We start from the raw sequence: 115,343 nt of genomic DNA on the forward strand, positions 1-115,343 counted from the left end.
GACCCCGGGCGCCGCGGTGCCGCTCGACGCGCCGGAACCGGCGAACCAGGCGCTGTTCACGAGCTTCCCGAGTCTCGCCGGCTGCCCCGCGGTGACGATTCCGATGGGCCGCTCGGCCGACGGCCTGCCGCTCGGCATGCAGTTCGTCGGGCCGCCGGGTTCGGATCTGCGCCTGCTCGAACTCGCGGAAGTCTGTGCGGCCGCGCTCGACGCGGCGCCGGTCTATCCGCCGCGCGGGTAAGCGTCGCCGCATGAAGCCGCTCGACGGCGTCCGGGTGCTGGATCTGTCGCGCATCCTTGCGGGGCCGTGGTGTACGCAGCTCCTGGCCGACTACGGTGCGCAGGTGACCAAGATCGAACGTCCCGGCAGCGGCGACGATACGCGCCGCTGGGGACCGCCGTTTCTGCAAGGCGCCAACGACGAGGCCGTCGCCGCGTATTTCCTCGCGTGCAACCGCGGCAAGCGGTCGGTCGCGCTCGACTTCGCGCAGCCCGACGGCCAGGCGCTGCTGCAGCGTCTCGCCGACGATGCCGACGTCGTCGTCGAAAACTATCTGCCCGGCACGCTCGCGCGATACGGGCTCGACTACGCGACGCTCTGCGCGCGCAATCCGCGGCTCGTGTACTGCTCGATCAGCGGTTTCGGCCAGGAGGGCGCGAACGCCGCGCGGCCCGGCTACGACGCGATGATCCAGGCCGAGGCGGGTCTGATGTCGCTGACCGGGATTGCCGACGGCGAGCCCGGCGCGGGGCCGCAGAAGGTCGGCGTCGCGGTCAGCGACCTCATGTGCGGCATGTACGCGGCGACGGCGATTCTCGCGGCGCTGCACGCGCGGTCGGCGACCGGGCGCGGCGCGCATCTGGATCTCGCGCTGTTCGACTGCCAGGTCGCCTGGCTCGCGAACCAGGGCATGAACTTCCTCGTCGGCGGCGAAGTGCCGCACCGGCACGGCACCGCACACCCGAACATCGCGCCGTACCAGACATTCGCGACGGCCGACGGCCATCTGATGCTCGCCTGCGGCAACGACGCGCAGTTCCGGCGCCTGTGCGACGAGGGCGGCGTGGCGGCGCTCGCGGACGATGTGCGTTTTGCGACGAATGCCGCACGCGTGGCGCATCGCGGCGAACTCGTCGAGCGCCTGCAGGCGGTATTCGCCGCGCGCACGACCGCCCAGTGGCTCGCCGCGCTCGCGGCGACCGGCGTGCCGGCCGGGCCGGTCAACGATCTCGCGCAGGTGTTCGCGCACGAGCAAACGCGCGAGCGCGGTCTCGCGTTCGAGATGACGCATCCGACGCTCGGACCGCTGCCGCAGATCGCCAATCCGGTGCGCGCCGACGGCGCGGCGTGGCGCGCGGATCTCGCGCCGCCGCGCCTGGGCGAACACACCGATGAGGTGCTCGCGTCGCTCGGCGTCGATGCCGGCGAGCGCGAGCGGCTGCGCGGCAGCGGCGTCGTTGGGTGAAATATAAAAAGAAAATTCAAAATAAAGAATCCCTCTCCCCCAAGCTTGCTTGGGGAAGGCCGGGGTGAGGGGGCGGCGCCGCAGTCTTCGTCGACGTCGACGCAGTGCCTCGCGTCGCCCCCTCACCCCAACCCTCTCCCCCGCAAGCTTGCGGGGGAGAGGAGCCCGGCATGGCCACGCGCATCCACTGCGACATCGAGCGCCCTCATCGAACGGAGTCACCCATGAGCACCTGGTCCGACGCGATTCTCGAACGCTGCCGCTCGCTGCCCGCGATGCGCACGGCCGTCGTCCATCCGGTCAAGGCCATCGCGATCGAAGCGGCCGACGACGCGCGGCGGCGCCACCTGATCGAACCGGTGCTGATCGGGCCGGCCGCGCGCATCGCCGAGGCCGCCGCCGAGGCCGGCGTCGACATCGCCGGCTGGGAAGTCGTCGACGTCGAGCACAGTCACGCCGCCGCCGCGAAAGCCGTCGCGCTCGCGGCCGGCAAGGGCGTCGACGCGATCATGAAAGGCGCGCTGCACACCGACGAACTCCTGGCCGCCGTCGTGCGCAGCGACGCGGGTCTGCGCACCGAGCGCCGCGTCTCGCATGCGTTCGTCATGAACATCGCGACGTATCCGAAGCCGTTCATCATCACCGACGCGGCGGTCAACATCGCGCCGGCGCTCGAGGACAAGGCCGACATCGTGCGCAACGCCGCGGACCTCTGGCGCGCGATGTTCCCCGACCAGGGCCGGCCGAAGGTGGCCGTGCTCGCGGCGGTCGAGACGGTCAATCCCCGCATGGCCGCGACGCTCGACGCCGCGGCGCTGTGCAAGATGGCCGACCGCGGCCAGATCGCCGACTGCGTCATCGACGGCCCGCTCGCGTTCGACAACGCGGTCAGCGCCGAGGCGGCGAAGGAAAAAGGCATCGTCTCCGCCGTCGCCGGCGACGCCGACATCCTCGTCGTGCCCGACATCGAATCGGGCAACATGCTCGCCAAGCAGCTGACGTTCCTGAGCCGCGCCGAGATCGCCGGCGTCGTGCTCGGCGCGCGCGTGCCGATCGTGCTGACGAGCCGCGCCGACGACGAGCACGCGCGATTGCTTTCGTGCGCGCTCGCCGTGCTGCTCGTCGACGCGCGCGCGGCGGGCCGCTTCAAATGACCGACGCGCTGCTCGTACTCAACACCGGCTCTTCGAGCCTGAAGTTCGAGGCGCAGCGCTACGACACGTTCGAGCGGCTGGCGTGGGGGCAGGTGTCCGGCATCGGCACCGACGCGCGGTTTTCGGCGCGTCTTGCCGGTGTCGATGCGGCGATCGCGACGCCGCTCGCGTCGTCCGATCACGACGCGGCGCTCGTCGCCGTGCTCGACTTCATCGACCGTCACGACGACGACTGGCGCCTGCGCGCGATCGCGCACCGCGTCGTGCACGGCGGCCTCAAGTTCGTCGAGCCGGTCGTCGTGACGCCCGCGGTGCTCGAAGAGCTCGGCAAGCTCGTACCGCTCGCGCCGCTGCACCAGCCGCACAATCTCGCGGGCATCGCCGCGTCGGCGCGGCTCGCCGGTCACGCGCCCGACATCGCCTGCTTCGATACCGCGTTCCATGCGCGCCACGATCCGCTGTTCCAGCGGTTCGCCGTGCCGGCCGAACTCTACGAGCGCGGCGTGCGGCGCTACGGGTTTCACGGCCTGTCGTACGAATGGATCGCGCGCGTGCTGCGCGACACGCGGCCCGATCTCGCGGGCGCGCGCGTCGTCGTCGCGCACCTCGGCAACGGCGCGAGCCTGTGCGCGCTCAAGGGCGGCGAAAGCGTCGACACGACGATGGGCATGACCGCGCTCGACGGCCTGCCGATGGGCACGCGCAGCGGCGCGATCGATCCCGGCGCGGTGACGTACCTCCTGCGCGAACTCGGGTGGGACGCAGCGCGCGTCGAACGCACGCTGTACGAGGAATCGGGCCTGAAGGGCCTGTCGGGCCTGAGCAACGACGTGCGCACGCTCGTCGCGAGCGACGCGCCCGGCGCGCGCTTCGCGCTCGACTACTTCGCGCTGAAGGTCGCGCAGTACGCGGCGACGATGGCCGTGTCGATGGGCGGTATCGACGCGATCGTGTTCACCGGCGGCATCGGCGAGAACGCGGCGTCGGTGCGCGAGGCGATTCTCGCGCGGCTGCGCTTTCTCGGCGACGTCGAGGCGCTCGTGATTCCCGCCAACGAGGAACGCATGATGGCGCTGCACGCGCGAAGGCTCGTCGAATCGTAGCGCACGATCCGGACGGACGCGCCGCCGCGCTCGCGCGACAATCGCCGCCATGACCTTCGAACTTCCGCTCGCCGCGCCCGCATGGCAGCCGCTGCCCGATCTGCCGGGCGCCACGCTGCGCTACGCGCCGCGCGCGATCGCCGATCCCGACGCGTGGTTCGCGCGCCTGCGCGACGAGATCGCGTGGGAACGCCATCGCATCCGGCTCTACGGCCGCGAAGTCGATTCGCCGCGCCTGTCGTCGTGGGTCGGCGACGCCGACGCGGTGTACACCTATTCGCGCACGCGCTTCGTGCCGCATCCGTGGACGCCCGCGCTCGGCGCACTGCGCGACGCCGTGTCGCGCTGGTGCGGCGCGCCGTTCAACAGCGTGCTGTGCAATCTGTACCGCAGCGGCGCCGATTCGATGGGCTGGCACAGCGACGCCGAGCCCGAACTCGGCCCCGAGCCGGTCATCGCGTCGCTGAGTTTCGGCGCCGTGCGCCGCTTCCGGCTGCGGCACAAGCGCGATGCCTCGTTGTCGCTCGACCTGCCGCTCGCGCCGGGCAGCCTGTTCGTGATGGCCGGCACGACGCAGACGCACTACCGGCACGATCTGCCCAAGACCGCGCGCGTCGCCGCGCCGCGCGTCAATCTGACGTTTCGCGCGATCGCCGCGTCATAGCGTCGCGCGCAGTTCTCGCGCGTCGCGCGCGTCGGCGTGATCGGCCGGCAGCTCGCGCGCGTACACCGCGAGCGCGCGATCGACGAGCGCCGCGACGCCGTCCCGCCGTCGCAGCGCGAGTCGCACGCGCGCGGTTTCGATCAGGCATGTCGCGGTGCGCAGGCCGTCGGGGTACGCGTCGCCGTCGTACGCCGCGAGCGCTTTTTCCAGTTGTTCGCTCGCGCCGTCGAGGTCGCCGTGCTTGCGCAGCACGCGGCCGTAGATCACGCGCGACCACGGGTAGTGCGCTTCGTTGCCGTCGAACGCGGCGACGTCGGCCGCGACGCCGTCCCGCATCAACGCTGCGGCTTCGTCGAGCCGACCGGTGCGTTCGAGGAGCAGCGCGAGGCTGTTGCGCGCAGAGCCGCGCTTGCGCGGCGGATTGAGACGTTCGGACAGCGCGTAGGCCTCGCGCAGCAGCGGTTCGGCGTCTGCGTCGCGGCCGATTTCGCCGAGCGCCGCGGCGTAGTTGCCCTGCGCGGTGCGCGTGCGCGCATGCTCGGCGCCGAGGCGCTCGCGCCAGATCGCGTACGCCTGCCCGAACAGCGGCGCGGCTTCGTCGTAGCGGCGCCGGCCGTACAGCAGCAACGCGTAGTTGTTCATCGCGACCGCCGCATCGTCGCTGCGTTCGCCGAAAACCTCGCGCCGCGCGGCGATGTTGCGCTTGAACAGCGCCTCGGCCTCGTCGATCTCGTTCGCGCTCTGCAGCCACAGCGCGAGTTCGCCCTCGCTCGACAACGTCAGCGGGTGCCGTTCGCCGTAGTGCCTGACGTGCAGCGCGAGCGCCTCGCGCATCAGCGGCACGGCGGCCGGCGCGTTCGCCCCGGCGCCGATCGCGCCGGCGAGTTCGTGCAGCCGCGAGGCCACCGACGGACTTTCGGGATCGAGTTCGCGCTGCAGCGCGAGTGCTTCGCGCAAGAGCGGCTGCGCTTCTTCGTGGCGCGCCTGCGTCGTGCGCAGGTAGCCGAGCGCGGCGAACGCGTCGATGCGGGTCTGCGCCGATGCCGCGGGGCTCGCGCGCACGAAATCGGCGACGTTGGTCAGGCGTGTGGAGGCGTCGTCGAGCCGGTCGAGGTCGATCTCGATGCGCCCGCGCTGGATTTCGGCTTCGGCGCGCAGCGCGTCGCTGTAGGGCCGGTCGCCGAGCATGTTCAGCGCGGCGTCGATCGCCGCGAGCGCGTCGTCGTAGCGCCCGGCTTCCTCGAGCGCCGCCGCGAGCCGGATCGCGGCGCGCGCCCGTTCGGCGCGGTCGCTGCCGGCGTCGGCCGCGAGCGCGGCGCGTGCGGATTCGAGCAGGCCGATCGCCCGCGCCTCGTCGCCGAGCGACGCGTAGATCGCGCCGAAATCCGACAGCAGCGCGCCGCGCAGGGCGGGCTGGTCGGCGAGACCCCGTTCGGCGCGGCGCGCGCCCTGGTCGAGCACTTCGCGCAGCGGAATCTCGCGGCCGCGCGCCTGCTCCGGGTCGATCGCGGCGAAGATGCCGGTGAGGTATTCGCGCACGGCGAGCGCCGTGCGCGCGTGACGCTCGATCTGCCGCGCCTGCGTCCACGCGACGCCGACGCCGATCGCGATCGTCGCCGCGATCGCGGCGACCGCCGCAACGCCTGCGCGGTGCCGGCGCAGGTATTTGCCGATGCGCCGTCCGCGCGACGCCTGCGCGCCGGGCAACGGCCGGTGCGCGAGCCATGCGTCGAGATCGGCCGCGAACGCGTCGACGCTCGCGTAGCGCGCCTCGGGCGACTTGGCGAGCGCGCGTTCGACGACGGCATCGAGGTCGCGATCGAGCGCGCGTGCGAGCACCGCGACGTTCGAACCTCGGCGTGCGGCGAGCGTTGGGGCGTCGGGTTCGGCGTCGCGCGCGAGCGCCTTGCGCAGGCGTTCGGGTTCGGCGTGCGCGACCGCGTCGGCGTACGCGACGCGGCGTGCCGGGTCGATCGCGTACGGCAGGCGCCCGCACAGGAGTTCGTACAGCAGCATGCCGAGCGCGTAGACGTCGGTCGCGGTGCCGATGACGCCGCCGTCGAGCTGTTCGGGCGCGGCGTAGACCGGCGTCAGTGCCTGCGTCGTCTGCGTCGCGTCGTCCTCGTCCAGCAGTTTGGCGATGCCGAAGTCGAGCAGTTTCGGACGGCCGTCGGCGGTGACGAGCACGTTGCCGGGCTTGATGTCGCGATGCACGACGAGGTTGCGGTGCGCGTACGCGAGCGCGTCGAGCACGCGGCGGAACAGGCGCACGCGCGCGGCGGGCGCCAGCCGCAGCCGGTCGGCGTAGCGCGTGATCGGCTCGCCGTCGACGACTTCGAGCGCGAACCACGGGCGCCCGTCGGCATCGATGCCGCCGTCGAACAGGCGCGCGATGCCGTCGTGCGACAGCCGCGCGAGGATTGCGCGTTCGCGCGCGAGGCGCTGGCGCTGCGACGGGCTGTCGAGCCCCGCGCGAATCTGCTTGAGCGCCACGCGCTGCGCGATGCCCGGCTCGTCGCGTTCGGCGAGGTACACCGTGCCCATGCCGCCGCTGCCCAGGCGCGAGCGCAGCCGGTACGGGCCGATGCGTTCGGGCAGCGCGTCGGCGCCGGCGAACAGCGGCGCACCGAACTGCGCGGCGCCGGCGTCGAGCGGCGCCGCGCCCGCGTGGGCCGCGAGCAGCGCCTCGACTTCGGCGCGCACGTCGGGCGGGCACGTCGCGGTGTCGCCAAGCAAGACGGCGCGTTCGGCGTCGGTCGCATCGGCGCAGGCGGCGAACAGTTGCTTGATCCGTTCCCAGTCGGGTTCGTGCGCGGTCATCGGGTACCTCAGCCTTCGGTTACGCGATCGGGCGCCGCAGGCGGCAGCTCATGCGCCGAGTTCGCGCGCCAGCACCGCGCGCGCGAGCGCCCAGTCGCCGCGCACGGTGCGCTCGCTGAGCTTCAGCTCGACCGCGATCTCGTCGAACGTGAAGCCGCCGAAGAAATGCCACTCGACGACGCGGGCGGCACGCGCGTCGCGTCGGGCGAGCCGCGACAGCGCCTGGTCGATCGCGAGCACTTCGCTCGCGCGGGCGTCGGCGAGCGCCGTCGCCTCGTCGAGTTCGGCCGGGCGCTCGCCGCCGCCGCGCTTGTCGGCGATGCGCCGGCGCGCCTGGTCGACGAGGATCTGCCGCATCGCGCGCGCCGCGAGGCTGTAGTAGTGGCCGCGGCTTTCGAGCGTACCGGCGTAATTCGCCGCGAGCTTCGCCCAGGCCTCGTGCACGAGCGCCGTCGTGTCGAGCGTCGCGCCGGGATTGCGCCGCAGCTCGGCAGCGGCGATGCGCTTCAATTCCGCGTAGATCCGCGCGAACGCGGCTTCGCGCGCGTCGTCGTCGCCCCGTTGCGCCCGGTTGAGGAGCTCAGTCAGTTCGTTGTCCGGCATCGATCTTCCCCCCGTCCCGGGCGAGTCTAGCAACGCCCCTGCCGGCGATTCATCGGGCGGTACGCCGTTTGGCCGTCCGTTCGCCCATAATCGCGACCGTTTGATCGGGGCGCACGAATGCAAGAGGAAGAACCGCGCGCGCAAAGCGCGTACACGCTCAATACACGGGTCGGCTTCGTCGTCGCGCTCGCACGGCGCCTGCACGAGTACGGCACGGCGGCCCCGCGCCTGGAAGACGCGATCAGCAAAGTCAGCGAACGCCTGGACCTCTACTGCGACGTGCTGTCGACGCCGACGTCGATCGTGCTGTCGTTCGCCGAGACGAGCCAGGGCAAGCACGCGGTCGCGCAGCTGACGCAGGTGATTCGCCTCGCGCCCGGCGAGGTCAATCTGCGGCGCCTGTGCGAGGTCGACAACATCGCCGACCGCGTGATCGACGGCAGCCTCGACCTGCGCACGGGCTATCGCATGCTGCGCGAGCTCGATCGACCGATGAGCCCGCGCGGGCGGTGGCTGACCGTGCTCGCGTACGGCGTGTCGTCGGCGAGCATCGCCTCGCTCCTGAAAACCTCGTGGGCCGACATCGCGGTCGCGGCGCTGTGCGGCTGGCTGATCGGTCTCGTCGCCTACGGCGCGGTCGGACGGCCGCGGCTGTCGGCGAGCTTCGAGGCGGTGTCGGCGCTCATCGTCACGGTGATCGCGATCGCGGTCAGCGCGTACGTCGTGCCGCTGAGCCTGAAGCCCGTCGTGCTCGCCAGCCTCATCGTGCTCCTGCCCGGCATGACGCTGACGACGGCCGTGCGCGAGCTGTCGAGCCAGCATCTCGTGTCGGGCGTGGCGCGCATGGCCGGCGCAATGGCTACATTGCTCAAATTGACGTTCGGCACCGTCGCCGCCGCGCAATTGTGCCGCGTCGTCGGCGTCGTGCCGTCGTCGGAGGTGCTGCCGGCCGTGCCGGTCTGGGCGGAATGGCTCGGCCTCGTCGCCGGCGCCTGTTCGTTCGCGGTGATTTTCAGGAGCGGCCGGCGCGACGTATGGATCGTGATCGCCTCGATCATGCTCGGCTACGCATTGACGCGTTTCGGCGGCGCGCGCTTCGGACCGGAATTCGGCGTATTTATCGCCGGCCTCACGATCGGCGCGGTGAGCAATGTATACGCGACCTTGAAGCAGCGGCCGGGCGCGTTGATCCGCGAACCCGGGATTATCCTGCTGGTGCCCGGCAGTATCGGCTTCAAAAGCCTGTCGTTCGTTTTCGAACGTGACGTGCTTCTCGGAATCGATACCGCGTTTTCGCTCGTAACGATACTGGTGTCGCTGGTCGCGGGGTTGTTGTTCGGCGACCTGCTGGCGCCGCCGCGGCGCAGTCTTTGAAATTCGAGCCGGGTCGTTGCGACCCGGCTCGCAAGCGCGTCAGATCAGGAGATCTTTCTCTTTCTTGCCGGCGCCGATCGCGGCGACGAACCAGCGCGGACGCTTGCCGCGGCCCGACCAGGTTTCATTCGGCGCCTGCGGATTGCGGTATTTCGGCTTGACCTTCTTGCCGGCCGACTGCTTGCGCGCGGCGCCGAACAGTTCTTCGATGCTGAAGCCTTCGGTCTTGGCGAGATTCACGATTTTTTCGCGAACCTTGCCGATTTTTTCGCGCTGCAGATCGTTCTTGCGCTGTTCGGCGCGAAGAATAAGATCGTTGAGCTGTTTCGGATTGAGACTGTCGAGATCGATGGCCATGGTTATCCTCGAAGTGGGAAGGGCGGCGAACGCGGCGACAATTCCGTTTTTCGCATTCGTCGCTCGTGTATCTGCGCATGCACTTTTAAACCCGCGGGCATGCACGGGGCGCGATTTTGTACTTAATCGCCATTCCAATGCAAATTAATCTGTCCCGCGACAACTGCCGAGCCGGACTTGCACCGGCGCTCGCCGCGGGCTAGCGTGGCCGGTCGGGTCCGTGCGCGCCGACGTGATACCGACCGCCTCGACGCGCTACTATTCGCCGGGCGCCGCCCTACGCGGCCGACCTTCGATCGATGTCTCAGGGGTGAGCAGTGGGACTGCTGGACGAACTCGAACAGGAAGCGCAACGGCGCAAGGCCGGAGCGGACGACGTCGAGCGTTTGAAACAGGAACGCGAGGCGTCCTATCGCACGCAGCTCGAGCCGGGCATGGCAGCGCTGTACGAATACCTCCTGAAGCTCACGCAGAACCTCGCCTTCATCAAGCCGCGCAAGACGTTCACGCATGCGATCGCCGGCTACGGCAACGTCGTGTTCGCGGTCGAGCACGAGTACGACCTCAAGATATCGAGCCAGCCGGCCTCCAAAGAGATCAAGCTGTCGTTTCCGTGCAGCGTCGTGACCGACGAATGCCCGTCGGTCGAGGTGCTGACGTCGTCGCGCATCAAGACGGTCGCCGGCGCATTCCAGCGTTTTCATATCGGCGGCATTACGCCGACGAAGAAAGACGCGTCCGGCGACGTCATCGCCGCGACGTTCCGCGCGCGCGGCAGAGCGGTATTGGCGGCGCAGTTCAACGCCGACGCCGAGACCGGTCTTCTGCGCATGACGTTCGCGAATTTCGACCAGCTCGGCGGCCAGCTCACCAAGACGGCGACCGGCGAGCAGTTCAACGAGCAGATGTACGACGAGATCGGCCGCTACGTCGCGCGCGAGCCCAATTCGCTGTTCCGCGAAGCGCTGCCCGACGACTACCGCAAGCAGCTGCGCACGAAGGTGCAGCAGGAAGAAATGAAGCGGAAGTGGGAGGCCCAGATGGCCGACCGGCAGCGCCAGGAGCTGGCCGACCTCGAACGCCAGCAGGGCCTGGCCGGCAAGCTGACGAAGGCGGTCGAAGTGTCGGCCGGCGGGTTGTTCGGCAAGCTGCGCGGCCTGGTTTCGAAGAAGGACAAGGACGGCGACAAGTAGCGCCGTTCGCTCGTCATCCCTTTTTTGCTCGTCATCCCGGCGAAAGCCGGGATCCAGCCTTTGACTTTCACGCCTGAGAAGCTGGATCCCAGCTTTCGCTGGGATGACGGACGTTAGAACAGCCCCAGCACTTCGTCGCGCGTCAGCTGCTTCGCCTCGGTATCGCGACGTCCGCGGTATTCGAACGTGCCGGCCGCAAGGCCGCGTTCGCTGACGACCACGCGATGCGGAATGCCGATCAGTTCCATGTCGGCGAACATCGGGCCGGGACGCAGCCCGCGATCGTCGAGCAGCACTTCCACGCCCTTCGCCGCAAGCTCCGCATACAGCGCGTCCGCCGCCGCGGCCACTGCCGCGTCGTTCTTCGGGTTGATCGTGCACACCGCGATGCGCCACGGCGCCATCGGCTCGGGCCAGACGATGCCGGCCGCGTCGTAGTTCTGCTCGATCGCGGCGGCCACGATGCGGCTGACGCCGATGCCGTAGCAGCCCATGTACATTTCGCGACTTTTACCGTCCTGGTCGAGCACGGTCGCGCCGAGCGCTTCGCTGTACTTGCGGCCGAGCTGGAACACGTGGCCGACCTCGATGCCGCGCGCCAGGCGCAACTCGCCCTGGCCGTCGGGCGAGGGGTCGCCCTCGACGACCTTGCGCAGGTCCTCCACGCGCGTGACGCGCGCGTCGCGTTCCCAGTTCGCGCCGCGGTAGTGCGTGCCGTCGGCGTTGCCGCCGCAGACGAAATCGGCGAGCACCGCGGCGCTGCGGTCGACGATGACCGGAATCGTGTCGGGCAGGCCGACCGGTCCGATGAAGCCCGGGCGGCAGCCGAGCGCCTTGACGATGTCGGCTTCGTCGGCGAGCGCCGACGCGCCCGGCAGTTCGGCGAGCTTGCCGGCCTTGACCTCGTTGATCTCGTGATCGCCGCGCACGCACAGCGCGACGAGGCCGTCGACGCCCTTGACGAGGATCGTCTTGACGCACCGGGCCGGATCGACGCCGAGGAACGCCGACACCTCGTCGATCGTCTTCTGCGTCGGCGTGTCGACGCGCGCGAGTTCGGCCGCGGGCGCCGGGCGCACGGCGACGGGCGCGACCGCCTCGGCGAATTCGATGTTCGCGGCGTAGTCGGAGCCGGTCGAGAACGCGATCGCGTCTTCGCCCGAATCGGCGAGCACCTGGAATTCGTGCGACACGCTGCCGCCGATCGCGCCGGAGTCGGCCTGCACCGCACGGAATTTCAGGCCCAGGCGCGTGAAGATCCGGCCGTAGGCGTTGTACATGTTCCAATATTCCTGCTCGAGCCCGGCCGGGTCGAGATGGAACGAGTACGCGTCCTTCATGATGAATTCGCGCGCGCGCATCACGCCGAAGCGCGGGCGGATCTCGTCGCGGAACTTCGTCTGGATCTGATAGAAGTTGACCGGCAGCTGCTTGTAGCTCTTGAGCTCGGCGCGCGCGAAGTCGGTGATCACCTCTTCATGCGTCGGGCCGTAGCAGAACTCGGCGTCCTTGCGGTCGCGGATCTTCAGGAGCTGGCCGCCGAACTTCTCCCAGCGGCCGGTTTCCTCCCACAGCTCGCGCGGCTGGATCGACGGCATCAGCACTTCGATCGCGCCCGCGCGGTTCATTTCTTCGCGCACGGCGGTTTCGACCTTGCGCAGCACGCGCAGGCCCAGCGGCGACCAGGTGTACAGGCCCGCGGCGAGCTTGCGGATCATGCCGGCGCGCAGCATCAGCTGATGGCTGGCGATTTCGGCGTCGGCGGGAACTTCCTTGACGGTGGCGAGGTGATACTGGGAAAGGCGCATGGGCGTCGATCGAACACGGAAAGTCCGTGATTCTAGCCGGTCCTGCCGTGCTGCGGTTCGTTTGCGCGGGCTACTTCGCCGGATCGGGCGGAATCGGGCGCGCGTTCGGATCGGCGCCCGGCGCGCGATAGCCGGGCACGACATTGGTGTTCGGATCGTAGCGCACCGTTTCGTAGCGGCGGCCGTCGGGCGGCGGCACGTCGGTGACGTTGAGCACGCCCTTGTCGTCGCGCCACTTGTACAGCACGGGCGACGCACGGTCGGCGGTCGGCGATACGGGCGCAGCGTGCCGCACGGCGACCGGCAGCGTCTGCGGCGCGAAATACCACCAGCCGACCGCGCCGGCCGCGAGCGCGGCGAGCAGCCACAGCCAGGCCCGGCCGCGCTGCGGCGTCACGTTCAGCCTGCCGGCGGCGCGCAGTACTGCTGCACGATCGTGCGCGCGACGGCGAGTTCGGCGTCGCGGTCGGCGCCCGCGAGCGGCACTTCCTTGCCGTCGCGCGTGGTCACGAGCTGCTGCTGCCCGGCGAGCAGGCCTTCGCGCTGCTTGGCTTCGGTGCAACGCTGCGCCCGGCGCTGCTCTTCGGTCTGCGGCTCGCCCGCGGCGGGCGCGGCGGCGGCCGGGTCGGCCGGCTTCTGTTCGGTCGCGGTCGACGTGATCGGGGCGGCCTGGCCGACGATCCGGATGTTGTCGAACTGCTGGCCCTTGGGCGGCGGCGAGTCGGAAAAATGCATGATGCCGTTAGCATCTTTCCACTTGTAGACCTTGTTGTCGGCGGCGTCGGCGACGCCGGCCGCGGCGACGAGCAGGCCGATCATCAGATAGCGAATTTTCATGGTTCTCTCCGGCACCAGTCTGTCTTGAGTATCGCGCGGCGGCCGGTGCTGCGGCGTCCGCCTTCGTCACAATTCGTCAAAGAAGGCGGCCTAAGCACTTGCTGCGGCGCGGGGTTTGCGGGTCTGCGCCCGGTCGATGCACCCGGTCGCCTGGATATCACTGTCGGGGGCCGGTTACAAGCCGCGCCGGCGCGCCGCGTGCGGGCCATGCGCTAAACTCGCGCAAAATCCGGCTACGGAAGACGCATGGAATCGAGCGACACCGCGCGGCGCAAACCGCACCGCGGCATCTACCTGCTGCCCAATCTCCTGACCACGGGCGGCATGTTCGCCGGTTTCTACGCGATCGTCGCGGCCATGGCCGGGCATCCGTCGGACGCGGCGATCGCCGTGTTCGTCGCGGGCCTGCTCGACGGCCTGGACGGCCGCGTCGCGCGCCTGACGAATACGCAGAGCGAGTTCGGCGTGCAGTACGACTCGCTCGCCGACATGGTCAGCTTCGGTCTCGCGCCGGCGCTCGTGCTGTACACGTGGTCGCTGTCGACGTTGAAACAGTACGGACCGATGGCCGGCAAGCTCGGTTTCGCGGCGGCGTTCGTGTACGCCGCTTGCGCGGCGCTAAGGCTGGCGCGGTTCAACACGCAGGTCGGCGTCACCGACAAGCGCTATTTCCAGGGGCTGGCGAGCCCGGCGGCGGCGGCGCTGACGATGTCGTTCGTCTGGGCCGCGGCCGACAACGGCCATGCCGGCGGCGACCGCCTCGTGCAGATCGTCGCGCCGTGCATCGCCGTGCTGGCGGGCCTGCTGATGGTCAGCAACCTGCGCTATTTCAGCTTCAAGGCCGCGCCGCACTCGTCCGAGCGCGTACCGTTCGTCGCGGTCACCGCGGTCGTGCTCGTGTTCGTCGCGCTGTACATCGACACGCCGCTCGTGTCGTTCGCGATCGCGTCGCTGTACGCGGCCTCTGGGCCGGTGCTGACGCTGTGGGGCCTGCGCCAGCGCCGCAGCCGGCGCGCCGAGGGCGCGCGCGGCGAGGAGCCGCCGGTCTCATGACGCCGAGCACGGCCACGATGCTCGCCCGCGCCGCGCAAGGCGACGACGCCCGCGCGTTCGCGCTGCTGGCGGACCTGTCCGAGGCGCTGGCCGAATCGCTCGACCTGCGCCAGACGCTGACGCAGGCGCTCAACCGCATCGCCGACTACATGGAGGCCGAAGCCGCGTCGCTGTTCCTGCTCGACGCCGCGACCGGCCTGCTCGAGTGCAAGGTCTGCGTCGGCCCGGTCGATCTGACCGGCCTGACGCTGTCGATGGAGCAGGGCGTCGTCGGCCTCGCCGCGACCGAAAACGCCGTGCAGATCGTCGCCGACGCGCAGACCGATCCGCGCGTGCACAAGCGCATGGACGCCGAGACCGGCTTCGTCACCCGCTCGCTGCTGTGCGCGCCGCTGACGACCGCGAACGGCCCGATCGGCGTGCTCGAGCTCATCAACCGCAAGAGCGGCGCGCCGTTCGATGCGACCGACGCCGGCATCCTGCGCCTCCTTGCCGCGCCCGCCGCGCTCGCGATCAACAACGCGCGCATGGCGCGCGAGCTGATCGAACAACAGCGTCTCAAGCGCGAGTTCGACCTCGCGCGGCGGCTGCAGAAATCGCTGCTGCCCAAGCGTCGCCGCGCCGGTTTTCCGCTGCTCGCGGTGAACGTGCCGGCACACGAGATCTCGGGCGATTTCTACGACTATTTCGACCTGCCGGACGGCCGCATCGGTTTCGTCATCGGCGACGTTTCGGGCAAGGGCCTGGATGCCGCGCTGCTGATGACGCGCGCGGCGAGCCTCCTGCGCTGGGCCGGCAAGGACGGTCTGGCACCGTCGGAATGGCTGCGCCGCGCGAACGACGAGCTGTGCCAGACGACGCAGGACGGCCGCTTCGTCTGCGCGCTGGTGGGCTACTACGCGCGCGCCTCGGGCCAGGTGCGTCTGGCCGGCGCGGGTTTTCCGCCGGCGCTGCTGCACGCCGACGGCGACTACGCGGAGTTCCGTTCCGACGGCCCGCCGCTTGGCATCGTCGCCGACATGACCTTCGCCGAGACGATGGTGACGCTGGGTAGTGGAACCTTGTATTTCTTCTCCGACGGCGTGACCGACGTGCGCACCGGTGCGAGCCGGCTCGGCAACGCCGGCGTACGTTCGCTGATCGACCGCTACGCGACGCTGCCGCCGGAAGTGCGGCTGCGTTCGATGGTGTCGGAGCTGCGCAGCTTGAAGCTCGTCGACGACACGACCATCCTGCTGCTCGAGGAGCCGCGCGCGCATCCGCCGCAGGTGCTGCTGCGGCGCAGCTTCGCGGCCGAACCGGAGCGCATGCGCAATGTCCGCGCCGACCTGCGGCACGCGCTCGACGCGGCGCAGGTCGCCCCCGAACTGCGCGACCGCCTGGTGCTCGCCGTCGACGAGGCGTGTTGCAATATCATCCGTCACGCGTACCGCGACCGTGCCGGCGACATCACGTTGTCATTGCGGCGCGACGGCGACGTGCTGGAATTCGAACTGCGCGACAGCGCGCCGAGCGTCGATCCGTGTACCGTCAGGCCGCGCGAACTGGGAGAGTGCCGGTCGGGCGGGCTCGGCGTCGCGATCATCGATCAGGTTATGGACGAGTGGCTGCTGCAGCCGCGCAGGGGCGGGAGCGGCAATGTGCTGCGCATGATCAAGCGCTGCCCGCAGCCGCAGGAGGACGAGGCATGAATGAAGTAACCAGCGAAGAACAGGGCGATTTCACGGTCGTGCGATTGTCGGGCGAGGTCGACCTTTCCTGGTCGCAGCAGGTGCGCCAGGCGATTCTCGACGCGCTCGAGCGCGAGGCCGGCGTCGGCGTCGAGCTGTCGGCCGTGAGCTATATCGATTCGTCGGGCATCGCCGCGCTCGTCGAAGGGTTTCAGAACGCGCGCCAGAACGGCCGGCGCTTCGCGCTCGTCGCGGTCAGCCAGGCGGTGATGGCGGTGCTCGAACTCGCGCGGCTCGACCGCGTGTTTCCGATCGTCGCCGACGTCGAAGCGGCGCGCGCGGTCTGATGGAGCCGGTCACGCGCCCGCTCGCGAGCCTCGGCCGGGCGACGATCGGTTCGATCGCCGGCTTCGGCTATGCGGGGATGCTGCTGGCCGAAAGCTTCTGGTTCGCGCTCGTCGGCTGGCGGCGCGGGCAGCCGGTGCGCATCGCGTCGATCGCCGCGGAAATGCGCCGCATCGGCGTCGACGCGCTGCCGATCGTCGGCATGCTGTCGCTGACGATCGGCATCATGCTCGGCATCCAGTTCGTCGCGGCGCTCAAGGAATTCGGCGCGCAGTCGCAGGTGGTGCTCGCGGTCGCCAAGTCGGTCACGCGCGAATTCGGCGCGCTGATCACGGCGATCCTCGTCGCCGGCCGTTCCGGTTCGGCGCTCGCCGCGCGCATCGGGTCGATGACGGTGTCGCAGGAAGTCGACGCGCTGAACGTGATCGGCATCGAGCCGGTGCGCTATCTCGTCGCGCCGGCGCTGATCGCGATGCTGGTGATGCTGCCGGCGCTGACGATTTTCGCCGACACGCTGGCGATACTCGGCGCGGCGCTGTACAGCGCGCCGGCGCTCAACGTCACGCCGCTCGCGTACATCATGAACACGATGGCGCTGCTCGAACCGGGCGACATCTGGCAGGGCGTCGCCAAGAGCGTGGTGTTCGCGATCCTGATCACGCTGATCGGCTGCAGCACCGGCTTCGGCGTGACCGGCGGCGCCGAGGGCGTCGGCCGTGCGACGACGCGCGCGGTGGTGCTGTCGATCTGCTACATCATCGTGGCGGACATGATCTTCTCGTTCTTCCTCAATCGATAGGCGGGAACGTGGCCGACGCCGAAGCGCTGATCGACGTGCGCGGACTCGAAGCCTGGTACGGCAAGCGGCGCATTCTTGCCGACGTCGATTTTCGCGTCGAACCGGGCGAGATCCGCGTGATCATGGGCGGTTCGGGGTCGGGCAAGAGCACGCTGCTGCGTCACGTGCTGGGTCTGCACCGGCCGAGCGCCGGCACGATCCGCGTGCTCGGCGTCGACATCGCGCATGCCGACGCCGCGCAGATGCTGGATATCCGTCGCAAGATCGGCGTGTCGTTCCAGGGCGGCGCGCTGCTCACGTCGCTGTCGGTCGGCGACAACGTGGCGCTGCCGCTGCGCGAACTGACGACGCTCGACGAGAACACGATCCGCATCATGAGCCGCATCAAGCTCGAGGTCGTCAACCTCGGCGGCTTCCAGGATCTGATGCCGAGCCAGCTCTCGGGCGGCATGGTCAAGCGCGCCGCGCTCGCGCGCGCGATCGTGATGGACCCCAAGCTGCTGTTTTTCGACGAACCGTCGGCGGGGCTCGACCCGGTCGTATCGGCCGAACTCGACGAGCTGATCCTGCGCCTGCGCGACGCGCTGCGCATGACGATCGTGGTCGTCACGCACGAGCTTGAAAGCGCGTTCAAGATTGCCGATACCATTACCGTGCTGGACCAGGGCAGGGTGCTCATGACCGGCACGGTCGACGAGGTGCGCAACGCCGACAACGAGCGCATCCAGGATTTGCTGAACCGGCGGCCGCGCGAGGTGGTGGTCGACGTCGACGCGTACATGAAGCGGCTGACGGAAGAGGACGCTTAGCAATATCTGCCTCCTCTCCCCCAAGCTTGCTTGGGGAGAGGCCGGGTGAGGGGGCGGCGCTTGGTATTTCGTCGATCTCGACGAGGATCGCGACGGCGCCCCCTCACCCCACCCCTCCCCAGGCAAGCCTGGGGGAGAGGGAGCGAATATCGGAAGGATTGGAAAAAGGAACAACGTGAAACGTGATCATGTGAACTACACTCTGGTCGGGGCGGTCGTGCTGGCGGCGCTGGCGCTGCTCCTGGTCGGGCTGTACCTGATCACCGGCTCGTCCGGCGGCCGCGCCGACTATCACACGTACTATCGCAACGTCACCGGCCTGCGCCACGGCGCGCCGGTGTTCTACCAGGGCTATCGCATCGGCCAGGTCAGCGCGCTGACGCCCGAGCGCGGCGCCGACGGCACGCGCTACAAGGTCACGCTGAGCGTGCGCGAGGACTGGCCGATTCCGACCGACTCGATCGCGCGGCTGCAGTCGAGCGGCCTGCTCGCCGACGTGTCGATCGGCATCTACGAAGGCAAGGAAAAGAACAACCTCGCGCTCGGTGCCGAGATCAAGGGCGAGGAGAGCTCCGACATCTTCGGCGCGATGAACGAACTCGCCGGCGAAATCACCTCGCTCACGCGCACCCAGATCACGCCGCTCGTGCGCACGCTGTCGCAGCGCGTCGACTCGATCACGGGCTCGCTCGACAAGGGAACGCCGGAAATCGTGTCGCAGGCGCAGGCGCTGCTGGTGCGGCTCAACCACGTGTCCGACGCCGCGAACGACCTGCTCAAGCCGTCGAACCGGCAGGCGGTCAGCGGCATCCTCGGCGACGTGCGCGCGGTCAGCGTCGATCTCGTCACCACCAAGGAAAGCCTCGACACCGCGCTGATCGAAATCGCGGCGATCGCGAAGGAAAACCGCCCGGCCGTGAACGAGGCGCTGACCGATCTGCGCGCCATCCTGTCGGCGTTGTCGGGCCGCATCGACGCGATCGTGCATCATCTGGACGCGGCGAGCCGCAACGTCGACGAATTCAGCCGCGAGATCCGCAAGAATCCGAATCGCCTGCTGCTCTCGCCGAAGGCCGACAAGCTGGAGGAATCGGAGAAATGAAGTCCGTCGTTCTGGCGTTCGCCATCGCGTTCCTGACCGCCGCATGCACCGCGCCGACCGTGCCGGACATGGTGTACTACCGGCTGCCCGAGCCGACGCTCGACTACGCCGCCGTGACGCGCCGGTTCGAACTGCCGATCGACGTGAACGTGTTCGCGGCCGACGGCCTGTATTCCGAGCAGGCGCTGATCTTCACGCAGCGCGAAGACGGCCGGGCGCTGCAGACGTATCACTACCAGCACTGGGTCGATCCGCCGGCGCGCCTGTTGCAGCGACGGCTGATCGGCGTGCTGCGCCGCGCGCAGATCGCGCCGCTCGTGACCGATCGCCTGCCCGCGAGCGCCGACGCGCTCGTCATCACCGGCGTGATCCTGCGCTTCGACCGCGTGCGCGCGGCCGATGGCCAGCATGCCGAGGTCTCGGTGCAACTGCGCATCGAGCGCGGCGGCGATCTGCTCGACGAACACGTGTACAAGGCATCCGAGACCGCGAAGAGCGACGAGTTGAAATCGACCGTCGATGCGTTCGGCGCCGCGCTCGACACGATCTACGCCGAGTTTCTCGTCGACCTCGGCAAGCTCGATCTGGAGCGCAAGCGATGAGCGCGCAGACCGTTTACGCACCCGACGCCGAGCGCCTGCGCCGCCTCGACGCGATGGGCGTGCGCGTGTATCGCCTGCGCTCGGCCACGCCGCGCGCCGGAGAACCGGCGTCGCCCGCGGCCGACGCCGCGGCGAACGCCGCGGGCGTGCGTCTGCTCGTGGTCAGCGACGAGGCGCGCACGCCGGCCGCCGACGCGATCGTGCGCACGCTCGGCGTCGCCGACGCAGCGATCGGCTGGTGCGTGGCGCGCGGCGGCAAGCTCGACGCGCTTGATCTGGACGCCGGCGCGTACCTCGTACTCGGCGAGCATCTCGCCCGCGTGCTCGGCGCCGAACTGCCGACCGCGACGCAGCAGCGCGCGTCGATCGTCGTGGCCGCGGCGCCGTCGGCGCTGCGCGGCGACGCGATGGCCAAGCGCCTGCTGTGGCAGGCGCTGAAGCCGCTCAAGCGGCGTCTGGCGGTGCGCTGAGATGGTCGCGATCCTGCAGCCGCTGTTTCCGGAAATCCGCCCGATGAAGCTCGAGGATCTCGAGCGCGTCGTCGAGGTCGAATCCGCGGCCTATCCGTTTCCGTGGGCGATCGGCATCTTTCGCGACTGCATGCGTGCGGGCTACAACTGCTGGGTGCTGTCGCGGCCGAACGAAATCGTCGGCTACGGCATCCTCTCGGTCGCCGCGGGCGAGGCGCACGTGCTCAACGTCTGCGTGCGTCCGGGCGAGCAGGGCAACGGGCACGGCCGCCGGCTGATGCGGCGCCTGATCGACCTTGCGCGCTGGCATCGCGCCGAGCGCGTGTTTCTCGAAGTGCGCCCGTCGAACGGGCCGGCGATCGCGCTGTACGACCAGCTCGGTTTCAACGAGATAGGCCGGCGGCCGAACTACTACCCGGCCGTGCGCGGTCGCGAGGACGCCATCGTCATGGCGCTCGAACTTTTGCCCGACGTCGGCGAGGACTGACTAGTGGCCTGTAACAGATGAATCGGAAGAGGGATCGCGAAGGACGCATCGTGCAGGACGCCGCTGCGGAGCGAGGCCAATAGCACAAGCTATTGGCCGAGTGAGCAGCAAGTCATGCGCGGCCAGGACGAGCGAGCTACTTTCGATTTGTCTGTTACAGGCCACTAAGTTCAGCGCGTCGTCGAACGATCGCGCACGACCGTGAACTCGCCCTCGATGACGCCCGGCGGCGGAGGCGGCGCCTGCGGACGCTCGGCCTGCGCGGGAGCCGCGGTCGGACGGACGAACTGACGCGCGGCCCAGATGACGGCGCCGATCGTGACGAGCGCGAGCGCTGCGAAGAATCCGAACACCACGAGCGCGGCGAGAATCAGAACGCCGATGACGGCGGACACGGCGCGCAGGAACGGATGGCGCGTGCGCGGAAGCCGGAACATGGTGGTGTACATGAGCGCTTTGCTCCGTATGGCATCATTGCCGATTGCTGAGGTCCCAGTCTGGGGATTGCCATCGCGGACTCAAGTGCCGCAAGTCAGGATGAACGAAAACAAGGTGTTATGCCGCGTCGACGACGTTCCGGACGGCGGCGCTGTCGCGGTCGACGTCGCCAGTTCGACCGGCGGTTTCAGCGTCATGGTGCTGCGCCAGGGCGAGCGCGTCTACGCGTATCACAACGAGTGCCCGCACGCCGGACGCCGGCTCGACTGGTCGCCCGGCAAGTTTCTGATCAAGGACGGCGTGATCATCTGCGCCGCTCACGGCGCGACGTTCGACGTGCCGACCGGCGCGTGCCTCGGCGGGCCGTGCCGCAGCGGACTGGCGGGCGTGCCGGTCAGCATCGTCGACGGCAACGTCGTCGAGCCCTAGTGGCCTGCAACAGACAAATCGAAAGTAGCTCGCTCGTCCTGGCCGCGCCGTACTTGCTGCTCACTCGGCCAATAGCTTGTGCTCGGCCTCGCTCCGCAGCGGCGTCCTGCACGATGCGTCCTTTGCGATCCCTCTTCCGATTTATCTGTTACAGGCCACAAACGCTACCGCGCGATCAGCCAGTTCACGCAGACCAGCAGCGTGACGAGCAGCAGCAGCGTCAGCGGCGCGCCGACGCGCAGGAAGTCGCGCCGGCGATAGCCGCCGGGGCCGCCGACGATCGTCAGCACCGGGTTCGCGTTCGCGATCAGGAACGTGTTCGACGTCGAGATCGCGACGATCAGCGCGTACACGGCCGGGTTGCCGTTCGAGGCGAGCGCGATGTTGATCGCCATCGGCACCATCATCACGGTGGCGCCGACGTTCGACACGACCTGCGCGAAGAACAGCGACAGCACCGCGATCACCGCCTGCAGCGCCCACTGCGGCCAGGCGCCGAGATACACGAGCACTTCCTGCGCGACCCACGCCGCGGCGCCGGTCGAGTCCATCGCCCAGCCGAGCGGAATCAGGCAGGCGAGCGTGAAGATCGTCTTCCAGTTGATCGCGCTGTACGCCTCGTCCATCGTCAGCACGCCGGCGAGCAGCATGCCGACCGCGCCGGTCAGCATCGCGACCGACAGCTTCATGCTGGTGAAGAGGCCCAGCAGCATCGCGAGCGCGAAGAACGTCAGCGCGTGCCACAGCTTCGCCGGGCGCGCTTCCTCTTTCGGAATGTCGGTGACGACGACGAAGTCGCGGTCTTCGGCCGCGTGCACGAGATCGCGCCACGCGCTGTGCATCACCAGCGTGTCGCCGGCGCGCAAGCTCACCTTGCGCACGTCCTCGCGAAACACCTGGTCGCCGCGATACACCGCCAGCACGCTGATGCCGTGGCTCTTGCGCATGCGCAGGTCGCCGAGCATCTGCTTGATGTAACGCGAGTTCGGCGGGATCACCGCTTCGGAAATGCCGGCGCGGCCGGGATTGAACATGTCGCCGAACTGGCGCAGGCGCGAAGAGAGCTTGAGCAGCTGGTTCTGCGCGAAATCGTTGACGTGGTCGCGCTGGCCGAGCACGCCGAGCACCGTGCCGACCCAGATCATCTGGTCCGCCGGCGGCGCCAGGCGCGATTCGTTGCCGTTCTTCATCGCAAGGATCAGCGGCGCGCCGCGCATCTGCTCGACCTCGCCGACGCTCATGCCGACGAGCGGGCTTTCCGCGGTGACGGTCAGCTCCATCACCTCGCCGTCGATGCCGTAGGTTTCGGCGAAGTACGTTTCGGTGCGGCCCGGCGTCACCTTCTGCTTCGTCTCGACGTCGGGCAGCACCTTGCGCGTCAGGAAGAAGAAGTACGCGAGGCCCACGACGAAGAGCGGCACGCCGATCGGCGCGATCGCGAACAGCGTGAACGGTTCGATCGTGCTCGCGCCGGGCGGCAGGTTGCGGTTCGCGCTGACGATGAGGTCGTTGAGGAGGATCAGCGGCGAGTTCGAGATCATCGTCACGTTGGTGCCGGCGAGGATCATGCAGCCCATCGGCAGCAGCAGGCGCCGCAGCGGCACGCCGGTACGCGCCGACACGCGCGAGACCACCGGCAGGAACAGCGCCGCGAGCGCCTGGCTCTGCATGATCGCCGACAGGCCGCCGGCCATCGCGTTGATCAGCACCGACAAGCGCGATTCGACGCCCTGCGACAAACGCAGGATCAGGCTCGCGGCCTTGTTCAGCACGCCGGTGCGGTCGAGGCCGGCGCCCATGATCATCACCGCGATCAGCGAGATCACCGCGTTGCCGGCGAAGCCGTCGAACAGCTGCTCGACCGGCATGAGGCCGGTGATGCCGATCACCACGATCACGAGCAGCGCGACGACGTCGGCACGGATCCACTCGAGCACCAGCATCAGCACGGTGAAGACGACCAGCCCGAACACGAGCATCATGTCGGTCGTCAGTGGAAGTCCGTTCATTGCCGGCTCGAATCCTTCCTTCAGACCCTGTCGTATACGAAATCCCAGACGCCGTGGCCGAGCCTTACGCCGCGTTTTTCGAAATGCGTCTGCGTGCGCCAGTCCGGCCGCGGCGAGGCGTTGCCCGCGCCCGCGCGGTTGCGCCACGACGGATCGGCGTCGACCGTCGCGAGCATCTGTTCCGCATAGTCGGCCCAGTCCGTCGCCAGATGCAAGCAGCCGCCCGGCATGACGCGGGTCGCGAGGAACGCGACGAACTCCGGCGCGATCAGCCGGCGCTTGTTGTGGCGCTTCTTGTGCCACGGATCGGGAAAGTACACGCGCACTTCGGACAAGGCGCCCGGCGCGATCTCGTTTTCGAGGACTTCGACCGCGTCGTGGTGATACACGCGCACGTTCGTCGCGTGCTGCGCGCCGAGCGCGTTGAGCACGCGGCCGACGCCGGGGCGGTGCACCTCGATGCCGATGAAATTCTTGTGCGGCTCGAACGCGGCGCCCCAGGCGAGCTGCTCGCCGTTGCCGAAGCCGATCTCCAGCACGAGCGGCTGCGCGTTGCCGAAGATCGCGGCGTAGTCGCGCGCCGTTCCCTGATAGTCGAGGCCGTAGTGGGGCCAGTGCTCGGCGAACGCGCGCTCCTGCGCCGGCGTGATGCGGCCCTGGCGCAGCACGAAACTGCGGATGCGGCGCGGGTGCTCCGGGGGCGTCGCCGCGTCCGTCATGCGATCGTGCCGTCGATCGGGCTCGACGCCGACGCGTAGCGCTTGCGCGGAATGCGGCCCGCGAGAAACGCCTCGCGGCCGGCTTCGACGGCCTTGCGCATCGCGCTGGCCATCAGTACCGGATTCTTCGCGCCCGCGATCGCGGTGTTCATCAGCACGCCGTCGCAACCGAGCTCCATCGCGACCGCGGCGTCCGACGCGGTGCCGACGCCGGCGTCGACGAGGATCGGCACTTTGGCGTTTTCCACAATTTCAAGAAGGTTGTAGCGGTTCTGGATGCCGAGGCCCGAACCGATCGGCGCGGCGAGCGGCATCACCGCGACGCAGCCGATCTCTTCCAGGCGCTTGGCGAGGATCGGATCGTCGGAGGTGTACACCATGACGTGGAAGCCGTCGGCGACCAGCGTTTCGGCGGCCTTGAGCGTCTGCACGACGTCGGGAAACAGCGTGCGCGCGTCGCCGAGCACTTCGAGCTTGGTCAGGTTGTGGCCGTCGAGCAGTTCGCGCGCGAGGCGGCAGGTGCGCACGGCGTCTTCGGCGGTATAGCAGCCGGCCGTGTTCGGCAGGATCGTGTAGCGCGACGGCGGCAGCACGTCGAGCAGGTTCGGCTGGTTCGGATCCTGGCCGATATTCGTGCGCCGGATCGCGACGGTGACGATTTCGGCCCCGGCGGCTTCGGTCGCCAGGCGCGTTTCGTCGAGATCCTTGAACTTGCCGGTGCCGGTCAGGAGGCGCGAGCGGTACTGCTTGCCGGCGATGACGAAGGTATCGGAAGTGGTCACAGGCATGGCTCGCCGCTTGAAAACGCGGCATGTTAGCAGGGTCGCCGCGGAGGCGTGATGCGCGATGGTTCTATCCGCCGCCGATGGCGTGCACGATTTCGACGCGATCGTTCGGTTTGAGCGTCGTCTGCGCATGCCGGCTGCGCGGCACGATTTCGTGATTGATCTCGACCGCGACGCGGCGTTCGCCGTAGCCGTGGTCGGCAAGGAGCTCGGTCAGGGTCTTGTCGTCCGCGATCTGGCGCGGTTCGCCGTTGAGCAGAATTTCCATCCGCCGATTGTAGCGCCACGAAAGCGAAGGCGCGCTGGAGCGCGCCTTCGCGGGTTGCCTGCGGTCAGCGGCGATCGTCTTCCTTCTTGCGATCGTCGCCGTCGTCCCGATTGCCGCGACCGCGCTGCGGCGCCTGATCGCGCTGCTGCTGTTGCGGCGCTTCGCGCTGCCGGGCTTCGCGCTGCTGCTGCACCTGCTGCGCCTGCTGCTGGCGCTGCGCCTGCTGCGCTTCCTGCTGGCGCTGCATCTGCTCGCGCTGCGCCTGCTGCTGTTCGCGCTGCTCCTGCTGCTGGCGCTGCATCTGCTCACGGCCGCGCTGCTCGTCCTCGCGCTGACGCTGCACCTGTTCGCGCTGCTCCTGCTGCTGGCGCTGCATCTGTTCGCGACCGCGCTGCTCGTCCTCGCGCTGGCGCTGAACCTGCTCGCGCTGAGCCTGCTGTTCGCGCTGCTCCTGTTGCTGGCGCTGCATCTGCTCGCGACCGCGCTGCTCGTCGTCGCGCTGACGCTGCACCTGCTCGCGCTGCTCCTGCTGCTGGCGCTGCATCTGTTCGCGACCGCGCTGCTCGTCGTCGCGCTGGCGCTGGGTCTGCTCGCGCTCGGCCTGCTGCTGGCGCTGCATCTGCTCGCGACCGCGCTGTTCGTCGTCGCGCTGACGCTGCGCCTGCTCGCGCTCGGCCTGTTGCTGGCGCTGCATCTGCTCGCGGCCACGCTGCGCATCTTCGCGCTGAGCCGCGTCGCGCGGCGCGCGGTCGACCGGCGCCTCGCGCTGCACCGCTTCGCGCTGGTTCGGCGCTTCGCGGATCGGTTCGCGACGGATCGTCGGCTCGCCGCGCTCGCGCACGTTCGGGCGCGTGAAGTCGCGTTCCGTGGGCTGCGCGTCGCGACCGCGCACCGGCGCTTCGCGATTGGGCGCTTCACGGCTCGGCGCGTCGCGATTGGGCGCGTCGCGCGTCGGCATGTCGCGGCTCGGCGCATTGCCGCGGTCGCGCGACGGCGGCGCTTCGCGGTCGGTGGCGACACGGCCCGGCGGATTCGACGCGCCGTCCGGCGCGCGCGAACGCGGCGGCGGACCGCCGCGGCTGCCCGGTTCGGCATCGAGCGTGCGCGCGTTGCGCGCCGCGTTGTCGTCGATCACGCGTACGCGCTGCGGCGCGTTCGCCGCACCGGCGGAGCGACCGCGCGACGGGAGCGTTTCCGCCACTTCCGGCGTCAGCGCACGGCCCGGCGTGCGCTGCAGCGCCTGCTGGCGATCGGCGAACGACGCGATTTCGCGCGGCGGCGCCGTGCGCGCCACGACGGCGCGATCGAACACTTCGCGCTGCGGCGCGTTGCTGGCGGCGCGACCGGCGCCGAGCACGCTGCGGCTGACCGGCGCGATCGTCGCGACCTGACTCGTTTCGCCGCGCATCGCCATGTCGCGGTCGAAGCGCACTTGCGCGCCGCGCACGCCGCGCGAATTGACGAACGCATCGGTCGACACCGCCGTCACCGCGCCGTTCACGCCGCGGTTGAAGTAGTTGATCTGCCCGGTGACGTTGCGGCCGCGCGAATAGTCGTTGTAGATGTTCGTGATGTACGTGTTGTTGATGACCGTGTTGGTCACGTTGACGCTGGTGAAATAGCCGCGGCTCGAGCGGTACGGCGGCACGTAGATTTCGCGCGGACCGAGCGGGAACCAGCCGATCGGACGGCCCGCGGTGATGCCGACGCTCCAGTTGTGGCCGCCGACGAACGCGACGAGCGCCGGCGCGTACACCGGACGCGAAGCGATCGGGCCCGGGATCCAGCCCCAGCGATTGCGCACGTACGCCCAGCGGCCGTAGTGGAACGGCGCGAAGCCCCACGCGGAATCGTCGACCCAGGTCCAGCCCCACGGCTCCTGCCAGATCCAGTGGCCGTCGCGATACGGCGCCCAGTCGGCGGCGACGCGCGTCGGATACCACACCGCGCCGTAGTCGCTTTCGGTCGTCCACGAACCGTATTCGTCGAGGTCGGAATAGCCGATCAGGTCTTCCGACACGTAGCGGCGCGACGCGGAACGTTCCATCGCGGCGTTGCGCTCGGAGCAGAAACGGTCGAATTCGTCCGGGCGCGGAATGTCGAACGCCTCGTAGTCGGTCAGGCGCGTGTCGTAGAAGCGGATCGCTTCGCCTTCGCGGATGCGAAAGTTCGCCTTGTCGCCGTACGCTTCGCCGCCGCCGTCCCAGACCGCGACGGTCGTGTGGTTTTCGCGCGCATCGACATCGATGCGGTATTCGCCCGGACGCGACACGACGAACGCCAGGGTCGGCGTATCGACTTCGAAGATCTGACCTTCGTAGATTCGCCCGACGCGCAGATTCAGCGTGCCCTGCGTGATTTCGACCTGGGCCGTCTCGTCGTCGAGGTTGATGATCGACAGGCTCGTACCCTCGTCGACGCGGAACGTCGCGTTGCCGGCCTGCAATTCGGCCAGCGCGCCGCGGCCTGCCCACAGGCGATCGCCGCGGATCAGCGGCCGGTTGCGCGTGGCGTTGACCCATTCGCTTTCGCCGCCCGGCGAAAAGCTGACGTCGCCGCGCGTGTAGCTGAGCCGCGCGACGCGGCTCGGCGGATCGACGTATTCGGCGTGAGCGACGCCGATCGCCGCGACGGCCAGCAGCGCGCCGCTCAACCAAGCCGCGTACCGCGTAAGCATGAACATGTGTGTACCCTCCGAAGGAACGTGCCGCGCGTGCACCGGTTCGGCTGCACGCACGCGACGTTGGACGTATCAGACCGCAAATACGCTGAATGACGCCCGGATGCCGATGCGAACAAATCGTTCGTTCCACAGCCGTTCAACCGCGCCGGCCGGCAACCCCCGGATTGCCGCTTACCCCGCCGCTATGGCTAAATAACCCCGAATGCGGGTGTAGCTCAATGGTAGAGCTGTAGCTTCCCAAGCTACTGACGTGGGTTCGATTCCCATCACCCGCTCCATCGGCGCCGGACACGCGGCGTCGTTCGCCTCGCCCTCCGCGGGCCTCGCCGAAGCGCCGACCGCTGCAGTCCGACGAGCGGATGCGTCCAAAAGTTCGCTATTGCAAAAAAGTACTGCAGGCTCGAAGTCGCCGCTGCCGCTACCGAGCGCGTCCTTCGGCCGTCTCCGGCGGGCTCTCGGGTTCCTGGGCAGGCGGGCGCGTGCGATAATCGGGGTTTGCCACGAGGAGAATCCCATGAACAAGACGGACCTGATCGCCCGCATCGCCGAGGAAACCGGTCGTACCAAGACCGACAGCGAAAGCTTCCTGAACAGTCTGATCGGCCAGGTGACGCAGGCGCTTGCCGCCGGCGAATCGGTCGTTCTGCCGGGCTTCGGCACGTTCGAAGTCCGCGCCCGCGCCGCGCGCACGGGCCGCAACCCGCAGACCGGCGCGACGATCGAGATCGCCGCCGCCAAGGTGCCGGCGTTCAAGCCCGGCGCCGGACTCAAGAAGGGCGTGTCCGGCGGCTGATCGCCACACGGCGGCCGGCGACTTTCGGGTCAGCCGGCCGCGTCGCTCGGGCCCGCGTCCAGCGTCCGCGTCATGAAAGTGCTGTTCGGATCGTCGACATAGCCGGCGAACGGGCCGGTTTCGACGAAGCCGTGGCGCCGGTAGAGCGCCCGAGCCGGTTCGAAGTAGTCCCACGAGCCGGTTTCCAGGCTCACGCGCCGCATGCCGCGCGAGCGCGCTTCATCGAGCAGATGGCGCAGCATCGAACCGCCGACGCCGCGACCGCGGGCTTGCCGGCTGACGTGCATCGATTTGATCTCGCCATGCTCGGGCGAAAGCGTCTTCAACGCGCCCAGGCCCAGCAGTTCTTCGCCCGACCAGGCCGCCCACAGCCGGATGTCGGCCGCCAGGAAGCCCGACAGGTCCAACGCGTGCGCGCTCCCCGGCGCGGTTGCGGCGCGTGCCGTGGCGGCGTGGGTTTCCAGCAGCGCGACGACCCGGGCGTCGCCGAGGTCGGCCGGCTCGATACGCAGGGACGTCTGCGTTGACGGTTCGTTCATGCGGAACGAAATTCCACGAAAGCGGCGAGCACGTCAATCGGCGACGAAGCACCAAGCCGATATGGCGTAGGCGAAATCCACCTGCCGTGAGAACGTAGGCGTCGCTTACCGCAACGCGCCAGGACTGTCGACGATCATGCAAACCCCGCCAGTCGCCGCCCGTTCGGGCATCACTGTCGAATCCGTCGCCGCGCAGATGGTCGCCGTCGCGCCGGGCCAGATCTGGCTCAAGGACGAAGGATCGCGCCACCACTGGAGCGTCGCGCTGCGCCGCTACGCGATCGCCCGATATGCCGTGACGCGGCAGTCGTACGCCGCCGTGCTCGGTCTTGCGCCGCCGGCGCCTTGCGATGCCGCGCTGCCGGTCGTCGACGTGAGTTGGTACGACGCGATCGCGTTCTGCAACGCGCTGTCGCGCGACGCCGGACTGCACGCCGCGTACGTCTTCGACGAAAGCGGCAATGTGGATTTCGACGCCGGGGCCGACGGCTATCGCCTGCCGACCGAAGCCGAATGGGAATACGCCTGCCGTGCCGGGTCGACCGATGCGCGCTACGGCGAGCTCGACGAGATCGCCTGGCATGGCGGCAATGCTTCGCAGCGCGCGCACGCGGTCGGCGGCAGGCGGCCGAACGCCTGGGGTTTGTACGACATGCTCGGCAACGTGTGGGAGTGGTGCTGGGACATCTACGATGCCCGGGTCTACGGCGAATACCGGGTGTTTCGCGGCGGCGGCTGGAGCGACGACGAGCGCGCGTGCCGCGCGTCGTGCCGGCGCAAGAGCCATCCGACGTTTCGCATCGACGATCTCGGCTTTCGGCTCGCACGGACGCTTTAGACTACGGCAGGCTCCACGCCGCGCGAACGCTGCGCCAGAGAAAACGTGTACAACTGTGCATTCGGAACGTCGCCGTCGGCGTCGGTCGCGAGCGCGTCGTCGGGGTCGTCTCCCAGCAGGTACGCGAGCGCGTTGACGACGATCTGGTGCGTGACCAGCAGCACGCGGTGGCCGTCGTTGCGCGCGCGCAGTTCGTCGACGAAGTCGCGCACGCGCAGCACGACGTCGCAGCGGCTCTCGCCGCCGGGCGGACAGAAGTGGAAGCGGCCGACGCGTTCGCGCAGCATCGCCAGGTGCGGCATGCGTACCGCGACGCCGCGGCGCGTCAGGCGTTCGAGCGCGCCGAACGCCTTGGGTTCGAGCCGTTTGTCGACGCCGAACGCGACGCGTTCGCGCGGATAGCCTTCGCGGATGATGCCCTCGGCCGTCTCCAGCGCGCGCCGGTGGGGCGACGCCACGATGCGCGTCGGGCGCTCGTCGGCCGGCATCGCGGCGATGCGGCGACCGAGCGCCGCCGCCTGACGATGGCCCAGATCGGTCAGGCGCAGCGCCGCGTCGCGCACCGGCGTATCGACTTCGAGCAGGCCGCGCGCTTCGGCGGCGGCGCGTGCGGTGTTGCCGATGCTTTCGCCGTGGCGGCAGGCGAACAGCGGGAGCGAGGGATCGAGTTGCACGTGCGGCTCCTTCCTTTGAGCGGTTGATCGGACGCGTTCTTGGCGCCGGGATTCGAAAGGCTTTCGTCGTTCGCGGCGGCGGCGCGGCGACGCTATTGCACGGACCGCACCAACGCCGGGCGCGCTTACTGTCCTGTTAAGTGAGCGTTGTGCTTGCGATCTCGCAGCGGCCCGGCAACGATCGCGCGACGTGCGCTCAAATCGTGCGACTCGCGCCGCGCCTCGTACGCGAGTCGACCGCTTCGCCGCGTTCTTGCTATCGTGGCGCCCCGTTCGACGCCCGAGCGGTTCGACCCCGCAGCCGAGGCCTCATGCTTTCCCTACCCGTGATCGGCTGGCGCGAATGGCTCGCATTGCCCGACCTCGGCCTCGTCGCCATCAAGGCCAAGGTCGACAGCGGCGCGAGATCGTGTGCACTGCACATCGATTCGCTTGCAGAATTCACGCAGGACGGCGCCACCTGGTTGCATTTTGCGGTGCGGCTGTCGACCGGGCGCCGCGCGAGCGTCGTCGAAGCCGTCGCGCCCGCGCTCGACCGGCGCGTCGTGACCGACTCCGGCGGGCACGCGTCCGAGCGCTGGTTCATTCGCAGCACCGTCAGCGTCGCCGGGCAGGCGTTCGCCGCTGACATCAATCTGACCAGTCGCCGCACTATGCTTTTTCCGATGTTGCTGGGCCGTACCGCGCTCGCCGGCCGCTTCAGGATCGACCCGGCGCGTTCGTACACCGCCGGTCGCCGCCAGGCGCTCGTCGCCGGCACCGAGCCGCGACGCTTTGGAATGCACGAATGAAGATTGCAATTCTTTCCCGTAATACAAAATTATACTCGACGCGCCGGCTGGTCGAGGCCGGTCGTGCGCGCGGCCATCGCGTGCGCGTGCTCGATCCGCTGCGCTGCTACATGCACATCGCCTCGGGCGAGTTCAGCGTGCACTACAAGGGCAAACCGCTGGCCGACTGCCACGCCGTGATTCCGCGCGTCGGCGCGTCGATCACGTTCTACGGCACCGCGGTGCTGCGCCAGTTCGAAATGATGGGCGTGTACACGCCGAACGATTCCGACGCGATCCTGCGCGCGCGCGACAAGCTGCGCTGCCTGCAGTTGCTCGCGCGCGAAGGCGTGGGCATGCCCAACACCGTGTTCGGCGACAACCCGGACGACACCGCCGATCTCATGACGCTGATCGGCGAGCCGCCGCACGTGATCAAGCTCAACGAAGGCGCGCAGGGACAGGGCGTGCTGCTCGCCGAAAAGCGCTCGGCGTCGCAAAGCGTGATCGAGGCGTTTCGCGGCCTGTACGCGAATTTTCTCGTGCAGGAATACATTCGCGAGGCGAAGGGTGCCGACATCCGCTGCTTCGTCGTCGGCGGCAAGGTGGTTGCCGCGATGCGGCGCCAGGCGCGCGACGGCGAGTTTCGTTCGAACCTGCACCGCGGCGGCACCGCCACGGCGGTCGAGCTGAGCGACACCGAGCGCGAGATCGCGATGCTGTCGGCGCGCACGATGGGCCTCAATATCGCCGGCGTCGATCTCTTGCGCTCGCGCCGCGGTCCGCTCGTGCTCGAGGTCAATTCGTCGCCGGGTCTGGAAGGCATCGAAGGCGCGACCGGCGTCGACGTCGCCGGCCTCATCATCGACTACGTGGCCGGCGCGAGTGCGCGGCGCAAGAAGACTTCGCGCAAAAAATAATCCATCGACGAATAGTTCCATGCGCCCGGTTTTCGTCGCGGTGGGGCGGGCGCCGTGCGCGATGCCGGCGCGTCGATAAACGAAAGTCGTAGTACGACAGTTATCGTTGACACCTCCGTATGTCGTGCATAGCATCGATGTCGATCGTCGACCGGCATTGCGCCGGGCTGGCAAGCCAAGGGGTGTTTATGAATCGCTGGATCGTGAATGCGTTGCTGTTGGGTTCCCTCGTGTGCGCGGCGCCGGCCGGCGCCGCCGGGAAAGAAGAGGAAAAGGCCATCGCGGCCGAAACGAAGGCCGCGTTCGTCGATCAGGCGGCGAGCGTGCGCAAGCAAATGGAGCAGGGCGGCCGCTACGAATTCGTGAGCGGGCCGGAACGGTCCAGGGTCGGCGCGCGCCTCGACGAAATGGCCGCCATTTTCGAGCAGGGCGACGTCGCGTCGCTGTCGAAGGCGAAGGTCGCCGACCTGTACACGGCGCAGGAAGACATCAACGCGATACTGACCAAGCGCGACGGCCGCCGCGTGATCTGCGAGCGCGTCAAGACCGTCGGCTCGCACATGAAAACCCAGCAGTGCATCACCTACGCCGAACAGGAGCGCGGCCGCCGCATTTCGCAGGACGCGCTGCGCAACAGTTCGCGGTCGTCGTACAAACCAGAAAAGGTGAAGTGACCGCGCGAGGCAACGCGCCGGTGTCGTGTTCGAGCGGCTGCGGCGGCCGCCGATTGTTGCAGACTGCAAATCGTACGAAAGTCATCGTTGACAGCTGGCCGGAGCCATGTCTAGGATCGTCGCCCGCACCATCTGCAACGCGATCGTTTGACTGCCGTCACGCCCAACCTGCTTTCAGGGGATTGAAATGAACGTTTTTTGCAAGGCTCTGCTCATCGGCTTTACCGCTGCCGCTTCCATGAACGCCATCGCCGCCAAGCAGGCGGATCCGCCGCCGGCGCTGGCTGCCGATACGAAAGACAAGTTCGACGACCAAGCTGCCGCGATTCGCCAGCAGATGAAGCCGGGCGGCTACTGGGAGTTCGTTTCGGGTACAGAACGCACGACGGTCGAGCGTCGTCTCGACGAAATCTCGCAGATGCTCGCAACGGCGCATACCGCCGGCGAGCTGCAGGCGAAGGAAAAGGCACAGGTGCTCACCGCGCAGGAAGAGATCAACGCCATCCTGAGCAAGAAGGACGGCCGCCGTCTGATCTGCAAGAGCGTTTCGCCGACCGGCTCGCACCGCAAGCAGACCGAGTGCCAGACGTTCGCCGAGCGCGAACGCGAGCGTCGCGACGCCCAGAACAGCATGCGCGATCGTTCGCGCGATGCGCAGGGAATGGTGACCGGCAATTGATCCGAAAGCCTCCACGGCCGCTCGAGGCGGCCGTGGAGGGGTCAAGCCGGGGTCCGAATTTCAGCGCTTGTTCAGCGGCCCGGCTTGCGGCATGCTGTACGAAATTGTTCGTTGGAAGACAGCCACGTGATTACTCGCCGCGCTTCCGAATTACCCAAGCCGACCGAAGCCGAACTTGCCATCCTGGGCGTCCTCTGGGATCGCGGAAGCGGTACCGTTCGCGATGTCCACGAAGCCCTGTACCTGCATGACGGCGGCGGCTACACGACCGCCCTCAAACTGCTGCAGGTCATGCACGGCAAGGGTCTGGTCGAGCGCGACGATTCGCAGCGCGCTCACGTCTTCCGGGCCGCGGTCAGCAAGGAGCGGACGCAGAAGCGCTTCCTCTCCGACATGGTCGACCGCGTATTCGACGGCTCGGCGTCGCAACTGGTCCTGCACGCACTCGGCAGCCAGAACGCGTCCCGTGAGGAACTGCGCGAAATCCGCGCGCTCCTGAACCGCCTGGATCGGGAGACGAAGTAATGGAATTCTGGTTTGGTGCGTTCGAGGCGACCGCTCGTCTGCTCGGACTGGTCCTACTGCATTTCATTTGGCAAGGCGCTCTGATCGGCGCCGTTTTCGGCCTGCTGCGCAACCGCCTGAACGCCGGGCGCGAACGCTACGCGCTCGGTCTCGTTGCGTTCGGCGCGCTGATGCTGGCGCCGCTTGCCACGGCAGTCTGGCTGTCGTATGACGCGCCCGCCGCCGCGGCTTCCGCGACCGCCGTCGTCACCGCGACTGCGGCCGGCCCGTCGACGGCCGTCAGTGCCGATCTCGTTTCGATCGCGGCATGGCAGGATCTTCTGCCCTGGATCGTCGCGCTGTGGGGCGTCGGCGTGGCCGTGCTGACGATCCGTGCGCTTCTGCACTGGCGCGATCTGTCGCGCCTGATCAAGCGCGGCTCGTCGATGCCTGCCTGGCAGGCGCAGCTCGAAAACCTGTGCGCGCGCTTCGGCGTGTCGCGCGCGGTACGCCTTTTGTATTCGGCCGATGTGCAGACGCCGACGCTGGTCGGCTGGATCAAGCCGGTCATTCTGCTGCCGGCGGCGGTCGCGCTGGGCTTTCCCGCCGCTCAGATCGAGCTGATCCTCGCGCACGAACTCGGCCATCTGCGCCGTTGGGACCACGTCGTCAACCTGGTTCAGGTCGTCGTCGAAACCGTGCTCTTCTATCACCCGGTCGTGCACTGGATTTCGCGCGACCTGCGCAACCAGCGCGAGATCTGCTGCGACGAGCTCGTGCTCGAGTTGAGCAAGGCCAACCCGCGCGACTACGTCGAAACGCTCGCCGACCTTGAGCAGTTGCGCCTGTACGGCCACGGCGAACTGGCCGTGACCGCGACCGGCGGCGTGCTGCTTGAGCGCGTGCAGCACATTGCGAAGATTCCGCCGACGACACTCGGTCTGCGCGTGCCCGGCCGCCTGTTGCCGCTGTTCGTGGTCGGCGTCGCGGTGCTCTGGATGGGCGTCGCGCAGCGCGCCGAATGGGATCGCGCCGTGTTCGCGTCGATCTTCTCGCCGCAGCAATTGCGCGGCCTGTTCCATTCCAATGCGATTGCCGTGCAGCGTCCGGATATCGCGATCGGCGACCTGATCGCCGATCGCAGCGCGCTGCGCCTGCCGCAGATCGCCGCGCCGGCGATCGAGGTGCCTGCCGCGACGCCGGTCGAGCCGGAGTCGACGGCCGCCGCCGCAGTCCGCATTCCCGACATTGCTGCCGGTACTGCCGCTGCCGCAACCGCCGACGTGGCTGGCAACGCGCCGCTGAATCTGTCGCTGGCGCCGGCCGCTGCCGCGCCCCTCGTGAACGAACTCGGCGTCGCCAGTCGCGAGGCGGTGCTCGCCGCCACGCCGGCCTCGACGACCCCGGCGCCGTCCGTCGCCGAACCCGTCGCGCCGCCGGCCGAGCCGGTACCGGTGCACGTGAGCCAGCCGTCGTATCCGACGTCCGCGTTGCTGCGCGGCGTGGAAGGCTACGTCAAGCTGTCGTTCCTGCTCGACGCGGGCGGCCAGGTGCGCGACGTCAAGGTCGAGCGCTCGACGCCGGCCAACGTGTTCGACAGCGCAGCGGCGTTCGCGCTGCGCAAGTGGCGCTTCGACCCGGCGTCGTATCCGGTCAGCGGCACGCGCTACACGCGCAACTTCGTGTTCTCGCTCGGCGGCAACAAGATGCCGGCGGGCGCCGAACTCGGCGTCGAGGAAGTGCCGGCCGCGAACGACTGCCGTCTCGTCACCGGTACGCGCATCTGCCGCCGCCCGGGCGATGCGCCGGCCAGCGAGAGCCTGCCGCAGCAGACGACCGCCTTGAACTGATCGATCCATACCGAGAACCGGTCGCCGACGCGGCCGGTTCTCGACGGGCTGATGCCCAAACCGGCCCGCCGCGCCCCTCGCGGACCCGCCGCCGCGGCTTTCGACGCCGCCTTATCAATGCGGTGGCGTGCGTTGACATCGTTAACGTTTCCGTCAAGGCGACTTAACGGCCATTTAAGACCGCGCTGCCTACTATCGATGCCACTGTACTCCTGCCAACACTCCTTAGGTCAGGTTTGACGCGCAGACTACGGTAATCGGGGCAGTAGCTTTTTGGCCCAAGCGAGGTGTGTTCCCCCAATGGCACCTCCTTGGGCCATTTTCTTTTTGGCGCCCAGCCCGCGCGCCCTTTCGCCCGATTCGACGCACGCCTTCCTCGCCGCGTGCCGTCTTGCCTCCTTTTGGAAAGGGAATTCGTTAAAGTAGCCCTATGCGCGTACTCGTTATCGAAGACAACCGCGACATCGCCGCGAACATCGGCGATTTCCTGGAAGACAAAGGCCACGTCGTCGATTTCGCCGGCGACGGCGTAACCGGCCTGCATCTGGCCGTGGTCAACGAATTCGACGCCATCGTGCTCGACCTGACCCTGCCCGGCATGGATGGTCTTGAGGTCTGCCGCAAACTGCGGCAGGAAGCACGCAAACAGACGCCGGTGCTGATGCTGACCGCGCGCGACGCGCTCGATCACAAGCTGTCGGGCTTCGACTCCGGCGCCGACGACTACATGACCAAGCCGTTCGCGCTGCAGGAACTCGAAGCGCGGCTGTCGGTGCTCGCGCGGCGCGGCAAGGGGCCGCAAAGCCGCGTGCTGCAGGTCGCCGATCTCACGTTCAATCTCGATACGCTGACCGTCGCGCGCGCCGGCAAGCAGATCCAGCTGAACCCGATCGGCCTGAAGCTGCTGCAGTTTCTGATGGAGGCCAGCCCGTCGGTGGTCACGCGCCAGGATCTCGAACATCGCGTGTGGGGCGAAGAACTGCCCGACAGCGATTCGCTGCGCGTGCACATCCACGGTCTGCGCGCGGCGCTCGACAAGCCGTTCGACAAGCCGCTGATCCAGACCCGCCACGGCATCGGCTATCGCATGGTCGATCCGGACGCGGCCGTCAACTGATCGGCCGGCCGATCAGCGGTATGCGCTACCGACGCCGGTTACGAAGCCGTATCGTCATCTCGTTCGGCCTGTTCGGCATGGCGCTGACGGCGTTGTTCGCGCTCGCCGTCATCGCGCTGCGCGGTACGCTCGAAGACCAGTTGATCAACGATTCGCTGCAGAACGGCGTCAACCAGTTTCTCGACTTCAAGCGCCAGCATCCCGAAGAGGGCGCGCAGTTTCCGTTTTCGCCGATCACCGCGCTGATCGTCAGCGAGCGCAAGTTCGCCAACGTGCCGTTCGCCTGGCAGAAATACGGCACCGGCGTCTACGACATCGTCGAGACCGACGAGGGCGGCCGCGAACGTCCGTACAAGCTCGCGGTGCGCAAGGAGTCCGACCTCTGGGCGTTCTATCGGTACGACGTCGCGAAGGAGGAGCTCGGCGAACGCCAGCTGATCGGCGCGCTCGTCGTTGCGGTCACCGCGTTTTCGCTGCTCGCGTTCGTGCTCGGCTACTGGTCGGCGCGCCGCGTGATGCGGCCGGTCGCCGACCTCGCGGAGCGTCTGCGCGCGTTCAAGAACGGCGGCCCGGACGATGAACTCGCTTCGCACTATGCGAACGACGAAGTCGGCGAACTTGCGGCGGCTCTCGACGATTATCGCCGGCGTTTGACGGAGATGGTCGAGCGCGACCGCGAGTTCAACGCCGATGTCAGCCACGAGCTGCGTACGCCGCTCGCGGTCATCGCGACGACGGTCGAGTTGCTGCTCGCCGCGCCGAACATCAGCGACAAGATGAACGACCGGCTCAAGCGCATCGAGCGCGCGTCGCAGCAGTCGGCCGAGCTGACCGAGGCGCTGCTGCTCTTGTCGCGGCGCCAGCGCGAGGCGCCGAGCGACGGCGAAACGACCGATGTGGTCAAGGTCGTCGAGCAGGTGATCGAGGTCAACCGCACTCATCTCGCGAACAAGCCGGTCGAGGTCATACTCGAAGTCGAGGAACCGCTTGAAGTGGTCGCGCCGTCGTCGGTCGTCGCGGTCGCGCTGACCAATCTCGTCGGCAACGCCTACAAGTACACGCCGTCCGGCGAAGTGCGCGTGCGCGTCGGCGACGGCAAGGTGGTGGTCGAAGATTCCGGCCCCGGCATCAAGGCCGAGGACGCCGAGCGCCTGTTTCAGCGCGGCCAGCGCGGCGAGGGCGCGACCGGGAAGGGCGCGGGGCTCGGCCTCGCGATCGTTCGGCGCCTGTGCGAACTGTACGACTGGAAAGTGTCGTTGCGACCGCGCCCGCAGGGCGGAGCGGCGGCGACGCTGGATTTCAGGCTGCGCCGATAGTCGTCGACGCAGCCGCAGCGATCGCGGATCAACCCGCCAGCGGCTCCAGCCAGCCGTGCTTGTCCGGCGTCTTGCCGCTGAACAATCCGAAGAACAGTTCCTGGATGCGCGCCGTCACCGGCCCCGGCTTGCCCGTGCCCACTGGCTTGCCGTCGACCGAACGGATGGGCGTGATTTCCGCCGCCGTGCCGACCATGAACAGCTCGTCGCAAAGATACAGGTACTCGCGCGGCAGGTCGCGCTCGACGACCGTGAGGCCCGCTTCGCGCGCGAGCGTCATGACCGAGTGACGCGTGATGCCGTTGAGGATCGCGCTGGCGACCGGCGGCGTGTGCAGCGCGCCGTCGAACACGAGAAACAGGTTTTCGCCGGCGCCTTCGGACAACAGGCCGCTCGACGCAAGGGCGATGCCTTCGCCGAAGCCCAGGCGCCGCGCTTCGCGCGCGATCAGCTGGCCCGACAGGTAGTTGCCGCCGGCTTTCGCGCCGGCCGGCAGCGTGTTCGGCGCGAAACGCTGCCAGCTCGACACGCAGGCGTCGATGCCCGCTTCGAGCACGCCGGCGCCGAGATACGGGCCCATTTCCCAGGCCGCGACCGCGACGTCGGTCGGCGTTTCGGCGGAAAGACCGAAACCGCCGAGCCCGCGATAGGCGACCGGACGCAAATACGCTTTACCGAGTTGATTGGCGCGTATGACCTCGCGGCAGGCCGCGTTCAGTTGTTTCACGGTGTACGGCATGGCCATGTCGTAGATCTTGGCCGACTGGAACAGGCGCTTCATATGGTCGGTCAGGCGGAAGATCGCCGGCCCGTTCGGCGTTTCGTAGCAGCGGATGCCCTCGAACACCGACGAACCGTAATGCAGCGCATGCGCCATGACATGAACGGTCGCGTCGGCCCAGGGCTTGACGGAACCGTTGTGCCAGATGAACGGGGGGTACTGCATGCTCATGTCGGGATTCCGGCAGGCGGGGAAACGCAAAGCCTAGCCGTGCACCGGTCGTTTGCCTAGCTACTAAGGCGTACGGCGGGGAGGCGGCAAGGCGACGCGCGTGAGTGAGCACGAACTGCCAATTCTGTGCCTAACAACAGGCATTGACACAAATTTCCATTCTTTTTGGTTAGGATACGGCGTCGGATCTGACAGTGGTCTTGTCGGATGGAGGGAGTCTGGCATGGGGAGCATGCCAGGCAGGTCGTGCGGGACGACCGCCCATTGTTGCTCCGCATTATTCGTAAAGCGGCGGCGCGTGCGCGTTCGTCGCGTGCGCAACATTAGGGGATGGGCTCATGCGTACACGGAACGCCGGATTGGCGGCCTTGCTGTTTGTCTTCGGTCTGTTGACCAGTACAGGCGCGAGCGCCCAGACCTATACCTATTCGATCTACGTCGACAGCGACACGAACACCGGCACCGGCTGTGCCGTCACCGGGTTCGCAGGCGCAGACGTACGGTTGCAGGCCGAAGTCACCGGCGGCGCGACGCCTCAAGTCGTCGCGGTACGGCGCGCGAGCTGCAGCGGCGCCGCATTCGGTCCCGCGACCCAGGTCGGCGGCGGCTATCCGGTCGGCCTGAACAACGGCACCGGCGGCGCCGACGTCGTCGAACTCTCCGATTCTCTCAATGCGCTGCGGCCGACGGGTCAGCCGAACGCCCTGCGCATCGGCGTCGTCGCCGAAAGCGCGACCGGCCGCGACGAGCTCGTCGTCAACAACACCGGCGGTCCGATCCTGCTCGGCCTGCCGCAGCTGCCGATTCCGGCGCTCACCTGGCCGATCCTGTTGCTGCTCGGCGCGATCGTCGCGTTCTACGGTGCGCGCCGCGCCCGCAAGACGGCCGCCTGGCGCGTGCTGTCGGCGTTCCTCTTCGTATCCAGCGCCGCGATCGCGGCGAATTTCGCGACCGACGGACAGGTCGGCGACTGGGCCGGCCTGCCGCCGCTGGCAACCGATCCCGCGGGCGACCAGACCTCGTCGGAAAGCGCGATCGACCTTCTCGCCGTGTTCGGCGCGACCGAAAACGGCAACGCGTTCCTGCGCGTCGACGTGCGCGACCTCGAAAACAATCCGCCGACGGTGACGCCGTCGACGCTGACCGTGCTCGAAGACACGCCGGGCACCGCGACGCTGACCGGTACCGATCCGGAAGGCGCGACCATCACCTTCGCCATCGCGACGCCGCCGACGCTCGGCACGACCGGCGCGGTCACCCCGGGCGGCCCGACCAGCGCGACCGTCGTCTACACGCCGAACGCCAACGCGAACGGCAACGACAGCTTCACCTACACCGGCAACGACGGACAGGGCTCGTCGGTGCCGGCGACCGTCAGCGTGATCATCACGCCGGTCAACGACGCGCCGGCCTTCACGGCCGGCGCCAACGTCGCCGTGCCCGAAAACGCCGGCGCGCAGACGGTGACGGGCTGGGCGACGGCGATCTCCGCCGGCCCCGCCGACGAATCGACGCAGACCGTCAGCTTCACCGTGACGGTCACCGGCACGACCGGCGGCCTCACGTTCACGACGCCGCCCGCCGTCGCGTCGAACGGCACGCTGACGTTCACGCCCGCGAACGGCCAGTCCGGCATCGCCACGGTCAGCGTCGTCGCCGTCGACAACGGCGGCACCGCGAACGGCGGCATCGACACGTCGGCCGCGCAGACCTTTTCGATCAACGTCAACGCGATCAACCATGCGCCGAGCTTCACCGCGGGCGGTCCGCAGACCTCGCTCGAAGATGCCGGCGCGCAGACCGTGGCCGGCTGGGCCACGGCGATCAGCGACGGCGACGGCAACACGCAGACGCTGACGTTCAACGTCACGAACAATACGAACCCGGCGCTGTTCGCGACCGCGCCGGCGGTGTCGCCGACCGGCACGCTGACCTACACGGCCGCGCCGAACGCGAACGGCACCGCGACGATCACGCTGACGCTGCAGGACAATGGCGGCACCGCGTTCGGCGGCATCGACACGAGCGCGCCTCAGACGCTGACGATCAACGTCACCGCGGTCAACGACGCGCCGAGCTTCACCGCCGGCCCGAACCAGAGCGTGTTCGAGAACGCCGGCGCGCAGACCGTCAATCCGTGGGCGACGGCGATCTCGCCGGGCCCGACGGACGAAGCGGCGCAGACCGTCGCGTTCAGCGTCACGAACAATACGAACCCCAGCCTCTTCAGCGTCGCGCCGGCGATTTCGCCGACCGGCGTGCTGACCTACACGCCGGCGACCGGCATCAACGGCACCGCGACGATCACGCTGACCGCGACCGACTCGGGCGGCACCGCGAACGGCGGCGCCGACACGAGCGCGCCGCAGACGTTCACGATCACGGTGCAGGGCATCAACCACGCGCCGAGCTTCACGGCCGGCGGCCCGCAGACGTCGCTCGAAGACGCGGGCGCGCAGACCGTGGCCGGCTGGGCCACCGCGATCAGCGACGGCGACGGCAACACCCAGGCGCTGACGTTCAACGTCACGAACAACACGAACCCGGCGCTGTTCGCGACCGCACCGGCGGTTTCGCCGACCGGCACGCTGACCTACACGGCCGCGCCGAACGCGAACGGTACCGCGACGATCACGCTGACCTTGCAGGACAACGGCGGCACCGCGAACGGCGGCGTCGACACGTCGGGTCCGCAGACGGTGACGATCAACGTCACGGCCGTCAACGACGTGCCGAGCTTCGCCGGCGGCACCTCGGCCTCGGTGCTCGAAAGCTCGGGTGCCGCGACGTTCACCGGTTTCAATACGGCGATTTCCGCAGGTCCCACTGACGAGTCGGGCCAGACGCTCGCGTTCGCCGTCACGCCGACCGGCACGACCGGCAGCCTGACGTTCTCGACGGCTCCGGCGATCTCGCCGACCGGCACGCTGACGTTCACGCCGACGAACGGCACGTTCGGCACGGCGACGTTCAGCCAGACGCTGCAGGACAACGGCGGCACCGCGAACGGCGGCGTCGACACGTCGGCCGCGCAGACGTTCACGATCACGGTCAACAACGTCAACGATCCGCCGGTGTTCACGGTCGGCGGCCCGCAGACGGCGCTCGAAGATGCCGGCCCGCAGACGGCGGCCGGCTTCCTGACCGGCATCGCCGACGGCGACGACGGTACGCAGACGATCGCGTTCAACATCACGAACAACACCAACGCCGCGCTGTTCAGCGCGGGCCCGGCGATCGCCGCGAACGGCACGCTGACGTACACGCCGGCCGCGAACGCCAACGGCACGGCAACGATCACGGTCGTCGGCCAGGACAACGGCGGCACCGCGAACGGCGGCATCGATACGAGCGCGCCGCAGACGTTCGTCATCAACGTCACCGCCGTGAACGACGTGCCGAGCTTCACCGGCGGCACGACTGCCTCGGTGCTCGAAAGCTCGGGTCCGGCCACGTTCACCGGTTTCGACACCGCGATTTCGGCGGGTCCCGCCGACGAATCCGGCCAGACGCTTGCTTTCACCGTCACGCCGACCGGCACGACCGGCAGCCTGACGTTCTCGACGGCCCCGGCGATCTCGCCGACCGGCACGCTGACGTTCACGCCGACGAACGGCACGTTCGGCACGGCGACGTTCAGCCAGACGCTGCAGGACAACGGCGGCACCGCGAACGGCGGCGTCGACACGTCGGCCGCGCAGACGTTCACGATCACGGTCAACAACGTCAACGATCCGCCGGTGTTCACGGTCGGCGGCCCGCAGACCGCGCTCGAAGACGGCGGCCCGCAGACGGCGGCCGGCTTCCTGACCGGCATCGCCGACGGCGACGACGGTACGCAGACGATCGCGTTCAACATCACGAACAACACCAACGCCGCGCTGTTCAGCGCGGGCCCGGCGATCGCCGCGAACGGCACGCTGACGTACACGCCGGCCGCGAACGCCAACGGCACGGCGACGATCACGGTCGTGGGCCAGGACAACGGCGGCACCGCGAACGGCGGCATCGACACGAGCGCGCCGCAGACGTTCGTCATCAACGTCACCGCGGTGAACGACGCGCCGAGCTACACGCCGGGCGCGAATCCGTCGGTCAACGAAGATTCCGGCCCGGCGAGCATCGCGTGGGCCACGGCGATCTCGTCCGGTCCGGCCGACGAGTCGGGCCAGTCGTTCGGCTTCAACGTCGCGGTCGTCAGCGGCGGCGCGCTGTTCTCGTCGCTGCCAACCGTCTCGGTCGCCGGCCAGCTGAACTTCACGCCGGCCCCGAACGCCAGCGGCACCGCGACGTTCACGGTCACGCTGCAGGACAACGGCGGCACCGCGAACGGCGGCGTCGACACGTCCGCGCCGTCGACGCTGACGATCACGATCAACCCGATCGACGACGCGCCGGTTGCGGTCAACGACACGGCGACCGTGCTCGAAGACGCCGTTGCGACGGCGGTCAACGTGCTCGCCAACGACACCGACATCGACGGCGGCCCGATCTCCGTTACGTCGGTCACGCAGCCGCTCAACGGCATCGTCGTGATCACCGGCGGCGGCACGGGCCTGACGTACCAGCCGAACCCGAACTACTGCAACGCGCCTCCGGGAACCACGCCGGACCAGTTCACCTACACGCTGACGCCGGGCGGCTCGATCGGCACGGTGCAGGTCACCGTGACCTGCGTCGACGACAACCCGGTCGCGGTCAACGACGCGGCGACGATCACCGAGGACGATCCGGCCACGGCGATCCCCGTGCTCGCGAACGACACCGATGTCGATGGCGGTCCGATGTCGATCGTGTCGGTCACGCAGCCGGCCAACGGCGTCGTCGTCATCACCGGCGGCGGCTCGGGCCTGACGTACCTGCCGAACCCGAATTACTGCAACGCGCCGACGCCGGGCACGCCCGACACGTTCACGTACACGCTGACGCCGGGCGGCAGCACCGCGACCGTCTCGGTCTCGGTCACGTGCGTCGTCGATCCGCCGGTCGCGGTCAACGACACCGGTTCGGTCCTCGAGGACGCGGCCGCGACGGCGATCAACGTGCTCGGCAACGATTCGAACCCGGACGGCTCGCCGATCTCGATCGGCTCGGTCACGCAGCCGGCCAACGGCGTCGTCGTCATCACCGGCGGCGGCACGGGCCTGACGTACCAGCCGAACCCGAACTACTGCAACACGCCGCCGGGCACGACGCTCGACACGTTCACGTACACGATCAATCCGGGCGGCAGCACGGGCACGGTCACCGTGACGGTCACGTGCGTCGACGACCCGCCGACGGCGGTTGCCGACAGCGCGACGGTGCTCGAAGACGCCGCGGCGACCGCGGTCAACGTGCTCGCGAACGACACCGACGTCGACGGCGGTCCGAAGTCGGTCGCGTCGGTCACGCAGCCGGCGAACGGCACGGTCGTCATCACCGGCGGCGGCACGGGCCTGACCTACCAGCCGAACCCGAACTACTGCAACACGCCGCCGGGCACGACGCTCGACACGTTCAGCTACACGCTCACGCCGGGCGGCAGCTCGACGACGGTCAGCGTGACGGTCACGTGCGTCAACGATCCGCCGGTGCCGCCGGCGGTGCCGAACATCCCGGTGCACACGAACATCGCGATCGGCGTGAACGACGGTACGACCGGCGATCTGTTGATCCCGGGCGCGATCACCGATCCGGACAGCACGAACTTCGCGATCGGCACGGCGCCGGCGACGTCGACGAACGGCGGCGAGCTCGGCATCAATACGGCGACCGGCGCGTTCACGTACAACCCGCCGGCCGGCTTCACCGGCAACGACACGTTCACGTACTCGGTCTGCGACGACGGCACGCCGCAGCAGTGCGCGCCGGTCACGGTGACGCTGGTCGTTTCCGGTCCGCGCATCTTCTTCGTCGACGACGACGCGGTCGTGGTCGGCACGCGCGACGGCACGCTGCAGCAGCCGCTGCAGACGCTGACGGCGGCGGCCGGCGTCGCGACGACGACCGGCGACAAGATCTTCGTGTTCTCGGGCAACTACACGACCGGCATCACGCTCGCCAACGGCGTCGAACTCGCGGGCCACGGCCTCGACGCGACCACGGTGAACGACTTCGACGCGGAACTCGGCATCACGCCGCCGTCGAACTCGATCGCGCGTCCGCTCGTCGACCAGACGCCGCCGGTGATCACCAACGCGGCCGGCAACGGCATCACGCTCGGCAGCAACAACACCGTGCGCGGCGTGCAGATCGGCAATGTCACCGGTGCCGCGATCAGCGGCACCGGCTTCGGCACGCTGCGCGTGTACGACGACGTGCGCATCAGCACGAACGGCCAGGGCATCGTGCTCAACAACGGCACGTTCGACCCGACGTCGACGATCGCGACGCTCACCTCGTCGGGCGGCGTGAACAACGTGTCGCTGACGACGGTGAACGGCACGGTCAATCTCGGCACCGGCGCGCTCTCGGGCGCCACCGGCTCCGCGTTCGCCGTGATCGGCGGCAACGCCGGCATCACGTACGCCGGTACGATCAACAAGACGAGCGCGGGCCTCCTGATCGACGTGCAGAACAAGGCGACGGGCACGATCGCGCTGTCCGGCGCGCTCGGTGCGACGGCCGGCACCGGCATCAGCCTGAGCAACCTCGACGGCACGTTGAACGCGACGGGCGTGGTGACGTTGAACGGCGGCGACGCCGGCATCGACGTCACGACGAACTCGGCGGGTACGGTCAACTTCTCGAACACGGGCTCGTCGATCACCAACCCGACGAACGAAGCGATCGTCATCGATTCGTCGTCGCCGACGTTCACGTATGCCGGCACCATCAGCAAGACCAACACCGGCACGGGCATCCGCCTGTCGAACAACACGGGCGGCACGCAGAGCTACCCGGGTGCGATCACGTTGAGTTCGGCCGCGGCCAATGCGATCGACCTCAGCGCGAACGGCGCGACGACGATGAACTTCTCGGGCGCGGTGGGCATCACCTCGACGCTCGGCGACGGCGTGCGTCATCAGACCAGCGGCACGGTGAATTTCTCGGGCGGCCTGACGATCACGTCGGCGAGCGGCGACGGCATCGACGCGACCGGCGGCGGCACGCTGACGGTCACGGCGCCGGGCGCGGTCGTGAACACGATCTCGACCACCGGCACCGGCACTTCGCTGAACATGGCCACCACGCAGATCGGCGCGGGCGGCCTGACGTTCCGCAGCATCACCAACAACGGCACCGGCGCGAACGGCATCTCGCTCGTCAACACCGGCACCGCGGCGGGGAACGGCGGTTTGGTCATCACCGGCGTCGGCACGACCAACAACTCCGGCGGCACGATCAACAACCATAGCGTGCGCGGCATTCACACCAACGGCTTGAAGAGCCTCTCGCTGTCGAACATGGGCTTCACGTCCAACGGCACGAACCAGGATGCCGCGGCGACCTGCGGCGATGCGTTGAACGCCACGAACACGAACTGCGGCGCCGCCATCAACATGCTCGCCACGAGCGCGGTCTCGCTGTCGAACGTCGATGTCTCCGGCGGCACGCAGATGGGTATCAACGGCAACGACGTGAACAACCTGACGATGGACGACGTCACGGTGCAGAACGTCGGCGACGAAGTGCTCGAGGACGGCGTGCAGCTCGTCAACCTGCGCGGCACGGCGAACATCACCAACTCGTCGTTCACCGGCAACTTCCACCGCCAGTTCGAGGTGCAGAACCGCAACGCGGCGACGGCGCTGACGCTGACGGTGAACAACGTGACGTTCGATCGCAACACCTACGTCTCGACGTCGGGCCAGAACGTGCTGATCGCCGGCCACGGCACCTCGCAGCCGATGACGACGACGATCACGAACTCGATCTTCCGTCGCAGCTTCGGTTCGGCGATCACGGCGCAGGGCGTCGACAACGCGGCGATGACGTTCAACATCGGCACGGCCGGCAACCCGAACACGTTCACCGACAATTCGCTCGCGATGCAGTTCCTGACCGACAACGCGGCGACGATGAACGCGACGGTGACGAACAACACCGTCACGGTCACCGGCACCGTCACGTCGGGCGCCACGCCGATCACGTTCCGCAAGGGCACGAACGCGACGGGCCTTTACATCGGCACGTTCACGGGCAACACGATCGGCAACGCAGCGACGGTCGGTTCCGGCGCCAACTGCGGCGGCTGCAACGGCGTGTCGATCACGAACGAAGGTGCCAGCGGCGGGATGCAGATGACGGTCAGCAACAACACCATCCAGCACGTCCCGCAGCGCGGCGTGGAATTCCTCGGCCAGGCCAACGACACCGCGGGCGTCGTCGTGACGAACAACCAGTTCGCGTCGCCGGACGGCACGCCGGGCGTGCGCATCGGCCATGCGATCTTCATGCAGTCGGGTACGTCCGATGCCGACGGCAGCCAGCTGTGCGCCGACATCCAGGGCAATACGATTCTGCCGAACCCGGGCTTCTGGGACGCGATCACGAGCGGCAATATCCGTCTGCGCATCAACCCGGCCGAGGCTGGTGCACCGCTCTCGAACTTCCGGTTGCGCAACGTGGGAGGCACCGGTTCGACGACCGACGCCATCAACTACCTCAACGGGGCCAATACCAACGGACTCGCCTCGGCGACGTCGAACGGAATCGTGCCGAACTTCACCACCGGCACGGCAGCCTGCTTCTGATACAAAACGCACAATGAGAATCTTGGCGCCGGCTTTGCTAACGCAAGGCCGGCTCCGGGAAGCCGCGTCGCACGGAAGCGAGCGCAGCTGCTACGCAGTCGTTTCAATCCGACCACGCAACGCACCATCAGGGGAGGCGTCATGGCAGAGCCATTCTTAGCCGAAGTCCGTATCTTCAGTTTCGTTTTCGCACCCAAGGGCTGGGCGCTGTGCAACGGGCAGCTGCTGCCCATCAACCAGAACCAGGGGCTGTTCTCGCTGCTCGGCACGACGTACGGCGGCGACGGCCGCGTGAACTTCGCGCTGCCGGACCTGCGCAGCCGCGTGCCGGTCTATATCGGCGGAAGCTCGAGCTTCACGCTCGGCGAGCGCGGCGGCGAGCAGGCGCACACGCTGTCGATCGCCGAACTGCCGCAACACAATCACTTCGTCAACGCGACGTCGGCCGCTGCGACCATTTCCATCGCGAACGCCTCGTCGATGTTCGGTTCGGTCTCGTCGAGTCTGTACAACCCGGTGACGGCGCTGACCACGCTGCATCCGTCGTCGATCACCAACGTCGGCGGCAGCCAGGCGCATCTGAACATGATGCCGTTCCTGACGCTGAGCTTCTGCATCGCCCTGCAGGGCATCTTCCCGAGCCAGACCTAAGGAGCGCGACCATGGCACAACCCTATGTCGGCGAGATCCGCATGTTCGGCGGCAATTTTCCGCCCGCGGGCTGGATGTTCTGCAACGGCCAGCTCCTGCCGATCTCCGAAAACGAAACCCTGTTCCAGCTGATCGGAACGACCTACGGCGGCGACGGCGAATCGACGTTCGCGCTGCCGAACCTGCAAGGCCGCGTGCCGCTGCACCAGGGCAACGGCTTCATCCTCGCCGAGACCGGCGGCGCTGAGAGCATCACGCTGACGACACAGCAGATTCCGTCCCACAACCACGCGGTCATCGCGTCGACGACGCAGGCGCAGAACCAGCAGCCGACCAGCGCCATCTTCGCGCAGGCGCCAACGCTGCAGGCGTACCTCACCGAGGCGTCGAGCAACAACTTCGGCCCGGCGACGACGATCACGATGACCGGCGGCAGCCAGCCGCACGAGAACATGCAGCCGTACCTGTGCGTGAGTTTCATCATTTCGCTGTTCGGCATCTTTCCGAGTCCGACCTGAGGGGGCGAGTCATGGCAGATCCATTCGTTGCTGAAATCCGCATCTTCGGGTTCAACTTCGCGCCGCGCGGTTGGGCGACCTGCGACGGCCAGCTGTTGCCGCTGAGCCAGAACACCGCGCTGTTTTCGCTGCTCGGCACCACGTACGGCGGCAACGGCAAGAGCAATTTCGCGCTACCGGACATGGCCGGCAACGTGCCGATGCACTGGGGCCAGTCGACCACCGGCACGATCTACGATCTCGGCCAGACCAGCGGCTCGGCGACCGTGACCTTGCTCGAATCCGAGATGCCGGCGCACAACCACACGTTCCGCGTGGGCTCGGACATCGGCACGGAGAACTCGCCGGATCCGACGCGGGTGCTGACGTCGTCGAACAACGGCAGCGCGTACGCGCCGGCCGGAACGACGCCGGTCGTGCAGATGAACTTCCAGGAACTGACGCTGACCGGCAGCGGGTTTCCGCACAACAACCTGCAGCCGTATCTCACGCTGATGTTCTGCATCGCGCTGCAGGGCGTGTTCCCGGCCCGGCCGTAAAGGCACTTTCGCGTCGGCCCGCGTCGCGGGGCGCGGGCCGGTCGCGTTCGAACGTCAAACTTTGTGACTGGTACGGATCGTGCTCGGCAGCGCGGGTCGCGGCGTAAAATGCCGCTTACCGCGAGCCCGAGGACCGGGCTCGTACCAGGGGGAACAACATGAAGCGTCGCGATTTCCTGGGTGCGCCCGTCGCACTCGTCGGACTGGGTCTCGCGGCCGGTGGTTCACGGGTTGCGCAAGCGGCCGGTGTTACCAGCGGTACCATCACACCCGGTAGTGCGTCATTTTCCGTGCTGCGCCTCGTCGGCAGCGCGCTCGAGACCGAAGCGTTCGGCGGCTGGCAGGCGGCGTGGCCGCAGGTTGCCGCGCTCACGCGCGCGCGCGTCGTCGTGCACGGCTACGTGCGCGGCTCCACGAACACGCTCGGTGCCGTCGATATCGAATCGGTGTTTTTCAACGAAGGCAAGATCAACACGGCGCTCGTCTATGCCGTGTCGGCGCAGGCTGCCGGCAGCGGCAGCGGGCAGGTCGGCTTTTACGTCAAGGCGCCGCACTTCGCCGGGTTTTCGATCACGCCCAAGGCGAGCGGCGCGGGCCGCACGTCGAAGGGACGCGAGTCGATGACCGTTGCGCTCGGTGATGCGGGCGGGCATCTCGCGCCCGGCTTGTACGTGATGGTGCTCGAAGGCGGCAAGCCCGTCGACGCGTCGCAGTTCGTCTTCACGGGCTACAACGAGCGACCGCTGGTGCTGAGCAACGGCGCCGCGCCCGACAGGGACTACCTCGCTTTCAGCGTGGAGGAAGCTTGACCGGCGGCGGCACGCTGGCATCGCGCCTCGCGGCGCTGTGTCCGGATGTGTCGCTGCGCGTCGAGACCGACGCCGATCGCGCGTTTCTGTCCGACCTGTACGCGTCGACGCGAGACGACGAACTGGCGCACGTGCCGTGGGACGCCGCGACGAAGCGCGGCTTCCTCGGCGAGCAGTTCACGCTGCAGCATGCGCACTACGTCAAGAACTACGTCGGCGCCGAATTCGTCGTGATCGAGCAGCACGGCTTGCCGATCGGGCGGATCTATCTTTACCGCAAGGGCAGCGAGATCCGGCTGATGGACATCGCACTCGTGCCGGAAAAGCGCGGGCAGGGCATCGGCCGCGCGCTGGTCGAAGCGCTCGCGCGGATCGCGCGCGACGATGGCGCCGAAATCACGCTGCACGTCGAGCCGAACAATCCGGCGATGAAACTCTACGATCGCATGGGTTTTCGGCTGATCGAAAACCGCGGCGTGTATCTTTTCCTCGGCCTGAAACCCGAAGCCGCCTGAAAGCGCAAACGAAGCGACGCTCTCGCTTTTCCGGAGGCCCCTTAAGTTAAGGGGCCGGCCGAATGCGCAGTGCGCATTCGGCGGGGTTGTGGGATGCGACCTGCTGCCGGGAGAACCAAGAGCGAAAAGCGTCGCAGACCCGAGCATGCCTAATTGAATGTGATTTCGTAGCACATGCCTTTGCCGTCCGGCCCGACCGGCACGACGAACAAGTTCAGAATTCCCAAAGTGGGATGATGGACGTCGTACATGCCCTGCAAGGCCGAGCGGCTGGCGCCGTTTTCGCGCAGGATCACCATGAACGGCTCGTTGCGCGGGCTCGGATTGTTCAGCCGCTGCGCCAGCGCCAGCTCCACATCGATGTATTCGTCGCCGCGCGCCATGCGCACGGTCTGCCCGACGATCGCTTCGAATGCGGCAAAAGGTACTTCGTCGAGCATCGCGCGTCCCCCCGGTTTGGCGAGCGCGCAGCGTAGCCCGCGAACATCGTCGCGGCAAGCACGGGCCGGCCCGTCGCGGGCCGGCCCGTGCATACGTTTACCGGAACGCGCCGACCGTCGCCTTCGTGTTGTTCAACACGCGATGGTTGTCGTTGCGATTGGTCGTGCCCATCGCGCGACCGCCGTAGGTCTTGCCCGGGTTCGACCAGTAGTTGAGGCGCGTGCACGTCGTCGACGAACAGGCATACGCCATGATCGTGCGCCAGCCGCCCGCCGTCGACTGGAAGCCGTGGCCGTAGGCATACGGCGTATTCGTCGGATCGTTCGCCGGATCGTGGCGCGCCGACTGCAGATGGCCGATCTCGTGCGCGAACGAGTAGTAGCCGGTCGCGCAGTCCCAGTACACCTCGGCGAACGCCGTCGACGCGCTCGAGCCGATGCCCGAGGCGAGGCCGCAGTACGCCGTGTTGTTGACGATCAGCACCGCGACGTCGGCCGTGTTCGTATTGCGCTGGCTGTGGATCGAATCCATGTAGCCGTCGGACGTGCCGCGATAGCGCGCAAGGTCGGTGTCGAAGTTGCCGGTCTCGGTGTAGCTGACCTGCGACTTCGCGGCGAGCTGCAGATTGATCTCCACGGCGCTGTTGCTATAGCCGGTGTTCGACTCGGCGACCGCGAGCGTGATCAGGCCGTTGATGTCGCCGGAGTTGCTCGCGGCGGCCGGCGTGTAGTTCACGAGCACGCGGATCGTCGTGATCGCCTCGCCGGCGGACGGCGTTTCCGGCATCGCCACGGGCTTTTCGAAGATGCGCCGATACGCCTCGGGCGGATGATCCAGCGGCATCAGGTTTTCGTCGACTTCGACGACGACGTGGCGCGCGTCCTTGAGCGGACGGATCTTGAACAGCTGTCCGTTCACGCGCAGATTGCCGGTCACCTTGTCGCCGTTCTTGACGAGGATCAGCGAGTTCATCGGATCGTCGGCGATTTCGTTCTTCGTCATCTGCCGCTGCAACGCGGTGTCGGTGACGATGCCCTGCCAGACGAGGCTGCCGTCCTCGGTGCGGTACGACGACGTGCGCGCGACGTTGAGGCCGACGTAGCCGCCGAGATCGAGACCGACGTTGAGCGACTGCGTATCGTCGCCGAGACCCGCGGCATTCACCGTCACGACATTGATTTTCGCCGACGAAGGCTCGCGCGCCTGGGCGGCGTACGCGCTGTCGTTCTCGACCGCGCTATACGCCAGCGGCGCCGAGCCGAACAAATCCACTTTTCCCTGAGCTGCCGCCGTTCCCGACGCCAGCAGTCCCGCTCCCGCGATGCTCAACCACGCAAAAGACCGTTTCATACGTATCTCCCCACGGTACGGCGCACGTCGAGATCCGGCGCAAGAGGAGTCGTGCGCCAACCGGGCTTAGAGCAGCCGGACCCTCCCCACCCTCGGACGTCCGCGCGCGCGGCGCTCGAACGAAACCGCGGCGGCGTGCCCCCGCACGTCGCCGATTGTTTGGATCAGGGTCTACTCGGCAACCAACGCGCCCGCGGCTCAGCCGCGCAGGCGTTCCACGATGGAAACTGTGGAGCGTGCACGGTTCAGCGTATAGAAGTGCAGCGCCGGCGCGCCGCCGTCGACGAGGCGGCGGCACAGGTCGCTGACGACGTCGATGCCGAATTCGCGAATCGCCTCGTGATCGTCGCCGAACGCCTGCAGGCGACGCGCGACCCAGCGCGGGATCTCGGCGCCGCACATTTCAGAAAAACGCCGCAATTGCGAATAATTCGTGATCGGCATGATGCCCGGCACGATCGGCACCGTCACGCCGAGACGGCGCGCGTCGTCGACGAAGCGGAAGTAGGCGTCCGGATTGTAGAAGTACTGCGTGATGGCGCCGTCGGCGCCGGCGTCCACCTTGCGCTTGAAGTGCGCAAGGTCGGCGTGCGCGTCGTCCGACTGCGGATGCACCTCGGGATAGCACGCGACTTCGATGTGGAAATAGTCGCCGCTCTCGGCGCGGATGAATTCGACGAGGTCGCTGGCGTAGCGGAAGTCGCCGTAGGTCGCCATGCCGGACGGCAGGTCGCCACGCAGCGCGACGAGCCGGCGGCAGCCCTTGTCGCGGTATTGCTGGATCAGCGTGCGGATTTCCGCGCGCGTGCCGCCCATGCAAGACAGGTGCGGCGCGGCGTCGAGGCCATGGTCGTCGCGCAGATGGCAGATCGTGTCGGGCGTGTAGCTGAGCGTCGAGCCGCCGGCGCCGAACGTCACCGAAACGTATTCGGGCTTCAGCTCCTTGAGCTTTGGCAGCGCTTTTTCGAGCACGTCGCGCTGTTCGTCGGTCTTGGGCGGGAAGAACTCGAGACTGATGGGCAACATGCCGGGAAACCTTGGATTGACGGACGAAGGTCTCGATTATATCTCTTTGTCGCGATGGAAAGATGCGCGACGGACGCGAGGCCGAGGTGCCGTCTGGTTTCGTACCAGACGCGCAAGCATGGATGGTGAACTGTTGTATTCGTACAGGACGACGGCGGGCCGTTTTTCGAGAATGCCGCCATGACTTCGTCACCCAGCGAACGCTCCTACGCCGAAGCCGAGTGCGCCACCGAATGTACGACGATGGCGCGCCGGGGTACTGCGGGCGGTTTGTACTACGTCGCGGGCTGGCTCGTCGTCTGCGTCGAAGCCGACGTCTACGGGAGGCACCCGCTGGTCATCGCCGCGATCGGCGCGGCGTTCGCCGCGCTGGCCATCGCGCGCCTCGCGCTCGCGTACGGCCGGCCGCTGGGGCAGATGCAGCAGGAACGTCACCTGCGCCGATGGTGGTGCGTCATCTTTGCGACCTTGACGTTGTGGTCGGGCGTCAGTACGTGGTGCTACGTCGACGACGATTTCGAATCCGCGCGCGTCGTAGTGCTGTTGTGCTCGATGGCGTTCGCGACCGCGGCGATCTTCGTGTATGCGGTGCGCGGGCGGCGGGCGTTCGCCGGCGCCGCGGCGCAGCTGGTGCCGAGTCTCGCCTGGACGTTCGCGGAGGCGGAAACCGGCGTCGCGATCATGCTGTCGCTATTCTCGATCTATCTTGTCGGCGCGCTGTTCGCCAACTACGCGGACCACTGCGAGCAACGCGCGCAGCGGCGCGAACTCGCCGCCCAGCGAGACCGCTACGTCGGCCTTGCGCACACCGATGTGCTGACCAGCCTGCCGAACCGGCGCGTATTCACCTGGACGCTCGAACAGATGTTCGCGAGCGAATCGGCCGCGAGCCTTCTGATCGTCGACATCGACCACTTCAAGCGGATCAACGACACATACGGCCACGCAGCCGGCGACGCATGCCTCGTCGCGTTCGCCGAAATTCTGCGCGACAGCGTCGCGGGCTGCGACGCTGTCGTCGCAAGGCTCGGCGGCGAGGAATTCGGCATCGTGCTTCAGGGCATCCCGCTGCCGACCGCGAACGGGCTCGCGCTGGCGATCCGGGGGCGCCTGCATGCGTCCGCGAACGATCCGACGCTCTGCAACGTCACGGCGAGCATCGGCGTGGGCGACCGACGCGCCGAATACCGCCGGCCCGAGGAATGGTTCGTCGACGTCGACCGCGCGCTGTACCGCGCCAAGCACAACGGCCGCGATCGCGTCTGCAGCGTCTGAAAGAAAAAACGCCGCAATCTCGCGATTGCGGCGTCGGATACTTCACCGATCGCCGGCGATCAGTAGCGGTAGTGCTCCGGCTTGTACGGGCCTTCCGGATCGACGCCGAGGTAGGCGGCCTGGTCGGCGGTGAGCTTCGTCAGCTTCACGCCGATCTTTTCCAGATGCAGGCGCGCGACTTCCTCGTCGAGCTTCTTGGGCAGGCGGTAGACGGTCTTCTCGTAGACGTCCTTGTTCGCCCACAGGTCGAGCTGCGCGAGCGTCTGGTTCGAGAACGAATTCGACATGACGAAGCTCGGGTGGCCGGTGGCGCAGCCGAGGTTCACCAGGCGGCCTTCGGCGAGCAGGAACATCTCGCGGCCGCCGGGCAGAACGTACTTGTCGACCTGCGGCTTGATGTTGATCTTCTTGATGCCGGCCAGCGCGTTGAGCGCGTCGACCTGGATCTCGTTGTCGAAGTGACCGATGTTGCAGACGATGGCCTGGTCCTTCATCTTGGTCATGTGCTCGACCGTGATGACGTCCTTGTTGCCGGTCGTCGTGACGTAGATGTCGGCGAGGCCGAGCGACGCTTCGACGGTGTCGACCTGGAAGCCTTCCATCGCGGCCTGCAGCGCGTTGATCGGATCGATTTCGGTCACGATCACGCGCGCGCCGTAGGCGCGCAGGCTGTGCGCCGAGCCCTTGCCGACGTCGCCGTAGCCGCACACGACGGCCACCTTGCCGGCGAGCATCACGTCCATCGCGCGCTTGAGACCGTCGGCCAGCGATTCGCGGCAGCCGTACAGGTTGTCGAACTTCGACTTCGTCACCGAGTCGTTGACGTTGATCGCCGGCACGAGCAGCTTGCCGGCTTCCATCATCTGGTACAGGCGGTGCACGCCGGTCGTCGTTTCTTCCGAAACGCCCTTCCAGTCCTTGACCACGTTGGTCCAGAAGCCCGGACGCTCCTTGGCGACGCGCTTGAGCAGGTTCTTGATCACCTGCTCCTCGTGCGAGCCCGACGGGGTGTTGACCCAGTCCGAACCCTGTTCGAGTTCGTAGCCCTTGTGGATCAGGAGCGTCACGTCGCCGCCGTCGTCGACGACGAGCTCAGGACCCTTGCTGCCCGGGTGGGTGACGCAGTCGAGCGTGCAGTCCCAGTATTCTTCGAGCGACTCGCCCTTCCACGCGAACACCGGCACGCCGGCGGCGGCGATCGCGGCGGCGGCATGGTCCTGCGTCGAGAAGATGTTGCACGACGCCCAGCGCACCGAGGCGCCGAGGTCGACCAGCGTCTCGATCAGCACGGCGGTCTGGATCGTCATGTGCAGCGAGCCGGTTACGCGCACGCCCTTGAGCGGCTTGGCGGCGGCGTACTTCTTGCGGATCGACATCAGGCCCGGCATCTCGTGCTCGGCGATCTCGATTTCCTTGCGGCCCCAGTCGGCGAGCGACAGGTCCGCGACTTTGTAGTCGTTCTTCAAGTTCACGACAGCGTTCATGGTTCAGCTCCAGGATTGGGCGGGCGCGGTTTCGGTTACCCGAAAACCGCCGAGCCTGATTTCGTACCGGCGCACGGCCTGGCCGAACTTGCAGCGCCCCTCGGCGGCGAGAGGGGCGCGATTATATCGCCGAATCCCGATGAAGCGATAAAGGTTTCGTTACAAGTCCGGCAAGACGTGCGCCGCCGTTTCCCGGTCAGATCTTGAAGTCGTCGAAAGCGATGCGCTCCGGTGGAATTTCAAGCTGCGCCAGCAGCTTGCGCGTCGCCGCGAGCATCGCCGGCGGTCCGCACAGGTAGAACTCGCAGGCGGCGAGGTTCGCGTGGTCGCGCAGCAGGCGTGCGTGCGCGACCTCGTGGACGAGGCCATTCGACGCTTCGGCTTCCTCCGACAGCACCAGATGCCAGCTGAAGTTCGGGTGCCTGGCCGCGAGCGCCGTCATTTCGTCGACATAGGGCGCTTCGCGGGCTTTGCGCGCGCCGTACCAGTAGTGGATGCGCTCGGTCGCGCCGGCATCGAGCCGCGCGTGGATCATCGCGCGCAGCGGCGCCATGCCCGCGCCGCCGCCGATGAACACCTTTTCGCGTTCGCCGGGCTTGAGCGCGAAATCGCCGAACGGGCCGCTGTAGCGCACCGTGTCGCCGGGCTTGAGCGAATACAGATACGTCGATCCCTTGCCGGGCGGATGCTTCTTGCCGTGCTGCCGGCCCGGGCTGAAGCGCGCGAGCAGCGTCAGGCGTCCGTCGCATTTCTCCACCGGCAGCGCGAGCGAGTACGAACGCCGCACGCCTTCCTTGTTCGCGAGGGTCGGCGGCAGGTCGAGCGCCGCCCAGTCGTCGCGGTGGTGTTCCGGATGCGCGATGTCGCCGCGCGCGAACGCATAGCCGGGCACGTGCACCTGCAGATAGGCGCCCGGCTGGAACTCGGACCCCGGCGGCGTCGCCGGCGCCAGCACGATCTCGCGCAGGAACGGCGTGACCGCGGTGACGCGCTCGACGGTGCCGGTGCATTCGGTCCACAGGCTCGCGCCGGCCGCGACTTCGATGCGTGCCGCGTCGCCGATCGCGAGATTGCACGCGAGGCGATAGCCCATGCGCACGCGGCTGTCGCCGAGGTGCTCGCGGTCGGCCGCGGTCGGCTCAGGCGGCGTGCCGCAGACGCGCACTTCGCAAAGGCCGCAGCTCTGGCCGCCGCCGCAGTTCGACGGCAGCTGCAGCCCGTGGCGGCCCATCGCGACGTACACCGTGTCGCCGTCGTGCGATTCGATCGAGCGCAGCTCCGTGCCGTTCGTGTCGAGCACGGTCAGCGCGCGCCGGCGCCGCCAGCGCGCGGGCACGAATTCGCTCGCGCGAAAGCTCGCCACGAGCAGCCACACGCCCGACAGCGCGATCCACAGGCCGCCGGCCGCGAGCAGGATCACCAGCGGATGGTTGAAGTTCTGCCGGCCGCTGTAGTCCATGATATGCAGCATCCAGACGATGTCGAACCAGCGCCACGTGTCGTTGCGGCGTTCTAGGATTTCGCCGTCCTGCGCCGAAACGTACAGCGTCGTTGAATCTTCGTCGGAAAAATCGACACGCCAGATCGGCCCGGCGTGCCCGCGCACTTCGAGCGTCGCCGCGTCGAGCCGCTGCGGCGTCCCGGGAACGCCGTCGCCGACGTAGTCGGCTTGCGCGATCGCCAGCGCCGTCGCGGCGTCGACCTCGACGGCCGCCAGCGTGTGCGCGTCGACGAGCCATTCCTTGTCCTGAAACGCCAGGCGATAGACCGGACGATCGAGCAGGCGCCGCGTGTCGAGCGCCTGCACCGGTTGTTTCGCCGCGGCGAGCGCCTGCGCGGGCGATGCCGCGTCGACGGGCCACGCCCGCGTATCCGGCGCGACGGGCGCGCGGTGGTGCTCGCCTTCCACGCGATGATGGTCGAGGAGGCTCATCACGAGGCCGCTAAAGGTCCAGACGACGAACTGCAGCGCGACGAGGAGCCCGAACCACTTGTGCAATCGACGGATCCACGGCGTCATGCGGCGGGCCTCCGGCGAAAGCTGTAGAACAGGAGCCACGCGCCCGACAGCGCGAACACGAAGCCGATCGACGAGGCGACGCGCAGCAGGGTGTTGTTGACGTCGGTGCGCGCGTCGTAGTCCATGATGTGGAACATCCACAGGAAGTCGAACCAGCGCCACAGGTCGTGGCGCTTGGCGAGCATCTCCCCGGTGTCGGGCGACAGGTACAGCGTCGTCTCGTTGGCGTCGTCGAACGCGATGCGCCACAGCGGTACCGGACGCGTGGCGACTTCCTGCGGCGCCTTGTCGATCAGCGCCGCGCTGCGTATCGGCGCCTTGCCCTGGTACAGCGCGACGGCGACGTCGCGCGCCGCCGCCTCGCCGAGCGGGCTCAGCGCCTCGCCGGTGACCGCGTCGACGAGCGACGTCCTGCCGTCGTGCCGCACTTCGATCACTACACGATCGACGAGCCGCTTGACGCGGAACCCGGTCATACCGGGGAACTGCGCGGCGAGCGCCGACGCCTCCCGCATCGGCGCCCCGGACAGCGGCCTGGCCGCGCTCTTGGCGAGATGATCGCCATGGATGACGTGGATCGAGATCGAGACCATGTACAGGCCGCTCGCCATCCACAGCAGCGCCTGTATGCCGATCGCGAGGCCGATCCACTTGTGGGCGCGTCGCGCCCAGAATGCCGGTTTCATAGGATTTCCGATGCGATGGGCGGGCGGTTACCAGCGGAAGTTCGCTTTGACGTTCCAGCGGCGGCCGAGGAGGTCGTACGTCATCGTGTCGGTGTTCGCGTCGGTGTAGCTCTGGATGAACGGCGCCTTCTTGTCGAACAGGTTGTCGACGCCGATCGCGACGTCGAGCGCCTCGTTGACCTCGTATTTCACTTGTACATTGTGATACGCGAGGCTCGGCGCGCGTTCGCCGATGTCGCCCGGCAGCGCGTTGATGTCGTCCGCGGAACCGATGTACTGCACGCTCCACGAACCCGACCACGCGCCGCGCTGCGCGGTCAGCGCCGCGAGCGAACGCCACTTGGCGAAACTGCCGCGACCGCCGGTGATCTTGCCGGCGTAGCGGATCTCGTCCGCGCCGTCGAACGGACGCACGTCGTAGTTCTTGAGGTACGACACGTCCCACGACAGCGTCGCCTTCCAGTCGTCGACCGACGCGAACTCGTACAGCACGCCGAGGTCGATGCCGGACATGCGCTCGCTCGCGGTGTTGAGCGGCTGCGACGAGAGGAACTCGATCTCGCCGGTCTGCGCGTTGCGCGTGAAGTGCGCGGGGCCGCAGAACACGCTCGACAGGCCCGGCGTGTTGTAGCAGACCGAGAGCTTGGTCGAACCGTCGATACGCTGGATCGCGTTGTCGATCTTCACGTTGAAATAGTCGAGCGTCACCGTGAGATCGGGCGCGAACTGCGGCGTCCACACGATGCCCGCGGTCAGCGTCTTGGCGTCTTCGGGTTGAAGGTCGGCGTTGCCGCCGACCGTCGTCAGCACGGTGTTGCCGAGCTGCGTATAGCCGACCGGCACGCCCGACGCGCGGCAGTTCTGCGCGACGGTCGACGACGCCGGCATCGCGCTCCAGCCGCTGCACGGATCGGTCGTCGTGAGATTGCCCTCCGACACGCCGCCGAAGAGCTCCGGCACGTTCGGGATGCGGAACGCCGACGCGACGTTCGCGCGCGCCTTGAGCGACGGCGTGATCTCCCAGTCGAGGCCGAGCTTGTAGTTCGTGTCGTTGCCGAACAGGTCGTAGTTCGAATAGCGGCCGGCGGCGTTGAGCGTCAGCGAGCGCGCGAACGGACTGTCCATCAGGAGCGGCACCGCGAATTCGACGTAGGCCTCCTTCGCCACGTAGTCGCCGGCGATCGGATCCTGCTGGTTCGTGTTGGCGATGCCGGCGACCGTGCGCGGGTCGGGATTGCGCCAGCCTTTCTCCTGCCGCACTTCAAGGCCCGTGGCCATGCCGACCCATCCGGCCGGCAGTTCGAACAGTTCGCCGGAAAGATTCGCGGTCCAGCTCTTCTGCTCGTTGCCGCCCTTGTCGCGCGTGGTGAACAGGATGTAGTCGAGCACGGCCTGCGTCACGTCGCCGTAGCCGAGATAGTCGGCGCACGGGATCGCCGCGCCGGCCGCGTTGCTGCACACCGACGTGTCGAGCGTGCGCGCGACGCGGTCGAGATCGGCGACGGCGGTCGAGCCGTCGGTGCCGGTGTTGCGGCCGAAATTGATCGCGGTCGTCCAGTCCCAGCCCGTGCCGATGCGGCCCTGCGCGCCGAACACGACGCGCGTCGTGTCGACTTCCTGGTAGAACTCGCGCACGCCCGCTTCGAGCAGGCGCCGGCGCTGCAGCAGCAGGTTCTGTCCGGTCGGGTTCGTCGGATGATCGGCGGCGATGTTGATCGGGCGGTACACGCCGAGCGCGCCGGGCGTCGCGAGCTGGTTCGAGTCGCGGTGCGTGTACATCAGCTCGGCGAACAGCGACGTGTTCTCGTCGACGTCCAGCGTGCCGAACGCGCCGACGCTGACGCGCTTCAACGGATTGACCGCGTTGAGGTACGGATTCGAGTTGAAGTTGTGCTTGCCCGGCGAATACGTTTCGTAGAAATCGCCGTCGCCGTTCGGGTCCTGGTTGAAGTTGACGCGACGGCCGTCGGCGAGAATCGCGCGACCGCCGATCGTCGACGAGCTGCCCACGCAGACGAGCTTGCCGCCGTCTTCGCCGAGCGCGCACGGCGCGCGGCTGGCCATGTTCACGGTGCCGCTCTCGGCGTAGTTGATCGACGCCATCGCGGTGTACGCATCGCCGGTCTTGCCCCAGGCGACGTCGGCCGCCTTTTCGGCACCGTCGCCCTTGAAGGTTTCGCCGTAGCGGATCGACGTTTGAAGACCGTCGAATTTTTTCTTCGTGATGATGTTGACGACGCCGGCGACGGCGTCGGCGCCGTAGATCGCCGATGCGCCGTCCTTGAGCACTTCGATGCGTTCGATCAGCGCGACCGGAATGGTGTTGAGGTCGACCGAACTGTTCGCGCCGGTGCCGCCGTTGACGACGCGGCGGCCGTTGAGCAGCACCAGCGTGCGGTTGATGCCGAGGCCGCGCAGGTTGACCTGCGTCGTGCCGTAGCCGTTGTCGGCCCAGTAGGCGTTCGTCTGGTTGCCGGCGAAACCGGCCGACGCCGGCATGCGCTGCAAGATGTTCTCGACGGAGATCGCGCCGGAGCGTTCGATCGCCTCGGCATCGATCACGGTGACGGGACCGACGCCGGAAATCTGCGCGCGTTTGATGTGGCTGCCGGTGACGACGACGGCTTCGAGGCTCGCCGTCTCGGCCGCCTCGGCGGGGGATGCGGCGTCGGCGGACTGGGCGAACGACGCGGGCACGGCGCCGAGCGACAACAACGCGCCGACGGCGACGGTAAGGCGATTGCGTTTGCAAGACATGGAACAACTCCCGAACTTTCTGATCTCGTGGGTCGATCGAGCCCGCGAAGCCGCGCAGTGTGTGTGCGGCGGCGCGCCGCGTCGACGCGACGCAGTGACGCGCCGGGCGGGGCGGAGGGCTCGAAGGCTTGGGTGTGCGCCGCGCGCGGCACGGTTGGCCGCGAAATGCGCGCAACGACGAACGGGCCACGGCGAGCGTGGCCGGCGAGATCAGACGATCGGAGGTCGAAACAGCGGCGTGCGTGTGCTCGACGGCACATGCGGCGCCGACCAGACGAGCGGTTCGGCGAGCAACGCGTGCGGCAGCAGCGACGGCGCGACCGCCGGCAGCGCGGCGACCGACAGAAAGCAGATGCAGCCGCAGGTGCCCTTCGCGCAGTCGCAATCGTCGTGCGCTCCGCCGCGCCCGCCCTTGCCGGACTCGGCGCAGTCGTCGCCGCGGCTGGCCGCCGGTGCCTGCGCGAGCGCCGTCACGGTGGCGTTCGCGGGTTCGCCGGCATTCGCGTTCGACGGCCACGACAACACCCGCCCGTCGAGACACAAGGTCACGAGCAGCAGGCAGCGCAGCAGGAAGTCGAGCGAAGGCATGGCGACGGCGTGACGGGTCCGGTGGTGAACGCTGGTTTCCACGCGCGGCCAAGTCCCCTGGCGACGGCTGGAAACGACGACGATGCGACCCCGGACGGATGTCGGGGCCGCCTATCAGTTATCACGCCGAAAACCGCGGTGTCAACGCGCTTGCGCCGCGCAACGGTTTGACGCGGGCGTTGCCGCGGCGCAGCACGCCGAATTGCGCGCGTCTTTGCATAGAAGTAGAAAAATTCAATCGTTCGGGCGCAGCAGCGAACCGAACGTCAGGTAGAACGAATTGTGGCCGCCCTGCGCGTGGCCGTAGCCGACGAAAACCGGGCCGAGAAACGTGTCGATGCCGAGAAACAGGCTGCCGGCGCCGACGAGGTCCTTGCCGCGCACTTCGTCGCGCGTATCCCAGATGCCGCCGGCTTCGAGGCTCGCGCCGGCGTAGACCGGCACCGAAATCAGCTTCGTCGCGTCGGTGAGGCGGCGGTAGTAGACGACGCGTCCGAGCGCCGTCTGTCCCGCGAGCAACTGGTTTTCGGTGAAACCCGAGAGGTTCGCAAGGCCGCCGAGCGTGCCGAACGTCGAGAGCAGGTCGCCGTCGCCGCCGGCGCTGTGCAGTCGCGTGCCGACGAGCCAGCGGTTCGCGCCGTACGAGAACGCGGTGTCCCAGTTCAGGCGCACGACGTTCGCCGCCGATTCGGACCCGAGTTCGGTCAGCAGCAACTCGTCGGACAGGTCCAGCCGCGAACCGCGTGTCGGAAAGCCCGAATCGTCGAGGCTGTCGCGTGTCACCTGCAGCTTGACGCCGCCGAACGTCTGGTCGAGCGAGGCGGGCAGGTCGGGCGTGCCGACGCGGCGCTTGACCGAGTCGTAGCCGTATTCGATCGTGCCGGAGAAGCGCCAGGTCGCATCCGGTGTGTAGCCCAGTTCCAATGCGGCGATGCTGCGGCTGCGGCGGTACTCGGCGAGCGTTTCGTTGAGGTCGATGCCCGAGCCGATCGGGATGTTGTTGGCGCGATAGTCGAGATACGGCGCGACGTAGTACTGGCCGTGGTCGCCGAACGGCTGATAGAACTCGCTGTGCAGGCCGGTGACGCGGCCGAGTTCGAGACGGTTGCGCGATTCGCCGCCGCGTTCGTTCAAGCCGGTGAAGTTCATTTCGCCGATCAGCTGGTAGCTGTTGCGGCCGGCGAAGTCGTCGGACAGGCGCAGCCCGAAGCGCAGGAAATTCGGGCCCCAGCCCTTGTCGACCGGGTGTACCTCCAGGCCGGTCTTGCCGTCGCGTTCGGCGAGCTCGTACGTGATGCGCTCGTAGCTGCCTTCGCCGTAGGCGAGGCCGATGTCGGATTCGAGCGTCTTCGGGTCGAACGGCTTGTCGACGTTGTCGGACAGGCGCTGCTCGACGTAGGCGGCGGTGCGGCTGCGCCCGCGCAGCACGTCGATGAACGCGATCAGCGGCGGATCGAAGCCGCGCTGGCGATGACGCGCGGTGAACTGCGCGTAGCGCGCCTCGTCGACCGCGTAGCGGCGCAGGGCGACGACGGCTTTTTCCGCGCTCGCGGCGCCCGCCGCGACCGTTTCGCCGGCGCGCTGGAAGTCGGCGCTGCCGACGTCGCCGAGATCGGGCACGATCAGCACGTCGGCGTCGCCGAGCGTCGCCAACTGAATATCCGTCTCGCGTTTCATCAGTGTCGTGAGCATCTGGTTGGCGATCGAGAACGGCGAGTTGAGCTTTTCCTCGTCGACCAGCGGTTCGCCGACGTTGACGACGATCAGGCGCGTGCCGCCGAGGGCGCGCGCGACGTCGATCGGTACATTGTCCACAATGCCGCCGTCGACCATCAGCCGGCCGCGGTAGCGCACCGGCGCGAACGCGCCCGGCACCGACATGCTGGCGCGGATCGCCATCGCGAGATCGCCGTCGGAAAACACCACTTTCTCGCCGTTGCCGATATCGGTCGCGATCGAGCGGAACGGGATCGGCAGGTCGTCGAAGGTCTGCACGCCGCCGGTCGACAGCAATAGGCGCCGCAGCAGGAGCTGCAGTTTCTGGCCCTGGATCATGCCGCGCGGCAGCGCGATGCTGCCGTCCTTCAAACCGAGTTCGATGCCGCCGAGAAAGCGCAGTTCGTCTTCCTTGCGCCGCATCGGCAGTTCCTGGCGCGGCGGATCGTCGCGGAACATGTCTTTCCAGTCGATGCCCTTCAGCACCACTTCGATCGCGTCGGCGTCGTAGCCGGCCGCGTACAGGCCGCCGACGATCGCGCCCATCGAGGTGCCGGTGATGCAGTCGATCGGCACGCGCTCGCGTTCGAGCACCTTGAGCACGCCGATGTGCGCGGCGCCGCGCGCGCCGCCGCCGCCGAGCACGAGGCAGGTGCGCGCCGCGGCCGGCGCGGCGATGCACGACACGAGAGTCAAAAAGGCGAGCAGGCGTAGCGAAAGGCGCATCGGCGACGGTCCGTGTGGCGTTGCGCGAAGCGTACTTGACGCGGGCGAAGCGCGACACCGCGCCCCGTCGTCAGGCGATCACCGCCACTCGTACTGCCAGCGCAGCTCGGTCCGGCGCGGGTCGCCCAGGCGATAGCGCGTGTCGTAGAAGCGGTCGTTGAGGCTGAAGTCGACGCGATCGAGATAGGTCTGGTCGAACGCGTTGGTGACGATGAGCGCGAGCTCCCATTCGTCCTTGCGATAGCCGACGCGAAAGTCGACGAGGTTGTAGGCCGGCCGCCGCTTCTTCGGGCTGATTTCCTGTGCCGATTCGGCCTCCGAGACGCGGTAGGCGTCGATCGTGCCGTACCAGCGCAGGTCCGCGCCGTAGCGCGCGCCGAGGATCACCGTGCGCTCCGGCGCGCCGGGCATCGGCGGTGTCGGATCGGTGTTGCCGTAGCGGTAGTACTGGAAATCGGCGTCGATCCAGCCGGCGCCGGCGTTCAGGCGCCACAGCGGCGACAGCCGGTACTCGGCTTCGAGTTCGGCGCCGCGCGCGAGGCCCCGCGCGCCGATGTGGTTGTTGACGAAGTGGAAGCGTTCGCTGACCTTCGTGTGGAACACGGCGGTGCGCGTCGACAGGTCGCCGCCGAGCCAGCTTGCCTGCCAGCCCAGCTGGGCGGAGTCGTCGCGTTCGGCCGGCTGTATCCAGTCGGGAAACAGCCCGAGGCTCGAGCGGATGCCGCGGCCGTAGCTCAGCGTGAAGCGCTGGTCGGCGAGCGGCGACCACGCGGCGGTGACGAGCGGCACCGGAGTGCTCGTGCGAACCTGTCCGAACTGGCGCAGCGGCGGGTTTTCGGCGAGGTCGGCGCAGACGCCGGGCTGTGGATCGCGCAGTTCGCCGACGTCGCATTCGACGCTGACGATGTAGCGCCGCGTCAGTTCGCGCACGTGGCGCACGCCGGCGCCGAGCGACCATTGGTCGTTGAAACGGTGCTCGGCCCACGCCCACACGCTGCGCGTGCGGAAGTCGAGGTCCTTGCGATAGTCGGCGACGCGCTGGTACCCGGTCGCCCACGTTGCGTCGTGGTCGGAGAACGACATGCCGCTGACCTCGGCGCCGAGCGCGAAGTCCCAGTCGTCGGTGTGGTGATGGCCGGACAGGCTCGTCGCGTTGCGCCGCTCGGTGTTGAAGATGCCGGCCGGGCCGAACGTGGAGCCGAGCCATGCGCCGCGATGCTGCGCGACGGTGCCGTTCGCGGTCAGGCGCAGGTACCACGCATCGTTGCCGTACTGCACGTTCGTCGCGGCGCCGACGGCGCGCGTGCGCATCGCGCGCACGACGCGCGCGTAGCTCGCGCCGTCGTCGGGCAGCGGAAACGGCGATTCGCCGGCGGCGGTCCACAACGGCGCGTCGTCGCCCGAGACGAGGAGCGCGGAGACTTCCGCGGACAGGCCCGGTATCGATTCCGGCACGAGATTGAGTTTGACGAACGCGTTGTCGACGTCGCGGTGCGCGCGGTTGGCCTGCGGCACGAAGCGTTCGTCGACGTAGTTCGGCAGGCGGCGGTTTTCGAGCGCGACGCGGATGCCGCTTTCGCCGTCGCCGAAACGGCTCGACCACGACGCCGAGGCGCGGTGCGCGCCGTCGTTGCCGAGGCCGAAACCGGCGCGCAGCGTCGGCGTTTCGGACGGCGCCGCGGTGTACAGGTTCAAGGCGCCGGCCGCGCCGGGGCCGCCGCGCTCGAAGCTGCGCGGACCGCGTTCGAGGTCCAGGCCCGCGAGATTCTCCACCGACACCATGTCGCCTTCGATCAGGCTCGTGCCGAGGTCGATGTCGTCGAGGCGGACGGCGAGGCCGCTGAACGTATCGAGGTCGCGCTCGATCGCGCGGATGGCGAGGCCCGCGCCGCTCGCGTAGACGTTCGGCGCGTAGCGGTTGATCTGCGACAGGCTCAGGAGCGGCGCGGTATCGAGCCGGTCCTGCGTGATGCGCGTGATGCTCATCGCGTCCTGCGCGAGCCGCGTGACCGGCGCTTGCGCCGCTATCACGGGTTCGAGCGCCGGCAGCGGCGTGTCTTCGACGGCGAGCGTGTCGAGTTCGATCGTTTCGGTCTGGCCGGCGACGACTTCGATCGCGCCGTCGTCGCGGCGGCGCCACGACAGGCCGAGCGGTTTCAAGAGCGCGTCGAGCGCTTCGCCCAGGCTCGTCGTTTCGCGCCGGCCGTCGCATTCGAGGTCGGCGACGCGCCCGGTGTTGTCGACGATCGGCACGCCGGTGCGCGCGGTCAGCTGCTCCAGGCAGCCGAGGAGCGGACCCGGCGGCAGATCGAGTTCGACGGTATCGGACGGGTCGGTCGCGAAAACGCTGGCGGGCAGCAGTACGGCGAGCAGCGCGATCCTGCGCAGTTTCGGCGTCATTGCACCACGTAGGCGACGCGCGGCAGGTGCCGCAGGCTCAGCTGCGACGTCTGCGCGAGCACGCGCAGCGCGGCATCGGGATCGGCAAGGGGCAGCGTCGCGGTGATCGGCATCTGCGCGTGAGCGGTGTCGAGCAGCACGATGCGTTCGGGCAGGTAGCGGTCGAGTTCGGCCAGCACGTCGACGAGCGGCTTGCGCTCGGCCGAGAGTACGCCGCGCGTCCAGCTGTCGGCGTTGACGTCGAGTTCGACGACGTCGAAATTCACGTCGTCGCCGACGAGCACCTGCTGCCCGGCGGTCAACTGCGCCGACTTTCCGTCGCCGCGCGTGACCCGCACGATGCCTTCCTGCACGCCGACGTGCGTCGCGCGGTCGCCGCGGTCGACGACGAAGCGCGTGCCGACGGCCATCGCGTCGGTGCCGCCGGCCAGCACGTGCAGCGGACGGGCCGGGTCTTTCGCGACGCTGATCGCGAGGCGCCCGCGTACGAGTTCGATGTCGCGGCGCGACGGCGTCATGCGGATGCGCACGGCACTGTCGGTGTCGAGCTGCAGCACCGACCCGTCGGCGAGCGTCTGCGTGACCGGCTGGCCGATCGCGCTGTGCAGGTCGCTGCGCAGGTTCTGCACGGTCGGTTGAACGCGCGGGCCGGCGACGAGCGCGACCAGCAGCAACAGCGGCGCGGCGGCGAGGCTCCAGCGCAGCAGCGGGCGGCGCGACGCGCGCGGCGCTTGCGCCGGGAGCGGCGCATCGGCGCCGAGCGCCTGCTGCAGCGCGAAACCGGCGGCGGCGACGTCGGCGTAGGCAAGGCGATGGCGCACGTCGCGCGCGAGCCAGGCGTCGAGCCGGGCGGACTCGGCGGTCGACAGCGAACCCTCACCGGCAAGTGCATGCCAGCGGGCGGCTTCGAGCTGCAGCGATTCGGGCGTGTTCATAGCCATGTCTCTAGGCGGGACGCGGCAACGGCGAGTTTCCCCCAACGCCGTCGCTCGGAGTTTGCATCGGCGGGACGTCGTGTTCCCGCGCTCGTATCGATGAGGCCGGTGTGCCCGTTCATTGGCGTCGCTTCCCGCCCAGCGCCGCGCCGAGCTGGGCGAGTGCGCGGGTCAGGTGGTTTTCGACCGTCTTGGGCTGCAGCTTGAGCCGGTCGGCGATTTCCTTTTGCGTGTGGCCGTGCACGCGCGACAGCACGAGCACGTCGCGCGCGCGCGGCGTGAGCGTGGCGAGCGCGGCGTTGACGCGCGCGACCTCCTCGTGCACGGCGGCGATGTGGTCGGCGCCCGGCGCCGGACCCGGTTCGTCGGCCATCACGTCGGCCGCGTAGGCGTCGCTGACGATGCGGCGGCGCAGCTGGTCGCGCGCGAGGTTCGTCGCGACGTGGAACAGAAACGCGCGCGGCTGCGCGATCGGCTCGCGCCGCGCCTGCGACAACAGGCGGATGCCGGCTTCCTGCGCGAGATCCTCGGCTTGCGCCGCGTCGCCGCACAGGCGGCGCAGGTAGGCCACGAGCTCGCCGAAGCACGAGGCGTACAGCTCGGCGATCGCGTCGCCGGCGGCGTCGGTGTGTTGCGGGGCGAACGAGCTCATGCGTGCGCGGCGCCGTTGCCGCGGCGATGCCGCCCGGGCCGCGCCTGCGTATCGACGGGCGCGGGCATCAAATGCTCAGTCGGTAGACGATCGGCAGGTGCAGCTCGAGTTCGGCCGCCTCGCCGGTGTCGAACGTCGCCGCCGGTACCGGAGAGGCGCGGCGCAGGAGTTCGAGCGCGGCCTGGTCGAGCACGGCGTGGCCCGAGCTTTGCGCGACGCGCTGCTGGACGAGACGCCCGTCGGGCAGCAGCACGACGACGATTTCGACGGTGCCTTCCAGCCGCGCGCGGCGCGCGGAGGGCGGGTAGCGGCGATACTGCGAGAGCCACGCGAGAATGCGCACGCTCGCGCGGTCGGCGGCGCTCGTGGTCGAGACCACCGCATCGGGACCTTCGACGATCGATTCGGGGACCGCGGGCGCGGACAGTGGCTGGGCCGACGGCATCAGCGGCAACGGTTCGGGCAGCGTCGCGGTGGCGGCGACCGGTGCGGGTTGCGGCGCCGGCCTGCGCGATGCCGCGATGCGCGGCTTCGGTTGCGGCAGCGGCGGCGGTTCGACCGGCGCGGCCTGTGCGGTGTCGGCGCTGCCGTCGTTGTCGCCGGCGCGCAGTTCCACCTGCAGCGGCGGTTTTTCGAGGCCCGGCACGAACGTCGGCGCCCATTGCCACAGCGCGACGGCGGCGGCGACGTGCAGTGCGAACGACAGTCCGAACGCGAGCGCCGGGCGCAGTTCGCGCCGCGCCGCATCGAAGCGCACGGGCGCGCCGGGCTCGGCCGGTCGCACGCAAACGCTCGGTTCCGACCAGTCGGATCGGGCGGCGGACAGGATGGCGTCGGACGTGCTCAGCATCGCGGACGGTTGATTCAGTTTCGGCTACGGCCGGCGGATATTAGCCATAAGCGATGGGAAAAAGCATGTAGTGCAGAAATCGTTCAAAATTTGCGCGGGACCGCGGAGGCTGCCGGACGGCTCGGGCGCGCGATGAATCCGCGCGCCGACGATGCGCGTTGGGGGGATCGCGAGCCCCGCGCGTCCCAACGATGTCGACGTAAACGCGCCCTGGGAAGGTCAGAGCAAGCAGCAAGGTCGAATTTCGCGTTAGGCGCGCGAAATCCCACAAGAACCATTGCCTTGCTCCGACCGCTTCCAACCGTCGGCCCACGACTACAGAAACACGCTGTACGACTTGAAGGAATGACGATGAGCCCGATCCACCCGTACCGACGTGCGCTGCGCACCTGCCTGGGCGCCCTCGCGCTCGCGCTGGTCGCAACGACCGCGGACGCCGTGCGGCTGAATCCCGACGGCACCGGCCAGGTTCTGCTGTTTCCGTACTACACCACGCGCGCCGGCAACCAGACGATCTTCACGCTGGTCAACCACACCACGCGCACCAAGGCGCTCAACGTGCGCCTGAGCGAGGCGCGCAACGGCCGCGCGACGCTCAACTTCAACGTCTACCTCGGCCCGCGCGACACCTGGACCGGCGTGCTGTTCTCGATCGACGAAACGCGTCCGGCGAACCTCATCGCGACCGATCCGTCGTGCACGTATCCGGCGCTCGTCGACGAAATGCTGATCGACGGCCGCGGTTATTCGCCGCTGCTCGAGTACGAATACACCGGCGCGAACGACGATGCCGGCCCGGACGACTACGACCGCATCAGCGAAGGCACGATCACGGTCATCGAAACGGGCAATTTCGTGCCGGGCTCGGATCTCGCCAAGGCCGTGGCGCCGACCGGCACGAACGGCGCGCCGGCCAACTGCGACGTGATCCGCGCGGCCTGGACCGGCGGCGCGTGGACGACCAATCCCGGCGCCGACCTTACCAACCCGACCGGCGGCATCAGCGGCGAGGCGATGGTGCTCAACGTCGGCGTCGGCACGGTGATGGGTTTCAACGCGACCGCGCTCGACGATTTTCGCGTCGACCCGGCCGACCTGCCGGCCGGCAGCCGCGCGTCGGTCGTCTCGCACGCGCATCCGAACCGCTTCCGGCCGACGCTGGCCGACGCGCTGAGCGATCCGGTCGCCGCGGTCGCGAAAGCGACGGTCGATCTGCAGTACCGCCGCATGGAGCTCGAATATCCGGCGACGCGCGCGATCGACGCGGTCAGCGCCGTGCTGATGTCGAGCACGATTTCGACGAATTATTCGGCCGACCGCGTCGCCGGCGCGACGACCGAGTGGGTCATCGCGTTTCCGACGAAACCGTTCTACACCGACGAGGCGATCGTCGGCACGACCGCGCTCGCGCCGTTCGGCGGCGTGTATCCGCGCGCCGGCGACGAAGCCGCGTCCGTCGTGTCGGCGGGATACACCTTGTACGACCGCACCGGCCGCAGCGTGCCGACGTCGAACGGCACGTCGCCGCGACTGGCGCTGGGCTACGTCGCGCAGGTCGTCGCGGTCGCGCCGCGCGACGAAGGCTCGCTGCCCGCGCTGCCGCATCCGCTGGCATCGGTGCTGCAGCCGCGCCTGCAGCCGATTCCGTCGACGCGCCGGCACGACGGCGGCACGATCGACGTCAATCTCGTCAACGCCGGCGAGCTCAATCGCGCGCTGCGTCCGTCGACCGAAGGCACTGTGATGTACGGCCTGCCGGCGATCGGTTTCGCCGCGGTCAACTACATCAACCGCAATACCGGCGTGTCGTCGGCGGCGAACTACAGCGTCGCCAAGCCGCAGCGGCGCGCGCAGGACTGCCGTCGAAATCTTTTGAACTGCGACGTGCCGTCCGGGAATAACGGAGGACCGTAACACGTACGACGGGCGGTGGACGGACCCATCGCCCGGAACCATCCGATCGGGACGAGGCAGGACGCCACGCGCTCGATCCTCAAGACAGGCCGCCGGACGCGGCCGGAACGCAGTTCAGGGAGGAGCCGCGGACATGCAAAGGAAGGCCCGGATCGGCGCGTGAAAACGCGCCGGCGCGAGAAGGGGGGATCCCGCTTGCGCAGCAGCGGCACACCGAACCGACTCTTGAACGGATTCGCCTGATCCACGGAAGGATTTTCTTTCGCTACCGAGCTGTTTGCTTCCCCGGCCTTCAAAGAGGCCGGTCGGTGGCTCTTTGCCCCAGATTTCCACAGGGAGAGGATGCGCAATGTATTCGATGTCCACGATGCAACATCCCGTACGCCCCGTCCGGCGCACGATTCTGCGCCGCGTTGTCGCCTATCGTCGCCTGGGCTATCGCGTCGTCGTCGAGCAAGGCATGGATACGCCGCTGCACTGGAAAATCTACCGCCCGTGGCTGCGGACGATCTCGGTTTCCGGTATCGCCCCGACGCGCGACGAGGCGATCGCGGCCGCGAACGCCTGGATCCGCGCCGACGTCGAAGGCGCGCGTCCGCGCCTGAGCTGATCGTTCCTGTCTCTTCGTGCCGGAGCGCGATGCGCTTCGGCGCGCAGGCTCCACCCGCTCGCCGCGCGCGAGCGATCTTTGCCCCCGAACCGGCGGCGCGCGGAACGACGATGCGCCGCGAAGTCATGGACGACTTGAAGACCGACGGCTCGCGGATCGGACCATCCGCGAGCCGTGCGCGCGCCCGTCCGCCGACACGGCGGACCGCTCGACGGGGAGTCGCGCGCCGCCGGTTCATTCCTTGGCTCTTTAGTGTCGCGAAAAAAAGCCCGGCGATCCGCGAGGATCGCCGGGCTTCGTTTTGCGCGGTCAGTCTCGACCGTCCGGTTTTACTGGCAGACGTCGATCTTGACGTTGTCGATCACCATGCCGTTCGGCGCGGCTGCCGCGGTGTTGCTGTCGGTCGTCGCGCGGAAGCGCAGCTGCAGCGTCTGGCCGGCGAAATCGTCGAGGTCGACGATCGAGCGCTTGGCCGCCGTGCCCGTGCTGGCCTGGCGGCACCATGCCTGACGGCCGGCCAGCGGCGCGCCGGCTTCGATCGTGCCGTTGTACGCGTCGGTGAAGAAGCGGCTCGCGGCCAGGTGGTCGAACGCGCCGGCATTGAGCTTGGCTTCGAGCGATGCGGCATCCCAGCAGCCGGTCGTGCCTTCGATTTCGAAGCTGTGGTACGTGTCGAACGACAGGATCACGGCCTGCGCGGCCGGAATCGCGATGCTCGGCGACAGGACCGAGCGATCGCTCGTGACGGTGTTGTTCGGCACGCGCCAGACGTTGCCGGTGAAGCCGGTCGTGCCGGCCAGCGGCGTCGTGTTCGTCCAAGCCGTGCCGCCCGCATCGCCCGGAGCGCCGGCGGTCCACGCCGGTTCGGCGCCGCCGTCGAACGCGTACGTCGCGACATTGGTCAGCGTCGTGCCGGCCGGGCAGGTGCCCGGAACGCCGGTCGTGAACGAGAACACCGACGAGGCCGCGCCGTCGCCGCAATAGTTCTGCGGCGTGACGCGCCAGAAGTACTGCGTGCTCGACGCGAGCGTCGTGTCGACGCCCCAGCTCGTGCCCGTCACGACGGTGGTCGCCACGATGTTCGCGAACGCGTTGTCGGTCGCGACCTCGACGCGATACGTCAGCGCGCCGGCGACGGCCCCCCACGTCAGCGTCGGGCGCACCTTCACGCCGGTCGCGGCGTTGGCCGGCGCGGTCAGCGTCGGGGCCGTGGCCGCGGTCGCCGAGATGCCGAGTTCGAGCGCGACGGCGCTCGTCTGCGAACCGCCGGTGCCGGTGACGTTGATCGTGTATTCGCCGGTCGCGGCGCCGTGGCCGCCGGTCAGGGTCAGCGTGCTGCCGCCTGGCGTCGAGGGCAGCGGATTGACCGAGAACGTCGGCGTCGTACCGGCCGGCTGGCCGGCAGCCGACAGCGTGACCGCCGCGTTGAAGCCGCCCACCGTGCCGGCGAGCAGGTTCCACGACGGATCGGCGCCCGGCGTCGCGCCGCACACTTCAAGACGCGGCGCCGATTCCGACACCAGCTTGAGCGCCGGCAGGCCGCACTCGGCGAACTTGAAGCTGCAGATGCGCGTGGACCACTGGTTCGTGCTGGTCGTCGGATAGAACTCGCCGGTGAACCAGAACGTGCATTCGTCGGCCGGGTCGACGCTCATCGACGTGTAGTCGCCCCAGCGGCCGCGACCGCTGAACGAACCGGTCTGCGAGCCGGTCGTCGCCGGCGTGCACGCCTGTTCGTCGCGCAGCGTGCCGTCCGGATCGGACAGCGCGCGGCCGTTGATCATCAGGCGCGGATTGATGGTCGCGCTCGACACGTTGTAGCCGACGCCGATGTTGCCGCCCTGGTCGATGGCGATGCCGCCCATCCAGCGCGTATTGGTGTCGGGCGCGTACGTGCCTTCGTCGACGATCTGCTTGTTCAGCGCGAACGTGGTCGGGGTCGTCTCGAAGCCGTTGGCGAAGATCCCGTCGAAGCGCTGGCCCGGCTGCGACAGGTCGAAATGCGTCCAGCGGATCGCGCCCTGGCCTGCGGGGCCGGTCACGCCGTGGTTGACGACCATCGACAGGCGCGTGGGCGAACCGGGCGGGAACGCGCGGCTCGAGGCGCGATACATGATGTGCGTGCCGAACGCGTCGAGCGGCACCGACGAGCCGAGCTGCGGCACGGCGGTGAAGTTCGGCACGAACGGCGTCTTCGCCGCGACGCGCTGCGGCTGCGCGCTGATCGTGGCGTTGGCCGGTGTCGTCCAGTCGAGGCACATGTCCCAGAACAGGTATTCGGCCGCGCTCGAGTCGAAGTGGACGAAGGTCGGGCAGCTGCCGGCCTTGGCGTGCAGCGTACCGTCCAGATGCGCCGGTTCCGCGCCGTAGGCGTCAAAGCCGGCGAAGCGCACCATCGCGACCTGCGCCGCGGGCGCGCCCGCGAGCATCTTGTCGCGGTCGAGCGCGATGTACGCCGCGCCGAGGAACGCTTGCGTCGAGTTGTTGAATTCGTGCGTGACGAGGAGATAGGCGTTCTGCCGGGCCGATTCGTCGGTCCACACGCCCATGTGCGGGTAGTCGCCGAACACCATCACCGGCGCGGTCGGCCACTTGAATTCGTAGCGGTAGTACGTGCCGAGCGGATCGCTCGTGGTCGACACCGCGACGCACTGGCTCGAGTTGGCGCCGGTCGTGAACTGGCTCATGACCCAGCGCTGCGCGCGGTCGTCCCAGACGGCCAGCGGGTCGCCGGAGTTCGTGGTCTGGCACTTGCCGCCGAAGCCGGCGAAGAACGAGTTGCCGGCCGTCGGGCCGTTCAGGCGCGCACCGGTCGTCTTGTCGAAGATCGCCCAGCTCGTATTGATCCACTGGATGAAATGCGTCGGGCTGACGTCGCCGTTCGTATCGGGCGGTACGCCGCCGCCGCCGACCGAGAGCGACAGGCCGTTCGCGGCGAGGATCGTGCTCGGCGCCGGCGTGCCGGTCGGGCCGGTCTGCGCCTGACGCGTCGACAGGCCGCGCAGGAACTCGCTGATCGCGGACGAGCGCGGCTTGATGAACTGGTTCGGCACGACATAGACGTCTTCGCCGTCGCCGACCGGTGCCGGCGGCGGGAACGTCTGGAGGATGTCGCGCATCGGCGGCGAAACGTCGGAGTGTGCGGCATGGCCGACCACGACGCCTTCGGCGGACCACGCGTCGGTCGCGGCGAGCGCAACCACGCCCGCGAACGCCGCCTTGGCCATGCGGTGATGTCTGTACATCTCAGGTACCCCCATCTAATAGGACTTCAGACTGATGCAATTCAGCCTTCGCGATGATGCCGCACTTCCGGGTATCTTGTCTCGAACGATTGTTCGGGCACGAACGCCCGGGGGTCATCGCGCCGTCGAAGCGGTCGCGGCGACCAGGCGCCGCCGGTGGTCGAGCAGGAATTCGCGCGTACCGGCCGGCAGCAGCGACAGCGACAGGGTCGCTTCGAGCGCGGCGAGCTCGCGCTCGGGCGCCTCGCGCCGCAGCGCCAGCAGCGATGCTTCCGCCAGCGCCGCGTTGTCCGACGCCACCCAGCGTTCGAGCACGCCCGGCGCGGTCACTTCGCGGCCGTTCTCCAGAATCGCGAACGCGAAGCGCACGAGGCTGGCGTAGCCGTCGGTCTGCTGCACGCGCGTCGGCGTTACCGCCAGCACGTGCTGCGCGATTTCGCGCCATTGCGGCTCGTCGAAACCGGCGAGCTTCTGGCTGGCCGCTTCGAGCAGGCGCGTACGCGCGGCGACATGGCCGCCCTGGCCGCGCGCGAAGGCACGCAGGCGCTCGCGCGCGGCGGCGTCCAGATGCTTCGTCAGCGACGGGCGCAGCACGATTTCGGCCGCGGCGAAGTTCTGGAACTGCGGGTCGCTCGCGTCGAGCAGCGCGATCAGCTCGGGCAGACGCTGCTTCTGCGCCTCCTCGCCCTTGCCGGGATTCCACGCCAGTATCTCGCGCGCTTTTTTCGTATCGCGCCACAGCGCCGGTTCCATGCCGGCCGACACGAGCAGCTGCGCGCCGAGGCGATTGACGATCAGGCGTTCGGCCTCGCGTCGATAGCGCGTGTAGGCGATCAGGTACGTATCTTTGTGATCGATGAGACCGGGCAGTTCGGCCGGCCCGGACACGTCGATGAGTTCGGGAATCTCGTCGTTGCCGCCGAGCTTTTCGACACGGCGGAACACGAGCCGGCCGGTCGGGCCGACCTCGACGAACCGCACCGCGACGATGCTCGTCGTGGCCTCGCCGAAGATAGCGCTCGGCGGCTTGACCTTCGCCGCGAAGGCGGCGCCGCTCGCGCCGACGAGAAGGCCCAGGCAGGCGAGGGAACGCAGGATTCGGGACATGACTCGACTCGACGCAAGACTGAGGTCCGGCAGGATATCAGTCATCCATGCGACTGATAACGGTCAGTCTCAGGTGGCGGCCGAGCTGCGCTGCATGAAATCTCCCGGTACGAGGACGCGTCGCGCACAAACGCCGACGACCGCCGGAGGGCGGTCGTCGGGTGCTGTCGCGGCAACGCGAACCTTCAGCGGCTCGCGCAACCGCCGATCTTGACGAGGTCGATGCTGCCGGCGAGCGTGCGCATCGCGCCGGCCAGATCGTTGTCGTCGAAGCGATAGTCGACTTTCGCCCTGTCGCACGCGGCGAACGTGACGGTGGCCTTGCCGACGATGGTCATGTTGCTCGTCGGCACGCTGTCGAACGCGCCGCCGATCGTCTGCACGATCGGCACCTCGACGACGCCGTTGCGCGCACCGGCGAGGCCGCCCTGCAGCGTGAACCAGCGCTGGCGACCCGGATCGTCGGCAGGGCCGGCCGGATCGAACGTGAACCACGGCGCGAAGAACACGCCGCCGGGCTGCACCGTGAACTGCAGTCCCTGGCCCGACGTCGCGGTTTCGAACCACGAGCCCGACTGATGCGTGTCGAAGTCGTTCGCCGGCGGCGCGGCGTTGCCCGGCCGCGTCGTGCCGTCGGCGAGCACGCAGCTTTCCGTCGCGGGCGTCAGACGCGTGAGCGTGATCGTGCCGCTGGCGGCGCCGTTCGTCGCCGCGTCGAAGGCGTACTGCATGGTGCCGTTGTTGCAATCGGTAAAAGTGAACGTCGCCTTGCCGACGATGCGCGCCTGCACCGTGGGGCCGGCGTCGAAGTTGCCGCCGGTGGTTTCGGTGATCGGCAGCTCGACGCTCCTGGCGTTCGCCGGCACCTGGCCCTGCACGACGTACCAGCGCTGGCCCGCCGGATCGTTGCCGCCGCCGCGCGAGAACGTGAACCACGGTGCGAAGAACGTGCGGCTGTCCGGCAGGAAGTCGATCACGATGCCTTCGCCGTTCGCGTACGGCGACCACCACGGTCCCGCGATGCCGATCTGGTCGATGCGCACGAACGCGTTCTGCGCGGCCGGGATCGGCCACGTGAACAGCGCCGACGTGCCGCCCAGTGCGGCGTCCAGGCCGTGCAGGGTCGTACCGGAGACGAGCGGCCGTGCGGTCGTGCAGCCGAGCGTGCGGCACGCTTCGCGATGGCGCGCGCGCACGGTGCCGTCGAGCGTGTCGAGCACGTCGACGTCGATCGTGCGCGCCGACGCCGAGACGCTCGCGACGGCGTCGCCGTCCGGGGTCGCGACGAGCGCGGACGGCGACGCCGTCGCGTTCGTCAGCGGCGGCAGGTCGCGCTGCCAGCGCACCGAACCGTCTTCGAGACTGAGCTTGGCGACGCGCCGCGCGGCACCCGCGCCGATGCAACAGCTCGCGACATACACGCTGTCGCCGACGATGACGGGCGGCTTGAGGCCGGACGCGCTCGCCTCGAACGGCTGCGTCCACAGCTTGTGTCCGGTCGCGTCGTAGCGCGACGCGCTGCCCGTCGGCGGCGATCCGCCGAACAGGTAGATCGCGACGAGGCTGCCGTCCGCGCCGAACGCACCCACCAGCGGCTCGGTGCGGCTGGTCGCGAAGCGATAGCGCTCGCCGCCGTCGGCACCGAAGACCACCGCTTCGGCGCCGGCGCGGATCAGCGCGAACGGCGCGTCCGGCGGCGACGTGTCGAGGATGTGCGTGTCCGGCGCGAGTGCGCGCGTCGCCAGCACGTTGCCGTCGCGGCCGAACCGCGTATAGCCGACCGAACTCGTCACGTTGCCGCCGATGTCGGTCGTGCCGATCTCGTACCACGCGACGAGCGTGCCGTCGGCGTCGATGCGCAGACGGCCGTTCGCGTCGTTCGTCCAGAACTGCGCGCGCTCGAACAGCTTGCGCGTCCACAGCTCGCCGCCGTCGTCGATGCGATGGCAGGCGAGAACCTGGTCGACGAGGTTGTCGCTGCGCGGCTGTGCGCCGAGCACGCAGACGCGGCCGTCGCCCGCGGCGATCGTACCGAACGCCTCTGCGTTGACGCTCGGAATCCACGAACCCGGCGTCGCCTTGCGCCAGAGCGTGCCGCCGTCGGCACCGATGCGCACGAGTTCGCGTGCGCCGCTGTGGCCGATCGACCACGAAACGATCGAGCCGTCCGCGAGCAGCGCACGCTCGGCCGACGCCGAACCGTTCGACACGAGCGTCTGCGGCGCGCTGCGATCGGTGCCGTCGGGTGCGATGCGCACGAACGGCGCCTGCTGAGAACCCGTGGCGTACACCTGCAGCACCGCGGTGCCGTCGGCCTCGAACGCGACGACCGACAGCACGCGCGCCGGCGCGGTCGGATGTACGACGACCTTGCTGTAGCGCTTGGCGCCGGCCGCGTCCAGGCGAGTCGCGCGGTCGTTGTGCGTGACGACGAGGTCGCCGTCGGGCGCCAGCGCCGCGTTGATCAGGTTCGCATCGGCGGGAATGCCGAGATCGGCGCGGTTCGCGCGCCACGCGACCTGACCGTTCGCATCGAGCTTGACCGCGGCCGCGGCGCCGATGCCGCTGGCGAGGAACGTCGCGCCGTTCGCGTCGACGATCGGCGCGCGCAGGTTGACGTACTCGTTCGTCGACGTCGTCGGCTCGACCGCGGTCGACCACAGGAGCGCACCGTCGTTCGCGGCGTAGGCGGCGAGAAACAGGCCGCCGCTGCGCCTGACGCCCGCGACGCGCAGCGAACCGTCGGGCGCGACGGCCGACAGCCCGCGGCCGTCGAGCGGCTTGACCCAGCGGCGCGTGCCTTGCGTGTCGTACGCGGCGATCTGCGGCGCGGCTTCGGCCGCGTCGATCGTGTACAGCGAGCCGTTGCGCGGGTCGACGGTGTCGAGCGTGCCGATCATCGTCGTCGTGTCGAGCCGCGCGAGAATCCGGCCGTCGGTGCCGAGCCGCACGATGCGGTTCGGCACGCTCGCGACGACGCTGGCGTTCTGCGCGGGAAACAGGCGCGAGCCGACCGGCGGACCGAGACCGCACGGCACCTCGTCGGTCTGCGTCTCCCAGCGCAGCGTCGCGCCGGTGTCGTACTTGACGATGCGGCAGCGGCCGACAAACGTGCCGTCGTGCTGGATCGTCAGGAGTTCGCCTTGTTCGTTCGTCAGAGTCGCCGCCACGACGTCGCCGTGATGCGATGCGAAGGCCGCGGGCGAGGTGGTGCCGTCGGCATAGTGCAGCACCGCGATTTCCTGCAGCGAGGTGCTGATGCCCCAGTAGCGGCCCGCGGCGTTGCCGCTGCCTTGCGTGAACGCGACGGCGCTGCGCGCGGGATCTTCGATCGGGCGGTTCCACGCCCAGGCGGCGAGCGGCACCGACAATGCGGCGGCGATGCCGAAACGCGCGAAACGGAACAATACGGACATGACGACTCCATCAACGAATGCCACGAAGACGCGTGCGTGCCGGCGTCCCCCCAAGCGCCGGCTTCGTACACTTGTTTACTCCGGCGGTCGATGCCGGAACCGATACATTACGACACGCGCAGGCCGTCGTAGCGGGCTCTGCGCGTATTAGCGGCGCGGTCGCCGATTCCGAGTCGCGCCGTTACGGCGCGCAGCCGCCGGCCTTGACGAGGTCGATCGACCCGCTGCGCGCCCGCATCGGCGCGGCGAGTTCGTTGTCGTCGAAGCGGTAGTCGAGTGTCGCGCGGTCGCAGGCGAGCATCGTGATCGTCGCCTTGCCGACCGCGTACATGTTGTTCGTCGGCACGCTGTCGAACGCGCCGCCGATGGTCTGCACGATCGGCAGTTCGACGACGCCGTTGCGCGCGTTCGCGAGCGAACCCTGCACGGTGTACCAGCGCTGCTTGCCGGGATCGTCCGAAATGCCTGCCGGGTCGTAGGTGAACCACGGCGCGAAGAAGATGCCCCCGGGCTGCACGGTCAGCTGCAGGCCCTGGCCCGACGTCGCCGGTTCGAACCACGAGCCGGACATGCGCGCGTCGAAGCCGTTGGCCGGCGCGCTCGTGCGCGTCTGCGTCGTGCCGTCGGCGAGGAGGCACTCGTGCGTCGCGGGCGACAGGCGCGAGAGCGTGATCGTGCCGGTCGCGCCGCCGTTGCGGCCTTCGTCGAAGCGATAGCGCAAAGTACCGTTGTCGCAATCGGTAAATGTCAGCGTCGCCTTGCCGACGATCGCCGGCGTCGTCGCGGGGCCGGCGTCGAACGCGCCGCCGGTCGATTCGGTGATCGGCAGCTCGACCTCGACCGCGTTCGCCGGCACCTGGCCCTGCACGACGTACCAGCGCTGGCCGGCCGGGTCGTTGCCGCCGTCGCGCGAGAACGTGAACCACGGCATGAACAGCGTGCGCGAATCGGGCAGGTAGTCGAGCACGAAGCCCTCGCCGTTGGCGTACGGCGACCACCAGGCGCCGGCGATGCCGGGCTGGTCGAGGCGGGTCGGAGGGGGCGCGGTCATGTCGACGCCCAGCAGGAAGGCGGCCTGACCGGCCTGCGTGTCGATCCCGGTGATGCCCACGCGCGCCGTGCCGTCGCGACCAAGGCCGACGCCGACCGGCGGCGAACAGGCGTCCGCGCAGCGGATCGTGCGGTCCTGCCGGGGTTGGCCCGTCGCGGTCGCGATCGTCTGCAGGCGGAGACGGTTTTCGTTCGTGGTCGCGACGATGAGCGTGTCGCCGGCATCGTCGATCGCCATGACGCCGGCCTTCTGCTGCACGGCCGGGCTGCTCGTGGAGCGTCGCCATTCGATGGCGCCGTCGGCTGCCGCGATGCGCATCACCCAGTTCGTATCGGCCCAGTTCGTATCGGGCGGCGCGTCGCTCGGCGGCGTCGAGGCGTTCTGGTACACGTAGACCGCGTCGCGTGTGGCGAGAAGATTGCCGAAAGGCGGCGCGTATCCCGTGGAAAAGGCAATCGCCTTGCGCCAGCGCAGCGTGCCGGCCGCATCGATCGCGCGCAGGTCGCCGCCGCTGCCGGTTGCCGCGAGCAGGTAGGACGTGCCGTCCGGCGCCACGGCGAGGGCGATCGGAAACAGGGGCTGGCCGATGCGGGCTCGTTCGTGGAGAACACGACGGCGCCGTTCGCGTCCAGCCGCACGAGGTTCAATGCCGTCGGCTGGTACGGGCTGTTTGCGATCGCCACCGTCGTGCGGCCCGATCCTTCGATCGTCGCAGCGACGGGAAGGCCGGCGATCGGCGGTGCCAGCCGCGGACGGCCGTCGCGATCGATGCGCATGACCTGGAATGCGCCGTTTCCTGCGAACACCGCGAACAGGCGTCCGTCGTCGAGCAGTCCGGCAAACGACTGCGCCTGCGTCGCCGAGACGCCTTCCTGCCACAGGATGTCGCCGGTCGCGGCGTCGAGGCACAGGTTGGTCCAGGCGTAGGCGTCGAACCCCGACGACGGCAGGAAACGACCGGTCGCGCAGACGCGGTCGGCGCGCGCGACGATGCTGTAGGTCGCACGCAGGCGGTGGCCGATGTCGCGCGACCACAGCACGTTGCCGCGCGCGTCGATCTTGCTCAGGCGTTCGCCGCGCGGTCCGGAGAGGTAACCCGAGCGCGAGGCGAGGTAGGTCGTTCCGTCCGGCGCGACGTGCTGCGCGAGCGCTTCGCCGATATCGGACTGCACGACGCCCGCGAGCGGCGAAGCCACGGCGTTGCCGGCGACGTCGAACGCGAGCGCGTTGATCTCGCCGCCGGCCGGCGGGGGATCGGTGTAGCCCGTGGCCAGCAGCGTGCCGCGCGGCCCGAAGTCGAGGTCGGTGACGTACGACCACGGCACGGCGATGAACGCCGCTCGTTGGCCGTCCTCGTTCCAGCGATGGAGGCCCGGCGTCCTGTCGATGCAGCCGACCGCGACATCGCCGGCCGGCGATGCGGTCGCCCTGTCGAACCGGCCGTTGCAGGACGACGCCTGCCAGCGCACCGCGCCCGCGTGCGTCAGGCGCGCGACGGTCGTGCTGGTGCCGGTGCTGCCGACGGCATGGTGGCCGACGACGACGAGCCCGTCGGCGTCGGCGAACAGCTGCGCCTGCGAGTCGTCCTCGTCGCCGGCGACGGTGCGCGTCCACCGTGGCGTGCCGTCGGGCGACATCGCGGCGATCTGCAGCGGCCCGCGCTGCCCGGCGGCGCCGATGCCGGCGGTGACGACGTCGCCGTTCTCGAGTATCGCGATGGCCGTGACGGACGCGCTGCCACCGTCGCGGACCCAGCGCTGCCGGCCGTCCGGCGCGTAGCTCGCGACGTGCGTGGACGCGTTTTGCCGCGCATCGCGCACCGCGACGATCGCGCCGCCGTCGGCGTCCACCGCGAGCGCCGTAGTGTCCGCGAGCCCAAAAAGAGAAAGATCAACTTGCGCCGCCATGGCGCCGTCGCGGCCGATCCGCGCGAGGCGGCGGAGGCCGGAAAACCAGGTCGTCCCGCCGGCATCGGCGGCGATCCGGGCGCATCCGTCAGGCTCGTCGCGCGACCACGCGAGGTGTGCCTGTGCGTCGACGCGCCCGATCCGGCAGGCGCCGTCGCCGCGGCTGAAAACGATCGCGCCGCCGTCGGCGAGCGCAAGGCCGTCGCCGAATTCGCGCCTGGCGCCGTCGACGCCGAGCAGTACGCGATCGGCGACCGTCGCGCGGCCCGAGGCATCGATGTGCCGTACCGCGCCGTCGTCGAACGCCCAGATGCCGTCGCGGCCGTCGGGCACGAAACGGTCGAACGCGACGGCACGCGGCGGCGCGGGCTCGACGTGACGCCAGTCGGCGGCCGGTGCGGTCGCAGCATCGGCGGACAGCACGAGCGCGGCGAGCGTGGACGCCGTCAGTGCGCATCGGAGCGACATCGATTCCCCTGAAGTGGTGGCGTGCAGCCCGAGCCAACCGTAAAACGGCTGCGAGTATGGTCACGAAGGCGCATCGCGGCCAAAAAGAAGGGCCGCACGAGGCGGCCCTGTCTTTCGGTGCCTTGGAAACCGATCGCTTACTTGATCTTGGCGTCCGCGCGCAGCGCGTCGGCCTTGTCGGTCTTTTCCCACGAGAACGCGGTGTACTTCTCGCCGCTCTCGGTCTTCACGTCGTACGGCGTGCGGCCGAAGTGGCCGTAGCTCGCGGTCTGCTGGTACATCGGGTGGATCAGGTCGAGCATCTGGATGATGCCGTACGGACGCAGGTCGAAATGCTTGCGGATCAGCTTTTCGATCTTGTCGTCGCTGATCTTGCCCGTGCCGAACGTGGTCACCGAGATCGAGGTCGGCTCGGCCACGCCGATCGCGTACGAGACCTGGATTTCGCAACGGTCGGCGAGGCCGGCCGCCACGACGTTCTTGGCGACGTAGCGCGCCGCGTAAGCGGCCGAACGGTCGACCTTCGACGGATCCTTGCCCGAGAACGCGCCGCCGCCGTGGCGGGCCCAGCCGCCGTACGTGTCGACGATGATCTTGCGGCCGGTCAGGCCGCAGTCGCCCACCGGGCCGCCGATCACGAACTTGCCGGTCGGGTTGATGTGGAACTTCGTGCCCTTGTGGATCCACTTGGTCGGCAGGACCGGCTTGATGATGGTTTCCATCACGCCTTCTTTCAGGTCCTTGTGCTTGACCGACGGGTCGTGCTGCGTGGAGAGCACCACGGCGTCGATCGCGACGGCCTTGCCGTTTTCATAGCGCAGCGTGACCTGGCTCTTGGCGTCCGGACGCAGCCACGGCAGCGGCGACTTCTTCGCCTTGCGCACCTTGGCCTGCTGTTCGACGAGACGGTGCGAGTAGTAGATCGCGGCCGGCATCATGTCCTTCGTTTCGTTCGTCGCGTAGCCGAACATCAGGCCCTGGTCGCCGGCGCCCTGTTCTTCCGGGCTCTTGCGGTCGACGCCCTGGTTGATGTCGGGCGACTGCTTGCCGATCAGGTTCAGCACGCCGCAGGTGGCGCCGTCGAAGCCGACGTCGGACGAGTCGTAGCCGATGTCCAGGATGACCTTGCGCGTGAGCGCTTCGAGGTCGATCCAGGCGGAGGTGGTGACCTCGCCGGCGACGATCGCCACGCCGGTCTTCACCAGGGTTTCGCAAGCCACGCGGGCGCGCTTGTCCTGGGCGAGGATGGCGTCGAGCACGGCGTCGGAAATCTGGTCGGCAACCTTGTCCGGATGACCTTCGGACACGGACTCGGAAGTGAAGAGGTAGCTGCTCATCGCGGCAAGTATCCGTTATTCGAGATAGAGAGATGGATGGGAACGCGCAATGATAGCGGCACAACGTTGCCATTGCACCTGCGCCGCCGGCCCCCGCCGCCGCGTCCGTCGCCGTTCAAACATGCGTCGGCGAATCTGGACACCGCGCCATTTTTGTTCCAATCCGCTGGATTTCCAATGCGTTAGCGTGGCCGTCCCGTTGCCGGGGGGCGTATCGGGAGTGCAATGCCGGTCGGCTTGACGCCGGCCGGTTCACAGATACGCAACGGAGGCAATGATGCTAAAGATACGCATACTCGCGGGGGCGCTGGCCGCCGCGTTGACGCTCGTCGCGCCCGGCGACGCCGTCGCACGCGCGGCGCACGTGATCGACCAGGCGATGCTCGTCAGGGACGCGCTCACGGTCGGCGTCGGCGACCCTGTCGTTTTCGACCGCGCGGACGGCCAGTATCGTGCGGACGGAGTACCCGCCACGCTGTTTTCGCCGGACTTCAGCGCGCGACCGTCGACGCCGAAGGCGATGGCGCTCGAATTTCTCGCCGCGCGCGGCGCAACGCTCGGGCTCGACCCTCAGGCGGTGGCGAATCTTTCCGTGACGTCCGAGCGCCTGACCGACGGCATCGGGGTCGTGCGCATGCGGCAGCAATCGCAGGGCCTGCCGGTGTACGGCAGCGACATCGTCGTGTCGACCGCCTCGGACGGCCGTGTGATCTTTGTCGCGAACGGGGTGGTAACCGACATCGACACGGTCGATCCCGTGCCGTCGAACGCCCCGGCGGACGCGACGCGGGCCGCGACGACGCATATCGGCGGCAACGCCCGCTCGATGCATGCGCCGCAACTGATGCTGCACGTCGCGGACGGCGCGACGCGTCTTGCCTGGCGCACGTCGGTCGAAAGCGCGGATCCGGCGATCGGCTCGTGGGCCGTGCTCGTCGACGCGCATGACGGCAGCATCCTGCGCGCGCAGTCGACGACGTACAACGCGAACGGAACCGGTACGGTGTTCAAGCCCGATCCGTTGTCGTCGGCGCGCGCTTCGGCGAGCGATCCCGGCTACGGCGACAACGGCAACGCCGACTCGCCGCAGTTCACCGCACAGCTGTTCCCGGTGACGCTGCGCGACATCACGCTCGCAAGCGGCCAGTATCGACTCGAAGGTCCGTACGCATCGTGCCGCGCCCTCGAAGCCCCGTCCGACGCGGCGTGCCCGACCGGTGCGTCGTCCGACTTTTCGGTCACGCGCTCGGCGCTGACTTTCGACGCCGTCAACATCTACTACCACCTCGACACGTACATGCGCTACGTCAACGTCACGCTCGGCATAACGGCGATGCCGACGCGGTACTACAGCGGCGGCGTCCGATACGACCCGCATGCGGAAAGCGGCGCCGACAATTCGCGCTACAGCGGCGGCAATCTCTACTTCGGCGAAGGCGGCGTCAACGACGGGCAGGACGCCGACGTCATCATCCACGAGCTCGGGCACGGCATTCACGACTGGGTGACGAACGGCAACCTCTCGCAGTCGCAGGGTCTGTCCGAAGGCGTCGGCGACTACCTCGCGCAAGGCTACAGCCGCGACTTCCCGAACCAGTGGGTAGCCACCGACGCCGCCTACCATTGGGTGTTCAACTTCGACGGACATGCCCCCGGGCTGTGGGCGGGCCGCGCGACCAACTGGCACACGAACCACAGCTATCCGGGCAATATCGGCTCGGGCATTCACCAGCAGGGCCAGTATTTCGCGTCGTGCAGTATCGTGGCACGCGACGCGCTCGGGGGCATGGCAATGGACAAGGCCGTCCTAGTGGGTCTTTCGATGACCAACGGCTCGTCGAACCAGAAAGCCGCCGCGCAGGCGATCATCAACGCCGCCGCCGAGCAAGGCACCAACGTCGCGCCGATCGCCGCGGCGTACAACACGAGCTGCAACTACGCGGTCACCGTGCCGGTGTCCGACGTGATCTTCAAGAACGGCTTCGAGCCGTAACTCCGCCCGGCGCCGCGGCGGCGGCCGCGGCGCCATTCCCTCGATACCGGACGCGCACCGAACCGGGTGCGCGGCTCCATGCCGTGTCCGCCCGGGCGACTCCGGACGGATGCCTCCATGCGGCGCGCGGCGGATGTGACGGGTTTCTTGCTCGCGCTACTGTCTCTCGATACCGTCGATAAGGTACGGTCGATGGTTCGTATCCGCACGGGGCGCGCGGATCGGGGCCGGCGCTTGCAGGAGCCGGCGATCGTGGGGGAACAATCTGGAATCGATGCGACGGGGGTCGCGGAGGTTCCGCTCGGAGGATGGGAATGAAGCTTCGCAACAAAACCTTGGCCGGCGGCATTGCGTCGGTGTTGATGCTCGGCATTGCAACGAACGCGGCGGCGCTGTCGCCGCAGTCGCAGGCCGAGCGGCAGTCGGTGCGCGACGCGCTGACGCGCGGCGTCGACACGCCGTCGCTGTTCGACGCCGTCGACGGCCAGTACCGGCCCGACGGCCTGCCGGCCGCGCTGTTCGCGCCGGATTTCAACGCGCGTCCGGCATCGCCGAAGGCCATGGCGCTCGAGTACCTCGCCGCGCGCGGCGAATCGCTCGGCCTCGATGCGCAGGCGGTCGCGAATCTCGCGGTGACCTCCGAGCGCCTGACCGGCAACATCGGTGTCGTGCGCGTGCGGCAGCAGGCGCAGGGCCTGCCGGTGTACGGCAGCGACATCGTCGTATCGACCGCGTCCGACGGCCGCGTGATCTTCGTCGCCAACGACGTCGTCACCGGACTCGCCGACGTCGACACGACGCCGAAACTCGACGCCGATCGGGCGCTCGTCGTCGTCGCCGGCTACCTCGGCGGCGCGCCGCTGCGCCACGGCAAGACGGCGCTGATGCTGCACGTGGCGAACGGCAAGACGCACCTCGTCTGGCGCGCCGAAGCGATGAGCAGCGCGGTCGGCGTGGGCGGCTGGGACGTGCTCGTCGACGCGCACGACGGCACCGTGCTGCGTGCGCAGTCGACGACGTACAACGTCGACGGCACCGGCACCGTGTTCAAGCCCGATCCGCTGTCGTCGGCGCGCGTGGCCTACGCCACCACCGGCTATCCGGACAACAACAATGCCGACTCGGCGCAACTGACCGCGCAACTGTCCTCGGTCACCCTGCGCGAGATCACGCTGAGCGCCGGGCAGCATTCGCTGAACGGTCCGAAGGCCGTGTGCTGGCAGTGGGAGCCGCCGACCGACGCCGCGTGCCCGGTGCAGGCATCTTCGGATTTCTCGGTGACGCGTTCGGCGCTGACGTTCGATGCGGTCAACGTGTACTACCACGTCGACACGTTCATGCGTTACATCAACACGACGCTCGGCGTCGCGGTGACGCCGCGCCAGTACACCGGCGGCGTGCGCTTCGACGCGCACGGCGAGAACGGCGACGACAATTCGCACTTCGACAGCGGCACCGGCGAACTCGTGTTCGGCGAGGGCGGCGTCGACGATGCGCAGGACGCCGACGTGATCATCCACGAGCTCGGCCACGGCATCCACGACTGGCTCACGAACGGCGGCCTGTCGCAGACGCAGGGCCTGTCCGAAGGCGTCGGCGACTACCTCGCGCAGGCGTACAGCCGCGACTTCCCGAACCAGTGGACGCCGTCGGACGCGGCCTACAACTGGGTCTTCAGCTACGACGGCCACAATCCGTTCTGGGGCGGCCGCGTGACGAACTGGCACACGAACCACAGCTATCCGAGCAATCTCGGATCGCCGTCGCCGCATATCCCGGGCCAGTACTGGGCGTCGTGCAACATCGTCGCGCGCGACGCAATCGGCGGCGCGATGATGGACAAGGCGTTTCTCGTGGGCCTGTCGATGACGACCGGCTCGGCGAACCAGAAGACCGCCGCGCAAGCCGTGATCAACGCCGCCGCGACGCAGGGCGCGAACGTCGCCGGCATCGCCGCGGCGTACAACACGAGCTGCACCTACGCCGTCACCGTGCCGGTGTCGGATCTGATCTTCAAGAACGGCTTTGAGCTGTAGCGACGGATCGGCGCCGCGGGCAATCCCGCGGCGCCAAGCTGCGTTCGCAGCGGGCTCCTCGCCGGCGGGCTGTTCTCAACAGTCGGCAAGGAATGCTTCGAAAGAACGCAGCAGCGCGATAGAGCGCCCTTCAAGATCCTCAACCAGCGAATCCGCAGTGTCGTACTCGATGGTCTCATCTTCGACCTGATCGAAGCCGATTTCCTGTCCGCTCCAACCGTATTCGCACTCCAGCCGCCATCGACCTTCGGTGCAGCAGATGACGACGCATGCGCTCACGGCCTTCTTGTTGATGTTCGTCCATCTCAAGAGATCGGCATCGATCGTAAAGTTCAGCGATGTCGTCTTCTGTTCGGTGAACGAGCTCGTGTTGGTCCAAGGAATCAATGCCGTCGTCACGTTCTTGAAGCGGCTGTCCTCGCGAAGAGCGTCGGCATTTTTTCTGAAAATGGCGAGCGTTCTCGCAGTGGCTTCAATGAATTCACAAATATCATCATTCACGACTGCCTCGGCGCTTTGGAGGCTCTCGAGTCGACGGTAGCTTCGACAATCTTCTGCGTGCCCCCCGAGGCATGAGACTACCACCGACAAGCGCTCCGCCATTCGCCTTCGCACCACCGGCGGGAAACTTCGAAGTGTCCACTCGGTGCAACTTTTGCGTCTGACAGCGGAATGATCCTGATCAATCGGATTGCCCGGAAATTTGCGAAGAAGTGCGCCACGGGCGAATGCCCGCGGCGCACGCCGCGTCACGCCGCGAGTTCTTCGCGCAGCGCCTGCGTCGCCGACACCATCGCTTCGAGCGCCGCCCGCACTTCGGGCCAGTCGCGCGTCTTCAGCCCGCAGTCGGGATTGATCCACACGTTGCCCGTCGGCAGTACCGCGAGCGCCTTGCGCAGGAGATCGACCATCTCGTCGCGGCTCGGCACGCGCGGCGAGTGGATGTCGTACACGCCCGGGCCGATGCCGTTCGGATAGCGAAAGCGCACGAACGCGTCGAGCAGCTCCATGCGCGAGCGCGACGTTTCGATCGATACGACGTCCGCGTCCATCGCGGCCACCGCGTCGATGATGTCGTTGAACTCCGAATAGCACATGTGCGTGTGGATCTGTGTGCCGTCCGCGACGCCGTTCGCCGTGAGGCGGAAGCATTCGACCGCCCACGCGAGATACGCGGCCCAGTCGGCGCGCTTGAGCGGCAGGCCTTCGCGCAGCGCCGGCTCGTCGATCTGGATCACGCGGATGCCGGCGGCTTCAAGATCGAGCACCTCGTCGCGCAGCGCCAGCGCGATCTGACGGCAGGTATCGGCGCACGGCTGGTCGTCGCGCACGAACGACCAGTTCAGCATCGTCACCGGGCCGGTCAGCATGCCCTTCATCGGACGCGGCGTGAGCGACTGCGCATAGCGCGACCAGCGCAGCGTCATCGGCTTGGGGCGCGCGACGTCGCCGTAGATGATCGGCGGCTTGACGCAGCGCGAGCCGTAGCTCTGCACCCAGCCGAGCTTCGTGAACGCGTAGCCGTCGAGTTGTTCGCCGAAGTATTCGACCATGTCGTTGCGCTCGAACTCGCCGTGCACGAGCACGTCGATGCCGAGTTCTTCCTGCACGCGCACGGCATGCGCGGTCTCGCGTTCGAGATACGCGTCGTATTCGCGGTCGGAAAGCCGCCCGGCGCGGTGGTTGGCGCGCGCCTCGCGAATCGCCTGCGTCTGCGGGAACGAGCCGATCGTCGTCGTCGGCAGTACCGGCAGCGCGAACGCCGCGTTCTGCCGCGCGACGCGTTCGGCGTAGCCGCTGCGGCGGTCGCCGAGGTCCGGCGGCAGCGTCGCGAGCCGCTTGCGCAGCGCCGGCTTCACCACGAGCGGCGAGAGCAGCCGCGCCGCGCGTACGCCGCGTGCGGCGGCCAACGCAGCGATCGCCGCTTCGTGGCCCGCGAGCGCGTCGGCGACCGTGCGAAGTTCTTCGATCTTCTGGCGCGCGAAGGCAAGCCACGAGCGCACGAGCGGCGCGAGCGCGGTTTCCGCGTCGAGATCGATCGGCACGTGCAGCAGCGAGCACGAAGCGCTCAGTTGCACGCGCGCGTCGCCGAGCGCTTCGCGTGCGCGCCGTGCGAGCGCGAGCGCGCGATCGAGGTCGGCGCGCCAGACGTTGCGGCCGTCGACGACGCCGAGGCTCAGCGTCGTCCCGGGGCGCAGCGCGGCGAGCACCGCGGCGAGCTGTTCGGGCGCACGCGCGAGGTCGACGTGCAGACCGTCGACCGGCAGCGACGCCGCGAGCGCGACGTTGTCGTCGAGCGCGCCGAAGTACGTCGCGAGCATCACGCGCGGACCGCTCGACGCGAGCGCGTCGTACGCGCGGCGGTACGCATCGTGCGCCGCGGCGTCGAGATCGAGCACGAGGCACGGCTCGTCGATCTGCACCCACTGCGCGCCGGCATCCTTCAATTGCCCGAGGAGTTCGACGTAGCACGGCAGCAGGCGATCGAGCAGCGCGAGCGGATCGCCGCCGTCGACGCGCTTGGACAGGCGCAGGAACGACACGGGCCCGAGCAGCACCGGCCGCGCGGCAAAGCCCGCGTCGCGCGCCTCCTTGAACTGCGCGACCGGCTTGTCGCCGCGCAGGCGGAACGCCTGGTCGCCGGTCAGTTCGGGCACGAGATAGTGGTAGTTCGTGTCGAACCACTTCGTCATCTCGAGCGCGCGCAGGTCGTGGCCGCCCGACTGCCTGCCGCGCGCGAGCGCGAAGTAGCCGGCCAGCGGATCGGCGTCGAGCAGCGGCCGGTGCGAGTCGGGCACCGCGTCGAACAGCACGGCGTGGTCGAGCACGTGGTCGTACAGCGAAAAATCGTTGACCGGCACGACGTCGGCGCCGGCGTCGCGTGCGAGCTGCCAATGGCGTCGGCGCAGGCTCGCGGCCGCGTCGGCGAGCGCGGCGGCGTCGATTTCGCCGCGCCAGTACAGCTCCAGCGCCCGTTTCAGTTCGCGCTTGAGTCCGATGCGCGGAAAGCCCAAAAGTGTAACGGTAGACATTGCGATTCCTCCAGCGTTGAGTGACGCAGAGGAACGAAGGCGGCGCAAAGCCCCGCGACCGCGGTGCGTCCACGCCGTGACCCTTCGCCCCCGCGGGCGAACCGAAAATCGCGGAATGGATCGGAATGCGGGCGTGCGCCGGCAGCCCGACGCCTCCCCGCGGAGGTTCAGGTCGTACGAAAGCGCGTGCGCTTTCGGCCGGGGCAGGTCTTCGGGCTCATGGACGTGACGCTGGCCTACGTCGCCGCTTCCCGGTCTTTACGACCAGTGCCGATGGCGATTTCGTTTCCACTTACCGCTGCGGGGCAGCTCCGGAGTCGAACCGGATTCCCTTTTAATCCAGGGCGTGACTCCCGGAACCTTCAGCGGGCGGGAGTAGAGACGTTTAGACGTCCGAAGTCAATCGAGGCGGCGCTCAGGGCCGCTTCAACTGGTAGATCTCGTAGTCGTCGCCGCGCACGTCGAGCGCCATCACGAGACGGCCGTCGCCGATCTTCCAGGCGACGCCGACGCTGTCGGTTTCGGCCGGTGCGGCGGCGCCCGCGTCGCGGCTGTACGGCACCTGCGGATCTTCGTTGACCGACGCGCCGCCGGCGAACACCCACTCCTTGCCGCCGTCGATCGGCGCATACAGCCAACCGCTGCGGCGCTGCGAGCCCGTGGTCTTTTCGAAGAACAGCTTGCCGTTTCGCTCGGTGACGCGCGCCTTGAACCACGGATACGTGAACACGCCGTAGCGCGTGCCCTGGATCGAGCGCACGCGCCATTCGCCGAGCCATTCCTTGGCCGTGAGCGTTTCGGCCGGCGTCGACGCGAGTTCTTCGGCGACGGCCTTGCCTTCGCCGTCGCCGGGCGGAATGCCGGGATCGGCGTTGACCGCGTCGACGCGCGCGCGCCAGCCGTCGATCTTCGCGCGATGTTCGGGCCACAGCGGCGCGTCGGTGGCGGGAACGGCCGCGGCGAGCGCGAGCGCGGCGGCAAGGGCCAGTTGAACGATCATGCGGATTTTCTCCTCAGGCCGCGAGCGGCGCGGCATCGGCCAGAGCGTTGAAGTAGTCGCGTGTCAGGCGTATCTGTTCGGCCGCGGTCTCGGCGCGGTTGACCACCGCGCGGAACGCGGCGTTCTCGGGGCGGTCCTTGGCGTACCAGCCCAGGTGCTTGCGCGCGAAGCGCACACCCTGGTGTTCGCCGTAGAACGCGTGCAGGTGTTCGAGGTGTTCGACGAGGATCGCGCAGACCGCGTGCGGGCCGGGCGGCGGCAACAGCTCGCCGGTCGCGAGATAGTGCGCCACCTCGCGGAAGATCCACGGCCGGCCCTGCGCCGCGCGGCCGATCAAGAGCGCGTCGGCGCCGGTGGCGCGCAGCACGTCGCGCGCCTTGCGCGGCGAGTCGATGTCGCCGTTCGCCATGACCGGAATCGAGACGGCCTGTTTGATCGCCGCGATCGTGTCGTACTCGGCATCGCCGTTGTACAGGTCGGCGCGCGTGCGGCCGTGCACCGCGAGCGCGGCGATGCCCGAGTCCTGCGCGATCTTCGCGATCGTCACGCCGTTCCTGTTGTCGCGGTTCCAGCCCGTGCGGATCTTCAGCGTGACCGGCACCGGCACGGCCTTGACCACCGCCGCGACGATGCGCGCGACGAGCGGTTCGTCCTGCAGCAGCGCGCTGCCGGCGTAGACGTTGCAGACCTTCTTGGCCGGACAGCCCATGTTGATGTCGACGATCTGCGCGCCGTGATCGACGTTGTAGCGTGCGGCGTCGGCGAGCATCGCCGGATCGTAGCCGGCGATCTGCACGCTGATCGGCGCGGGTTCGCCGTCGTGATCCATGCGGTGCAGCGACTTCTTCGTCTGCCACAGCCGCGGGTCGCTCGTCGTCATCTCGGACACGGCGAGGCCCGCGCCGAGCCGCTTGCACAGCTGGCGGAACGGCTTGTCGGTGACGCCGGCCATCGGCGCGAGCACGAGCGGCGGATCGAGGGTGTAGGGGCCTATCTGCATTGCGCAATGATAAGGCTTAGCCCGAGTAGAACCAGCGCGTCATGTGGAAAAACACCGGCGCGGCGTAGCAGACCGAATCCATGCGATCCATCATGCCGCCGTGGCCTTCGATCATGCGGCCCCAGTCCTTCGCGCCGAGGCTCCGCTTGACCGCCGACAGCGCAAGGCCGCCGAGCGCGCCGCAGACGACGATCAGCGCCGACATCGCCGCCGATTCGAGCGGCGAGAACGGCGTGATCCACCACAGCGACGCGCCGACCGCGATCGCCGCGAGCCCGCCGCCGACGAGGCCTTCGACCGTTTTCGACGGGCTCACGACCGGCGCGAGCTTGTGCCGGCCGAACAGCTTGCCGAACACGTACTGCATCACGTCGCTCAGTTGCACGACGAGCAGCAGGTACAACAACAGCAGCGGCCCCTGGCCGTCGTAGCCGCGCAGCTTGAGCATCAGGAGCGCCGGCGCGTGGCTGATGCAGTAGACCGTGATCATCACGCCCCACTGGATCTTCGTCGTGCGCTCGAGAAAATCGGTCGTGTCGCCGGCGAACACCGCGAGCGCCGGCAGCGCGAGAAACGCGTAGACCGGGATGAAGATCGCGAACAGGCCGTACCACTGGTCCCAGATCAGCCAGTACTGCAGCGGCACGAGCACGTAGAACGCGACCGCGAGCGGCAGGTGGTCGCCCGGCCGCGTCGGCGTCAGCGTGATGAATTCGCGCAGCGCGAAGAACGAGATCAGCGCGAACACGACGAGGTTTGCGAGCGGCCCGAGCCCGAAGCAGACCGCGAGCACCGCGACCATCGCCCACCACGCGTTGACGCGCGCGACGAGGTTGTCGACGACGGCGCTTTCGCCGCGCCGCCGCAGCAGCCGGCCGACGATCGTCGCGAGGGCGAGCAGCCCGACCACGCCGCCGAACACGGCGATGAGTTTTTCCTGCGCGGTCATGCGGGGCTCCCGGCATCGGCGAGCGCGACGAGCGCGTCGCGTGCGCGCACGAGAAACGCGTCGCGCGATTCGTCGGGCAGGCGTTCGAGCGGCGCGCCGAAGTGCGCCGTGCAGTACAGCGGCAGCGGTATGCGCGCGCCCTTCGGCATGCTCCGGTGCAGCGTGTCGAGCCAGACCGGCACCACGTGCAGCTGTGGAAATTGCTGCGCGAGGCGATGCAGCCCGCCGCGAAACGGCTGCGGCAGGCGCTGCGCCGTGCGCGTGCCTTCGGGAAACAGGATCAGCGAATCGCCGGCGGCAAGCGCGGCGATCGCGGGCGCGAGCGGGTCGCCGTCGCGCGCGTCGCGGCGGCGTTCGATCAGGATCGCGCGCAGCACGCGGCCGGAAAAATAGCGGCGCAGGCCCGGCTTGTCCCAGTAGTCGCGCGCGGCGACCGGTCGCGTCGCCGCGCGCCGCGCGGGTTCCAGCGCGCTCCAGATCGCCAGCGTGTCGAGATGGCTCGAATGGTTCGCGTAGTACAGGCACTGGCCGTGCGGCATCGGCGCGCGCCAGTGCGCGCGCGCGCCGACCAGCATGCGCGTGAAGCCGACGAGTCCGGCTGCGGCGAGACGTTCGATCACGGTGCAAGCCTTGCGGCGATCGCGCGCAGTCGCGCGACGCAGCCGAGCGCCGAGCCCGCGGCGATGACGGCGGTGGCGACGGGGAGGGTCAGGCCGGTCGCGAACGTCCAATGCTCGATCGGCGCGAGCACGCAGGCGATCGTCATCGCGGCCATGCGATGCGGCTTGGCCATCGGTCCGCGAAAATCCTGCGGCTGGCCGAGCGCGCCGCCGAGCGTGCGGATGTAGGCCGTCAGCGCCGCGAGCAAGGCGGCGAGCCAGCCGAGCCACGGCAGCCCCGCGGCGTAGCCGAGCGCGACCAGCAGCACGCTGTCGGCGAGACGGTCGGGCACTTCGTTGTAAAGCGCGCCGGTCGGCGTCTGCCGGCCGCCTTCGACCGCGACCATGCCGTCGAACAGGTTGCACGCGAGACGCAGCTGGATCGCGACCGCGCACAGCCACGGGCTCCACGGCCAGGGCAGCGTCAGCAGCGCGGCGGCGCCGGCGGCCGCGACGACGACGCTCGCGACCGAAATCGCGTTCGGCGATACGCCGCGGGCGACCAGCCAGGCGGCGACGCGCCGTGCGATTGCCGTATCGCGCGTCGCGATCGGCCGGCGGTTGCCCGTGCCCCCTGGTTCCATATCGTGCTCCCCGGTCCGTCCGTTGAATATCCGGCGCAGTGAACGACGTCAAGCGCCCGAACCGTACGCGGACCGGATCAGAAACCGTGAACCGCGTCGCCGGAATGTCGTCGCGTGAGTGTACTAGTTGAGAAATCCGCAGAATGCCATCGGACTGCAACGTGCGCCGTTTAGCGTCGCGCGTCTTCGGCGCGCCCCGACGTGCCGGAGTCACAAACCTGGGGAGAGGACAGACGATATGCGCATCACCACACTCATCGGCTTCGGCGCGCTCGCACTCGCCGCGGCCGGCGACGCCGGCGCCTGGTCGCAGGAAACGCATCGCCGCATCGTGCTCGACGCGGTGCAGTATATGAAGAACAACCCGGGCACGACGCAGTACGCGAAGATCGCCGCGTGGGCCGGCAGCGCCGGCGTCAGCGTCGACCAGCTCGCGCAGGCCATCGCGCAGTCGGCCTACGACGTCGACGATTTCGCCGACACGTACATCTGCGGTGCGATCACCGGCGACTGCGTGCGCGCGCCGCTGTGGTCGACGCTCTCGTCGGTCGCGCACTACACGTCGTTCTGGCATTTCCAGAACCACACGCGCGGTCGCGACGCGCACGGCAACGACTTCGGCGGCTACAACTACAGCCAGCTCACGCAGCGCGGCGACGTCGACGAACTCGCCGCCGGCTGGCTCTGGAACGACCATCTCGACGACGGCGCCGGCGGCATGAAGGGCTGGTTCTCCGACGGCACGAAGTACAACACCTACGGCGTCACCGAGGCGCGCTACCGCATCGGTTCCACGTCGAATCCGGGCATGTACCAGGACTACCAGAACTTCCCGTTCCAGCCGATCGACAATCTCGGCCAGTACTGGTGGAGCCAGTTCCTCGCGCAGCCGACGGCGCAGACCGTCGGCTACGTGCTGCACGCGACCGACCTGCTGCAGCCGCATCACACATGGACGACGAGCGGCAACAATCACTCCGGCTGGGAGCAATGGGTCAACGACTACTACTACGCCGAGGGCTTAAACGACGCCGCGCGCGTCACGGCGGCGCTCGGCGACGGCACGTTCACGCGCTGCGGCGCGAGCGCGGCGAGCGACATTCGCGGCGTGCTGACGCAGGGCGGCGACTACTCGTACCGCGTCGGCGGCAGCGTGCTGTCGTCGACCGACCACGCCGAGCGCGTGCGCGTGGCGCGGCTGACCGTACCGCATGCGATCGCGATGGCCGTCGTGGTGCTCGACTGCGCCGCGAACCGCGTCGCGGCGTTGTGAACCTTGTCCGTTTTGCCGCAGCGCGCCTCGTCGCGCGCTGCGGCCTGATGCTGCTCGCTGCCGCCGCGCCGGATGCCGGCGCGGCGGTCGTCGCGCGCGTAGACGGCGATGCGATCGGCAGCGCGAGCCTCGCCGTGCTCGTTCGCTACGCGCGCCTGACCGACCGTGCGGCGAGCGGGCGCGACGTGCTCGACGCGGTGATCGAACGCCGCCTGCTCGCACGTCATGCGTTGGCGACGTATCCGGTCGACGCGCTGTTTCCCGAACGCCGCGTCGCGTTCGCGCCGGACGTCGCAGCCGACGAGCGGCTCGTCGCCGTGCTGCGCGCCGTCTACCGCGACGAGACCGATGCCGCACTGACGGTCGAGGCGGCGCGGCGCGCGACCGTCGCGCGTGCGGATGTCGATGCCGACGCGCTGCGCGCCGCGCTCGGCGACCCGGCGCGGCTGCGCGTGGAATACGCGCTCGACGACGCGTCGCGCGACCGCGCCGCGGCGCTCGTGCTGCTGCGCTACCGGATGCCCGGCGGCGACGCGGGCGCGCTGACGCTCGCCGACCTGTACGCGCGGCAGAACGTGCAGGGTCGCATGGCGTTGCATAATCTCGATGTGGAATTTCTCGATCGCCAGGTCGACGCGCGCCTGGCGGCGCTGCTCGTCGTCGACGACGCGCGGCGCCGTCTCGGTCGGACCGCGGTCGCGGAACTGCGCCGCGCGCTCGCCGACCAGGAGCTCGAACGCGCGCTCGGCGAGCGCTACGGACTCGGTGCCGATCTCCACGACGACAGCGCGTATCTCGCCGGCCTGCGCGCCCGCGTGACCGCGGACGACATCGCCCGCTGGTACGACGCGCATCGCGAGCGCTTTCGCCGCGTCGACGCAGTGCGCGTACGGCATATCCGGCTCGCCGACGAAGCGACCGCGCTGCGCGTCGCGCACGCGCTCGCCGCCGACGGTTCGAACTTCGGCGAACTCGCGCGCCGCCACTCGATCGCGCCGGACGGCGCCGGCGGCGGCGACCTCGGCTGGATCGACGCGTCGGCGCAGCGCGACTGGTTCGGCGCGCTCGCGTTCGCGCAGCCACCATGGCGCAACGGCGCGCCGGTGCGCGAGCCGGTCAAGGCCGACGCGCCGGCGGCGTGGGAGATCGTGCGTGTCGACGAGCAGCGCGTCGGGTGGCATGCGAAGGATTCGGAAACGGTGCGCTATCTCGCGTCGCGCGACATCGCCGAGCAGCGGGCGCGGGCGGCATTCGCGGCGCTGCGCGATCGGTTGCGCGTCGCCGCGAAGATCGCCGTCGCGGGCGATACGGCAGGCGGCGGCGAATGAGCGCGCGTGCCGTCGTGTGGATCGTCACGATCATGGCCTTCGTCTGCGCGATCGTCGGCATGCGACGCGAGCCCGGCGCCGATCGCGCCGGCGAACCGGCGGTGCGCGTCGCCGGAGCGACGCCGTCTTCGCCGTCGCGCGGAACCGCGCCGGCCGTGCGATCGGAAGTCGTGTCGACGACCGCGCCGGTGCCGGTGCGCATCGCCGCGCAACCCGTTGCGCCGCCGCCGCCGATCGCCCCGGACGCGGCCGCCGGCCTCGCACTGACGCTGCAGGGCGGAGACCCGCGCAGCCCGCCGATCGCGCCGCGCGATGTCGACGACGATGAGGCGCCGACGACGAACGAACTGGCCGATCCGGCCGCGTACCGGCGCTACGAGTCGCGCCGGCAGGCACGCGTGTATCGCGCGTTCGAACGCGAGGCGTCGGGGGCGCTCGCGCAGATGCGCCGCGACATCGACCGCGCGCGCACGGCCGGCGTGCCGGCGGAGCAGATCGCCGAAGGCGAAGAAAAAGCGCAGCGGCTCGCGGAAACCCTGCGGCGGTTGCGCGACGGTGAAATCGGCGCGAACGACTGAAGACCGCTCGGTACACGATGGAAATAATCCGTTAAGCGGCATTTGCGCGAGCGCCGGCGCGCCGCTAGGCTGGTCCGCATACCGGTACTCCATCGCACCGCAGGCTGTTGAGAAACAGCCTGCGGTGCGGTCGACGGATGGACCGCTCGAGAATCAATCGCTCAAGCGATTGATTCCAGGAGAGGGTGCGCAAGCTCAGCTTGCGCCGCTCGATTGAGAAACGGGCAGGAGCCCGTTTCTCGACAACCTGATAGGACGCGAACATGGCCGTATTCAGGTTGCCCGGCATCGCCGTTGCCCTGGCCGCGCTCTCCGGGGCCGCGCAAGCGGCGGCGCAGCTCGACCTCGCCGTCACCGTCGGCACGGATCTCACACCGGGTTTCTGCGCGACGACGACGACGCTCGGCGTCCTCGCCGGCAGCGACGTCAACTACTGCTACCGCGCGACGAACACCGGCACGAGCACGCTGCAGTACCACGATCTCATCGACTCGGCGTTCGGCGTCGTGCTCGACGACGAACCGATCGCGCTCGCGCCGGGCGCCTCGACGACCGTCACGCGGGTGCGCGCGGTCGCCGCGACCACGACGAGCAATGCGCTATGGACCGCGCGCACGCGGCCATACCAGCTGCGCACGAGCGGGCAGCAGGGCGGGCCGACGTACGACTTCATCGACATCAGCACGCCGGGCGCGGGCACCGCGCTCAATCTCTCCGACGACGGCGAAGTGAATCTGACGCTGCCGTTCGCGTTCACGTTCGACGGCGCGACGTCGAACGCGCTGCGCGTCGGCAACAACGGCGCCATCCTGTTCGGCACGACGACGGGCGACGTCGGCGTCGACAACGCCGTGCTGCCGGCGGCGAGCCTCGGCCGCGCGATGGCCCCGTTCTGGGACGATCTCGACGACGAAACCGGCGACGTCTACTACGTGGTGCAGGGCGCCGCGCCGAACCGGCGCGCGATCGTGCAGTGGCAGGCGCGCGCGCACTTCGTCAACCCGCAGTCGCCGACGCCCGACACCGCGACGTTCGAGGTCGTTCTGTTCGAAAGCGGCAATATCGTCTTGTTTCAATATAAAGACGTGGATTTTGGAAACGCGGCATGGAACGCCGGTGCGTCCGCCACGGTCGGCCTCAATCTCTCGGGCGGCCTCGCGTCGATGTTTTCGTTCAGTCAGCCGTCGCTGGCGTCGTCGTTCGCGATCCGCTTCACGCCGAGCGCCGAAACCGCGAGCGATTCGGCGGCGGCGACGGTTCTCGCGCTGCGTCCGGGGCTGAGGCTCGGTGCGACGTCGTTCGAATTCGGCCAGGCGCCCGACACGACGCGCACCGTGACGCTGGCCATCGGCAACGACGGCGACTTTCCGTTGAGCTGGTCGATCGCCGAGGCGCCGGCGGCGTGCGCGGCGGCCGGCGACGTCGCCTGGCTGAGCGTCGCGCCGAACACGGGATCGGTGCCGGCGGGCGAATCGGTGCCGGTCGACGTCATCGTCGACACCGCGGGTCTCGCCGACGGCGACTACACGGCGGTGCTGTGCCTGACCACGAACGATCCGGACGCCGCATCGACGGCGCTGCCGCTGACCGTGCATGTCGCCGATACGATTTTCGCGGACGGTTTCGAACTGTAGAACGCACGTGCCGCGGTCGACGGCGCCGGCGATCGAAGCCGCCGGCGCCGCGAGTCGGTTACAGCTGGTTCAACACGCCGGCAATCGTCGCGGTCATGAACGTCGCGAGCGAACCGCCGAGCACCGCGCGCAGGCCCAGGCGCGCCAGATCGCCGCGCCGGCTCGGCGCGAGGCCGCCGATGCCGCCGATCTGGATCGCGATCGACGAGAAATTCGCGAAACCGCACAGCGCGTAGGCGGCGACGACGCGGCTGTGTTCCTGCAGCTTGTCCATGTTCTTGGCGAGATCGACGTACGCGACGAACTCGTTCAGAACGACCTTCTGGCCGATGAAGCCGCCGACGAGCACGGCGTCCTGCCACGGCACGCCGATCAGCCACGCGATCGGCGACAGCAGATAGCCGAGGATCGTCTGCAGGCTCAGCGTGACCGCGATCGGCTTGCCGGCCGACAGCCAGGCGTTGATCGTCGAGTCGGCGGCTTCGCCCCACTGGATCGTGCCGAGCCACTGCAGCGGCCAGTTCAGCGTCGCGATCAGCGCGATGAACGCGAGCAGCATCGCGCCGACGTTCAGCGCGAGGCGCAGACCGTCGCCGGCGCCGGTGGCCGCCGCGTCGATCACGTTGGTGCTGTGGCGCTCCACTTCGATGCGCACGCTGCCGCGCGTGAGCGGTTCGTGCGTTTCGGGAATCAGGATCTTGGCCAGCACGAGCGTCGCCGGCGCGGCCATGATGCTCGCGGCGAGGAGGTGCTTGGCGTACTTCGCCATCTCGGCCTCGTTGCCGCCGCCGAGCAGGCCCACGTACGCGGCGAGCACGCCGCCGGCGATGTGCGCCATGCCGCCGATCATGACGGTCATCAGTTCCGATTCGGTCATCTTTTCCAGGTACGGTTTGATCGTCAGCGGCGCCTCGGTCTGGCCGATGAACACGCTCGCGCAGACCGACGTCGTTTCCGCACCCGAGACGTTCATCACCTTGGTGATCGCCCAGGACATGCCCTTGACGATCTGCTGCATGACGCCGATGTGGTACAGCACGCCCATGAGCGCGGCGAAGAAGATGATCGTCGGCAGCACCTGGAACGCGAAGATGAAGCCGAACTGGCTCGCGTCGAGCAGCTTGCCGAAGATGAACTCGGAGCCGACCTTGTTGAATTCGAGCAGCCGCACGAAGCCGTGGCCGAGCGAATCGAAAATCTGCGCGCCGAGCGGCACTTTCAGAACGAACGCGGCGAACGCGATCTGCAGGCCGATGCCGGTGACCACGAGCTTCCAGTCGACCGCGCGGCGGTTGTTGGAAAACGCGTACGCGAACAGGATCAGTACGGAAAGGCCGAACAGGCCGAACAGAATTTGCCCCAATGCAGCGACCATGACTCCCCCAGAGCGGTACGGCGACCGGGAAACCCAAGCCGCAAAGTCGCCGGAGCGTATTTCAAGCGAGAGACGCGAAGCAAGGCGCGGCGCGGCGGCGCCTTGCCCGCGGCGCCCGCAGTGCGCCTATACTCCGAAGGGGAGTGCAGATCGCGGGGGGCGCCGCGATCTGTCTGAGCGATCGGAATGCCGCCGGCAGCCGCCGGCCCGCCGTGCGGGGTTTCCAGCGAACCCGAGTGCGGCCAACCGGTCCACGTTGCATCGGAGAACGCGTTGTTGACGATCAAGCGCAGGCTGCTGCTCAGCCATTTGCTGGTCATCCTGCTGGGTGCGGGCACGCTTGGCCTGTACCTGTATTTCGCCGCGGCGGGACAGATCGTCGACGCCGTCGGCGAGCGCGTCCTCGACAATGCGCGCGTGCTCGCCGCCGGCCTCGACGGCGACGAACTCGACGCAGTGTCGCGCCATTCGACGCCGGGCGCGGCAGCGCGCATGGAAGACCGGCTGCAGCGCGCGCTGCGCGGCAATCCCGACCTCGTCGGCGCCTACGTCGCCGAGGTGACCGGAACGGACGTGCGCGTCGTCGCCGCCACCGCGCCGGGGGCCGTCTCCGAGGGCAGCGGCAGCCTGACCGTCGACGAACTCGCCCTGCTGCGCGGCGGCCTGAAGGCGGCGACGCTCGGCGACATCGCCGCGGCCGGCGCCGAAGGCAACGATCTTTTCGCGCTCGCGCCGATTGCCGCGGCGCCCTCGCGCTACGTCGCCGGCGTGCGCTTTCGCGCGTCGAGCCTGCAGGAAAGCCTGCGCACGCTGCGCCTGTCGACGCTCGGCGGCCTGCTGTTCGGCGTGCTGGCGGCGCTCGTGCTGTCGCGGCTTCTGGCCGAAAGCCTGCAGCGGCGCATCGCGCTGCTCGGCGAACGCTGCCGCGCGCTCGCCGCCGGCGATGCGCTGCCGCCAAACCAGGTCGCGATCGGCGACGAATTCGATCGCGTCATCGCCGATTTCGACGCGACCGCGCAGCGCTTGCGCGAAGCGGCCGGCGGGCGCGAAGACGCGCTGACGGCGCTGACCGCGGCGAACGCCAAACTCGAAACGCGCGTCGAGGAACGCGCGCGCGAAATCGAGGACGCCACCGGCCAGCTCAAGATCGAAATCGAAAACCGGCTGCAGGTGGAGGCGCTGCTCGCCGAAGCCGCGCTGACCGATGCGCTGACCGGACTCCTGAACCGGCGCGCGATGCTCGAGATGCTCGAACAGGCCGTGCAGGCGTCGCGCGGGCAGGGCGGTTTTTCGATGATCCTGGCCGACGTCGACCACTTCAAGCACGTCAACGACACGTACGGCCACGGCATCGGCGACCAGGTGCTGATGGCGGCGGCGCGTGAACTGGAAAGCCTGCACGGCGACAGCCGTCACGCGGCGCGCTGGGGCGGCGAAGAATTCTTCGTGCTCCTGCCCGGCACGGGCCTGATGGAAGCCTGCCGCCGCGCCGAAGAACTGCGTGCGCGCGTCGAACGCATGCCGCTGCAGCCGCGCGGCCTGCGCGTGACGATGAGCCTCGGCGTCGCCGAACTGCAGCCCGGCGAACCGCTGGAAGACTGCCTGCGCCGCTGCGACCAGGCGCTGTACCGCGCCAAGGACGCCGGCCGCAACACGGTCGTGATCGCACGCGGGAATCTGTTCGCGACGATGTCGTAGTCCCGCGGCGTCGCAAGTCCGCCGCGAATCTCGCGGCGCGACAAATCCTCCATACGCTCAAGCTGTGCGACATCCGTCGCGCAGACTGATCACGTTCGTCGCCGCTTTGCGAATAGACGAACGCGACGGCGCGAATCGCCGCCGCTGAAGGGGGAAAACCTCTCGACCGGTGCTGGCGCCTGCGACGCAGGCGTCCAGGTGTCCTATTGCCTACGAAAAGCAGGATCCGCAATGCGCACGATGCGAGGAACGCTTGCCGCGTTGTTCGGCGCGGCAATCAATTTGTTGACATTTTCAGGGGTGTCCGCGGCTGTATTGCCGCCGAGCCCGTCGGCGTGTCCGATCACGCCGCCGCCGCTGGAAGCCGGCAGCACGCCGACCTATCCCGGGCGATTCTGGAATCCCAATCGCTACGGCAGCGGCTGGGATTTTCTGTACGACGAGCGGCTCGCCCAGAGCCGGTTGTTCTTGCTGTACTGGTTCACTTACGGCCCGGACGGCAGGCCGACCTGGACGATCGCATTTCCGTACGACGTATCGACGGGCGACGGTCACAAACGCTATCAGGCGGAGCTCAAGCGGCCGCACTGGGACGGCTTTCGCGTCGATCGCTACGACCCGGTCGGTTCGGTCGCGATCACGATACCGAACGGGTCGACGACGCGCGCGGCGATAACGTGGCAATGGACCGAGCACGGTTCGGGCGAATACACCGAATGCGTGTACGACTATTTCCGCGACCAGATTCCGCCGACCGGCGAGTCGACGGGGCTCAACCAGGCCTACACCGCCAACTGGTACGACAGCGACCTTGATGCCGACGCCGGCGGCGTCGGTTCATGGGGCTTCGATCTCGTCATCGGCGTCGACGCCGCGCAGAACTACCTGCAGATCGTCACGCCCCAGATCTTCGATACGGCCGGTCGGCCGGTATGGCTGCAGTACCAGCAGCTGCATCCCGGAATGCCGCCGAAAGACAACACCGGCAATCCAGGCGACCTGGTGTATTCGAAATCGCGGCACGGCGTGCCGACCACCGACTGCACCGCGAGCGATCAGGCATCGGCGAACGTCAACGAACGCTGCGTCGACGAATACGTTCTGGCGGCCGGCCAACCGGCCGGCGATCCGAAAAATCGCTTCCACCACGTCTTCACCGGCGTCAACGCGGCGAAGATCGCGATGAAGGCGACCGTGCCGGCCGCGACGACGGGTGCCGCCGCGGTCGAGTGGCCGACGGCGTTGCTGCCGGACAACTATCGACTCGACACGCCGAACGTTCCTGTTCAGCGTACGACCGACGTCAATCGCCTCGTCACCGATCGCACCGCGTGTTTCGTGCAGCAGGCGGGGACGAACTGTCCGCTGATCGTCAGTTACACGGCCACGCGAAATCTGGCGACGGTCTATCGCTACGACCTCAACAACACAGCCGCCGCGCCGGTCGTCGTGTTGACGGGCGGACGCGAAGGGTCGGTCACCGATCCGCTGCCGATCGGCTCGCGCGTCAAGTACAAGTTGTACGGCGACAACGATTCGCCGGCCGGCGGCCAGACGCCGCTGTCGGAATCGGCCGAGGTTCGCGTGATCGGGCATGTGAACGTGTCCGACCAGCCGCTGGTTTCGCTCGACGGCGATCTGCCCGCGCACGACCCGAAGGTCGGCACGCTGGCCGGCGACGCCGGCGTCAGCGGCGGTGCGGCGTCGTATACGATTCCCATCACGGTGCCGCCGGGCCGCAACGGCATGCAGCCCGACGTGGCGCTGAGCTATTCGAGCCGCGGCGGCAACGGCGTCGCCGGCATGGGTTTTTCGCTCTCGGGTCTGAGTTCGATCCATCGCTGTCCGCGCACGAAGGCGCAGGACGGCACAGCGCGTGCCGTGCGGTTCGACGGCGACGATGCGCTGTGCCTCGACGGCCAGCGTCTGATGCTGACCGAAGGCACCTACGGTAGCGCCGGCGCGGTCTATCGCACCGAGATCGACAACTACACGCGCGTGACGCAGGCCGGCGGCAGCCTGGCCGAACCCGGCGTCTGTTTTCTCGCCGAGACGAAATCGGGCCGCAAACTGCATTTCGGCAGTTGGACCGGTGAGAAGGAGAGTCCCCAGTGCCAGCCCTCGATCGCGAATGCGCGGGTGCAGCCGGTCGGTGCGGCGGTCGCGTTGAGCTGGCTCGTGGAAATGGTCGAGGACTACGCCGGCAACGCGATGACGTATGCGTACGACAACCGCGACGGCAGCGGGCCGCAGCGCGAAACGCTCGTGCGCAGCATCAGCTACACGCTGCCGTCGACGACCGTCCGGCGAGTGACGTTCGACTACGAGAATCGGCCGCAAGGCGCGAACGCCAACGACAACGCGATCAGCGCGCTGGCCGGCGGCCTGTCGTCGCAGACGAAGCGGCTGACGAAAATCACGACGTGGGTCGGCGGCGAAAAAGTACGTGATTATACATTGAAGTATGCCAAGTTCGACGGCGACGCCGACTTGAGCGTCTACAGCGGACGCAGCTTGCTGCGCCGCGTGACCGAGTGCGCGTTCGATGCGTCGACGCCGAACGGCGAGTGCCGTCCGCCGACGACGTTCGACTGGAACGACGGCCCGATCGGCAGCAAGCTGCGGGTGGTGACTGCGACGGGCATGGCCGATGCCGTGTTGCCGACCGCCGTGGAAATCGAGGAGGCCCATCCGCCTTACATCGACGTCGAGGCGCCGCTCGGCGGCGGCGGCGAAGTGGATCCGGACGGTCCGGTGACGACGCCGGTCGACTTCGTCCTGACGCCGTTGACCGAAGACACGTCGGAGGTGAAATACCTCTCGGTGATCGGCGACGTGAACGGCGACGGCCGCCGCGAAATACTCGCCAGGTTGCGCACCGGCAAGAACGCGTACACGTTCCAGCTCGGACAGACGACGGCCGCTCGCACGTTCGCGCGCTGGATCACGATCGGTACCGAGCAGACGTTCGGCGTTCCGGGCGCCGACGACTACAACGGCGACGGCTACAGCGACGGCATGCGCATGCCGCAAGGCGGCGAATCGAACTTCCTGCGCCTGATCCGCTGGAATCGCGACCGCGGCTACTGGCCCGACGCACCGGCCGAAGGTTTCGACGCGTTGTTCGCGACGGTCGAGACGAATATTCCCGCGACGTTCGGCACGACGCTGCTCGACAACACCGCCGATTTCGACGGCGACGGCAGGCCCGACATCCTGTTGCGGCGAAAAGACCTCGCCTGCGGCGCCGTCGGCTACAACCAGCTCGCGATCTATCGCAACACGATTACGTCCGCGGCGCCCGCGGCATTTCAACTCGCCGCGACGAAATGTCTCAATCGCTACGAGCAGACGGGCACTGTCTACGGCGAAGAAATCGCGCACGTCAGCGATCTCGACGGCGACGGCCGTGCCGATCTGGTGATTGCGACGGCCGCGCCGAATACGTATGCGATCACGTCGGTATTGACGCCGGTGCCCGCCGGCGCCGGCATCGCGCTGGATGTCCGGCCTGCGGCGAACCTTGGCCTCGGCGTCGATCTCGACCTGAAGGATCGCGTGCTGCGTTGGACCGACATCAACGGCGACGGTCTCGCCGATCTCGTGTTCGCGATCAACAACAGCGGCAACTGGAAGGTTCGCCTCAATCGCGGCAACTTGAGCTTCACCGCGCGCATCGAGACGGCGACGAGCGGCAATGTCGGCCTGACGCCGTCGGGCGGCGGGTTCAAGTATGCAAGCCATCTGAAGCTGCACGACATCGACGGCGACGGCCGCGCCGAGTTCCTGCGTCCGGCGCGGATTGCCGCCGCGCTGTGTCCGCTGTACCGCGAAACGCCGTGCGTGAGCGGTCCGGGCGGCGGCGACGAGCCGTATTGCGACGTCTACGCATGTCCCGACGATCCGCTGACGAACAAGCGCATCCTGCCGCGCGGCGATCTTTCGCTCGGCCACTACGCCGCTCGCCTGTACGACGCGCCGTACATCGGCGCGGCGCACGATCCGAGCGCGTACCACATGAACGCGGCGAAGTTCGTCATCGGGCCTGTCGACGCCGCGACGAATCTGCCGACGATCACGGTGGTCGACGTGCCGACCGACATCATCGGTACGCTGAGCGATTTTTCCGAAAACAGCGATGTCTTCGGCGACGGTCTGGCCGACCAGATCAATGCGATCGGCTGCTCGAACTGCGCGGCGGCGACCAGCAGCCCGACCGTCAGTCTGCCGACGCATTTGCCGAGCGGCGATTCCGTCAACAGCCTCGTGACGCCGAACTACAAGGTTTTCGTCAACGAAAACACCGGCGCGACGCGGCCCGGCGAGAACCGCACGGGCCTCCCGCCGCGCCTGCCGGAACTGCTCGACACGGCGACCAACGGACTGGGCGATGAAGCGGTGTGGGACTACTACCCGCTGTCGAGCGACGCCGGACGCGCGGCGGGCGATCTGCCGTTGTATACAACGGCGCAGAATCCCGCGGCATCGTACGCCGACGACGACCATTTCTATTTTACGTCGTCGATGCCGGTGGTCGCGGCGCTGTATCGCAGCAACGGCATCGGCGACATCGTCGGTTTCCGCAGCGCGCGCTACGGCTACGAAGAGGCGATGTACAACGCGCGCGGCCGCGGCTTCCAGGGCTTCCGTACGATCGTGCAGGAGCCCGAGGTCGCCGCGAGCGACGCGGCCCGGCGCCTGCGCACGACGACCGTGTTCAGGCAGAAGTTTCCGTACACCGGGCTCGTCGAGAGTTCGACGGTTGCGCGTACGACCTCGTCCGCGCCGAACACGTTCGAGACGATCGGCACGGAGACGAACACCTGGGCCGACAAACTCGCGCGCGAATCGGCGCAGATCCACCAGCCGCACCTGACCGCGAGCGTTGGCGAGCGTCGCGAGACGCAGGGCGTCTGCGCGGGCTCGGTCGTCCGTACGACAACGACGAACGCGAACTGGGACGACTACGGCAACTATGCGAACCAGACGATCGCCGTTGCGCCCGTCGCGGGAACGACGCCGGCGACGTGCCCGTGGTTCCTGTCCGCGCAGCAGAGCACCGTCCAGAACACGTACACGAATACGACCGAGGGCGTGTGGTGGCCCGGCCGGCTCGACGAAACGGTCGTCGCGAGCACGATGTCCTACGCCGATGCGCTGCCTGCCGGTGTCACGCCGTCGTCGCTCAATCCGGCGTCGACGACGACGAGCTACGCCTGGGACGAAGTCACGCGTGCCGCATTGTCCAAGACTGTGTCGTCCGGTGCGCTGTCGCAAACGACGAGCTATGGGTATCCGGCCGGCAACGGCTACGGGCTGCCGGATTCGACGACGGTCGACGCGAACGATGCGCCGGGCGCACGCACGACGCAGCTCGACTACGGCGACGGCCGCTACTTCGTCTCGGCGACGACGAATCCGCTGAACTACACGGCCTATGCGCAGACGCGCGCGCGGGACGGGCAGGTCGACATGGCGGTCGACGCCAACGGGTTCAGCCTCAGGACGACCTACGATGTGTTCGGTCAGCCCGTGCGTGTGGACAAGTACAAAACGGACGGAACGACGCCGCTCGAACCGTCAGTGCGAACCGCGGTGAAGGCGTGCACGAGCGCGAGCAACTGCGGCGGTCCGTACGGCGACGGCGCCGACGGCCAGGCGTTCGCGGCGTATCGCGTGACGGTCGTCAAGGCGGGGGCGCCGACGCAGGCGACGTGGTTCGACGCGCTCGGCCGCGAAGTGAAGAAGGCTTCGCGCGGCTACGATCCGACCGAATCGACGCCGAATCTTGCGACGAGCCCGTGGGTGCAGGCGCTGACGCAGTACGACGCGATGGGCCAAGTTGCGCGTCAGTCGACGCCGCATTGCCGCGCCGGCAGCACGCTGTGCCCGCAGACCGCGGCGCGGTGGTCGACGTTCGCGTACGACGCCGAGAAGCGCCTGATCGTCAAGCAGACGCCGGCCGCGGACGGTCCGCAGGGCGTGACCGGCCCGCCGGTCGCGCGCGACACCCGGAGCGTCTACACCTACAGCGGCGGCACGACGGCGGTGACGGTGAGCTGCGTGCTGCCCGGCGGCGGCACGTGTACCGGCGATGCCATCACCGTGAAGCGCTACAGCGACTTCGCCGGCCAGCTCGCGCAGACCAACGACGCGCTCGACGGCGTCACGCGCTACTGGCATGACGCGGCGAACCGGCCGGTGGCCATCGTCGACGCCAAGGGCTCGGTGACGCGTGCCGAATACGACAGCTTCGGCCGTCGTACGAAGTCGGTCGACCCGAACCAGGGAACGTGGTCGTTCACGTACAACGGCTTCGGCGAAGTGCTGACGCAGACCGACGGGCGCGACATCGTCACGTCGTTCGGCTACGACGCGCTGGGTCGCATGGTCTTGCGCAAGGCGAAGCAGACCGCGACTCAAGGCGCCTATCTGGAGCAGACGGACATCGGCGCGGGCATCGTCGCGGAAGAGACGATCGATACGTGGACCTATCACGATTCGACGTTCCCGAAAGGCGCGCTCGCCAGCGTGAGTCGCAGGATCGGCCTGTGGAACGCCGCCCAGGAAAGCGTGTCGTGGGTGCCGTGGATGGAGGCGTACATCTACGACACGACGGGCCGCACGTCGAAAATCGCCACGTACATCGCAGAGACTCGCTCGCCGGCGACGACGTCGTTCGAGACCAGGCTCGAATACGACGAAACGTACAACCGTGAAAAAGTAAGAGAGTACCCGACGAAGCTGCGCGTGCAGTCGACGTACACGGCCTACGGCCAGCCGCATCGTATGCGCGACGCCGACATGCAGATGGACTATCTGACGGTCGACCAGCGCGACAACTGGGGCAACGTCGTCCGACAGATGTACGGCAACAACACGGCGGGCGTGTTCACCTCGAACCCGGGCTCCGGCCAGTCGCAGCAGCGCCGGTGGAACCTGGGCGGCGTCAGCGGCATCGAGGTCGACCGCTACGACTACACGTACGACGCGTTCGGCAACCTGTCGAGCCAGGCGCGCACCTACGTCGAGTCGTCGCGCGTGGAAAGTTACGCCTACGACAAGCTGCACCGGCTCAAGACGGCGAACTCGGGCACTTCCGATCCGGTGTTCGGCTCGGTCACGTACGAATACGACGCGGTCGGCAACCTGCGCGCGAAGAGCGACTACAGCAACAGGCTCGGCCAGGGCGCGACGGAACCGTATCAGTACACGGATCCGCTCCATCCGAACGCCGTCACGAAGGTGACGCAGAGTACGGCGACGCAGGGCACGGTCGTCCGCGACTACAGCTACGACAAGAACGGCAACCTCGTCGGCGGCACGGTGCAGGGCGCATACGATCCGCAGAACCTGCCGCGCAAGCTGGTGCGCGGCACCGCGACGACGCTGTTCGACTACGCGCCGAACGGGCAGCGCTACCGCGAGCGGCAGGTCGGCGGTGCGAGCCCGGCGAAGCTGACGCTGCCATTCGGCCTGGAGCGCCTGACCGACCGCATCGCGCGGCACGAGCTCGGCGAAGTCGTGGTGCGGCGTTTCCGATATGGAGAGACGCAGTACGACGCGCAAACGACGGTCTTGTACAACTATCACGACCGCCTGGGTTCGACATCGGCGATCGCCGACGGCAACGGCCAGATCGCAACGACCGACTATCTCGTGTTCGACGCGTTCGGCATGCCGCGCGACGGCGATTTCACGACGCGCTACACCGGCATGACTCCGGAGAGCGGCACCATCGGGCTGCTTCTGCTCGGCAACAAGACGGAACGCGGTTTCACCGGCCACCAGCACCTCGACTCGGTGCAGCTGATCCATATGAACGGTCGGGCGTACGATCCGCGGCTGGGGCGGTTTTTGTCGGTGGATCCGATTATTCAGTTTCCGACGAATAGTCAGTCGTTGAATCCGTATAGCTACATTCTCAACAATCCGATGGCGGGGAGGGATCCGTCCGGCTACGGGAGTTGCAGCGAGACAAAAACTGAAGACGCAGACGTTGGCGATACCTGCACTTTCATGCTGCGTGACCCGCGCTCGGCGAACAAGCTTGGTGAGTTCGCCACAGTGGTCGTCGGTGATTCCTTCACCGGGAACGTCAGTGTGGCGCTAACAACCGGAGCTCATGGAGAACCTTCCTACAGTTGTCCAACAAGCTGCTCCGGAAATGGCGGCAAGACAACTCAAGGAGCCAATCCCAGTTCGCAAAATGATGGGTCGAGCGGCGGACCAAGCGATATCGAGACTGCGACGTCTACACCAGGTCAGCAGGCGAGCCAGAATGTATTGGGTGCTGCAAAAGCGGGTGCCGGTGCTGTGCTTACAGGTGCGGAGTTTCTTCTGCCTCAAAATGGCACGGAAGTCGCTGTAGGCATGGCGGTAGGTCCATCGCTAAAGTTGCTTGAGAAGGCCGGCAAGGGAACGATGAGAGCGCTTGGGCGAGACCTTGATCGACTTTCTGACGAACTCGGCGCGATGGTGGCCGCCAAGCCTTCTCAGGATCTGTATAGGCTGGGCGAGCCAGCTGAACAGATAGAGAGAACTTTCGATCATGCTCTAAATCCTCAGCTGTATATTGATGATATTGTTAAGCATTACAGAATAAATCTGCGCGGATCCGGCCAGACAATAACTGCTATTTATGACGAAACCTTGCCTCGTGGACAGCTTGGCGTAACCAAGATATCCGAAGGAGGGAGGATTATACGAATTGGTCCAGACGCGTTTGCAAGTCAGGCTACAGTGGCCAATACTGTTGCTCACGAACTGAGTCATGCTAGAGATCTTCTGCGAGGGTTGGAAAAAGATCACGGGGACAATTTCTCAATAGACGACGGATCTGTCTACGCCTCAGGAAATGCTCTTGAAGATTGGATAGATGGAGGGAGATAATGATTTCCGATGTTTGGCATGGTGTTCCTGATGAAAGTCTTGCGGATTGGCATCGCGCATTCTCGGGGCCGGCTTCTAGCTATTTCGTGGGTGAGCCATGCCCGGTCTGTGGCGAAGTTGGACTCCGTCGATACTATTACCTTGGTCGAGTTGTGCCCATGGAGGTGCGTGGTTTTCGTTATAAGGGAAAGGGGGCGCTTTGGCAGTGGTGTGTTTCATGTAAGTCATGCTGGCACGCGCAGGCGCTCGTCCCTGAGGAGTGGAATGGTACTTTTTTAAATTTCGACCACAGAATTTTGACGTCCTTACCGGGACTGATCAATGATGAAATTGAACGCAGGGCCAATGCGGGCGGGAAACTGGACACCCAAAATTCTGCCGGTAGCTGAAACCTTAAGAGCCGGGCGACGTTAGCGAGAAGTCGCCCGGCTTCTTTGCGCATCCCGGACATCCAGACATCCGAAATTTCCCAAGCAACTCGGTGGCAATCGCTCGATGCGCTGACGCCGAGATGCCGTCACGCTGCGGACATGACCATCGCCCGCATGCACATTGTTGACGCCCAGGTTGCCGGCACCTATCACGTGGTCTCGCGCTGCATTCGTCGCGCTTGGCTGTGCGGGCGAAATCCTGGACATCCAGACATCCGAAATTTCCCAGGCAACTCGGCGACAATCGCCCGATGCGCTGACGCCGGGATGCCGTCACGCTACGGGCATGACCATCGCCCGCATGCACATCGTTGACGCCCAGATTGCCGGCACCTATCACGTGGTCTCGCGCTGCGTTCGTCGCGCTTGGCTGTGCGGGCGCGATCCGTTGACGGGCAGCGACTTCTCGCACCGCAAGCGCTGGATCGAAGAGCGCATCGTCGCTCTGGCCGAGCTATTCGCCATCGCGGTTTACGCGTATGCCGTGATGAGCAACCACGTCCATCTGGTCGTGCGAATCGATCCCGAAGCGTCGCAGCAGTGGGATGTGGAAACCGTCCTGCGCCGTTGGTTTGCCGTATCGCCGCGCAAGCACGACACCGACGAAACGCAGCAACAGCGAACCGAGGCAAACACCGGCAACGAAGCGCGAATCGCCGAGTATCGATCGCGGCTCGGCAGTCTCAGCTGGTTCATGCGCGCGCTGAACGAATCGGTCGCGCGGGCGGCCAACGCCGAAGATGGCTGCAAAGGACGATTCTGGGAAGGCCGGTTTCGTTGTCAGGCGTTGCTCGACGATGCTGCCGTGCTGAGCGCGATGACGTATGTCGACCTGAATCCGCTGCGCGCGCGAATCGTCGAGAAACCGGAGGCGGCGAAGAACGTTTCGTTCCGCCATCGCTTCGCTGCGGTCAAGCGCTCCCAAGCGCCCGACCGCCCGCTGCTGCCGATCGCCGGCAACGGGCCTGCATGCAATGTGAGCGACGTGGAATACCTGAAGCTCGTCGACGAAACCGGACGCATGATCCGGAACGACAAACCCGGATCCATCGATCGGTCGCTGCCGGCGATCGTTCGGCGACTCGGCCTATCAGAGAGTGCGTGGCTCGGCCAAGTGCAGGGAACGCAGTCGCGATACTGGCGAGTCATCGGGCGCGTCGAATCGTTTCTCGACAAAGCCGCGGAGCTCAAGCAGCGCTGGCTTCAGGGGCTCGCGTTCGCGAGGCGCTTGAGGGTTGCGTCGAACTCGGTGTGACGGCCAGGAGCGCTTCCCCGCTGTTCGCGACATGACTTGTTGACCACTTCTGTGACGCCATTCGTCCCATTCAGCCAGGACCCAGCATTTGTTGTCGCGAGAGTTTGGTTTTGTGGCCTGTCGAGTGCAAGTAGGCTTCGCGATGGCTCGTGCCGCCATACGGCTTCGGCAAGTTCAATTTTCTGCTAGATTTTGCCAATCTTGGATGTCCAGATTTGCCGATGTCCTGACGATGTCCAGATTTGCCCGCAGATTTTCCTCGATTTCAGAAAAATGGAGGGG

General features: G+C 68.1%; 87 protein-coding genes, 1 tRNA gene and 2 riboswitches (1 of these 90 running past the window's edge). Of the genes, 46 read left to right on the forward strand and 42 right to left on the reverse strand.

All coding sequences use genetic code 11. The features are described from left to right. The 5 genes from OD750_RS01040 to OD750_RS01060 form a co-directional block, all read left to right on the forward strand. Window positions 1–241, forward strand: partial view of an amidase gene (locus tag OD750_RS01040; RefSeq protein WP_263544540.1) — the 3' end only. It extends 1,166 nt beyond the left edge of the window; the window shows 241 of its 1,407 coding nt (coding positions 1,167–1,407); its start codon lies beyond the left edge, outside the window; it ends in the stop codon at window positions 239–241. 10 nt (window positions 242–251) lie between these two features. Beyond that, window positions 252–1,466, forward strand: a complete 1,215-nt coding sequence (locus OD750_RS01045; protein ID WP_263544541.1) for a CaiB/BaiF CoA transferase family protein — start codon at window positions 252–254, stop codon at window positions 1,464–1,466. Between the two features lie 224 nt (window positions 1,467–1,690). Further along, window positions 1,691–2,620, forward strand: a complete 930-nt coding sequence (locus tag OD750_RS01050) for a bifunctional enoyl-CoA hydratase/phosphate acetyltransferase (RefSeq protein WP_263544542.1) — start codon at window positions 1,691–1,693, stop codon at window positions 2,618–2,620. Further along, window positions 2,617–3,723 carry an acetate/propionate family kinase gene (locus tag OD750_RS01055; RefSeq protein ID WP_263544543.1) on the forward strand — a complete coding sequence of 369 codons (1,107 nt, stop codon included), beginning with the start codon at window positions 2,617–2,619 and terminating at the stop codon, window positions 3,721–3,723. Before OD750_RS01050 ends, OD750_RS01055 begins: the two co-directional genes overlap by 4 nt. Window positions 3,724–3,772: 49 nt before the next feature. Further along, complete coding sequence (locus tag OD750_RS01060; protein ID WP_263544544.1) at window positions 3,773–4,387, forward strand: alpha-ketoglutarate-dependent dioxygenase AlkB family protein; 615 nt, start codon at window positions 3,773–3,775, stop codon at window positions 4,385–4,387. Here OD750_RS01060 and OD750_RS01065 read toward each other — a convergent pair. Together OD750_RS01065 and OD750_RS01070 are read right to left on the reverse strand one after the other, a co-directional pair. Next, window positions 4,382–7,207 (reverse strand): serine/threonine-protein kinase, encoded by a 2,826-nt coding sequence (locus OD750_RS01065; protein ID WP_263544545.1) that lies wholly within the window; start codon window positions 7,205–7,207, stop codon window positions 4,382–4,384. The two genes, OD750_RS01060 and OD750_RS01065, sit on opposite strands and share 6 nt — an antisense overlap. 48 nt (window positions 7,208–7,255) lie before the next feature. Beyond that, complete coding sequence (locus tag OD750_RS01070) at window positions 7,256–7,810, reverse strand: ECF-type sigma factor (protein WP_263544546.1); 555 nt, start codon at window positions 7,808–7,810, stop codon at window positions 7,256–7,258. Between the two features lie 117 nt (window positions 7,811–7,927). On the opposite strand from OD750_RS01070, the gene OD750_RS01075 reads away from it, so the two are divergent. Continuing rightward, window positions 7,928–9,184 (forward strand): threonine/serine exporter family protein, encoded by a 1,257-nt coding sequence (locus OD750_RS01075; RefSeq protein WP_263544547.1) that lies wholly within the window; start codon window positions 7,928–7,930, stop codon window positions 9,182–9,184. 39 nt (window positions 9,185–9,223) lie between these two features. Here the strand turns inward: OD750_RS01075 and OD750_RS01080 are convergent, their stop codons facing one another. Then, complete coding sequence (locus OD750_RS01080; protein WP_263544548.1) at window positions 9,224–9,541, reverse strand: H-NS histone family protein; 318 nt, start codon at window positions 9,539–9,541, stop codon at window positions 9,224–9,226. 317 nt (window positions 9,542–9,858) lie between these two features. Between OD750_RS01080 and OD750_RS01085 the strand changes: the two genes are divergently transcribed. Continuing rightward, complete coding sequence (locus tag OD750_RS01085; protein ID WP_263544549.1) at window positions 9,859–10,734, forward strand: hypothetical protein; 876 nt, start codon at window positions 9,859–9,861, stop codon at window positions 10,732–10,734. Between the two features lie 113 nt (window positions 10,735–10,847). On the opposite strand, the gene OD750_RS01090 is transcribed toward OD750_RS01085, so the two are convergent. The 3 genes from OD750_RS01090 to OD750_RS01100 all read right to left on the reverse strand — a co-directional run bounded on the left by OD750_RS01090 (window position 10,848) and on the right by OD750_RS01100 (window position 13,379). Continuing rightward, window positions 10,848–12,542: a proline--tRNA ligase gene (locus OD750_RS01090; RefSeq protein ID WP_263544550.1), complete on the reverse strand. Its 1,695-nt coding sequence runs from the start codon at window positions 12,540–12,542 to the stop codon at window positions 10,848–10,850. Window positions 12,543–12,612: 70 nt separating this feature from the next. After that, window positions 12,613–12,939, reverse strand: coding sequence for a DUF4124 domain-containing protein (locus OD750_RS01095; protein ID WP_263544551.1), 327 nt, complete (start codon window positions 12,937–12,939; stop codon window positions 12,613–12,615). A 2-nt stretch (window positions 12,940–12,941) separates the two neighbouring features. After that, a complete protein-coding gene (locus OD750_RS01100) occupies window positions 12,942–13,379 on the reverse strand; it encodes a DUF4124 domain-containing protein (protein ID WP_263544552.1) in 438 nt (145 codons plus the stop codon). 246 nt (window positions 13,380–13,625) lie between these two features. Between OD750_RS01100 and pssA the strand changes: the two genes are divergently transcribed. The 9 genes from pssA to rimI all read left to right on the forward strand — a co-directional run bounded on the left by pssA (window position 13,626) and on the right by rimI (window position 20,716). Beyond that, complete coding sequence (gene pssA, locus OD750_RS01105; protein ID WP_263544553.1) at window positions 13,626–14,432, forward strand: CDP-diacylglycerol--serine O-phosphatidyltransferase; 807 nt, start codon at window positions 13,626–13,628, stop codon at window positions 14,430–14,432. After that, a complete protein-coding gene (locus OD750_RS01110) occupies window positions 14,429–16,123 on the forward strand; it encodes a SpoIIE family protein phosphatase (protein ID WP_263544554.1) in 1,695 nt (564 codons plus the stop codon). Before pssA ends, OD750_RS01110 begins: the two co-directional genes overlap by 4 nt. After that, window positions 16,120–16,449 (forward strand): STAS domain-containing protein, encoded by a 330-nt coding sequence (locus OD750_RS01115; protein WP_263544555.1) that lies wholly within the window; start codon window positions 16,120–16,122, stop codon window positions 16,447–16,449. Before OD750_RS01110 ends, OD750_RS01115 begins: the two co-directional genes overlap by 4 nt. Then, a complete protein-coding gene (locus OD750_RS01120; protein ID WP_263544556.1) occupies window positions 16,449–17,246 on the forward strand; it encodes an MlaE family ABC transporter permease in 798 nt (265 codons plus the stop codon). Before OD750_RS01115 ends, OD750_RS01120 begins: the two co-directional genes overlap by 1 nt. An 8-nt stretch (window positions 17,247–17,254) precedes the next feature. Further along, a complete protein-coding gene (locus tag OD750_RS01125; RefSeq protein ID WP_263544557.1) occupies window positions 17,255–18,055 on the forward strand; it encodes an ABC transporter ATP-binding protein in 801 nt (266 codons plus the stop codon). A 175-nt stretch (window positions 18,056–18,230) separates the two neighbouring features. Continuing rightward, the gene (locus OD750_RS01130) at window positions 18,231–19,157 is read left to right on the forward strand and encodes an MlaD family protein (protein WP_272841734.1); all 927 of its coding nucleotides are present in this window, start codon (window positions 18,231–18,233) and stop codon (window positions 19,155–19,157) included. Beyond that, window positions 19,154–19,759 (forward strand): ABC-type transport auxiliary lipoprotein family protein, encoded by a 606-nt coding sequence (locus tag OD750_RS01135; protein WP_263544559.1) that lies wholly within the window; start codon window positions 19,154–19,156, stop codon window positions 19,757–19,759. Before OD750_RS01130 ends, OD750_RS01135 begins: the two co-directional genes overlap by 4 nt. Further along, the gene (locus OD750_RS01140) at window positions 19,756–20,229 is read left to right on the forward strand and encodes a hypothetical protein (protein WP_263544560.1); all 474 of its coding nucleotides are present in this window, start codon (window positions 19,756–19,758) and stop codon (window positions 20,227–20,229) included. The genes OD750_RS01135 and OD750_RS01140 overlap by 4 nt, the downstream gene beginning before the upstream one ends. A 1-nt stretch (window position 20,230) precedes the next feature. Continuing rightward, window positions 20,231–20,716 carry a ribosomal protein S18-alanine N-acetyltransferase gene (gene rimI, locus OD750_RS01145; RefSeq protein WP_263544561.1) on the forward strand — a complete coding sequence of 162 codons (486 nt, stop codon included), beginning with the start codon at window positions 20,231–20,233 and terminating at the stop codon, window positions 20,714–20,716. A 170-nt stretch (window positions 20,717–20,886) separates the two neighbouring features. Here the strand turns inward: rimI and OD750_RS01150 are convergent, their stop codons facing one another. Further along, a complete protein-coding gene (locus OD750_RS01150) occupies window positions 20,887–21,165 on the reverse strand; it encodes a hypothetical protein (protein WP_263544562.1) in 279 nt (92 codons plus the stop codon). An 88-nt stretch (window positions 21,166–21,253) separates the two neighbouring features. On the opposite strand from OD750_RS01150, the gene OD750_RS01155 reads away from it, so the two are divergent. Continuing rightward, entirely contained in the window at window positions 21,254–21,583 is a 330-nt protein-coding gene (locus OD750_RS01155) for a Rieske (2Fe-2S) protein (protein WP_263544563.1), read from the forward strand. Window positions 21,584–21,747: 164 nt separating this feature from the next. Here the strand turns inward: OD750_RS01155 and OD750_RS01160 are convergent, their stop codons facing one another. The 5 genes from OD750_RS01160 to OD750_RS01180 form a co-directional block, all read right to left on the reverse strand. After that, the gene (locus tag OD750_RS01160; RefSeq protein ID WP_263544564.1) at window positions 21,748–23,592 is read right to left on the reverse strand and encodes an SLC13 family permease; all 1,845 of its coding nucleotides are present in this window, start codon (window positions 23,590–23,592) and stop codon (window positions 21,748–21,750) included. 20 nt (window positions 23,593–23,612) lie between these two features. Next, window positions 23,613–24,311: a tRNA (guanosine(46)-N7)-methyltransferase TrmB gene (trmB, locus tag OD750_RS01165; RefSeq protein ID WP_263544565.1), complete on the reverse strand. Its 699-nt coding sequence runs from the start codon at window positions 24,309–24,311 to the stop codon at window positions 23,613–23,615. Continuing rightward, window positions 24,308–25,093 (reverse strand): thiazole synthase, encoded by a 786-nt coding sequence (locus tag OD750_RS01170; RefSeq protein ID WP_425508200.1) that lies wholly within the window; start codon window positions 25,091–25,093, stop codon window positions 24,308–24,310. The genes trmB and OD750_RS01170 overlap by 4 nt, the downstream gene beginning before the upstream one ends. Before the next feature lie 70 nt (window positions 25,094–25,163). Continuing rightward, window positions 25,164–25,364: a sulfur carrier protein ThiS gene (thiS, locus tag OD750_RS01175; protein WP_263544567.1), complete on the reverse strand. Its 201-nt coding sequence runs from the start codon at window positions 25,362–25,364 to the stop codon at window positions 25,164–25,166. 64 nt (window positions 25,365–25,428) lie between these two features. Then, window positions 25,429–28,047 carry a DUF6600 domain-containing protein gene (locus OD750_RS01180; protein WP_263544568.1) on the reverse strand — a complete coding sequence of 873 codons (2,619 nt, stop codon included), beginning with the start codon at window positions 28,045–28,047 and terminating at the stop codon, window positions 25,429–25,431. Between the two features lie 204 nt (window positions 28,048–28,251). Here OD750_RS01180 and OD750_RS01185 point away from each other — a divergent pair. Continuing rightward, window positions 28,252–28,325: transfer RNA gene (locus tag OD750_RS01185), tRNA-Gly, on the forward strand. Between the two features lie 236 nt (window positions 28,326–28,561). Further along, window positions 28,562–28,840 carry an HU family DNA-binding protein gene (locus OD750_RS01190; protein ID WP_484600490.1) on the forward strand — a complete coding sequence of 93 codons (279 nt, stop codon included), beginning with the start codon at window positions 28,562–28,564 and terminating at the stop codon, window positions 28,838–28,840. A 29-nt stretch (window positions 28,841–28,869) separates the two neighbouring features. Here the strand turns inward: OD750_RS01190 and OD750_RS01195 are convergent, their stop codons facing one another. Next, window positions 28,870–29,379, reverse strand: a complete 510-nt coding sequence (locus OD750_RS01195; protein ID WP_263544569.1) for a GNAT family N-acetyltransferase — start codon at window positions 29,377–29,379, stop codon at window positions 28,870–28,872. Window positions 29,380–29,515: 136 nt separating this feature from the next. Between OD750_RS01195 and OD750_RS01200 the strand changes: the two genes are divergently transcribed. Next, a complete protein-coding gene (locus OD750_RS01200) occupies window positions 29,516–30,217 on the forward strand; it encodes a formylglycine-generating enzyme family protein (RefSeq protein ID WP_263544570.1) in 702 nt (233 codons plus the stop codon). On the opposite strand, the gene OD750_RS01205 is transcribed toward OD750_RS01200, so the two are convergent. Then, window positions 30,214–30,891: a histidine phosphatase family protein gene (locus OD750_RS01205; RefSeq protein WP_263544571.1), complete on the reverse strand. Its 678-nt coding sequence runs from the start codon at window positions 30,889–30,891 to the stop codon at window positions 30,214–30,216. The genes OD750_RS01200 and OD750_RS01205 overlap by 4 nt on opposite strands. 311 nt (window positions 30,892–31,202) lie before the next feature. On the opposite strand from OD750_RS01205, the gene OD750_RS01210 reads away from it, so the two are divergent. The 8 genes from OD750_RS01210 to OD750_RS01245 all read left to right on the forward strand — a co-directional run bounded on the left by OD750_RS01210 (window position 31,203) and on the right by OD750_RS01245 (window position 38,721). Next, entirely contained in the window at window positions 31,203–31,682 is a 480-nt protein-coding gene (locus tag OD750_RS01210; RefSeq protein ID WP_263544572.1) for an ATP-dependent zinc protease family protein, read from the forward strand. Next, the gene (gene rimK, locus OD750_RS01215) at window positions 31,679–32,581 is read left to right on the forward strand and encodes a 30S ribosomal protein S6--L-glutamate ligase (protein ID WP_263544573.1); all 903 of its coding nucleotides are present in this window, start codon (window positions 31,679–31,681) and stop codon (window positions 32,579–32,581) included. Before OD750_RS01210 ends, rimK begins: the two co-directional genes overlap by 4 nt. A 137-nt stretch (window positions 32,582–32,718) precedes the next feature. Then, window positions 32,719–33,255 carry a hypothetical protein gene (locus tag OD750_RS01220; protein ID WP_263544574.1) on the forward strand — a complete coding sequence of 179 codons (537 nt, stop codon included), beginning with the start codon at window positions 32,719–32,721 and terminating at the stop codon, window positions 33,253–33,255. A gap of 238 nt (window positions 33,256–33,493) precedes the next feature. Further along, a complete protein-coding gene (locus OD750_RS01225) occupies window positions 33,494–33,934 on the forward strand; it encodes a hypothetical protein (protein ID WP_263544575.1) in 441 nt (146 codons plus the stop codon). A gap of 111 nt (window positions 33,935–34,045) precedes the next feature. Next, complete coding sequence (locus tag OD750_RS01230) at window positions 34,046–34,459, forward strand: BlaI/MecI/CopY family transcriptional regulator (protein ID WP_263544576.1); 414 nt, start codon at window positions 34,046–34,048, stop codon at window positions 34,457–34,459. Further along, window positions 34,459–36,288, forward strand: a complete 1,830-nt coding sequence (locus tag OD750_RS01235; RefSeq protein WP_263544577.1) for a M56 family metallopeptidase — start codon at window positions 34,459–34,461, stop codon at window positions 36,286–36,288. Before OD750_RS01230 ends, OD750_RS01235 begins: the two co-directional genes overlap by 1 nt. A 430-nt stretch (window positions 36,289–36,718) precedes the next feature. Continuing rightward, window positions 36,719–37,405 carry a response regulator transcription factor gene (locus tag OD750_RS01240; RefSeq protein ID WP_263544578.1) on the forward strand — a complete coding sequence of 229 codons (687 nt, stop codon included), beginning with the start codon at window positions 36,719–36,721 and terminating at the stop codon, window positions 37,403–37,405. 20 nt (window positions 37,406–37,425) lie between these two features. Beyond that, a complete protein-coding gene (locus tag OD750_RS01245) occupies window positions 37,426–38,721 on the forward strand; it encodes a sensor histidine kinase (protein ID WP_263544579.1) in 1,296 nt (431 codons plus the stop codon). Window positions 38,722–38,749: 28 nt separating this feature from the next. Here the strand turns inward: OD750_RS01245 and OD750_RS01250 are convergent, their stop codons facing one another. Beyond that, entirely contained in the window at window positions 38,750–39,673 is a 924-nt protein-coding gene (locus OD750_RS01250; RefSeq protein ID WP_263544580.1) for a branched-chain amino acid transaminase, read from the reverse strand. 368 nt (window positions 39,674–40,041) lie between these two features. On the opposite strand from OD750_RS01250, the gene OD750_RS01255 reads away from it, so the two are divergent. The 6 genes from OD750_RS01255 (at window position 40,042) to OD750_RS01280 (ending at window position 51,383) form a co-directional block, all read left to right on the forward strand. Then, entirely contained in the window at window positions 40,042–48,351 is an 8,310-nt protein-coding gene (locus OD750_RS01255) for a tandem-95 repeat protein (RefSeq protein ID WP_263544581.1), read from the forward strand. 141 nt (window positions 48,352–48,492) lie between these two features. Continuing rightward, entirely contained in the window at window positions 48,493–49,002 is a 510-nt protein-coding gene (locus OD750_RS01260) for a phage tail protein (RefSeq protein ID WP_263544582.1), read from the forward strand. 11 nt (window positions 49,003–49,013) lie between these two features. Beyond that, on the forward strand, window positions 49,014–49,520 hold the full coding sequence (locus OD750_RS01265) for a phage tail protein (protein ID WP_263544583.1): 507 nt from the start codon (window positions 49,014–49,016) through the stop codon (window positions 49,518–49,520). 11 nt (window positions 49,521–49,531) lie between these two features. Beyond that, window positions 49,532–50,059, forward strand: coding sequence for a phage tail protein (locus OD750_RS01270; RefSeq protein WP_263544584.1), 528 nt, complete (start codon window positions 49,532–49,534; stop codon window positions 50,057–50,059). A gap of 290 nt (window positions 50,060–50,349) precedes the next feature. Further along, window positions 50,350–50,868, forward strand: a complete 519-nt coding sequence (locus tag OD750_RS01275) for a hypothetical protein (RefSeq protein WP_263544585.1) — start codon at window positions 50,350–50,352, stop codon at window positions 50,866–50,868. Beyond that, on the forward strand, window positions 50,865–51,383 hold the full coding sequence (locus tag OD750_RS01280) for a GNAT family N-acetyltransferase (protein WP_263544586.1): 519 nt from the start codon (window positions 50,865–50,867) through the stop codon (window positions 51,381–51,383). Before OD750_RS01275 ends, OD750_RS01280 begins: the two co-directional genes overlap by 4 nt. A 149-nt stretch (window positions 51,384–51,532) precedes the next feature. Here OD750_RS01280 and OD750_RS01285 read toward each other — a convergent pair whose 3' ends face one another. The 3 genes from OD750_RS01285 to metF all read right to left on the reverse strand — a co-directional run bounded on the left by OD750_RS01285 (window position 51,533) and on the right by metF (window position 54,200). Beyond that, window positions 51,533–51,916 carry a DUF6916 family protein gene (locus OD750_RS01285; protein ID WP_263544587.1) on the reverse strand — a complete coding sequence of 128 codons (384 nt, stop codon included), beginning with the start codon at window positions 51,914–51,916 and terminating at the stop codon, window positions 51,533–51,535. Between the two features lie 4 nt (window positions 51,917–51,920). Beyond that, window positions 51,921–53,174: a zinc-dependent metalloprotease gene (locus OD750_RS01290; protein ID WP_263544588.1), complete on the reverse strand. Its 1,254-nt coding sequence runs from the start codon at window positions 53,172–53,174 to the stop codon at window positions 51,921–51,923. Between the two features lie 198 nt (window positions 53,175–53,372). Then, the gene (gene metF / locus OD750_RS01295; RefSeq protein ID WP_263544589.1) at window positions 53,373–54,200 is read right to left on the reverse strand and encodes a methylenetetrahydrofolate reductase [NAD(P)H]; all 828 of its coding nucleotides are present in this window, start codon (window positions 54,198–54,200) and stop codon (window positions 53,373–53,375) included. A 180-nt stretch (window positions 54,201–54,380) separates the two neighbouring features. Between metF and OD750_RS01300 the strand changes: the two genes are divergently transcribed. Continuing rightward, window positions 54,381–55,475, forward strand: coding sequence for a GGDEF domain-containing protein (locus tag OD750_RS01300; protein ID WP_263544590.1), 1,095 nt, complete (start codon window positions 54,381–54,383; stop codon window positions 55,473–55,475). A 59-nt stretch (window positions 55,476–55,534) separates the two neighbouring features. Here the strand turns inward: OD750_RS01300 and ahcY are convergent, their stop codons facing one another. From ahcY to OD750_RS01350, 10 genes are all read right to left on the reverse strand, one after another. After that, entirely contained in the window at window positions 55,535–56,959 is a 1,425-nt protein-coding gene (gene ahcY / locus OD750_RS01305) for an adenosylhomocysteinase (RefSeq protein WP_272841736.1), read from the reverse strand. 14 nt (window positions 56,960–56,973) lie between these two features. Further along, window positions 56,974–57,067: riboswitch (S-adenosyl-L-homocysteine riboswitch) on the reverse strand. An 88-nt stretch (window positions 57,068–57,155) separates the two neighbouring features. Continuing rightward, complete coding sequence (locus tag OD750_RS01310) at window positions 57,156–58,979, reverse strand: 2Fe-2S iron-sulfur cluster-binding protein (RefSeq protein ID WP_263543050.1); 1,824 nt, start codon at window positions 58,977–58,979, stop codon at window positions 57,156–57,158. After that, window positions 58,976–59,665: a PepSY domain-containing protein gene (locus OD750_RS01315; protein WP_263543051.1), complete on the reverse strand. Its 690-nt coding sequence runs from the start codon at window positions 59,663–59,665 to the stop codon at window positions 58,976–58,978. The genes OD750_RS01310 and OD750_RS01315 overlap by 4 nt, the downstream gene beginning before the upstream one ends. 27 nt (window positions 59,666–59,692) lie before the next feature. After that, on the reverse strand, window positions 59,693–62,422 hold the full coding sequence (locus OD750_RS01320) for a TonB-dependent receptor (protein ID WP_263543052.1): 2,730 nt from the start codon (window positions 62,420–62,422) through the stop codon (window positions 59,693–59,695). 210 nt (window positions 62,423–62,632) lie between these two features. Then, window positions 62,633–63,010 (reverse strand): CopL family metal-binding regulatory protein, encoded by a 378-nt coding sequence (locus OD750_RS01325; protein WP_263543053.1) that lies wholly within the window; start codon window positions 63,008–63,010, stop codon window positions 62,633–62,635. 234 nt (window positions 63,011–63,244) lie between these two features. Beyond that, window positions 63,245–65,452, reverse strand: coding sequence for a patatin-like phospholipase family protein (locus OD750_RS01330; RefSeq protein ID WP_263543054.1), 2,208 nt, complete (start codon window positions 65,450–65,452; stop codon window positions 63,245–63,247). Window positions 65,453–65,530: 78 nt separating this feature from the next. Next, window positions 65,531–67,852, reverse strand: coding sequence for a TonB-dependent receptor (locus OD750_RS01335; RefSeq protein WP_263543055.1), 2,322 nt, complete (start codon window positions 67,850–67,852; stop codon window positions 65,531–65,533). After that, window positions 67,849–68,787 (reverse strand): FecR family protein, encoded by a 939-nt coding sequence (locus OD750_RS01340; RefSeq protein WP_263543056.1) that lies wholly within the window; start codon window positions 68,785–68,787, stop codon window positions 67,849–67,851. The genes OD750_RS01335 and OD750_RS01340 overlap by 4 nt, the downstream gene beginning before the upstream one ends. 118 nt (window positions 68,788–68,905) lie before the next feature. Next, window positions 68,906–69,439: an RNA polymerase sigma factor gene (locus OD750_RS01345; protein WP_263543057.1), complete on the reverse strand. Its 534-nt coding sequence runs from the start codon at window positions 69,437–69,439 to the stop codon at window positions 68,906–68,908. A 67-nt stretch (window positions 69,440–69,506) separates the two neighbouring features. Continuing rightward, window positions 69,507–70,223, reverse strand: coding sequence for an energy transducer TonB (locus OD750_RS01350; RefSeq protein WP_263543058.1), 717 nt, complete (start codon window positions 70,221–70,223; stop codon window positions 69,507–69,509). A 417-nt stretch (window positions 70,224–70,640) separates the two neighbouring features. Between OD750_RS01350 and OD750_RS01355 the strand changes: the two genes are divergently transcribed. Together OD750_RS01355 and OD750_RS01360 are read left to right on the forward strand one after the other, a co-directional pair. Next, the gene (locus OD750_RS01355; protein ID WP_263543059.1) at window positions 70,641–72,203 is read left to right on the forward strand and encodes a hypothetical protein; all 1,563 of its coding nucleotides are present in this window, start codon (window positions 70,641–70,643) and stop codon (window positions 72,201–72,203) included. Between the two features lie 367 nt (window positions 72,204–72,570). Continuing rightward, complete coding sequence (locus tag OD750_RS01360) at window positions 72,571–72,813, forward strand: hypothetical protein (protein WP_263543060.1); 243 nt, start codon at window positions 72,571–72,573, stop codon at window positions 72,811–72,813. 329 nt (window positions 72,814–73,142) lie between these two features. Here OD750_RS01360 and OD750_RS01365 read toward each other — a convergent pair whose 3' ends face one another. From OD750_RS01365 to metK, 6 genes are all read right to left on the reverse strand, one after another. Continuing rightward, window positions 73,143–76,058, reverse strand: a complete 2,916-nt coding sequence (locus tag OD750_RS01365) for an immune inhibitor A (RefSeq protein ID WP_263543061.1) — start codon at window positions 76,056–76,058, stop codon at window positions 73,143–73,145. A gap of 114 nt (window positions 76,059–76,172) precedes the next feature. Further along, window positions 76,173–77,165, reverse strand: coding sequence for a hypothetical protein (locus tag OD750_RS01370; RefSeq protein WP_263543062.1), 993 nt, complete (start codon window positions 77,163–77,165; stop codon window positions 76,173–76,175). A 185-nt stretch (window positions 77,166–77,350) separates the two neighbouring features. Beyond that, a complete protein-coding gene (locus OD750_RS01375) occupies window positions 77,351–80,581 on the reverse strand; it encodes a PQQ-binding-like beta-propeller repeat protein (protein ID WP_263543063.1) in 3,231 nt (1,076 codons plus the stop codon). A gap of 181 nt (window positions 80,582–80,762) precedes the next feature. Continuing rightward, on the reverse strand, window positions 80,763–82,022 hold the full coding sequence (locus OD750_RS01380) for a hypothetical protein (protein WP_272841737.1): 1,260 nt from the start codon (window positions 82,020–82,022) through the stop codon (window positions 80,763–80,765). Further along, window positions 81,950–84,007: a PQQ-binding-like beta-propeller repeat protein gene (locus OD750_RS01385; protein ID WP_272841738.1), complete on the reverse strand. Its 2,058-nt coding sequence runs from the start codon at window positions 84,005–84,007 to the stop codon at window positions 81,950–81,952. Before OD750_RS01385 ends, OD750_RS01380 begins: the two co-directional genes overlap by 73 nt. A 137-nt stretch (window positions 84,008–84,144) precedes the next feature. After that, the gene (gene metK / locus OD750_RS01390) at window positions 84,145–85,344 is read right to left on the reverse strand and encodes a methionine adenosyltransferase (RefSeq protein WP_263543065.1); all 1,200 of its coding nucleotides are present in this window, start codon (window positions 85,342–85,344) and stop codon (window positions 84,145–84,147) included. Window positions 85,345–85,621: 277 nt separating this feature from the next. On the opposite strand from metK, the gene OD750_RS01395 reads away from it, so the two are divergent. Together OD750_RS01395 and OD750_RS01400 are read left to right on the forward strand one after the other, a co-directional pair. Next, a complete protein-coding gene (locus OD750_RS01395) occupies window positions 85,622–87,337 on the forward strand; it encodes a hypothetical protein (RefSeq protein WP_263543066.1) in 1,716 nt (571 codons plus the stop codon). A gap of 314 nt (window positions 87,338–87,651) precedes the next feature. Beyond that, window positions 87,652–89,373, forward strand: coding sequence for a hypothetical protein (locus OD750_RS01400; protein WP_263543067.1), 1,722 nt, complete (start codon window positions 87,652–87,654; stop codon window positions 89,371–89,373). 75 nt (window positions 89,374–89,448) lie between these two features. Here OD750_RS01400 and OD750_RS01405 read toward each other — a convergent pair whose 3' ends face one another. From OD750_RS01405 to OD750_RS01435, 7 genes are all read right to left on the reverse strand, one after another. Beyond that, entirely contained in the window at window positions 89,449–89,874 is a 426-nt protein-coding gene (locus OD750_RS01405) for a hypothetical protein (RefSeq protein ID WP_263543068.1), read from the reverse strand. Window positions 89,875–90,122: 248 nt separating this feature from the next. Continuing rightward, window positions 90,123–92,405 (reverse strand): 5-methyltetrahydropteroyltriglutamate--homocysteine S-methyltransferase, encoded by a 2,283-nt coding sequence (gene metE / locus OD750_RS01410; RefSeq protein ID WP_263543069.1) that lies wholly within the window; start codon window positions 92,403–92,405, stop codon window positions 90,123–90,125. A 185-nt stretch (window positions 92,406–92,590) separates the two neighbouring features. Beyond that, window positions 92,591–92,785, reverse strand: a riboswitch (cobalamin riboswitch). A gap of 35 nt (window positions 92,786–92,820) precedes the next feature. Then, the gene (locus OD750_RS01415; protein ID WP_263543070.1) at window positions 92,821–93,405 is read right to left on the reverse strand and encodes a DUF4893 domain-containing protein; all 585 of its coding nucleotides are present in this window, start codon (window positions 93,403–93,405) and stop codon (window positions 92,821–92,823) included. Between the two features lie 13 nt (window positions 93,406–93,418). Beyond that, window positions 93,419–94,405 carry a tRNA dihydrouridine synthase DusB gene (dusB, locus tag OD750_RS01420; protein ID WP_263543071.1) on the reverse strand — a complete coding sequence of 329 codons (987 nt, stop codon included), beginning with the start codon at window positions 94,403–94,405 and terminating at the stop codon, window positions 93,419–93,421. Window positions 94,406–94,421: 16 nt separating this feature from the next. After that, on the reverse strand, window positions 94,422–95,354 hold the full coding sequence (locus OD750_RS01425) for a phosphatidate cytidylyltransferase (RefSeq protein WP_263543072.1): 933 nt from the start codon (window positions 95,352–95,354) through the stop codon (window positions 94,422–94,424). Next, the gene (locus tag OD750_RS01430; protein ID WP_263543073.1) at window positions 95,351–95,974 is read right to left on the reverse strand and encodes a lysophospholipid acyltransferase family protein; all 624 of its coding nucleotides are present in this window, start codon (window positions 95,972–95,974) and stop codon (window positions 95,351–95,353) included. Before OD750_RS01430 ends, OD750_RS01425 begins: the two co-directional genes overlap by 4 nt. Further along, window positions 95,971–96,597 (reverse strand): CDP-alcohol phosphatidyltransferase family protein, encoded by a 627-nt coding sequence (locus OD750_RS01435; RefSeq protein ID WP_263543074.1) that lies wholly within the window; start codon window positions 96,595–96,597, stop codon window positions 95,971–95,973. Before OD750_RS01435 ends, OD750_RS01430 begins: the two co-directional genes overlap by 4 nt. 238 nt (window positions 96,598–96,835) lie before the next feature. Here OD750_RS01435 and OD750_RS01440 point away from each other — a divergent pair, with 238 nt between their 5' ends. The 4 genes from OD750_RS01440 (at window position 96,836) to OD750_RS01455 (ending at window position 101,410) form a co-directional block, all read left to right on the forward strand. Then, window positions 96,836–97,870, forward strand: a complete 1,035-nt coding sequence (locus OD750_RS01440) for a phospholipase C/P1 nuclease family protein (protein ID WP_263543075.1) — start codon at window positions 96,836–96,838, stop codon at window positions 97,868–97,870. Then, the gene (locus OD750_RS01445; protein ID WP_263543076.1) at window positions 97,867–99,198 is read left to right on the forward strand and encodes a peptidylprolyl isomerase; all 1,332 of its coding nucleotides are present in this window, start codon (window positions 97,867–97,869) and stop codon (window positions 99,196–99,198) included. The genes OD750_RS01440 and OD750_RS01445 overlap by 4 nt, the downstream gene beginning before the upstream one ends. Continuing rightward, window positions 99,195–99,776: a hypothetical protein gene (locus OD750_RS01450; RefSeq protein WP_263543077.1), complete on the forward strand. Its 582-nt coding sequence runs from the start codon at window positions 99,195–99,197 to the stop codon at window positions 99,774–99,776. The genes OD750_RS01445 and OD750_RS01450 overlap by 4 nt, the downstream gene beginning before the upstream one ends. Before the next feature lie 263 nt (window positions 99,777–100,039). Continuing rightward, window positions 100,040–101,410 carry a BACON domain-containing protein gene (locus OD750_RS01455; RefSeq protein ID WP_263543078.1) on the forward strand — a complete coding sequence of 457 codons (1,371 nt, stop codon included), beginning with the start codon at window positions 100,040–100,042 and terminating at the stop codon, window positions 101,408–101,410. Between the two features lie 58 nt (window positions 101,411–101,468). Here the strand turns inward: OD750_RS01455 and OD750_RS01460 are convergent, their stop codons facing one another. Beyond that, window positions 101,469–102,785 (reverse strand): NupC/NupG family nucleoside CNT transporter, encoded by a 1,317-nt coding sequence (locus OD750_RS01460; protein ID WP_263543079.1) that lies wholly within the window; start codon window positions 102,783–102,785, stop codon window positions 101,469–101,471. 273 nt (window positions 102,786–103,058) lie between these two features. Here OD750_RS01460 and OD750_RS01465 point away from each other — a divergent pair, with 273 nt between their 5' ends. The 3 genes from OD750_RS01465 to OD750_RS01475 all read left to right on the forward strand — a co-directional run bounded on the left by OD750_RS01465 (window position 103,059) and on the right by OD750_RS01475 (window position 115,061). Then, the gene (locus OD750_RS01465) at window positions 103,059–104,483 is read left to right on the forward strand and encodes a GGDEF domain-containing protein (RefSeq protein WP_263543080.1); all 1,425 of its coding nucleotides are present in this window, start codon (window positions 103,059–103,061) and stop codon (window positions 104,481–104,483) included. A 231-nt stretch (window positions 104,484–104,714) separates the two neighbouring features. Next, window positions 104,715–113,375, forward strand: coding sequence for an FG-GAP-like repeat-containing protein (locus OD750_RS01470; protein ID WP_272841740.1), 8,661 nt, complete (start codon window positions 104,715–104,717; stop codon window positions 113,373–113,375). A 717-nt stretch (window positions 113,376–114,092) separates the two neighbouring features. Continuing rightward, window positions 114,093–115,061 (forward strand): transposase, encoded by a 969-nt coding sequence (locus OD750_RS01475; protein WP_263543769.1) that lies wholly within the window; start codon window positions 114,093–114,095, stop codon window positions 115,059–115,061. Window positions 115,062–115,343: the final 282 nt, after the last annotated feature.

The sequence above is a fragment of the Tahibacter soli genome, assembly GCF_025717065.2.
Lineage (GTDB): Bacteria > Pseudomonadota > Gammaproteobacteria > Xanthomonadales > Rhodanobacteraceae > Tahibacter > Tahibacter soli.

Coding starts and splice junctions, on each gene's coding strand:
- OD750_RS01045 (WP_263544541.1), top strand. CDS start 252: ATGAAGCCGCTCGACGGCGTCCGGGTGCTGGATCTGTCGCGCATCCTT.
- OD750_RS01050 (WP_263544542.1), top strand. CDS start 1,691: ATGAGCACCTGGTCCGACGCGATTCTCGAACGCTGCCGCTCGCTGCCC.
- OD750_RS01055 (WP_263544543.1), top strand. CDS start 2,617: ATGACCGACGCGCTGCTCGTACTCAACACCGGCTCTTCGAGCCTGAAG.
- OD750_RS01060 (WP_263544544.1), top strand. CDS start 3,773: ATGACCTTCGAACTTCCGCTCGCCGCGCCCGCATGGCAGCCGCTGCCC.
- OD750_RS01065 (WP_263544545.1), bottom strand. CDS start 7,207: ATGACCGCGCACGAACCCGACTGGGAACGGATCAAGCAACTGTTCGCC.
- OD750_RS01070 (WP_263544546.1), bottom strand. CDS start 7,810: ATGCCGGACAACGAACTGACTGAGCTCCTCAACCGGGCGCAACGGGGC.
- OD750_RS01075 (WP_263544547.1), top strand. CDS start 7,928: ATGCAAGAGGAAGAACCGCGCGCGCAAAGCGCGTACACGCTCAATACA.
- OD750_RS01080 (WP_263544548.1), bottom strand. CDS start 9,541: ATGGCCATCGATCTCGACAGTCTCAATCCGAAACAGCTCAACGATCTT.
- OD750_RS01090 (WP_263544550.1), bottom strand. CDS start 12,542: ATGCGCCTTTCCCAGTATCACCTCGCCACCGTCAAGGAAGTTCCCGCC.
- OD750_RS01100 (WP_263544552.1), bottom strand. CDS start 13,379: ATGAAAATTCGCTATCTGATGATCGGCCTGCTCGTCGCCGCGGCCGGC.
- pssA (WP_263544553.1), top strand. CDS start 13,626: ATGGAATCGAGCGACACCGCGCGGCGCAAACCGCACCGCGGCATCTAC.
- OD750_RS01110 (WP_263544554.1), top strand. CDS start 14,429: ATGACGCCGAGCACGGCCACGATGCTCGCCCGCGCCGCGCAAGGCGAC.
- OD750_RS01115 (WP_263544555.1), top strand. CDS start 16,120: ATGAATGAAGTAACCAGCGAAGAACAGGGCGATTTCACGGTCGTGCGA.
- OD750_RS01120 (WP_263544556.1), top strand. CDS start 16,449: ATGGAGCCGGTCACGCGCCCGCTCGCGAGCCTCGGCCGGGCGACGATC.
- OD750_RS01135 (WP_263544559.1), top strand. CDS start 19,154: ATGAAGTCCGTCGTTCTGGCGTTCGCCATCGCGTTCCTGACCGCCGCA.
- OD750_RS01140 (WP_263544560.1), top strand. CDS start 19,756: ATGAGCGCGCAGACCGTTTACGCACCCGACGCCGAGCGCCTGCGCCGC.
- rimI (WP_263544561.1), top strand. CDS start 20,231: ATGGTCGCGATCCTGCAGCCGCTGTTTCCGGAAATCCGCCCGATGAAG.
- OD750_RS01150 (WP_263544562.1), bottom strand. CDS start 21,165: ATGTACACCACCATGTTCCGGCTTCCGCGCACGCGCCATCCGTTCCTG.
- OD750_RS01155 (WP_263544563.1), top strand. CDS start 21,254: ATGAACGAAAACAAGGTGTTATGCCGCGTCGACGACGTTCCGGACGGC.
- OD750_RS01160 (WP_263544564.1), bottom strand. CDS start 23,592: ATGAACGGACTTCCACTGACGACCGACATGATGCTCGTGTTCGGGCTG.
- trmB (WP_263544565.1), bottom strand. CDS start 24,311: ATGACGGACGCGGCGACGCCCCCGGAGCACCCGCGCCGCATCCGCAGT.
- thiS (WP_263544567.1), bottom strand. CDS start 25,364: ATGGAAATTCTGCTCAACGGCGAACCGCGCCAGATCGCGGACGACAAG.
- OD750_RS01180 (WP_263544568.1), bottom strand. CDS start 28,047: ATGTTCATGCTTACGCGGTACGCGGCTTGGTTGAGCGGCGCGCTGCTG.
- OD750_RS01190 (WP_484600490.1), top strand. CDS start 28,562: ATGAACAAGACGGACCTGATCGCCCGCATCGCCGAGGAAACCGGTCGT.
- OD750_RS01195 (WP_263544569.1), bottom strand. CDS start 29,379: ATGAACGAACCGTCAACGCAGACGTCCCTGCGTATCGAGCCGGCCGAC.
- OD750_RS01200 (WP_263544570.1), top strand. CDS start 29,516: ATGCAAACCCCGCCAGTCGCCGCCCGTTCGGGCATCACTGTCGAATCC.
- OD750_RS01210 (WP_263544572.1), top strand. CDS start 31,203: ATGCTTTCCCTACCCGTGATCGGCTGGCGCGAATGGCTCGCATTGCCC.
- rimK (WP_263544573.1), top strand. CDS start 31,679: ATGAAGATTGCAATTCTTTCCCGTAATACAAAATTATACTCGACGCGC.
- OD750_RS01220 (WP_263544574.1), top strand. CDS start 32,719: ATGTCGATCGTCGACCGGCATTGCGCCGGGCTGGCAAGCCAAGGGGTG.
- OD750_RS01225 (WP_263544575.1), top strand. CDS start 33,494: ATGAACGCCATCGCCGCCAAGCAGGCGGATCCGCCGCCGGCGCTGGCT.
- OD750_RS01235 (WP_263544577.1), top strand. CDS start 34,459: ATGGAATTCTGGTTTGGTGCGTTCGAGGCGACCGCTCGTCTGCTCGGA.
- OD750_RS01240 (WP_263544578.1), top strand. CDS start 36,719: ATGCGCGTACTCGTTATCGAAGACAACCGCGACATCGCCGCGAACATC.
- OD750_RS01245 (WP_263544579.1), top strand. CDS start 37,426: ATGCGCTACCGACGCCGGTTACGAAGCCGTATCGTCATCTCGTTCGGC.
- OD750_RS01250 (WP_263544580.1), bottom strand. CDS start 39,673: ATGAGCATGCAGTACCCCCCGTTCATCTGGCACAACGGTTCCGTCAAG.
- OD750_RS01260 (WP_263544582.1), top strand. CDS start 48,493: ATGGCAGAGCCATTCTTAGCCGAAGTCCGTATCTTCAGTTTCGTTTTC.
- OD750_RS01265 (WP_263544583.1), top strand. CDS start 49,014: ATGGCACAACCCTATGTCGGCGAGATCCGCATGTTCGGCGGCAATTTT.
- OD750_RS01270 (WP_263544584.1), top strand. CDS start 49,532: ATGGCAGATCCATTCGTTGCTGAAATCCGCATCTTCGGGTTCAACTTC.
- OD750_RS01285 (WP_263544587.1), bottom strand. CDS start 51,916: ATGCACGGGCCGGCCCGCGACGGGCCGGCCCGTGCTTGCCGCGACGAT.
- OD750_RS01290 (WP_263544588.1), bottom strand. CDS start 53,174: ATGAAACGGTCTTTTGCGTGGTTGAGCATCGCGGGAGCGGGACTGCTG.
- metF (WP_263544589.1), bottom strand. CDS start 54,200: ATGTTGCCCATCAGTCTCGAGTTCTTCCCGCCCAAGACCGACGAACAG.
- OD750_RS01300 (WP_263544590.1), top strand. CDS start 54,381: ATGACTTCGTCACCCAGCGAACGCTCCTACGCCGAAGCCGAGTGCGCC.
- ahcY (WP_272841736.1), bottom strand. CDS start 56,959: ATGAACGCTGTCGTGAACTTGAAGAACGACTACAAAGTCGCGGACCTG.
- OD750_RS01310 (WP_263543050.1), bottom strand. CDS start 58,979: ATGACGCCGTGGATCCGTCGATTGCACAAGTGGTTCGGGCTCCTCGTC.
- OD750_RS01315 (WP_263543051.1), bottom strand. CDS start 59,665: ATGAAACCGGCATTCTGGGCGCGACGCGCCCACAAGTGGATCGGCCTC.
- OD750_RS01320 (WP_263543052.1), bottom strand. CDS start 62,422: ATGTCTTGCAAACGCAATCGCCTTACCGTCGCCGTCGGCGCGTTGTTG.
- OD750_RS01325 (WP_263543053.1), bottom strand. CDS start 63,010: ATGCCTTCGCTCGACTTCCTGCTGCGCTGCCTGCTGCTCGTGACCTTG.
- OD750_RS01330 (WP_263543054.1), bottom strand. CDS start 65,452: ATGCGCCTTTCGCTACGCCTGCTCGCCTTTTTGACTCTCGTGTCGTGC.
- OD750_RS01335 (WP_263543055.1), bottom strand. CDS start 67,852: ATGACGCCGAAACTGCGCAGGATCGCGCTGCTCGCCGTACTGCTGCCC.
- OD750_RS01340 (WP_263543056.1), bottom strand. CDS start 68,787: ATGAACACGCCCGAATCGCTGCAGCTCGAAGCCGCCCGCTGGCATGCA.
- OD750_RS01345 (WP_263543057.1), bottom strand. CDS start 69,439: ATGAGCTCGTTCGCCCCGCAACACACCGACGCCGCCGGCGACGCGATC.
- OD750_RS01355 (WP_263543059.1), top strand. CDS start 70,641: ATGAGCCCGATCCACCCGTACCGACGTGCGCTGCGCACCTGCCTGGGC.
- OD750_RS01360 (WP_263543060.1), top strand. CDS start 72,571: ATGCAACATCCCGTACGCCCCGTCCGGCGCACGATTCTGCGCCGCGTT.
- OD750_RS01365 (WP_263543061.1), bottom strand. CDS start 76,058: ATGTACAGACATCACCGCATGGCCAAGGCGGCGTTCGCGGGCGTGGTT.
- OD750_RS01370 (WP_263543062.1), bottom strand. CDS start 77,165: ATGTCCCGAATCCTGCGTTCCCTCGCCTGCCTGGGCCTTCTCGTCGGC.
- OD750_RS01375 (WP_263543063.1), bottom strand. CDS start 80,581: ATGTCCGTATTGTTCCGTTTCGCGCGTTTCGGCATCGCCGCCGCATTG.
- OD750_RS01385 (WP_272841738.1), bottom strand. CDS start 84,007: ATGTCGCTCCGATGCGCACTGACGGCGTCCACGCTCGCCGCGCTCGTG.
- metK (WP_263543065.1), bottom strand. CDS start 85,344: ATGAGCAGCTACCTCTTCACTTCCGAGTCCGTGTCCGAAGGTCATCCG.
- OD750_RS01395 (WP_263543066.1), top strand. CDS start 85,622: ATGCTAAAGATACGCATACTCGCGGGGGCGCTGGCCGCCGCGTTGACG.
- OD750_RS01400 (WP_263543067.1), top strand. CDS start 87,652: ATGAAGCTTCGCAACAAAACCTTGGCCGGCGGCATTGCGTCGGTGTTG.
- metE (WP_263543069.1), bottom strand. CDS start 92,405: ATGTCTACCGTTACACTTTTGGGCTTTCCGCGCATCGGACTCAAGCGC.
- OD750_RS01415 (WP_263543070.1), bottom strand. CDS start 93,405: ATGATCGTTCAACTGGCCCTTGCCGCCGCGCTCGCGCTCGCCGCGGCC.
- dusB (WP_263543071.1), bottom strand. CDS start 94,405: ATGCAGATAGGCCCCTACACCCTCGATCCGCCGCTCGTGCTCGCGCCG.
- OD750_RS01425 (WP_263543072.1), bottom strand. CDS start 95,354: ATGACCGCGCAGGAAAAACTCATCGCCGTGTTCGGCGGCGTGGTCGGG.
- OD750_RS01435 (WP_263543074.1), bottom strand. CDS start 96,597: ATGGAACCAGGGGGCACGGGCAACCGCCGGCCGATCGCGACGCGCGAT.
- OD750_RS01440 (WP_263543075.1), top strand. CDS start 96,836: ATGCGCATCACCACACTCATCGGCTTCGGCGCGCTCGCACTCGCCGCG.
- OD750_RS01450 (WP_263543077.1), top strand. CDS start 99,195: ATGAGCGCGCGTGCCGTCGTGTGGATCGTCACGATCATGGCCTTCGTC.
- OD750_RS01455 (WP_263543078.1), top strand. CDS start 100,040: ATGGCCGTATTCAGGTTGCCCGGCATCGCCGTTGCCCTGGCCGCGCTC.
- OD750_RS01460 (WP_263543079.1), bottom strand. CDS start 102,785: ATGGTCGCTGCATTGGGGCAAATTCTGTTCGGCCTGTTCGGCCTTTCC.
- OD750_RS01470 (WP_272841740.1), top strand. CDS start 104,715: ATGCGCACGATGCGAGGAACGCTTGCCGCGTTGTTCGGCGCGGCAATC.
- OD750_RS01475 (WP_263543769.1), top strand. CDS start 114,093: ATGACCATCGCCCGCATGCACATCGTTGACGCCCAGATTGCCGGCACC.